Source organism: Bacillus sp. T-10(2022) (genome assembly GCF_056502895.1).
The window spans coordinates 4,737,508-4,830,000 of the sequence record NZ_CP113518.1; the positions used below are offsets into that span (position 1 = coordinate 4,737,508).

Genomic DNA, 92,493 nt, shown 5'->3' on the forward strand with positions numbered 1-92,493 from the left:
ACAAAAAAGACTAAAAACCAATCACCCTCCATCCAAAATCACAAAGAACTTATAAACGATGTTCGGTGTGTATCTGGTTGAATCCTCATATGTCCAATACCGGTGACGGCTGTTCATCGTATGTGCATTCACTAGCGGCATCCCGTCCTGATCCTTCGCCGTTACGATCAAATTATGATCAAACCTTCCGTCCCCTTCGAAATCTATGCAGAGGATATCACCCAAATTCAATTCCTTGGCCGACCCGACCTGCTTTGTCCTGATGGCATTCCCGGCTTTAAGCAGATGGTATAAAGAATGGGCCGTCGTCCATGTATAACTCCAGCTTTTCCCTCTTATCCACCAGCCCTTACTTTTGTTTGGCGCCCCCCACATCGGTATTCCTCCCGCATGTAAACATTGTGAAATGTAATTCGTACAATCATCAGTGAATTTATAATAAGCTGGATTAAATTCGTTCCACCAACGCTCGGCATATTGGACGGCCTTCATCCGATCATACTTATATGCGAGACGATCTGCGCCTGGATCACATTTTGGCGGTGCCTCTTCGGTTTCAAAGCTGGGAAACAGCTCACGTTCATCCACTATATACCCATTTCGAAACCGGGCCTCCCTTTCTTCCATTTCTTCTTCTATATAAAATGAATCCTCCTGTTTCAATAAATATTGCAGGTGCACGTGATATGTCAGAACTGTATCATTATCTTCCTTTCTCTTTGAATGTACCTTGCCTGCCGCATTCACCCGAACAATTTCCGCAGCACGGTTCCTCATCATTTCCTTCTTCAAATGTAACTTCCTTTCACCTCGTTCCAGTTCATCGGAAGTATAAAACTCCACCCTTTCTTGTAAAAGGCGTTGCAATTGTTCCCTCAAGTTCATGCCCTCCTTCTTACCATCTATGCTAATGTGTATGTATGAGGGCATGGACAAAAACACAATTTCATAAAATGTGGGAGTTTCAACTTTATAAATATAATGATACTTTTAAAAAGGTTTCCTTGAAGGTAACGGAATATTTTAAGCCAAAAAAAGCCGCCCCGTAATATTTACCGGGCGGCTGCATTTTAAATATTATTTTGTTTCCAAGGTAAACTGCAGTCCTTTCTCAATTTCCGCCAATACCTCTTCATCCTTTTCCTTCATTCGTGCTTCTTCCAATGCGGAAACAGCCTGCGCCCGGCCAATTTTCCCAACTGCCCAGGCCGCCGTCCCCCTGATGACAGGCCGCGGATCATCCTTCATGACCTGTATCAATTGAGGCAATGCCGTTTCATCTTTGAAATGGGCCAATGCTAAAATGGCATTTCGTTGGATTGGTTTTTTACCGCGCCAGGAGCCAGATACATGGCCGTATGTCTCTTTGAAGTCCCGATTTGAAATCGTAAGCAGGGGTTTTAACAGCGGTTTCGCCAGCTCCGGGTCGGGTTCCATCTCTTCATGAAAATGAAAATCCATTCCTTTGTTTTTCGGACAAACAGTCTGGCATGTATCACATCCATACAAACGATTGCCTATTTTCGTCCTGAACTCATCCGGAAGGAAACCTTTTGTCTGCGTTAAGAACGCAATGCAACGCTTGGAATTTAGCTGCCCACCCTGAACGAGCGCTCCAGTCGGGCAAACATCGACACATTTATTGCATGTCCCGCATTGATCTTCCATCGGTTGATCCGGTTCAAATGGCAGGTTGGTTATCATGTCTCCCAAGTATACATATGACCCGAATTCCGGTGTGATGATCATACTGTTTTTTGCACTCCAGCCAATACCTGCACGCTCAGCCACTGCCCTATCTGATAATTCGCCCGTATCAACCATGGACTTCATCATTGCTCCTGGCACTTTATCTTTAATGAAATCCTCAAGTAACTGCAATTTATTACGAAGAACGGTATGATAATCCGTTCCCCATGACGCCCGGCAAAAGATCCCCCGGCGCTCACTTTTTGTACTTTGCGGAGCATCCTTCAATTTCGAAGGATAAGCAAGCGCAATCGAAATGATGGATTGCGGTTTATCGAATATCAAATCAGGCCTTACCCTTTTTTCTATATCGGCTTCTTCAAACCCTGACTGATAATCCAGCTCCTGTTGACGTATCAACCGAGCTTTCAATTCGGTAAAGGCCGTGGCCGATGTAAAGCCGATTTTATCGATGCCGATTTCCTTACTATATAAAATCACTTCTTGCTTGAATGTGTTCATATCCATATTAATCACCTACGTTCATTCAGTATTCCCATTGAAAGCTTGAATCTTTTTCAAACCATTGCTATCTATGATAAACTAATTGCAATCATTTTTGGAGGTGAAACGGTTGGAAATTACCATATCAGCTAATCTTAGCAGTAAAATCCCTCAATTCAAAGTTGGGATCATTACATATGAAAACATCGAAGTAGGTCCCTCCCCGCAAATGGTGAAAGGAAGACTTCAACTATTTCAGGAAGCTCTTTTCTTCGACCTTGAAGAAAAGGAATTGACCGACTTTTCCGGCATTAAAGTGTGGCGGGAGATTTTCAAGGCTACAGGAACAAATCCGTCACGGTATCGCCCCTCCGTGGAAGCCCTTTACCGCCGCGTAAAAAAACAGAATTACTTGACACCCATCCATTCAGCCATCGATTTAAATAACTTCTTCTCGCTGTTATATGAAGTTCCGATCGGCATTTATGATGCGGAAAAATTATCAGGGGACATCTCGATTAAGATCGGCGAGGCGTCAGATGGTTATGAAGGTTTGAACGGCCGCTTGAATTCCATGGAAAATATGATTACATCAGCCGATGATGTGGGCACATTCGGAAGTCCTTACGTTGATTCAGAACGCACGAAAGTCACCGAAGAAACGAAAAAAGCCATCCAAATCATTTATTTACAGCCCAATACTCCAATCACGGAAGCAGATCAGCTAACGAAATCCCTGATGGACATGTTCCTTGAAATCCACGGTGGTGAAGGGACTTACACGATTGTAGAAGGATAATTAAAAATTGAACGAAAATAAACCCTTTCCACAATCGGAAGGGGTCTATTTATGATTTTTCCAATTAATAAAACCAGTGCGCTAATATCCTTTTATACAACCGATCGATCATCCCAGAACCTAAAATTTAAGAGCATATAGGATCACCTAGTCATAAATTTGGTTCGGGATGAGTCCAGCCTACTGTTTTTTCTTAAACTACATTCCAATTGATTTCAGAAATCCGCCCTTTCCGCCAACAGTCTACCAAGCCTCATCAAGCAAGCTTTTGTGGGGTCTCGGCTAGCCGGTTATTCGGCAGGAGTGTCGTGCATTTCTTCCATCCATTGAGGATTACAGTAAAAAAAACATGAAGGATCACCCAGTCTTAAACCTGGTTCTGGATGAGTCCAGCCTACTGTTTTTTCTTAAACTACATTCCAATTGATTTCAGAAATCCGCTCCCTTTCCGCCAACAGTCTACTAAGCCTCATCAAGCAAGCTTTTGTGGGGTCTCGGCTAGCCGGTTATTCGGCAGGAGTGTCGTGCATTTCTTCCATCCATTGAGGATTACAGTAAAAAAAACATGAAGGATCACCCAGTCTTAAACCTGGTTCTGGATGAGTCCAGCCTACGGTTTTTTCTTAAACTACATTCCAGTTGATTTCAGAAATCCGCTCCCTTTCCGCCGACTGTCTGCCAAGCCTCCTCGGCTCAAGCGCCTGTGGGGTCTCGGCTAGCCAGTTATTCGGCAGGAGTGTCGCAAATTTCTTCCATCCATTAAGGATTACTGTAAAAAAACCTCAAGGATCAACTCGTCTTAAACTTGGGTCGGGATGAGCCTAGCCTACGGTTTTTTCTTAAATTTCATTTCAGTCGATTCCAGAAATCCGCTCCCTTTCCGCCGACTGTCTTTCGAAGCCTCATCAAAGTAAACGTCTCTGGGGTCTCGGCTGACCGGTTTAAAATGGTTACTTTCTGCCTTTCGATTGATAATCATCGATGCTACATAAGCCTGGCACGCCTTTCTCTTCCCCATTAACAAAAAAAGCACAAACTTAGTCAAACTGATTCTACTAACGTAGCTAATCACATTGACTAAGTTTGTGCTAAATCGAAATCCCCACTCTCCAGGATGGAGGATAATTAAAAAATAAAAACTCGGTTTTCGGGCATAACATACTGTATTAGCGCTTCGATAAAATGCAGGCAATTTGGACAATAAAAAAATCCCACTGTAAACAGTAGAATTCTTGTAATAATATTAAAACGCAAAGCTTCGTTCTCCAGGTAACGAAACCCTACGTTATGAGTATGTATTGGAGCGGGTGAAGGGAATCGAACCCTCATCATCAGCTTGGAAGGCTGAGGTTTTACCACTAAACTACACCCGCATATTCTTGTAGAAGTTTGTCGAATTACCAATCAACAAAATTAATTATATAGTTTAATGTGAAAAAATGCAATAGTTCTTTTAAAAAAAATTAATAATTACCGTATTGTAACGTTAATATATTCATTCACTCTAGTAAAAATGTTAAAAAGTCCCCTGATTCAGAGAACTTTTACATCCTATATATGATGATTTAAGACCAAATGACTTCCATTAACCGCGGATAAACCTGCTGTGCCGTTTCAAGCAGCATGATTAACTTCCTGAACGCCAGATCCGGTACGATATCCCCCTCAATGGAGTATGAATACCGAATGGAAATGGTCCCATTTTCCTCATACAGCTTGGAATACCTAAAATTAGCATTATATTCATTCAACAGTGTATGTACATCCTGTTTCTTTTCAGGATTCTTCAACTCGGCGACATTAAAGCAAAATAAGTCCGCCACATTTTCATCTTGATTGAAAGCAAATACTAAAAGGACCTTCCACCCGTCCTTTAACTTTTGCTCAGCCCTAAAAAAGGTGGTGCCATCTTCATTCAACTCATTCATATAGATTTTCTCACTAGTTAAAAAATCACGAAATTTAGCAACGTTTGACATGGTTCATCACCTTTCTCTTTGTAATTACATTTTATAATGAAAACTGGCATTTTTACAGACTTTTCTATAAACCTTCCAATTTCATCCTATTAATAGGGACGAAGAATCACTCATTTAAAGAAAGGGATTCAAAAATGAACTCCAATATGAGGATTAATAGATTGATTAGCCAGTTGCTTCTCCGCAAAACTGAAGCGCTTCTTGAAGGTCCAAAATTTCCTGGCAGATTTTTGAGCATCCTTCAATTTCAGGCACTTCTCGCAGTGAAGGCTATGTCTGATGAAGTGACTTCTAATAATTAATATCCTTCATATGAATCAAAAGATACCACTAAAGGTAATGAAGGATCATATTTTAACTTGAAAGGAAAACGGCCTTTCCCCGATTGAAAAAATCGAAAAAAGGCCGCTTTTGTCATAAGCTGCTTAAAAATCACAAAAAAGGACCTTCCTCAGCTTTATTTCATAAAACTTATAGTTGAGCGAATTCAGGTTCCGCAACTTTTACAAGCTGTTTACCGAGGTTCGTTCCTTTAAACAAACCTAAAAATGCATCAGGAGTGTTTTCGAACCCTTCAATAATCGTTTCTTCATACTTCAGCTTTCCTTCTTGAAGCCACTTACCTAAATCCGTAGCACCTTCTTGGAATCTAGAGGCATAGTTTCCAACTGTGAAACCTTTCATTAGTGCACTCGTTTTGATCATCGCCGATTGCAGACGCGGTCCTAGATCTTTTCCTTCTGCGTTATACGAGGAAATCGCTCCGCATAATGGTATTCGGGCATTCGCATTCAAAAGTGTGAAAACAGCATCGGACACCTCGCCGCCCACATTATCGAAATAAACATCGACTCCATCGGGAACAGCATTAGCTAAATCTGTCGCAAAACTTTCACTTTTATAGTTTACGGCTCCATCAAATCCTAGTTCTTTCGTTAAATACTCAAGTTTTTCATCTGAACCAGCGATGCCAACAACCTTCGCACCTTTAATCTTAGCAATTTGTCCGACTACTGAACCAACTGCTCCAGCCGCTCCTGAAACGACTACCGTTTCACCTTCTTGAGGTTTTCCAATATCAAGCAAACCAAAGTAAGCAGTTAAACCGGTCATTCCAAGAATCCCTAAATGAGTTGTGACCGGAGCCACCTTGGGATCAATCACGCGGATTTCCTTTTCGGTGACAACTGTGTATTCTGCCCAGTCGATGTTCCCAACAACGACATCCCCTTGTTTGAAGGAATTCGATTTGGACTCAACAACTTCAGCAACAACGCCGCCCGTGATGACCTTATTCAATTCAAATGGAGCAATATATGATTTGGTATCTTGCATTCTGCCACGCATGTATGGATCGACAGATAAATATAGTGTACGTACTAAAATCTCATTATCCTTTGGTGTGGGAACTTCACTCTCAACAAAGTTGAAATCCCCTTTCGAAGGCATACCTTTTGGACGGTTTGCCAGGGTGATTATTTGTTGTTTAGTTTGTGTCATCATTGTTCCTCCTTGGTTTGAATACGTAATTTCGAAAAGAAGCGTATCACTGATGAAGTTCATAGGTCAAAGAATATGATTGGCTATTGCTTCCATAACACTCTTGATGTAGCCTTTCCTGAAAACCCCAAACATGCTACAGCCTATTATGTCCCATGTTTTCATTTCAATATACGATTCACTCCCGAGAAAAATTTAACGGCCTTTCCCCGATTGGATACCGAGAAAAGGCCGCAGCTTGAAATACTCTATTTTTATCGTGTGCTAGGCAGATGATCAAGCTCCGCACTTTCCCGAATTAAAACATCAGCCTGGACAGTTTGTACTGCAATCATTAAGACTATGTTCGCCCTTGAAAAAACTTTGCAAACATATGTGAACTTGGTTTAATGGATAGTCTACATCAATTTTGAAATAAACATCGTGGCAATTCCAAAGTAAATAAGTAACGAGAGTATATCATTTAGTGTTGTAATTAGCGGACCAGAAGCAACTGCAGGATCGATGTTGAATTTATATAATATCAAAGGAATAATGGTCCCAGCTAAAGTCCCGATAATTAGGGTCATCACTAACGAACTTCCAACCACTAATCCCAGAACGGAATTTCCCTGCCAAACATAAGCTATGATGGAAATCAATATTCCACAGGTAATGCCTATTATCAATCCAACTTTCAATTCCCGTATAATAAGTCTGGTCACGACTCCTTTATCCGTATCACTAGTGATTAGGCCTCTTACAACAACAGCTAAAGATTGAGTACCTGTATTTCCAGTCATCCCTGCGATCATCGGCATAAAGAAAGCAAGCGCAACAACTTTGGACAATGTTTCTTCAAAACCGCTTATAATGGTTCCAGACACTAATCCGATAAATAAAAGTAAAATAAGCCAGGGCAGCCGACGATATGCGGCCACGTGCGCCTTCGTGTCAAAGTCTATAGCTTTACCGGATGCCGATAATTTTTCAATATCTTCATTCGCTTCCTTAATGACAACATCAATAATATCATCGACGGTTACTATTCCTAATAATTCATTATTTTTTTCAACTACAGGAATTGCTAAAAAATCATATCGCTCAATGACACGAGCTACCTCTTCTTGGTCTTCATCAGCAGAAACGGAGATAACCCGGCTATACATAATATCTTGAATTTTTTCAGATTCATCATTTATTATTAAATCCCGATATGAGACAACACCTACTAATTTTTTATCATTATCTATTACATAAAGATAATTGATCGTTTCCGAAAACTCCGCAAAGATTTTCAGTTTTTCAACTGCTTCACGAACCGTATAATGTTGGGGGATCCATACAAAACGGTTTGTCATTATTCGCCCGGCCGTTTCAGGGGGATAATTCATGATATTTTGAACGATTTTTGATTCTTCCTGTTTCATGCCTGAAAGAAGTTCTTCAATTTTTCCAGGGGATAGGTCCTCTAACAATGAAGCTAGATCATCATTATCCATTAAATCCATAACATGGCCGGATTTCTCTATTCCTAATTTACTAAGAATTTTTAATTGATGCACTTTCTCAACTTCTTGAATCAGTTCAGCGATTTGTTCTGAATCAAGTAACAACAAGAAACGTGTATGGTGTTTTTCTGGAAGCCCCTCAAAAGTTCGAGCAATGTCATATGGTTGGAGTTCTTCTAATATTGCTTGAAATTCTTTCTTTTTTCCTTCTTTTAAAACCTTTATGATTTGTAAAGTCATTTGATCTTCCGTCAGGACTTTTATCATTTGTCACTCACTCCTTTTTAGGGGAGCCAAAAAATATTTCCCTTAAATATTAAGAGTAAAAAAAATATTTATTCCCCTTCCAAAATCTTGTTTTCATTCACGTGTATGTCGTCGTGTATAGTTATCCAAATTCCTCACCCCCAGGAAAAAAACAAAAAAACCTCCATTACAAATGAAGGTGTTAAATACGGTAAATATGCGTACATTGTCTGGATGACAAATACAAACAGCCTTATAAGACTGAATGACAAATACAAGCATAAATCCAGTTCCTCCATTCGTAGAGCTTTAGCACTGTGTGGCATAGGACAAAGCCAGCTACATTAAAAACCACCTTATGTCGATGGTTTCTGTTGACCCATTGGCGTCTTTCGACATTTTTGGGCAGTAGCGTATCTCCTACACAGGAGCCTCACCTAACGAGGATATTTAATTTACACATCCACTCTAAAAGAGTTTCTTTTAGATGTCAATGTTTGATTCAAATAATTCTAATTTTGACCTAATATCCCGACCTTTAAAAAGGTAAAGTCAAAACATCACCGACTTAGGCGCTCTCGATTAAAGCAGTCTTATTGAATGTCTGTGAAGCAAATATTCGATTGATTCTTCATAAAGTACATACCAAAATCAGTTATTGGATTCCCCAAATAGACGTGAAATATATTCTATCGAGGTAATTGTTGAAAATATTGTCCTCTTAAAAAGCCTTCCTTCATTTACATAATTGATATTCACCAGTTGGTAATGGTGAACGATCCTTTTTTAACAAAATTTCTCATCCAGAAAAACAATGGCAGGTAATCTAACAAAGAGGAAGATTTTGTATAAATTCATTAGTATAATTGATGAAATTACAATAAGAAAGGAAAGATCACTATGAAGATGCTTATACATGCTTTAAAAAAGAATGCCACATGTATCCTTGAAATCATTTATCTGTATATACTTTTCTTTTTTTCAGAGCTACAAACTACTACTGCAAGCTTATTAAAAATAAAGTAAGAACTATGTAATTTAATCCTCTTGAATGGACTTATGTTAAAAAGATCCTCTAGTTCCCGAACATTCCATAACATTTATTTTATTTCATCTTCATAATTAGAACTTTCAACAGTCATAACAGCCAGTTTGCACACTTTGTCTGTGTAAAATTCCCTCAAGGGCAAAATGCAGATCGATAAACTTGGAGGTCCGACAAGCGTTTTAGGACTTTAACTCAGTCGTCTGTAACTCAATCTAACCAACTTGACTCGATATGCAGCTGAGCCCCTTTTTTCAACAGGTAATGATTATTCTACGTATCCTCCCTACTGAGCTACCTTACTAGCCGTGCACTTGATAAAGAAGTTACTTTCAAGCGAGAAACATAAGTTCACCAAAAAGGGACAAACTGTATGTGAAAAAAGAAAGGAGATGTGAGACATGACAAAAAAATTCAATAAAGGAAGCCGTAACCAAAATTCACCGCATTTACACGGACAAACTCCTGTTAGTGGGGACAACAGCAAAGGAAATAAAAGAAATAAAGATCAGAGCTCTAAATCAGAGTAACTAAATGAAACAAACCGGCCATATTCAGACCGGTTTGTTTCTTATGCAGATAATCTTCTTAGTTATTTGGCAGAAAGAGATCAAAAAGGACAATTCATCATTAGCGTTATCCGAACTGTAATCTGGTAGTATTTCAAGTAACTCTTTTTTAAAAGTCCTTTGACTTACCTTTCTTTTGTTTGGATAGGGCAGATAGAATGGACTGTTCGCCCTCTACTTGATTTCCTAAAAATTTCTTAGTAAGACTTAACTTAAGAACAATTTGGTAAACGATTGTGGCTGAAACGATACTTATGATGGCTCCGACAAGAACATCTGCTGGATAATGGACACCTACCCAAATTCGCGAAATACCTACAAGGACAGCCAAAATTCCCCATAAAAACCCCCAACCTCTTTTGAATAACCAGAAGGTTATACAAAATGAAAAAAATATGATTGTATGGTCGCTTGGAAAGGAATTATTGACTGCTTTTTCAACTAACTTATTAACGTTGGGCAACTCAGCAAATGGTTGATAATTCGTGTGGAATTGCCCTGCTATTTTCGCCAATATTTCTGAGATAACCAGTGTAATGAATGCACAGATTACCATGATTCTATTTTTATTGCTTCGAGAAAACAAAAATATCAGGACTGCCAATACTAAGAAAAAAATCATGTATTCAGCTATGAATACAAAGAAAGGATTTAAATCTGGGTATTGTTTACCTAGATTATTAATCATTCTAAACAATTTACTATTCATTTCGGACAAAGCCATTGAAAAATTCCTCCTGATTGTATTATCACTTTAACCTTTATTAAGCTCCATTATGTATATAAGATGAACTTCAATTAAATCTATATTTTACATCTTTAAGAAAGAAAGTCCATCATCAACATTCAGGATCTATGTATTCCAATACTCAAGTACAAAGACTCCTGCGGGGAAAGTGCGTCTAGGGAGACCCCGCAGGTGCAAGCCGAGGAGGCTCCTTGACCGCCCCGCGGAAAGCGAGTTTCTTAGCGGAAATCAACGTCCATATTGTACAAGCCATAAAAAAACTGTGGCAAACTCGAATTCTTCAAATCTGTATACAGTTTCAGGGATTTTCGATTGGAAGATCCCTTTGGGCTTTATATTAATTCCAAATTTTTGTTAAGGGCAGTTTCTGAAATCTCTAAGTGTCATCAAAATTATGTGGTAAAAAAGCTTATCCTTTCACATTCAACAGATATCCTTCAATTTCGTGCTTTCTTTTTAAAATAACTATTAGCTTTTCAGGGTCACTCTTTTGAAGATCGGCAAATCTGGCTTTCATTTCTTTCTTGCGAGGAAAGTAGGTGGTCATGATAAATTTAATAAACTGCCAGTCTAATTTTTCATTGCAGCCTTTGCCCATATCAGGCCTTGTTTTACCTATATTAGACAACCACCGTTTGATAACACGGTAAAGGCAAACACGGAGAGGAAGTTCCAAATAAATAATCGTATCGGCAAGCTCCGACCGTAAATGAAAAGAATTATTATAATTGCCTTCCATTATCCACTTGTCATGACTCAATACTTCCTTCTGAGCAGAAATAAAATCCTCTAAAGGAGCTTCAACCCAGCCAGGTCTCCAGTAGAATGTATCCAAATGATGCACTTCGATATTCAAATTATCTCCAAGTCTTCTTGCAAAAGTAGATTTTCCGACACCCGCGGACACTCCGATAACCATGATACGTTCCATTGATATACCATCCACTCTCCCCTTTTAGGTTCATAAGAAAAGGCGACCCTTCTTGAAGAAGAATCGCATCAGTTTTAGAAAAGGAAGTATGGTTGCTGCGGTGTCCTGTCATGAACAAGCCCTTCCTTATATCTTATCTCTATTAAATCAGTTGCCCTAAATGTTTCTTCGCCTCGTAATCAACAAGTTTTTCATCCTGCTTGATTCGTGCCAGATAATCCGGGTTGGCTAAAAGCGGACGTCCAATCGCCGCAACGTCAATGATGCCTTTTTCCAGTGCGGCTTCTGCTGTTTCAGGATCAAGCCCTCCCACACCGACTATAATGCCATCCCAGTGGCTGCGTACCAATTCATGCATGGTCAATCCTCTTGCAATCGGTTTGGTAAATTCCATCGTGGATGGGTGAATCATTTTGACTCCTGTTTCATTGAACGCTTCAATAAATGTTTGGATCGCTTTTTCAGGGTCTTCCCACATGTAAGACGGCTGGTCAATTTTCAAAGCCGAGAAACGAATAAGGGTACGTTCCACTCCAACCGCATCAATAACTGCTTTTAGCACTTCCTTCATAAAAGTCAGGCGCTGTTTTAAATCACCACCGTACCGATCGGTCCTTTTATTGGAGGTGTCAGAATTGAACTGGTCTATTAAGTAGCCGTGTGCACCATGAATTTCAACGCCGTCAAAGCCAGCATCCATTGCATTCTTTGCAGCTTGTTTATATTGGTTCACAACTTCTGCAATATCCGTCTCTGTCATTTCTTCAGGAGTGTCAAAAGGTTTGCCGTATCGTGAAACCTTTCCTTCTGCAGCTATAGGTGACGGAGCCTGTGGAGGAAGTCCTCCTGCAATTTCATGGTGACTTGCACGGCCCACATGCCAGATTTGCGCAATAATCGTTCCGCCTTCAGCGTGTACTGCTTCCGTTACCTTTTTCCACCCGTTGATTTGCTCTTGAGTATATATACCGGGAACTCCAGGATTGCCCTTTGCTCTTGGTGAAATCACTACACCTTCAGTAATGATAAGTCCGATTCCATCTTGAGCCCGTTTTCGGTAATATTCTACGGTCAGGTCATTCACAACACCAGTTTCGTTATCGGCAAACGCCCGTGTCATAGGAGCCATAGCCGTTCTTGTTTTTAAGTTCCATGCGCCTATTGTTACAGGTTCAAACATTTTGGTTTTTATTGTTTTCATTTAAGTCCCTCCTGTTAACCGCTTTACCTGAGCTAAATTTAGTAACTATCATTGTGTAAGATTATCCGATAAGTGGTTAATTTTCAAATAATTCACTCTGATTTTAGATCTTTTGATAAAATATGGTAATAAAGACCAATGAAAAAGCCAGACAGAGATACTCTATTCCCTGCTGGCTAATTTATTTTAATATCTTATTAGTCTCGTGCTGTTCTGATAAAAAAAGACACGATCAAACCAATGATTGCAAGGACAAGACCGAAAATAAAGGCATCTTGAACGCCTGCAGTCAATGAACCGCTAATGGCAGATGGATCGAACGGATCTTCTGCATTTGCCATATAACTTTTTTGGGATGCTGACATGATTGTAATGGCAACGGTTGTACCGATGGCCCCTGATACTTGTTGCAATGTATTCATTAGAGCCGTTCCATCCGGATAAAGTTTTTTCGGCAGTTGATTCAGCCCATTTGTCTGGGCCGGCATCATGACCATCGAAACACCAATCATAAGGAGGGAATGCATGACGACTACCATAATGATCGTCGTTTCAGTCGTTACGTTCGTCAAGGTCCATAACATGACAATCATGATAATGAAGCCCGGGATCACTAACCCTCTTGGCCCGAACTTATCAAAAATGCGCCCTGTAACCGGAGACATGATACCATTAAGCACTCCACCCGGTAATAGTACCAGCCCAGCAGAAAACGCAGCTAATGCAAGCCCGGTTTGCAGGTATAGCGGTAAGAGAATCATGGATGACATGATGATCATGAAGGTGATGAAGACAGTTATTAACCCTAACGTGAACATCGGGTATTTAAAAACGCGCAAATCTATCATCGGTTTATCCATGTTGAATTGCCTCACAGCAAACAGGAATAGCGCTATAAGTCCAACAATGATCGAAGATAGAACTATCACATTGCTCCATCCTTGCTCTCCGACAATACTAAAGCCATAAACAATACCCCCAAAACCAATGGTCGATAAAATAATGGATGGTACGTCAATTTTAGGTTTGGTGATTATTGAAACGTTTTGCATATATTTGAGACCGAATAGTAAAGCGATCACAAAGAACGGCAAAGACACCCAGAAAATGTAATTCCACTTCAGGTTTTCGATAATCAAACCTGAAACTGTCGGCCCGATTGCTGGGGCAAACATGATTACCAGCCCCATCAATCCCATCGTCGCTCCCCTTTTATGAATAGGGAAAATCAATAAAATGGTATTGAACATGAGAGGCAATAAAAGACCCGTTCCGATTGCCTGGATGACACGGGCTAGCATCAAGATGCCAAACCCAGGTGCAATTGCTGCAATGAGCGTCCCAATGATGGAGAACACCATTGAGGCAATGAATAATTGACGAGTATTGAACCACTGAATTAAGAGTCCCGAAACGGGAACCAATATCCCCAATGTTAATAGGTAACCCGTTGTCAGCCATTGCACGGTGGAAGGACTGACATTGAACTCTTGTATTAGATCGCCCAGCGCCATGTTTAATGCCGTCTCACTGAATAACCCAATGAACCCTGCAATTAAAAATGCAATTAAAATGGGAGTCGTTCTAATGACTGTTTTTTGTTGCTGTGTTGCATCTGTAGACATAAAATATTTCCTCCAATTACTAACTGTTCGACCTAAGCTTAAGATAATTTTCCCGTATGACTTATTTATTTATCAGCAATAATGGTATCTGTTCGGCAATGGCATGGAGAGGTTCCCCGCTTTTCGCCGTTAAGGATAAAAGGATACCGCCTTCAATTAAAGCATTAATTACGATACTCAATTCTTTTGCCCGTTTCTCACTGAATTCCGCCTCGAGTAATTTCTTCACATATATAGATTGCCAATCTTCTATCGCTTCTTGGCAGGCCGTTCTTATCTGCTCACTCGTCGTATATGTTTCTGCTGCAATCGTTCCGATTGGCAGTCCTAATAGATTTTCACTATCACCAAATACCTCGGATAATTGAAAAATATGAGCCTGAATGGCTTTGATGGGGTCATCGATTTCATCAAAGCCCCGTTGAATTTCATCTATCACGAATTCTTTTGTATGAATAATCGCCTCTATCGCCAATTCTTCTTTGCCTTTCGGAAAATAATGATACAGAGAACCTTTTGGGATTCCGCTTTCCTCAATAATGTCCTTAAGCCCTACACCATAATATCCACGTATTCGAAAAAGTCGGGAAGCAGCTTCAATAAGAATGTCTTTAGAGTTTCGTTTCTCTGCCATAGCTGGATCACTCCTTAAAATTATATCAACCGGTCTATTAGAGACTATACTTGTATATCATTGTTTTGTCAAAGATGATACTTATGTATGCATGGAATATGCGATTGAAACTCATTGGAAACAAAAAAGAACACCTCCTAATGGTGTTCTCCAGTTTGTTGACAAAATGGTGTTCGGATTCCGAATAATAAGATGTAGGTGTAAAAAATTTGTGAACGGTCGAATATAGTGCTTCAACGGTCGAATACTGTGCGAGGTAGGTCGAATACTGCGCGTGAACGGCTGAATAAAGTGTGGTTTAGGTCGATAAACTGCGTCAACAGCCCAAGACAGTACAGCGGGTCGATTTCTGAAATCAACTGAACTTTTGAATTAAAAAACTGCAGGCAAACTTAGTTTTCATCGAGTTTGTCTACAGCCTGAAGAACACCTTCTAATGGTGTTTTCTGCAAGTTTAAAAACTCGAGAAAATCAATACCTTCTTATAAAAACCCGGCATTTTTTAAAACGCTTCCATTATTATTCAAACACATCGGCCTGCCTCAATATCTTCAAGGATTCTTGTCATGATTTTTGAAATCAAGAATAGCAATTACAAACATGCCAAAGCTTAGCATCAGGGAAATAACTTCGAAAGTACCCATTCATACATCGCCTCCTTATATCCAGCTTTTCCTGATCAGAGATTGTCCTATACAAGAAAAAGATGAAACAGTGGCTTTTAAACAAAAAATAAGCAAACCCAATCAGGGTCTGCCCTTGTACTCCATTCGAATTTCCTTTCAAAAGACCGATTACTGTTAATAACCAAGCTTTTTTTCTACAACGTTCATTAGGGGTTTACCGTCAGAATAAAGCTTTAAATTTTTCAGGAATAATTCCATTACCCGATCTAAGTGTTTGGAAGAGTTGTAAGCATTATGTGGGGAAACCATGACATTTTCCAGCTGCCAGAAAGGGTGGTCCTTAGGTAAAGGTTCTACTTCAAACACATCTAGAGCCGCACCTGCTATGTGTCCATTGCTCAAGGAATGAATTAAATCTTCATCAACAATCGTATTACCTCGGCCGACATTAATTACATAGCTGCCTTTTTTCATTTTATTTAAGCGTTCTTTATTAAAAAAGTATGATGTATCTTTTGTAAACGGAAGGGCCAAGACAACAAAGTCGGACCTGGAAAGGACCTCATCCACTTGATCCATTCCCATTATCAAATCAGCAGGTTCATATTCTGTGTTCCTCTTGGAGGGATTCCGGCGGCACCCAATAACGGTCATACCCAGTGCTTTACATCTCTTTGCTATCTCATAGCCAATATCACCATACCCAATTATCCCCACTGTCGCATTCTCGAGATCTTTCACAGGAATTTCAACCCAAGTTTTGTTTATTTGATTTCTGATCATTGTCGGTACACCTCTTGCTAACGAAGACAGCATCGCAATTGTATGCTCCGCTATCGGGACAGATGTGCAGCCTTTGACATTGGTGATGATGACATCGCTTTTTTGTATATCTTCATTCAGCATGGCCTCCACTCCAGCAGTGTCTGAATGGACCCATTTAATCTTTGGAGCTTTTTTTATAATGTTAAGATTATCATGAAGCCCCAGCGTATAAATGACATCAAACTTCGATAGATCAACTGTTGGCTGTGGTTCAGGTTCTCCGAATTCCCATGGCTCGACAACAACTTCCGAACAAATCTCCTTAAACTGATTGATGTATTTTTCCGGTATATCGACCCTGATATAAAGTGAAGGTGCTGTTTTCTTAGAACCGGACATTATAAAACCTCCTCAAGAACCTACGATACCTTTTTCCCTCTTTTATGGGAAAGCAATCCGTTGCGGATTAGACCATGCCTTGCTTTATGGTCACTTCAAGAAATCTGGTTGCTCTTTTCTGATTCTGTCCCAAAGAGGCTGAAAACTCAGCCATCCCTCATATTCCGTTCCCGTTTGTTCTGCCGTCAACTTTGCATACTCTTCTTCTATAAAAATAGGCTTACCTACAGACTCTCCCATTATCTGTGCTTGACATGAACGTTCCATCGTTATGAACCACCACGCAGCTGAATCTACAGACTGGCCTACAGTTAACAATCCATGGTTGCGGAGGATGACAGCTTTGTATTGACCTAAAGCCTTAGCAATGCGTTTCCCTTCTTCGGATGCATAAACCACACCAGTAAAATCATCAAATAATGCATGATCTCTGTAAAATTGGCAGGCATCTTGCGTAATCGGATCTAACAGTCTCCCTAAGGAAGACCATGTCTTTCCATAGACTGAATGAGCATGTGCCGCTGCAATGGCGTCCGGTCGCGCTTTATGAATTTCAGAATGAATGGCAAAGGCAGCACCATTCACAGAATGTTCACCCTCTACAATATCACCTTTATGATTGACCAATATAAGATCCGAAACGGAAATTTGACTAAAATGCATCCCAAACGGATTAACCCAGAAATGGTCTGTATATTTAGGATCACGGACCGTAATATGGCCAGCTATCCCTTCATCGAAACCAAACTTTGAAAAAAGACGGAATGAAGCTGCCAACCGTTCCTTCCTGTGAATGCGCTCTTCTTCCAATGTATTGAATGTTGCGGGTTGCAGGGAAATTGTCTTTGTCATTTTTACTTTCCTCCTCAATTTTTCCGTTTTTTTGCCGAACCATCAATTAGCCATTGTGTCCATGTCAGCTTTACCCTTTATATCTTGCTTTACTTCACTTTTGTTTCTGTGATCATTATTCGGACTTAGGAGAGTGATCGTAGTGATGACGACAAAACTAGTAGCGAGCCCGTACAGGATTGGTTGAGTGGAGGAAGGTCCATTTATCACCAATCCGACAATAATAACGATCATGCTGGCCAGAATTGAGTAAAATGCTGCTGTAGCCGTGACCCTTTTCCAAAAGAAACCAAGGATGATCGGAAAGAACACAGCACCGGATAAAATTGCGTAAGCTACATCCAATGCAACTAAAATATCTTGAATCCATATCGAAACGATTATGGTCAATACACCAATCGTTAAAGTTGTAATTCGGGATGTTTTTAAAAATTGTCGTTCACTCATTTTTGGACCGATATATTTTTTAATGATGTCATTAACAACTAAAGTGGACGAAGCAAGCAAAGTTCCTGAAGCTGTGGACATTAGGGCCGATACCACACTCGCAATGACAACCCCCAATAAGCCAGCAGGTAAAGTTTCCATCGCTATACTGGTAAATGCATTTTGGGGATCGCCTAAATCAGGAAGGATAATAAAAGCGCACATTCCAATGATACTGATTGCAATCGCATAAAAAACACTATATAGTCCCGCTCCAATCGTTCCGCCACGAGAAACAGCTTTGGTTCGTGCGGTAAAAAGTCGCTGCCAAATATCTTGGCCAACAACTACCCCTAGAGTAAATAGTAGGAAATATTGAAAAATCGTCTCTCCGCCAATGTTGCCTAACTCGAAATGTGAGGCCGGGAGATTTTCTTTAAGCGAGCCCCACCCTCCTGCCTTAGAGATGCTCATCGGAAGCATGATAAAGAAAATGCCGATCGTCATGATGACGAATTGCACGACATCAGTCATGGTGACTGACCACATACCTCCTAATATTGTATAAAATAAAACGATCCCACCCCCGACAATCATGGAAACCGTTAAATTCCAGCCGGCCAAAACATGTAAAATTGTCCCCATCCCAATCACTTGCGTTACAGTCAGCATGAATGTATAGATAACAGAGACAAGGGCACTGATCAATCTTGTCTGAGAGTTGTAACGCTTCTCAAGCATTTCACTGATCGTCAATACTTTTAAATTAAATATCTTATTTGTTAAAAACAACCCGATAGCAATAATGCCGAGCCCGATCATCACCACTAGCCAAATACCGGATATCCCAAACTGATAACCTAACTTTGCTGTTCCTAGAGTAGAAGCACCCCCTAATATCACAGCTGCTAAACAGGATAAATACATAAAATGACCAAGATTACGTCCTGCCACAATGAAATCATCTGCTGTTTTTGCCCGTTTGGATCCGATTACTCCCACAATGATTAAAACAGAAAAATATAGAATCATGATCGATATATCCAAAATATGCATGTACACATCTCCTTTTGGGCTTGTATTGTTCTTATCGCTTTGTAAAGAGGGAAGAAAGGATTTCACCGATTCCTTCCTTCTTTACAGTTAAATGAAGAAACTATTTGTTAAATTGGGTTTCCAAATCTCCGACTCTCTCTTTTTTCTCCAGTTTCCCTTTTTTTGCGAGAGCAATGAGTGTGATGAATTCATAGACAATATTAGCGGCTGCGGCAGCCGTGATTTGTCCGTGATCGTATGATGGTAAAACCTCAACAAGATCGAATCCAACAAAATCTATATTCGTCAAGCCTCTCACTAAGGCCAAAGCATCATCAATGCTGGCACCGGAAACTTCAGGGGTCCCCGTTCCCGGAGCATAGACCGGATCTAAAAAATCAATGTCAAAAGATAAAAAAACCGGACCATTCGCAACACGCTCATGAATGACCCCCAGCATCTTTTCGACCCCGATACGTTTATAATCGTTTGTCGTATAAACGCCCAAACCTAAATCCCGGGCATCCTGAAGATCTTCCGGTCCGTACAGACCGCCCCTCATACCAATTTGAAGAGATCGAGATACATCGATGAGACCCTCTTCTATTGCGCGGCGAAAAACGGTTCCGTGATTATACTTTTGGTCAAAATAACTATCCCAAGTATCAGAGTGAGCATCGAATTGAAGCAGGGCAACAGGTCCATGTTTTTTAACGATCGCACGTAACTCCCCTAGTGTAATGGAATGATCGCCTCCCAATGAAATGGGAATGATCCCTTTTTCAATGACGGGGGTAAGCTCTTCTTCGATCTTTTTATATGTTTCAGAAATATACCCCGGAATGATTGGAATATCCCCATAATCTATTCCTGATATATAGTCAAAAATATTAATATCTTGTTCTGGATTATAAGGACGTAAAAGGATTGAAAAATCGCGAATGGCCTCTGGTCCGAATCTCGCACCCGTTCTAAATGATTGCCCGGAATCAAAAGGAATCCCCGTAATGACAAAATCCATATGTTCATCTACCCGTTCAACAAATGGGAGCCGCATAAACGTACGCACTCCACAAAAACGGGGTGATTTGAATGAGTCTTTCGGTTGATACTTCATCATGTAACATCCTCCTAAAATCTAATTCTGCCGTAATTTTTTTCACTCCACTGCAATTGCAGCTGTTCCTACAAACTTCCATCTTTTCTAATAGAATGGCTATGGAAATTCTCTTCTTATCTATTACATAAGCAAGATTCAGGCCAACTATTTTGCTGTGGTATATGAGGCTTTTCGTTATTTTGTTTCATTCAATTGATTAAAAACTTAATCATTTTCTTGTTTTTTAATTTAATTTTTGATTATTTCGACTTTTTGATTTATATTTTAATTAAACATGATCCCAAAACCCAAAGGAGCGGAACTTATGTACGATGATATGCTGGAGGAAGAACTAAATAAGATTATTGAAACATCGAATAATAACATTCTCATTACCGATCAAGATGGGATCATTTTATATTCCAACCCAAAGCTTTGGGAGATTTATGGTATGAAAAGTGACTCTTATATCGGTACCTCCGTCTATCAATTAGAAAGTGAAGGCCTTCTCACACCTTCAATCAATGCGATTGTTTTAAAAGAAAAGAAAGCTAAGCGCATAATGCAAGAAACTAAAACGGGTCATGTTGTCATGTCGACTGGCTATCCCCATTTTTAATAAGGAAGGACTTCTCGTTAGAGTAATCAGCTATGGTCAGGATCAAACCGAGATTTTGCAATTGCAGGATCAATTTGAGCAATTACAACGAAAAATAAAAGGCTATCAAACGGAAGTCGAGGATTTAAGAGAAAAGGAACTGGATTACCATTATTTGATTGCCAGAAGTAATGAAACGAAGCATATTTTAAAAACGATCCATAATGTTTCAAAAACCGATGCCACGATTCTCTTATTAGGACCTTCCGGGGTAGGAAAAAGCACTTTTGCCCGTGCTGTTCATGACCAAAGCAACCGAAAGAAAGAACCTTTTATCGAAGTGAATTGCAGCACGATACCTGAAAGTTTGTTTGAATCAGAAATATTCGGCTATGAGCCGGGATCATTTACAGGGGCAAATAAACAAGGGAGGCAAGGCCTGATTGAGCAGGCTGACAGCGGGACTCTTTTCTTAGATGAAATCGGTGAACTCCCACTTGCCATGCAAGCTAAATTACTGAAAGTATTACAGGAAAAAAAGATAAAGCGCATCGGCGGAAAAAAAGAAAACCATATTAACTTCCGCCTGGTTGCAGCAACTAATCAAGATTTGAAGGAGATGGTAAGTCAAGGTAAGTTCAGATTGGACTTATTTTATCGTTTGAATGTGATTCCCATCCAAATACCGGCATTACATGAACGTAAAGAAGATATCCCTCTCTTAATTCAGCATTACTTACAGAAAACCAATGATAAATACCAGAAATTCAAAAAAATCCATCCATCGACTTATGAAGTTTTGACTCATTATCATTGGCCCGGAAATATACGGGAATTAGAAAACTTAATTGAACGGTTAATCCTGACCATCGAAGAGCCCATTATATTTCCCGAACACCTTCCCCAATCCATCACAGGGCAAATAGAACAGCCTGAAGATTCCACGTTCCTGGCAATCGAACAGGAATGTGAAGAGAATTTCGATTTAAAGAAGACACTGGAAAAGGTTGAAAGGCAACTGATTGCAAAAGCATGGAAACAATGTAAAACCACATACGAAATGGCAGAACATTTGGGCATCAGCCAGCCAACAGTCATCTATAAATTAAAGAAATACAAAAAGTATTTGTAAATTCATCTGGACTAGAATCCCTGTAAACCATGAAAGGTCCTTAGCGTATAGTCATAGATGCTATTCAAGCTAAGGGCGCTTTTTGAAACCTTATATGCCGGCAATTCTTGAAGTGAAACCTGTGATATAAACATTTAATCAAAAAAATCCACATTCAAATTGAATGGGATTCACAAATATCACATTTCCAAATTATTAATGCTAAAGCTTACATTAATTCAACCGAATGATCATCAGTGAAGCTCCTGCCCCACCCCAACTGTTAGCGACCTGTCACAGGAACGGAAACACAGTGTTGGTTCCATTCACTGTGAATGACCCTGAATTTTGGTTACTTGGAAGCGTAAACCGATTGCCCCCACTTCTCCTGTTGTACCGGTTGATCCAGTAGCTCATTATTCCCTTTGCTCCAATTGCACCTGTTACTTCCTGCTCCCCTTTTCTTCACATTTCCATGATTGTCTCCATTTTTGAAAACAAAAGATATTTTACTATATCAGCAGAATAGGAATTACATAACCTGTCCCGAGATGATTTCATCAACAAAAAGAGGCACCCATAATGGGAGCCTGAATTTTTAGTGAAGGTAAGCTATTATATGTAAACGGTAACCATTCCGCATCCTTATGCTAACACGATGATTGAGAAATGGGATATTCCACCCAGTAACTTAGGAAATATCTTTTCTATTGTACCGAATTTGAAACAGGCTAGCTTATAGTCGGTTATTTCACTGCCTTTTTTATAGCTTTCACTTCATATAATGATCCTTCCGAACTGACGATATATTCAGGCTTTGGTTTCCCAAGGTTCGCTTTATGGCCTGCGATATGGGCTTCACTCTTTTCCCACTGCTTCCAATGTGCCTCTGACTCCCAATTGATCATAATGATGACCTCTTCATCCCCGCGGCGCACTTTTTTCACCATCACACTTAAATCGATGAACCCTTCCTGCTTTTCTATGATCCCCTCCCCACTGAACCGTTTTACTACTTGTTCTGCATTACCTTCTTTTACCACCATTTTTCTCATCTGGACGAACAATATGAACAACTCCAATCGATATACTTATAATGAATCATTTTATTCGATAACGATTCTCATTGTCAATTATTGAGACTTCGACTTAAGTGCACTACTTAAAACTCAAAATCCAAAAAAAATGGATCAGGAAGTTATCATATCTTCCTGATCCATTTTTTATTGTCATTCACCTTTTATCTTTAAGACTTTTGGGAACATAGTCATTCAGTTTATTAAATAAAGAAGTAATGTAGGAGCTGAGTTCGAATCGATCCTCCTGAACAAATTCAACTAACGACACTCCATTCTTTTTCATAACTTTTCCCCCTTATAGTTTTTGTCCCGGTGCATAAACTTTTCAGCCACTAATACCTGTGAATCCTGCCATTAGCGCACTTACATTCTTCTCTCCATCATTATCTTTATTTGATTATACAAGAAAGCGCTTACAATGTAAAATATTATAATACTATAGATTGCTATTTACTTAGTATGTTCCAGATAATGTTTTCTCTTCAGCATATTTATGGTTATCAGCTGTGCTGGCTTTTCAGTGTACGTTCCATATCATAACTACTTGTCTTGTTTACAGAGAATAAAATTTCAGGAAATCCCCTTCAATATTTCAGTTAAACGCAGGAACTCTTCCTTATCACGATTTCTTAATGAGTCATCGATTTCTTTTTCGATTTGTGCTTTCCGGTAATCACTAAGGGCCTTTTTTAAAACCATTTCAGCCATCTCTTCAGGTTCAAGCGATGTTCCTGGCAATTGCTTCTCCATACGAAACCAACTCCTTAACCTTTTTTCTATTATACTAAATAACTTGGAGATTATTATTATTTATTAAAATCTTATCCTTTCCTCTTTTTCTTTTCCTTATCCACATGATTTCCACTTTGCCATCCTTCTATACATAAAAATTCTAAATATTATGATTCATAATTAGTAAAACATTTTCATTTTATCCAGGAAGATCGAATCGTTTATTTCCATTACTTTAGAATTAATTATATTCCATTACAGGTAAAGGGAGCTATGTTATTCGCTTCATTTTTTTCAGAAAAGTCAGAAATATGTTGACCAGTATGGATAAGCCCTCTAAAATAATCTAAATAATCCAGTTTTTTACTTATATTCATTAACCATCATTTTTGTTCATTTCGGCTTTATTTATTGTTGAAAACGATTTTGATGAAAAACTTAGCATTAAAGGAGCATTTATCATGAAAAAAAGTCGAGTTCTTTTCGCTAGTTTAGCTGGTTCCGTTATTGAGTGGTACGATTTCTATTTATACGGGACAGCAACGGGCCTGGTTTTTACAACTCTATTCTTTCCCAATCATGATCCAGCGATTTCACTTCTTCTCGCCTTTGTCACATTCGGGGCTGGTTACGCAGCCCGTCCAATCGGCAGCATCCTGTTCGGTCATATGGGCGATCGCATCGGCCGGAAGGCAGCACTCATGTTCACCCTTATTGGTATGGGAGGGAGTTCAATGCTAATCGGTGTTCTGCCCACTTATGCCCAGGTTGGGTTGGCCGCCCCCGCCATCTTGGTGGTGCTGAGGTTGATTCAAGGAATTTCCTTGGGAGGTGAATGGGGCGGAGCCATCCTATTGGCAACGGAATCTGCTCCTAAAGGTGTCCGTGGGTTATATGGATCTATTCCCCAACTAGGAGTCCCCATCGGCTTGGTTGCCGGTTCTTTCAGCCTAACCCTTATTAGTTCCTTGACAACCGATGCCCAATTTTTATCTTGGGGTTGGCGGATTCCATTCCTTTTAAGCGGTGTACTGATCGGATTGGCAATCTGGGTAAGGAGTGGCATTGAAGAAACGCCGGAATTTAAAGCGCAGAAAGATAGCGGCGATCTTGCGAAAGTTCCCATTATTGAAACGTTGAAACACGATTGGAAAAGTGTGCTGCAAGTGATCGGACTAAAGATTGGGGATGGGTTCTTCAATGTATTCATCATGTCCTATGTTCTCGTCTTTACTACACTGTATTTTGGTTATTCCCAAGATTCAGCCCTTACCGGCTTAACGATTGGTTGCGCTACAATGCTAGTTACCATTCCTATCATTGGTTACATTTCAGATTTTGTCGATCGAAAAATCATCTATTTTGGGGGCCTTATTCTCCTTTTCGTCTTGGCCATCCCATATTTCACAATGATTGGGCGTGGAGTCGGCTGGTTCTACATTATGCAGGCAATTGTACTCGGCGTCATCTGGGGAGCCATTTTTTCTACACAAGGGACATTATTCTCGGAGCTCTTTCCAGCCAAAGTCCGTTATACTGGATTATCCGTCGGTTATCAGGTTGCGGCAGCCATTGCAGGTTTCGGTCCGCTCATCTGGACCACCATGGCGGAATCATATGGCCCATCCCCTTTGGTATTTGGCGGATTCATGATGGCAGGTCTCGCGATTTCCCTGGCACTTTGTATATTATCACCGCATTTCAGCAGAAGGAGAGAAAAGGATCAAACACTCAAACCACATGAGCTGGATTTGAACTGATTCTAAAATCTCTGGCATGAGTAATAACAGAGGCTGCACGTCCTATCACTCGGACAAGCGGCCTCTGTTTTTTAGAATGCATATACCTCTCTATACTTGTTTAATGCCTACAATCTCCAAAAGATCAGTGAGCGTCCGGATTTCATAGGTGGGCTTGATTCCCAGATTATTAACCTTTTGATGGGGATTGTACCAGCATGTATCCATTCCATAATTCAAGCCGCCCTGTATATCTGAAGTCAAGGAGTCACCCACTATCAACGCTTTCGATTTATCTGTGATCTTTAACTCGGAAAATGCATAATCAAAAATCCCTCTATCAGGCTTCTGAAACCCAGCCTCTTGGGAAACTATCAAAGTCTCAAAGGTATCGCAAAGGGCTGACCCGCTGATTCTTGCTGTCTGCACTGCCGTGAAGCCATTTGTAATAATGGCCAGCCGGCATCCTCCAAGCTTCTCACAAACCTCCAAAGCCCCTGGCACAAGATGTATTTCCTTTCCCAAATGTCCTAGGTACACACGGCCGAACGCATCCGCATCGATATCAAGCCCATGCTTCAGGAACAACCGCTTGAACCTTTCCACTCCCAGATTTGTTAAATCTATAAGCCCCTGTTCCAAATCCCTCCATAATACCTTACTGATTTCTTGGTAGCATCCCGCATAATCCTCCGCCCCTGTAGGCAAACCGAACTCTAAAAAGGCTTCATGCAGTGCTTTTTTTTCCGATATTCCAAAGTCTAGCAATGTATCATCAACATCAAATAAGATAATCTCGTATTTCATCGCTGCCCCCATAATCATTTTAGTCCAACTTAACACATTTCCTTTAATTAAGTATGGAAAATATATACGCAAGCTTGGAAAACTACAAAAAGGATAGCTTCAAAGGCGCTATCCTTTTTGTATGGTTCTTTATAGAGGATGACTCCTAATGGTAAACTGTTATCATATTTACTCTTTCATGATTATGGCGTTTATTCCATAACGCACAGCTATTATTAAATACCAACAGAAAATAAGAGACTTCCCCTTTGCGGGTAAGTCTCTTATTTTTATGAAGAGCCAACTATTTTCTCGCCTCTCGGCTTTGTACTATTTGAGTCTGGTTCTCTTGTGATGCCAATTTGATTGAATTTATCTTTAATGGACAGTTTGTATGTCAATGATCCTGTGCCGGCTTCATCAGGCTTGAAAGTTCCTGCATTTGTCCGTTTTCCATCTTTCAGCAACCACACCTGATACACCTCGGACTCTTGAAGGCTAGGCAAATTCTGAATTTGCACGATTAACCGTCTTTCTTCTCCTTGCTGTAAAATGTATGCTGCACCGTCCGTATTCATATTTACAGCCGTCTTATCGGCAGGCTGCAAAGATAGCGACGTTTTAACCTCCATTGGCAGATTGATGGCCGCAAGTTCTTTTTTCAGTTGAATATTGGAATATAACAGCACAAACGCCAAAACTAGCGCTGCCAACAAAAGACCTGAAGTTACTGGTGTAAACTGCTTAAAGAAAAAACGACTCCATTTCTTTTCCTTTCTCACTGGAACTTCATCATCAGTCTCAAAGACAAAATTCATGACCTCTGATTTCAGGGAAGAAGAAGGTTCTTTTTCTTCGAAATCCCATTTCAATGAATTCCAGGCTTCCGTCATTTGTTCATACTCCCCAGTGCATTCAGAGCATTGTGTTAAGTGTTCCGCGAATGCTTTTTTTTCTTTTTCTCCCAGTTCACCCGATAAAAATGAAAGCAGGTTAGCGCACTCTATATTCATTTACAAACCACCTACTTCCAAATACTTTTTCAACAATTTAAGCGACTGGTGAAGTCTGCTCTTGATGGTACCAATCGGTTCATTTTCAATTTTGGCAATTTCGGTTAACGAGTACCCTTTCCAATATAGTAAATCAATCAGTCTTTTTTGCGGCTTGCTTAACTTACTTTTTGCATTGGCAATTTCACTGTGTAATAGCCCATTTTCTATATCATCATTCGGATCTTCTAAGTCAATTGGCCGACTCATGTCCATGTGTTTATTATTCCGAATATGAACGCTGTCTTTACGGACATAATCCACACACACATTTCGTGTAACGGTCAAAAGCCAACTTACAAAGTGCCCCTTTTCGGAATTGTAGCTGCTTTTTGTGGTCCAGAGCTTTAAAAAGACCAATTGCACTATCTCTTTAGTTTTATCAGGATTTCCATTTGTGAACTTAAAAATAAAACCATAGATTAATTTAATATGCCGGTCATAAAGTTCTTCCAGAGCAGGACGATGCTTTTTCATTACTAATGCCATCAATTCCTTATCAAGTTTTTCTTTCAATCGCACCTGCAACTCCTCACCAGTAAATTTGGAATAAAACGTGTAACAGGAACGACCATCACTGATCGTCCCTTTTTCTTATTTTGGAAAAACCGTCTTGTTATTTACAATATACCAAACATTTTTCATACCTTCGCCATTGACATCTCCCGCTGACTTATCATTCACAAAGTAGTAGAGCGGAAAACCTTTGTACGTTACCTGCTCTTCCCCTGTATCTTCCCTTTTAATGGTTCCAAAGTCTTTTTCCTTAAATCCTTCAGGGACTGCAAAATCCCTTTCCATGAACGGCGGCCATTTTTTCAGACATTCATCCGTGCAATTGCTTTTTCCTGATTTATCTTTCTTGAAAAAATAAAGTGCCATTCCCCTGGAATCAGCCAAGTACTCGCCTGTTGTTTCACTTTCCAATAATTTTAGGGTTACTGCTTTTTCATCGGCAGTACCACTAACCACTTCATCATTTTGGGGTGAATCATTCGCTTCATTTCCACATGCCGCCAAAACTAGGACCATCATAAAAACTGAAAATACCATCCACTTTTTCATATACTCTCACTCCTTGTCAATTTACTTCCATCCCCAGTTTTGAAATACTTGATGGGATTCTTCCGTTTTAAGATAATCAATGAATTGTTTTGCCTTTTTCTTGTTATCACTCTTACTCGTTATGCTTATCGGGGTTCCTCTATAGAGCTTGTCTTCCTCAGGGAGCTGAACCAGGTCCGTAACATCCGCCAGACGGTAATGCCAGGATTCATATGTAACCCAGGCGTCTAATTTAGAATTTGCCTTCCATAGATCGATGGCTTCTGCACTGGACTTCACTGAAATGGCAATATTCCTGCTAATTCCAGGAATCAATCCTTTTCTTCCAGCCAAATCTTCCCATAGCCCCAGTTGCCCGGCTCCATTAACATCCACAATCTTTACACCCTTCTTTGTCAAATCCTCCAAGGACTGTATACTCTTTGGGTTTCCTTTTCTAACCAGGATGCCAGCTGACCGTGTATACAATTCTGTACGGCTTTTTTCATCAAGGAGCTCCGGATGATCATGCATAAAATCTGTTAGCATATACTCGGACCCTCCGTAAATGATATCTGCATCCTGTTTGGCTTGATCAATCCATTTTTCTTCGGGTCCCGCTGTTACTTCAACTTTTATCCCCGTTTCTTTGGTGAATTGTTCCGCCACTTCCTTGATAGGTCCAAGAGGTCCACCTGGTCCATAGACTTTTACGACGTCGTCAACAGCTTGCCCCCGTTTCGGAACCATTTCCGGTGAAAATCCTAACAGTACTAGCATCAATGATATCCACACAACAAAAATGACCTTTTTCAAGTCTTTCCTCTCTCCCTTCTAAAAAGCCCTTGTACTATAGATAACGGGACAAACTTCAAAACGGTTTGAAAAAAATTGTTAATTATTTTTAACCTTCAGCAAAATACATCTGGTGATATTAAGCTATTCTTCTTTTTTCTCATAAAAAAACCATTCGAAAAGTATCTTTCTTCGAATGGGGCATGACTTTAATTACATACTTTTTCAAGTCTCTATAACCAAGTGACAGAAAAGGTTAGCTTGAATTGCTTCCCTTTTTTCTCTGTTTATTTCTTTTAACAACAGCTATCACCAACAATAACAAAGGAATCAACGTTTGCATCAAAACCCCATAAAAAGGGAAGGCGATGATATCAAAACGACTGACATCCATAGCGCTAGGATACGACCAAAAGCTGAATTCTACAATCAAAATCCCTATCGGCCATACAACAGGACGATAGTCGGAGAGATTCAGCCACTGCGCGGTACCCAAAGCAGCCGCATAATAAAACACAGAAATTTTGACAAACGCTCCTACTATCCATACGGCCATGATGGCGGACTCCAAATGTTCAAAAAAGTCGGCAAAACTGATGTACCGAGATACATTCATCAGGGGATAATTCTTTGTGGATGTTGTTGATCCAAGTACAAAAAGAACGATAAGATTCACCACAACTAACGTCATCATTACGGCAAACACAGTCATCATCCCATATTTCATTCCTTTTTTCATATCCGCTAAAAAAGGGAGTAGAAAAATCATCAAAAAAAACTCGCTGAACCATCCACCTGGTACAATCGAACCCTTGATTGGAGGCATAATTCCATTCCCCAATATCGGGAATATATTCTTAAATTGAAGATCAGGGCCCAGTAAGATGATTAAGAGAAGGATTGGAATGATAAAAACGGGAACAAACAATTGTGCAGCTCTCCCCAACACTTCTATTCCTCCGCGTACGATAAAGGCACAGAGGAGTATCATCGATGCCATGATCACGCTAATTGGGGTTTTGACCAGAAAAGAGTCGACAATATATTCTCCGTAACTTCTTAGGATTTGCCCTGTGATCGGGATATAAAAAAACAAGAATAAAAAACCGAGAATTTTCCCTGGAATCCGACCAATGATCTGTTCACTGAATTGGATAACCGTTTGTTTCGGATAAAGTTTGTGAAGTTTATAAGCGATATACACCGTCGCAAACCCGATGAGGGACGCCAAAATGGGGGACAGCCATAAATCAGTTTTGGCATATTTCGCTGTGATGCTTGGAACACCGAGAATGGCCGTTGCCACAATCGTCGGATACATCATGAATGCCATCTGCAGAGATGAAATTTTACCTTTCTCCATCTGCTTCCTCCTTTCTGTAATAGTATGTAAATCTGAAATCACGCAACCGACTGATAGATTTACTTTTAACTATTCAAACGGCTTAATAAAGAGATTAATCCATTCAGTACGTCCTGCCCTCTGCGCGAGTACGAACATAGATAGCACCTAAACGATAGGATATTTAGCATAAAAAATGCCCAGTCAGCTGGTTTCGGTTCCTTTACGATTTCTTTTCCTTACTACAGCAATCACCAACAATAACAGAGGAATAATCGTTTGCATCAAAATACTTTGTAAAGGGAAGACGTTGATATCATTACGACTGACATCCACAGAGCTAGGCAACGACCACAAACTGAAAATGACAATCAAAATCCCTATCGGCCATACAACAGGACGATAGTCGGAGAGATTCAGCCACTGTGCTGTACCTAAAGCAGATGCATAATAAAAAACGGAAATTTTCACAAACGCCCCTACTATCCATACCGCCATGACGGCGGACTCTACATGTTCAAAAAAGTCGGCCAAACTGATGTATCGAGATACATTCATCAAGGGGTAAAGCTTTGTGGATGTTGTTGACCCGAGTACAAAAAGAACCGTAAGATTCACCACAAATAACGTCATCATCACGACAAACACAGTCATCATCCCGGATTTCATCCCTTTTTTCATATCCGCCAAGAAAGGAAGGAGGAAAATGATCAGGAAAAACTCGCTGAACCATCCACCCGGTACAATCGCACCCTTGATTGGAGGCATAATTCCTTCCCCCAATATCGGGAATATATTCTTGAATTCAAGATCGGGAATCAGCAAAAGGATTAAGATACAGATTGGAAAAATGAAAACAGGTACAAACAATTCAGCAGCCCGCCCCAACACTTCTATTCCCCCGCGTACGATGAACGCACACAGAAGCACCATCGATGCCATGATCACACTAATCGGGGTACGTACCAGAAAAGAGCCGACAACAAATTCTGCGTAACCTCTAAGGATTAGCCCTGTGTTCTGGATATAAAAAAACAAGAATAAAAAACCGAGAATCTTCCCCGGAGCCAACCCAATAATCTGTACACTGAATTGGATCACAGTTTGCTTCGGATACAGATTGTGAAGTTTATAAGCGATATACACCGTCAGATACCCTATCAGCGCAGCAAGAATGGGGGACAGCCATAAATCGGTTTTGGCATATTTCGCTGTGATGCTGGGAATCCCGAGAATAGCCGTTGCCACAATCGTCGGATACATCATGAATGCCATCTGTAATGATGAAATTTTCCCTTTCTCCATCAGCTTCCTCCTTTCTGTGACGTAACCTACTGATGGACTCACTTTTCCATAAACTCTCCAAATGGCCTGAAAAGAGTTTCGATCCATTGAGTGGGTCCTGACATCTGTGGGAGATTGAACATGGACAGAGCCAAGCCAGTGAGGAGCAGTGTAAGAAATGCCATTTTATCTTTTTTAGGATTTTGTTTCATTCTCGGCCATTCATACAAAATGATTAGAGCTACAACCACGCTTGTACAAAAAAAAGCCCCCCATCTCATTTGTCCTTCACCTCTTCCTCAGACAATCCTGCCGGTTTGTTTATATAGCCCTGTCTTCGAATATGGGCCGCAACATCGACTTCCACTTCCATTTCTGAGAATATCTCATCCCAGTGGTTATCGACCTTATTAAACTGTTTAGGATATTTCCTATAGAAATCTTTACCTAACCCTAAAATGTCCGCTTTCTTATGCTGAGTATTCAGAAAAGCCATCTCGATGCGTTTTTCTATATCTTTTTGATATGCCCGTTCTGCAGCTTTTAGAGACTTAGGATTTGAAAGGTTTAAATTCGTTCCATTTTGTATAACAGATCCATCTGTATTTACCTTCACCAATAATTTCCATTCTTCGTTGATAATTTGCGGAATGATCTTGACTTTGGCTGACACTGGACTTAAAGATATCTTCCCTTTCACCCCTTTGGGTTTTATGGTCACGGTATATGATTCCACTTCATCCCTTAACCACAATAGCCCTCTTGTTTCTTTTTCCGTCATCATCCCAGTCATTTTATCTTTTTTGAACACGGCTGTCCCGACAATGTAAGGAATTCCCTGTAATTTCGTTTGCCCTTTCCCTGGGGGTAAAATTTTAACGAATGGAAGTGCGGCCGCTTGAGGTATACCCGTTAACATTTCATCTAAATCCTGCAGTGTTACCAGCATCCCGATATGTAAATCAGATAGTTCTCTAAGCACTTCGCCTGAATAGTTTTCCAGGGGTGGCAAAGATTCAAGAATAGGCTTTGCTTTCCCTTTGCTGACATACACATTTGCTTTCTCTCTTGGCTGCGGATGGCGCAGCAGAAAATCCAGCTGCTCTTGAATTCCTTCCTTCGCTAACTGTTCACCGAATACAAATACTTTACAATGTCCCCAAAATACTTTTCGCGGAAGCTTGCTCTGAAGCTTTGACAATGCATCTGAAATATTAGAGCCTTTTTCATATCTTACCAATGTCGTAACCGCACCCCCTCCTTGACTGCTCCCTCCTCCTTGACCGCCGCCTCCACCACTTATTGAACTTGGAATAAAAACTTGGACGGATAGTTCGATGTGATCATTATCGTTCTTATCGATGGCGGCTGCTGTGACAATCGCCAAATCAGTGATTTCCACTCGATCCCAACAACCGCTTAGAAAAGGGGTTGTTCCACAAATACCGAGCAAAAGAAGGACGCTTTTCATGAAATGACGCCTCTTTACTTTCTCCAATATCTTTGTTCGCCTCCAACCATTATTCACTCCGTTTCACTTCCCCTTTTTGGATTTGGTCCCTGCTCCGGAGGTTGACGGTATACATTAGAATCCCCTGTGAGGCGCGGACGTGTAGTCATCTTCCACCAAGGAGCCCTCCACAGCACATCTTTCAGCTCTTGATCTTTTAACGGTGCCAGTGGCGTTAAGTAGGGAACGCCGAAGGAACGCAAGCTGCATAAGTGAATGACTATGGCAATGATCCCCATCATGATACCAAGCAGTCCTAATGTACCGGCAAGCAGCATCATAGGAAAACGCAGCATCCGGAAAGCAATTCCGGCAATATAACGAGGCATCATAAAAGAAGCGATTCCCGTAATCGCAACTACAATGACCATTGGCGCTGAAACCAACCCCGCTTGTACGGAAGCTTGACCAATCACTAGCGCTCCAACAATGCTGACAGCAGAACCTACCTGCTTCGGCAATCGAACCCCTGCCTCTCTTAGTGCTTCAAAGGTAATTTCCATAGCCAATGCCTCTACTATTGCAGGAAAAGGGACCGATTCCCGTGATGCCGCGCTGCTTAGCAGGAGTGCGGTTGGGACCGCCTCATGATGGAACGTCAAAATAGCAACATATAGGGACGGAAGCAAAAGAGATAATCCCATAAAAATATAACGTAACCAACGGATAAAGGTGCCTGCCATAAAACGTTGAGCATAATCCTCTTGTGATTGAATCAAAGAAAAGAAGGATATTGGTGCAATTAAAGTAAAAGGGGTTCCTTCTACAAGAATGACAGCCCGTCCCTCCAGCAAGCAAGAACAGGCTACATCCGGCCGTTCTGTCGTCATGATCTGAGGGAAAGGTGAATACGGATTGTCCTCAATCATTTCCTCGATGTACTCGCTTTCTAAAATACCGTCTATTTTAATTCGTTCCAACCGAGTTGTAATCTCTTCAATCAGTGTTTTATCCGCTAGTCCATCAATATAAGCAATCGAAACATTCGTCCTGGTATAAGTTCCGATCTTCATCGATTGTATTTTAAGGGCAGGACTTTTAATAATACGTCGCAATTGGGACGTATTTACCTCTAGAGATTCAATAAATCCCTCTCGTGACCCCCTAACTCCCCCCTCTGCCATAGGTTCTTCAATCGCCCGCTTTTCCCATTTGGACAATCCTAAAGAAAATCCATCGCTTTCCCCTTCATATAGAAGGATCGGGTTTCCAGTGGAAATCGATTCAATGCAGTCCGCCAACATATTCACTTTTACCACTTTAGGAACGGGCATTTTATGTTCAATAAACTCATTTAATGGCTGTGGCTCTTTTGATGACTCTTGCATGAGTGGAGATAGAACATACTGCTCTATCGCCTCGATGTCTGAGAGTCCCGCAATGTAAATAAGCATGGCTCTCGTCTTTCCGAAAAGTAAGAACGAACGGAACATGACATCCGAGCAATTATCATAAACTGAACGAAGTGTTTCTACATTTCGGCTGAAATTCACATCAAGTGAATCTGCAGGCTTAGAATCTTGGTAATTATTTTGTACACTGGATTTTTTTTCTTTCGTTTTCCTTAACAATTTGCCCACATTACGAATCAAGCTGGTTACCCCCATTTTTTTGCAGGTCGCTCTAACTCCATTTTTCTATGTTTCTTCATTAAGGGTATTTTATACAGAAAATCCTGTGCCCGGCATGAACTTAATTTTCATTAGCATGTTTGAAAAGCTATGTTATAAGTTGATTTTGAATAAACCGTAAACTCTTGTGATATCCTGTTTGTAATTAATAACTAAGGGGTATATCAAAAATCGAGGCTATATATTAAAATACTGTCTCTCGCTAAATAGTGTTTTTTGAACAGCTACGCAAGACCATAAAATGGGGGTTATTTTTTAAGGATGGATATTCGCTTTAAAATACCTCTTTTTTTCTTTTTAAATAAGTTTCATGGGCAATCAGACTAAAACATTAGAAGATAAGGGAGATTCTATGTCATTCTTAATCACATTGCTCGGATTATTGGTGTCCACAATAATCGCTACAATATTAAATGCCATATGGCCTCGTATTCCACTACCGATATATCAGATATCCATGGGTGCAGTGCTTTCATTATTGCCATTTCAATTATCGTTGGATTTTCATTCAGAATTATTCATGATCTGTGTTATTGCTCCATTACTCTTTACAGAAGGAAAAAATACGTCCCGTAAAGAAATGCTTGAATTGCGTAAGCCTATTCTGTTATTGGCATTTGGGTTAGTATTTGTGACTGTTTTTGCAGGAGGTTTCTTCATCCACTGGTTAATACCTGATATGCCGATGGCTGTTGCCTTTGCTTTAGCAGCTACAATTACCCCTACGGATGCTGTAGCGGTACAATCGATTACAAAAGGATTGAAATTGCCCGGAAATATGATGCCCATCCTTGAAGGTGAATCACTTTTCAATGATGCTGCTGGAATCGTGGCTTTTAAAGTTGCCCTGGCAGCTGCCTTAACTGGAGCATTTTCAATAAAGGATGCTTCGCTTAATTTTATATTTGTAGCTATAGGCGGTATCTTCATAGGTATCCTATTGGGCTACTTAATCGTCAAATTACGATTATTTTTACGGGTTCATGGACTTGAAGAAATCTCCATGTCTATTGTTATTGAGCTAATTACGCCTTTTGTCATATATATGGTAGCTGAAGAATTCCATGTTTCCGGAATCTTGGCAGTGGTTGCCGCAGGTGTAATTCATGGCATCGAGCGGGATCGCCTTCAGAATTCCACAACTAAATTGCAAATTGTATCATCTAATACATGGTCTGTATTAGGTTATGTTTTGAATGGACTTGTATTTGCTTTATTAGGATTTATGTTGCCGAGTGTTTATCAGGAAATTGAGTCCAACATAAATAGGGGTAATCTTTTTGGAATAAGTGTTTTGATTGTTCTTTTATTATTGATGATCCGTTTTATTTGGGTATACTTTCTGCATGATACTTTTACGAAAAACAGAGTGAATCCATTAGAGCAATTCATTATGTCCAGGGTTCACCCAGAAGATAGCGAGGACACTGATGATGAGAATGTTTCAAGACCACGATTTGCATTTTTGACATCCGTTTGCGGCATTCATGGAACCATTACATTAGCTACAGCTTTATCCATACCATATTTTATGCCAGATGACACTTTATTCCCGATGCGTAATACAGTCTTGTTCATCGCAGCTTGCGTTATATTGTTAAGCGTCACATTGGCTACGGTTCTCTTGCCATTACTGGTAAAGACACCGATTGAATTCAAAGATGAACGCCTAACCTCTGAGGAGGCTTATGAAATTGTTTTAAATAAAACGATCAATCAGCTAAGCAAAGAAGCAACCATGGATAATCAGAAAGCTGTCAATCAAGTAATGGAAGATTTGAATGAACAACTGATTGATTTGGAACGGGGAATCACGAACAGACCCGATAATCGGACAATACGCGATTTAGTGGAGGTAGGGGCCAATAAGGAATTGGAAGTCGTTTCTGGACTAGTCGAAAAAGGAACTATATCTGAAACAGCCTTAGAACTTTATAAAGTGTATCTTTCAAGAACCTTAAATTATATGCAAAAATCTTCGCTGAAAAGGGCTTTGATCAATTTGCAGGCGATTCTTTTCAAGAAAAAGATCAATGTCAAATGGGATAAGAAATGGGAAGCGAAATTAGAGGACTCCATCGTTAAAAACGCGGACCTGATCCGGGAGTTCCGCAAAGCCCAAAAAGAAGCTTCTAAGGAAGCCATTTCATTGATCAAACAACAAACTACACCTGAAAACCGTCATGAAGTGATGCTTGTCATTCAAAGATATAATCGTTATTTGAATCCATTCGGAACATTAAGTGAAAAAGAAGCAAACCGCTTTGAAGAGATGGTGAGTCATTTTCAGTTGATTGCAATGCAAATCGAACGTGATATCATTCAGCAAATGGTTGAAGATGAGCAAATATCCATGCAAACAGCAACTGAGCTTAGACAAAACTTAATCTATGATGAAATGATAATGATACAAAATTAAGAAATGAATTAGAGACACCGTTACGACAGGGAGCGGTGTCTCTTTATTTAAATCCACATCCGCTCTCAATTCCTTCTTTTATCAAGTCCATCATTCAATATTTTCACTTGGAAGCGAAAGTAGAGATAGAATACGGTCCAGATGATCATATAGAATGGTATGAAAACCCCAATTCCTATAGCTAATCCTTTTAAGCTGAATGGAATCCAACCAACAAAGAAAGATAATAGGAAGTAAAGAATGCTGACAGTAAGGAAGTGCAGAATGGTTTGAAATAACAAACTCCATTTTTCATTTTCAAAGAAGAGTGTTGCCGTGCTGAAGAACCACCCACATAATATGCAGCCTATCGCGTTTTTCACAAATATTCCACTGTCTAATGAACCCCCAAAAGCGATCACTCCAAAACATGTCAGCACCATCACGAGTGCCCCAAAACAAATTCCAACAAAGCTACGGAATAATAGTGTTTTCATCATAATCCCTTCCTTTTCCATTGAAATGCTTTCTTGATTCCTTGAACATAGTGCCGAGAAACATATTCTTTTTCCCCTGATCGAAAATACACACATAAGGTCCCGTTGAAAGATGCCTCGAATCTGCTTAACTCATCTAAGTTGGCAATCACTGACTTGGACAATCGCACGAATTGATTACGAGGAAGGTCCCTTTCCAGTTCATATAACCGTTCTTTCATTTCGAAAGTACCATGTTTCGTCCGCACCATTATGGAATCTTGCTCTGTAAACAAACAGATAATTTCTTCTGCCCGGAAGATATGCTGCATTTCTTCTTTTTTGCCGACAAAATACGGTCTTTTCCTCTCCTTCAAACGCTCCATCAGTTCCTGGACTTCCTCATTCCATTCGTGATTTCGGATAAGCACCTCTATCGCCTTGATCTCCTCATCTATCTCTACGTTTATTTTCATCTCTGCGACCTCCCTTTGCTTATAATGTAAGTATATTAATATCTAGATATTTCGCTTGTGATTTCCAGCTACACGCAACTTACTAGCGATAACATGCTATAAATGGATACTCAGATACACTAAATAACCGTCCAAAAAATTGGACGGCCCTTTAATACAAAAAATCTATTCCTGCTTTTGAATCCTTTTTTATAAATCAGCTTACTATTGACCTGTTCCAATGGTCCGGATCACTCTTTGCTTGTAAAAGTACTTGGCATCACCACAGCGATTACCTCTCCACGGGCGCAAAGTTTATCGATGGCAAATACCTCTGTTTCGATTCTCCATTTCTTTGGATGAACCTCATGAATCGTCCCAACGGCTGTTAATGGCACATCATTTGGGGTTGGCTTTACGAACTCCACTTTCAGTGATGCAGTCACAAACCTGGGAGGCTCCACTCCATCTCCAATTTCATGTCCATTTTTACGATGCAAGGCAATAGCAGCAGAGCCTGTTCCATGACAATCAATTAAAGAAGCAATCAAGCCGCCATAAACAAATCCGGGAATTGCGACATGCTCTGGACGTGGTGTATAAATTGTCCTTGTTTGCTCACCTTGCCAACCGGTTCGAAAGTGATGACCCTCTTCGTTTAAACGACCGCATCCATAACACCATGCAAATGCATCCGGATAATCATCTTGAATCGCTTTTACCACAATCTCCTCCATCATCTCTCCTCCTTTTTCAGAATATTATAACATCTATAAAGGGAATTCCCAGATAGTTTATTGAGCTTTCAGCTTTATACATACTGCAGAAATCGATAACATACATAAAAAGTTTGCAAGAATCCTTGCTCCTTTTTTCGATAAATGACAAAGGCCCCTGTAAGCAAAGCAGCATTCAGGGGCTTTCATTTGAAAATATATATAGTTAAAGAAGTGTATCCCCCATTGCATGGTCTTTTATTTTGTTGCACGCTTACCTTCTTAAAAGTTAAGCCTTTTTCTTAAATCCCAATACTTGAATGTCATTTTACCCATTTTCGACTTCGAAAGTGAATCATATTTACGTCCAAGTGCCAGGTTTTGTTTTTCTAGCTTAGTAATTTGTTTAAGTTGAACTGTGTTCAGTTTTTTTAATTGCTTTACTTCTTTAGCTAATTCTTTATTTTTCCCTTTCATATCATATTTTTCTTTATCAGCAGTTGCCCGTTCCTTCATTGAAATTTCCACATCTTTTGGCTTTAATTTAGGATTTCCATAGGTTTCAAATCCTATAGTTTTTAAATATGGCATGTTATTTTGAAAATTTAGTTCAAAGTTTCCATAACTTTTATGGATGTGGAGAAATGTATAACATCCGGCTTTTTCTGCTGAAATGATTTGACCATATCCAGACAGTTTAAACAGTTTTTCGACTCGCCTTATTTCTTCAGGTATGTTTTTGACGATGTAGGTGAAAACTTCGTCAACATTTAACTCTGCAGGCAATTTTTTCACTTTATTTGATGGTGCATGCTTATTCAGTTCATCAATGTCATCTACATCAATATAAAACATATTTGTGCTTTGCTCTACAAAATCTGTAATACGCTTGCTCCATAATAGTACTTGCAGTTTTTTTATTGCTTCCGAAAATAAAAACTGCCTGCTGACCTGATACATTCGTTTTGCCGCAAACTCATATATATCCTTGTTGCATAGTGCTAATTTGACAGTGTCACGAAAATCCTTCTCTGTAACGGCATATAACGGGTAATCTTCGCCAAAAAGCTTTATATGCATTTTGGTTGGATTCATTATTACAGCCTTCCTTAAAATCCCATACTCCAATAGCTTTGTAGACAGTTCCAGACTGCTGTCCATTTCCTCACTTCTCCAGGTTATCCCAATATCACTGTTCACGATTAATTGTTGGGCATTCTCCCTTGTCAATGCCCCGTACCATGTAAGACCATCTGTATTTTTAAGAAGGTATGCCGCTTCTTCCTTAAACTGAGAATCATCTTTAACCCATTTGAATTTATCCCCCGCTACATCAAGTGATAGATTCGGAATCTCGCGTTTTAATTCTTTAAAAGCAGTAATAATGGGAATGGTCTTCCAATCCGGGTCGAATTTCCCTGTATATACAAGTTTGTTTTTTAACTGTGTCTGCCCTTCCGCTGATTCAACATTGGGTATCATCGGGGTAAGCAGGGAAACTTTGTTTTTTTCTTTATTCAAATTAAGAATTTCAATGACAAATTCGCACATCTCTTCTGTTTGACATAAGAAATACGCACACTGTTCATATATATTTTTGATGCTCTCAAATTTTTCTTCATTAACATCCTGGCCTATATGAGTCAACCCTGTAGCATAAACCAATGTATTCTTTATGATATGCTTATGCTTTGCTATTTTTTCAACAGTCTCAATGCTTCTAACAAATAGCCAATCATATTCCTTTTGATTCCAATAATGAGAAATGAGCATTTCAGCTATATCAAAATCAATGACACCTTTTTTTACCCATTCATCATCGGTGGCACTGAAAAAAGGATCAACAAAAGGATTAAGAATGGTTATATTATCAAATTTCTCAAGAGGCTGAATTAATATATCACGTTTGACTGGGCTAGCTAGAAGTAAGTCAACTTCGATGTTGGAATCTAGCGCAATGGTCGATGTTAAGGAAGATAAAAATACTGCAGATCCATCCATTGAATTCATGTCAATAAAGCCAAATAGAAGTACCTTCATTTTTCTGTTTTCAACTAGTTCATGTGAATTCAAAGTTTTCACTCCAATGACTGAAATCTGATATGAATCTTTTATTTTTTTATTTGTTCTTTAATAGATGATTTAAGCGCAAGATATTTTAACGTGAATTTCCCTGCATATGTAACGTTGAATTTGTGTTCTAATAACTTAAGTCTTTGTATTTCTTTGTTAAGCTTAATATTTTCTTTTTGGGCCATCTTACTTTTTTCTAATTCTTCTCGCAGCATATTGTTTTCTTTTGTCATGTTCTCAATGTTTTTTTGTTTTTCAGTGCCATTGCCCTCTATGAGCTCCAATGTCATGGACATCATGTCTTTCATTTGTAATTCGAGTTCCTCGTACATAGTTTTCCAATATTCGTTTCGTTCGTCCATATTGAAAAAACTCCCTTCCATTAACCTTGGATAATCTCCAATTCTCTTTTAATAACAACATCTACCGCGCATTTTTCTCGAATCGACTGAGAAGCTTGTTTTGACACTCTTAAAAATACGTCCGGGTTGTAATATAAGCGCTCTATTGCATCGGCAATTTCGATAGGAGACTCAGGTTTTGTTAGAAGGCCAGAAACGTCATGTTTAACGAATTCCGGGATTGCCGTAATATCTGTTGAAACCGGCACTAGCCCACTCGACATTGCCTCACACATTGAAACCCCTTGAGAATCCAAACGGGTCGGGCAAAGGAAAATTCCATACTCCTTATGTAATGCAGCGATTTGGTCCTGAGATAGGAAACCTTTATGAATCGTTACATTCTCAAAATCGCTGATTGGCTCAACGGTTTGATCGAATAATTTTCCATCACCATAAAATGCAAATTCCAACTTATCGAAGTATGGTCTCTTCGATAGTTCAAGAACTGCTTTCACCGATAAATCATTGGCGTATTTTCGCGAAGCGTATGGCCTGATTGAAAGGACTCTTGTCCGCATTTCAACTGGCTTTTCAATAAAGGTAAAGAGATTGTCATCTATTACATTAGGAATGATTACTGAATTTTTCGATTCTGCTCTAGCATCACATTCCGCTATATGTTCTTTGAACCATTTGGAAATATGAACAAAGGTTGTATCCAACTCATCCGTTTGATAAAACCAATTCATGAAAGAAAGCTGTGCTACATAATAGTCGTCCGACATTTCAAGTATCTTCCGCAAGCTTTCAGGGCTTTCAAGAAAATTAAACCACCTTCTATGCCATGCCTCCGTTTCAAATCCATGTATCCAGGTAATAATCGGTAAATCTGTGTTCGTTTCTTTTATCGCTTGTACCATTTTTGGATTAACAAAATGAATGAGCGCTTTTTTATGTACTTTATGATTTAAGAAAATGCGCAGATGCTGTTCAGTTCCACGATAAACAGGCACATCTTCATACGTATACTTTTCTGCTTTTTTATAGGCAGGATGCAAAACAAAGACATCAACCTTCAAACCCTCATCCAGATAAGCCTTGACTCTTCGGTGGATAAACCCATTCCGATATAACTGATCTTCATGTGGATAAGCATTCGTAATGATTACATATCTATCTTTTTCACTAAATGTAAGCTCATATAGATTTATAGATTCCTCCATTTTTGTTCACTCCTACTATTCAGTCATCTTCAATCGGCCTGCTACTTATCTGTAAATGAAGGATTTTTAAGAGACTCTTTTCCAATCGCCTTTAAAACCGTCAACCGATTATAACAAACATGTATTACTGAATATTGACATCAATATGAGAATTCTGTAAATAAAAGTAAAGTTTTCATGAACTTTTATCGGCTTTTGTAAAGTTTCATTAATGACATGACTGGGAGCATCAGTAATAGCATGAAGGTGGATGGCAAATAAACAGCAACATAAAGAAGGAGGGCGTTCCATTTAGCGGAAACGCCCTCTAGCATATAAACCAGTGTATTTTAAGTCTATTAATAGGACTTGAAAGTGCAGGGCATAAATCCCATTTCAAAACGTTTTAATCAGTTATAAAAAGTCCACTATTCCCCCCATAACTTGTCTACACCATTACAATAAATATTCATACTATATAAGAAAATGAATAGTCTAAAAAAATGAGGTGCGATTCTTACATGATACCCATAGATGATTGTAAATTATTAATTTCATGCTGCAATCATGAAGGCGGTCTATATTTAGTCCAATTTAAACAACAACACTATGAAATAAAAAAGATTTTAAATGTTGGATGCACAGGCATTACAAAATACGGCAGCTCTTTTGTCGTAATTTCCAATTCTCATGGAATCTTCATATTGGATGAAAATTTAAAGGTTATTAAGAATAAGGCTTTATCTACAGAATTAGATTTACATGGTGTAGCAATAGATAATGATAAAGCTTATATTATTGAAACCAAAACTAACTCAATTGGTGTTTATGATTTGGAAAACGATTTGGAAAGAATTGATGAAATTAGATTTTCACCTGAAAATGACGATGTTTGTCACGTCAACGATTTGTATATAGCAAATGATAAGCTATATGTATCGATGTTTTCATATCCTCCAAGGAAAAATTTCCTCTCTTTTGCAAATTATTTCCCTCATAAAACAATCCACCAAGGTGTGATTCTTGAATATTCTTTACAGGAAAGAAAAGTGATTAAGATTTGTCATGATAAATTACTTCAACCTCACAGCTTACTTCATTATGATAATAAGCTGTATTATTGTGTTTCAGGTGAATTCCTAGTAAAAAGAAATGAGGAAGATATTTTTAAATGCCTTGGTTATACACGCGGTTTAGCAGTTAGAAATCAAACGATGTTCATTGGCCAAAGTGAGAGTAGGCACATACCTGTTTTATTAAAAAAACATACGAACATATTACTGGATTGCGGAATTTATGTTCATGACATCTCTACGAAACTTTCATCTTTTATCCATATACCTTCTGAAGAAATTTATGGAATATTGGTTATTTAAAAACTGTGAAATCATATTTTTCTGTTGTTGAAATTTTTTTATCCTTAATGGAAATCATTCGTTTAGTTACCAGATCATAAGGATCTCTTTCTTTATTCACTTGAACAGTCAGTGAACTTTTTTCTACCTTCAAGAATTATTCAAGCATGTTTTTGTAAGAATAGAATAGAATCGAAAAAAGACCAATTTGCTGAAGAGAGTGATATAGATGGAACCAATTACCTTTAAAGCATTTGCACTCACTAATGAAATCGATTTGAACAAAATCGCCATTCATTGCGGCATTCCAAAAAAATTCACCTGGGAAGAGCCTTTAATCCTTAAAGGCGATATTCTAAGTTCCATCCTTAATAAACATGTGGACGAATCGCAGCAGGTGCTGGTTTTTTCCTTTGGCAGCATTGTCTTCATCAATTACTCACACGCGAATGAGATTAAGGAGTTTTCATCCTTTATCCATTCTTTCGAGCCGGTTATTGATCTCGACAATTTAGATAGATATACAGACGATTACAGCCTTCACTTCAGTGAAACTCAAAACATCAATTTGACAGACGAATATGTAGTTGTGCCTAAATATGAATTTTTTTACCCTGAATTAATTTCCACCATTCTCGCAAAATCGGTGGCACTTGAAAAAACTGAGGAACAACTCGGAAAAATCCACGACAAGCTCGAAGCCATGATAGACCGACTGGAAAAAGGCAAGCTGAGAATCGGTAATAAGGAACTAGCGAGGACGACTGCAAAAATCGTACGTCACGAGTATAATACCCTAGCGTACATCATGATTCTGGACAAACCTGATATTACATGGACAAGCAGCATTGCCGGCGAATTTTATGACAGCATGCTTGATTTTTTTGAATTGAATGATCGGTATAAAATCCTGAAAAGTAAAACCGAAATTTTATATAACATTATGGATGGGTTTTCTAACATCAGCCATTCGATCAGAGGACTATTCGTTGAATGGATCATTGTAATCCTCATAGTCTTTGAGATCGTTCTGACGTTATTAGAAATTGCAGGATGGATTCCATGAATTCTGAATCATATCGTATGGAATACCTTCTAAATAAATAAGCACCGTTTAAGTGCTTCAGGTTTAAGTGCTTCAGACTGTAGACAAATTCGAAAAACGGGTTTGCCTACAGTTTTTTTCTTTGAAAAACGTACCCATTGATTTCAGAAATCCGCCCCCTTTCCGTGGACTGTCCAATTCTTAAGTTTTCTGATGATCGTCTCATGGGTGCCTGTTTTTCTTTCATCTTACTCTCCCGAAGTATTTCATTTGTTTAATACAGGGCAAAGTGGAAAATAAATTCCTCCCCTTCTTCCCCATTGAATCTGTATCCTTTATCAATGAATCCAGCTTTTTTATATAAATTTATCGCTGGAAAATTCGAATGATGCACTGTTAGAATAATCTCATCTTTATCTGGATGACTTAGTTTGATCATATCAGGCAACACTTTTAAAGTCTTAAAAGCTAGCCCCTTTTTTTGATGGCGCAAATCCAAGGAGAATGATTTTAGAAGAATTGCATTCTCATTACTTGTATATTGATTTCCCGCTTTATCCGTATATAAGGCAAAACAACCAATCAAATCCTCATCTAAATAAATGACCATGGGGAGGTTATATTTATCCTTCCTGAAGTCTTCAATAACTTTCAAAGGTAAAGAAGTATAGATTGCTTGTTCTATAGGTAAACAATAATTGCTCAGCGCCTCGTAGTCATTTTCCATAAAAGGTCTGATAGTTAATCCAGTCATCATACTTGCACCCCATTTTTTCCATTTCTATAAATCCATATTAACAGATACTAAAGTTTTACAATGCACTGCAAAATAAAAAAGGAATGGATTAATTTACCATTCCTTCAGACTGTAGACAAACTCAATGAAAATCAAGTTTGCCTGCATTTTTTATTTAAATAGTTCAGTTGATTTCAGAGATTCACTCCCTTTCCGCCGACTGTCTGCCAAGCCTCCTCGGCACAAGCGCCTGTGGGGTCTCGGCTAGCCAGTTATTCGGCAGGAGTGTCGCAAATCTCTTCAATCCAATCAGGATTATAGTAAAAAACATAAGGATAATTTAGTCTTGTTTTACAAATCATGATTCGGGATGAGACCATTCCGAATCCACTTTTGTCACAAACTGAAGGAGCTTCCAATCCTTTTTTCTTCTGTTTTTGAACTCATGATGTTAAATCATTTAGACGCTGATAATTCACTTTCCGTTACCCATTTATGATTCTTCACTTTTTCTCCTCCCGAAGTTGGTGTGAAATCGACCATATAAACAGTCGTTTTTTCAGCAGATTCAACCTCAGCGACAGCCCCGTTCATTCCTTCCATATGAGAAGCATTTACTGTGACCTCCGCTCCCGGTTCATATGTTTTCTCACCTGCATCTTTGATTTCTTCGTGAATGATCCATTTATGATTTTCAACTTTTTCTCCGCCAGTTGCAGGCGTATAAGAAATTGCATAAGCAGTCGTATCAAAGGCACCCACTATTGTTGCTTCCGCCCCCTTCATGCTTTCCATATGACCTGATTCGATAATCGCTTGACTTCCAACTTCATAGGTTGGATTTTCTGCAGCTTTTAATCCTTCTGGGACATCACCCGTGCTAGAATGGTTCATGTCCATTTCACTATGTTCCTTTTCTTTTTTTTCTTCTTTGTTTTTATCATCGCTGTTGGAACATGCGCCAAGGACTAAAAACAGGGCTGATAATAATGATAAGATGATAGGCAATTTTGTTCTTTTTTTCATATTGAATAAAACCTCCCTTAAGATTACATCCATCTTACCAATTAAATATGCAGAAAATATGGAGTACACTCGTGACAAAAGATGTGAAGCTTCATACTTTTTTCAGGAATAGTCCTGCCTCAATTTAAGCGTTCATTAGCCACCACAATCCCTACTTTTATTGCTATTCGACTTTTCTTGAAGAAACTTTTTGAATTGCTCTTTTGTAACATCCGATTTCATTGCCAATGTTACTAGTTCCAGCCATTCGTCAGGAAAGTTTTCATCAAAATCGTTCATATCATCATCTCTTTCTTTTTATCTTTAGTTGATTTATCTGTATGGGGTAAGGTTCAATATTGAGTCTATTTTTCCACGTGAAACTATATACGGAATAACATTATAAATTATCTCAAGCGTCTATAGCTGGATTTTAGTGTAAATTTAATAAGTCTTTACATTTACATATAAGTCTCAATGTTTTGTTATCTAATTCCATTTTTCTATATACCTTTAATAATAAAAGTGAACAGCATGCTATCGGGAGTGGTTTAACAGAAGTAAAAAGAGATGGTTTATTGATAGAGGTTATTTGAGGTATTCAATCCTAACGGATATTGCTTGGAAACGAAGCAAGAAGGACTTTGCTAAAAGTCCTTCTTATGTTTAGTCTCCCAAAGCTGATTGTTCGATTTTTTGCATGATATGTGAAAGGTTCATGGAGGCATGTTTTTTATAATCCCTGCCTATGGATTTGAATAACCCTTTCGCTATTCCTATTAACATGATTTTGGTATGACCATCCGAAATAATGGACTTATTAGGGAAACTTGATTCAGCTTGTGCACCGCCAATCTTATTAGCTGTTTCCTTAATGAAATCAATGATTTTAATTTCCTGTATTTTTCCTTCGATATCGGTTTTATAGATAATTTGATTTCTCCAAAGCTTTAGCTCAATCCTCTGTTTAGTATAATCGAAGATGTCTTCCGTAATAACATTGCTCATTTGAATGGAGTCTTTAATAGGATACAATCTTGGGTTAGGATTGATTTTCTTTATTAAGGATTGATCAATCGTGACCTTTTCCCGCTTTATGCGCGTATTTTTCGTTTCACATAAAATCAGCCTTAACTGTCCGGCAATTATATTATTAAACTCTTCTAATCCAAAGAGCTCAACGAGCATTACGCTATATTCCAAAATGGTGATCGCTTCATCGAATTTTCGTTTAGCAGCAGCATTCGATCTAGTAAAAACCAATTGATTCTTTTTCTCCATATCCTTCTCACCCCACTGAATTCAAATCTATTTAATGAATAGTAAAAACATCCAGTTGATTTCATCCGGAGCCTTTTTTGGCCGTTCTCGATTTTTTTCATCCTTAACAGCACTTTATCCGGCCGTTCTCAAATTTATTCGACCTTCAACGCACTTTATCCGGCCGTTCTCGAATTTATTCGACCTTCAACGCACTTTATTCGGTAGTTCTCGAACTTATTCGACCTTCAACGCACTTTATTCGACTGTTTTCAATTTTTTTCGTCCTTCACCTCAGTATACCTGCGGGATCTCGACGATCATTGTATTCATAAAAAGACTGTCGAGAATGGACAGTCTTTCGGTATGGACTCCTTTGATATTCAGTCCTTTTCCACTATCTATCGAAGTGCTGTTTCAATAACTCTTTAAATCGTGTTCCATCTATTTCTTCTTTTGTCACTTTCCCATCATCCCACCGTGTAAAGGATGAATCAGTTAAAGTGATGTTCCCGTTGTTTGTCAAACGGGTGATTAATGGATGCTTATTGAATGGCGACTGGGGATTTTCCCTGATGATCGTTTGGACCTCATTAAGTTCCGCTACATTTCCTACGGGTTTTGAAGAATCGAAAGCATACCCTATTCTCCAATTCTGATCTTTATGTTTCAGTTTTAATTCAAGGATATGATCTCCATGGTCGGTACTTTCTTTTTTTATTCGGAATTCACCATTTTGGGAAACGACGGTTTCACCGTTCAATGGAACTGGTTTTAATGGTAGATTCCCGCCAAAACCCGTATCGACCAGATAGGATTGGCCCTCATGGTTCAATAGAATGGTAACATGGGTCCTTCCTATGGTCATCCACCCCTGATTATAAATGACACCTCGAACCAAGAATACATCAAAGTCATTTTCCTTCAGGAAAAAATAAAGGGCTGCATTCAATTCATAGCATAATCCACCTTCATTCCTCACGAGGACTTTGTTCATGATATTGGCTTTATTGATATCACTTAGATGGGATGCCATGATTGATAAGTTTTCAAACGGAATGGTTTTAGCGGTTTTATCCAGAATTTCATCTAATTTCCCGAATGTCAGTTTCATATCTTCCTGGAGCCCTATTCTTTTCCTGAATAATGCATTCAGTTCATTCATTACGATTCCCCCATTTTAACAGATACCAATGAAGAGCATCTTGACTTTGTATATATTCATTATACTTTGCCCATAATTAATTCTTCAACGATATGCCATTAACAAAACCCACATTCCACTTTTTCCTTATCAACCACCATTAAAAGAGGCCGCCCCAATAATGTCGCAATTCTGGGTAACCTTTTCCATACATGCTTCGAAGCTGTTTTCTTTAATCACTCATTTACCTGTAAGATGATTTTACCCAAATTCTTATTTGCTTCCATATGTTCATGCGCCCTTTGTACCTCTTCAAAAGGGAAGACATGATCCACGATTGCCTTGATTTCATGTTGGAGGAACAACGGCATGGCCTTTGTAACGAATTCTTCCGTTAACTCTTTTTTATATTCATCACTTCGAGGAGTTAATAGAGTGCCTTTTAATTGAACTCTTTTTAAGAGAAGTTCCATCAAGTTCACCTTCTCGACTACAGTTCCTCCTAGAATCCCTATCAGTACCCATCGTCCATCAGTTTTTATGCTTTTAAGGTTTTTCTCCCAGTAAGAAGCACCGATGAAATCCAGGATAACATCCACTCCTTGATTATTTGTAGCTTTCATTACTTCCTCATCAAAAGATTGTTCTTTATAATTGATACAGATATCCGCCCCTAATGAGTGACAGAATTCCAATTTTCCCTTTGAGCCGGCTGTAGTGATGATCTTCGCTTTTGTCAGTTTTTTTGCCAGTTGGATAGCTGCTGTGCCTACACCGCTTCCGCCAGCATGAATCAATACCGTATCTTGATCCGTCAATTCACCTAACCAAAACAAGGTTTGATACGCCGTCAAGAATACTTCGGGAATCGCAGCCGCTTCTTCAAATGACAAGTTATCCGGGATCTTCATTGCTCTATCTGCCGGCATCAAGGCATATTGAGCATAACCGCCGCCGTTTACAAGGCCCATCACCCTTGTCCCTAATTGTATATTTGCACCGTCCCCTGTTTCCACCACTTCCCCAGAAACTTCAATCCCCAATATTGGGTTTGCCATATAACCGGATTTCCCTTCTCGTGAAACAATATCCGTTCTATTTATAGCAGAGGCTTTCACCTTAATTAATATTTCCCCTTTTCCGGGCATGGGCTTGGAAAAATCTTTAAACAGTAATTGATCTGCTCCACCCGGTTCTTTAACTACCACTGCTTTCATTTGTCCCACTCCTTACTATTAAATTAGTGACCACACTTTTAAAATGGTTTGTCTTGAAGATGGAAACTATGCTACTCCAAAAAATATCCACAAGCAAATAATTAGGTTTTGTAGTTGATAGAATAAAAAAAGCCGATGTCCCTTTAGGGGCCATCGAGCATTTTTTGAAAAGTTTCTATTATCTTTTATTAAGCGATTGACTTCTATCCAGGTCATGATGCAATTGTGCTGCCGGAACCTTAGGGTTAGGAATCTGCCCTTTTGCAACTGGTTCAGCTACATAAACAAAATCTCCTGTACCATCTGGGGCGCTCCCTGTTGCCCACAGTCCGTCTGCTGATTCATTACCTTCTGACAAGTTCCAGAATTCGTACGCTTCCGGTTGAGATTCCATTTCCGCTTCCGGTGGGAATGACGCGGGAACGACAACGCCATTTTTTTCTTCAAGTTCTGCAATGGCCGCCATCCATTGATATTGGTGGTAACGATCACGGGCTAACATTTTACGGAAGGTGGCACGTACCCCCTCATCTTTGGTCATATGATATAAACGGGCCACTTGAAGGCGTCCTTGGCTTTCAGCATGAAGATTCGATCGCATGTCCGCTAATAGATTTCCGCTGGCTACAATATAAGATCCGTTCCAAGGCACCCCATTCGAGTTGGTTGGCAGTCCCCCAAGACCACTTACGAGCAAATGCTGGGGATTGATTCCACCCATGATGGCTGCTGTAGCAGGATCTTTTGCGGCTTCTGCTTGATCTTCCGGAGAAGCGCCATCAAGCAATTGACTAATGAGCGAACAAAGCATCTCTACATGTCCAATTTCCTCTGTACCAATATCCATCAGCATATCTTTGTATTTTTCTTCTCCACGGCAGTTAAAGCCCTGAAAAAGATATTGCATCATGACAGTCATTTCTCCAAACTGTCCACCTAACACTTCCTGAATTTGACGGGCAAGCATCGGATCTGGTCGATCTACCTTAACTTCAAATTGCAATTCTTTTTGATGGCGAAACATATTAACTCCTCCTTTTTTTTATATGATGTACGGTTTTTTATTACCCGCCTGTCCATGCTTGAAACCTGAATCCAGTTATAATGAACAATAATTAGAAAAAATTTACATACCATTAATAATCATTACTGAACTAAAAAGCCAAGGATTATCTTTGGGCTATGAATCCCTCAATAAATAAGATTTATAAAAGGTCCATTTACCTGTCTATAACTTTACAATACAGGGTAAAGTAGAAATAACCATATATAGGAAGGTTAAAAAGGAGGATGGAAAATGGATTTCAAGCCCCGAAATCAAAAAAATCAATCTATTTCACAATTACGTTATACTTATTCCGCTCGTAATCTATGGTCCGGTTTTCTATTCGGGATCGGATTGGTGGCATTCATCGATGAGGCCATCTTTCATCAACTATTGCATTGGCACCATTTCTATGACAAGTCCACATCCAATATTGGGCTTGTTTCGGATGGTTTATTTCATGCCCTAAGCTGGTTCGCAACGGTCGGGTCGTTATTCATGTTCGCTGACCTTCGCCGTCGAAAGGGATTATGGCTGAAAAGGTGGATAGGGGGAGTTTTGCTCGGGGCAGGTTCTTTTCAGTTATATGACGGAATCATCCAGCACAAGCTCATGCGTCTCCATCAAATCCGTTACAATGTCGATATTCTCCCATACGACTTGATTTGGAACATTGCAGCCACAATCATGATCTTGATCGGCATTATCCTCGTCATTCAAACAAGGCGCAGCTTACTTAAAATGAAAGAAGATACCAGCAATGCACAGTAATGGACATATTCATGATAATGGGGCTGGTTTTGAACCGATTTTATTGATTCTTTTGGCGCTTGTTATAGTGATTTATATCGCAGCTGCCGTAATTTCGAATCGCCGCTATAAAAAATGGCCCTTATACCGTACGCTCTTTTGGATTCTTGGCACCATCTGTGCAGCCTCTGCAATTATAGGTCCCATAGCCAATCGCGCACATATGGACTTCACGGCGCATATGGTTGGCCATTTACTGCTTGGAATGATTGCACCCATCCTGCTCGTGTTTGCTGCACCTATTACTCTTGCACTGCGAACACTTGATGTACAATCAGCAAGACGCCTTTCAAAGGTGTTGAAAAGTTGGCCGCTGCGCATTATAAGCAATCCAATCACTGCCTCTGCGCTTAATATTGGGGGGCTTTGGATACTTTATACGACTGAGTTATATGGGTTGATGCATCATAATGCCCTTCTACATGCATTAGTGCATTTTCACGTGTTCATTGCGGGTTATCTATTCACTGCATCTATGATTTATATGGACCCGACGCCCCACAGGTTCAGCTTCATGTTTCGTGCTGTCGTATTTACAATTTCACTGGCCGGCCATGATATCCTTTCTAAGTATATTTTTGCCCATCCTCCAAGCGGAGTCACAAAGGAACAAGCGGAAAATGGAGGAATGTTAATGTACTATGCGGGTGATGCCATTGACGTTGCGCTTATTTGCATCCTTTGCTATCAATGGTTCAAAGCCACCTGGCCCAAGGGGTCACTTGCCTTGTAGGAAGGACGGTTACATATTACTTAGTTAAACTCCCATGTTTCTGTTTAATCGTCCAACATTTAGCTCATACTAATTTTTGATGAAAAAAATTTAGGATGGAGCTGAATGGAAAATGGAATTTGAAGCTAACAATTCTACTGAAAATGCTCTTCGTGATTATAAAGCTGGAATCGGTGCCTTTACGCAAAAAATGCCTGTTCTCGCAGAGAAATTCAATTCGTTTACGGAAGAGTGCTTTAAAGAAGGTCAATTATCCCAAAAAGAAAAACAGCTTATCGCATTAGGAATAAGCTTATATTCACAAGATGAATACTGTATTATCTACCATACAAAAGGATGTCTTGATCAAGGCTGTTCCGAACAGGAAATTCTTGAAGCCATTGGTGTGACCGCAGCATTCGGCGGAGGAGCTGCCATGAGTCAGGCTGTAACCCTCGTCCAGGAATGCATCCAAGATATAAATCAGATGAAACAGTAAGAAAGAAGGGATAGGACAAATAGTCCTATCCCTTCTTTCTGTTGCTTTTAATGACTCATGTTGTTGTTATTTCCTTGTGCGGGTGCATATGAATTCAACATTTGCTGCATATCCTGCTGTGCAAGCTGCGGAACTTGATAGTAATGATGTTTGTTTTGATATATCGAAATCTCATATGCCATTTCAATGCAGTTCGGAACGGAATCTGCAAATACGCGGCGAACAACCGGATTCGTTATTTCAAGCGCTGCCATCGCTTTCATGGATGCTGCAGACTTAACAGCTCCAAGCATCATGCCTGAAATACATTCATCCGTAATTTCCGATACGGATTGCAAAGGTTTCTTTGGCTGAGTTGGTGTCAATCCATATATAAAATCGTTACCTTGATTCATTTTGTAGCTCTGAGTCCGTTTAGAAGGATCCTGGCCCGATTGGAAGCACTCCAGTGAAATATTATATTCATCTTGGATGAACTGATATTGACGATCCAGAATATCTAGTAATTCCTGATCCTGGATATGCTGACGCAAAAGAGTATACGTATTTAAAGTACCAATTGTTCCCGACAACACTTCATGTACATCGAATACTTCGTGACCACCGTGATTCATTTGTGGGGGAATGGCACCCGTTTGCATGTTCTGGTGTACTTGACCTTGTTGATATTGGTTTTGCATTGTATTTCCCTCCTCGTTTTATCAATGATGCGAACAAGTTTAGTATGTTGAACCCCAACTGGATTATTCAATCTAAACTCTTCCAAGAAGACCAATCAGCTGCTGCATCATGTTTTCTGTATAAAAAAAACGTGGCGTTTTAAACTATAAACACTTTATATGTTTGGGAGGATTTCCAATGACACATCAATGCTTCTATTGTAGTGATGACACGGAAGAAAAAAAAATCCATGTCGTAACGTTTCAAGTTACTGACACGGATAGAAATGAAATGCTCTGTGATGAATGTTATCAAGAATGGCTACAAGGAATAAAAGGTTAAACATTAAAAGCCCTCTAACATTTCCCAAACATCTTTGATGCATACTTGGAAGAATTCAGGGTAACTTAAATGCGTTAAATAGTGAATTTCAAGGAGGATGGTTATGGGAATTTTAAGCGGAAATCCGAAAGAAGAGCCTATGCATTACGGAGAGGTATTCGGAACATGGGCATTTCTTACAACTACAAAAGGGCTGATTGCCTGTCATCAAACTATGCTTAATCATACTGGCGACAAGGACCTGCATAAATTACTTGTTGAAGTGATCAATCAAGGGAAACAGGAACATGACCAACTTGAATCATTATTAAAAGAAAATAACGTAGGACTGCCTCCGTCACCACCTGAAAGACCTAAAGCTAATTTGGAGGATATTCCAGTCGGGGCACGTCTTCAAGATCCTGAAATCTCTGCTTCAGTATCAATCGATATTAATGCAGGATTAGTTGCTTGCAGCCAAATCATGGGTCAATGCATCCGAGAAGATATTGCACAGATGTTCGCACAATTCCATACGAATAAAGCTGCATTGGGTGCTGACTTCCTAAGATTGAATAAGGAAAAAGGCTGGCTTGTCCCTCCTCCTCTTCATATTAATAAAACAAGTATGTAAATATAATGAAATATCCCCTAATCATGTTGACATCGTGATTGGATGCCCAACATGATTAAGGGATTAATTCCGATAATGAAAGGACGATTAAGGAATCACTACCATTGCAGACTTTCGATTAAGTGGCACTTTGTGCATTGTTGACTATAATCAGTTTTTACAAATTCATGATTACAATTCTCGCGAAAAATGTTCAGCTCCCTTTTCAGCTGTTCCAATTGAGTTTCCAACTGTTTCATTTCAACTTTTATTTGGATTACCCGATTCATCGAATTCTCCCTCTCGTCGGAATCATAGATAGATTTCCCCGTCCGTTTTCCTAAATTCATTCGCTTTTTCTTTAAGACCTTCATCGATTACCGACTCAAAACCCAGACCCTTTTCCTTCGCCAAATCACGGATGTCCTGAGAAATCCTCATACTGCAGAATTTGGGTCCGCACATTGAACAGAAATGGGCTGTTTTGGCACCCTCTGCCGGAAGTGTTTCATCGTGATATTCAACTGCCCTTTCAGGATCGAGGGAAAGATTGAATTGATCTCTCCAACGAAATTCGAATCTAGCCTTCGAAAGGGCATCATCCCGTTTCCGTGCCTGGGGATGGCCTTTTGCAAGATCAGCTGCGTGGGCTGCAATTTTATAAGTAATGACCCCTACACGAACATCCTCTTTATTCGGAAGTCCCAAATGCTCTTTCGGTGTCACATAACAAAGCATGGCCGTTCCAAACCATCCAATCATGGCAGCACCAATCGCAGAAGTGATATGATCGTATCCAGGAGCTATATCCGTTGTCAATGGTCCCAGGGTATAGAATGGAGCTTCTTGACAGACTTCCAGCTGCTTATCCATATTTTCTTTAATCAAATGCATCGGTACGTGACCGGGTCCCTCCACCATGACTTGAACATCGTGCTTCCAAGCAATCTTCGTCAGTTCCCCAAGTGTTTCCAATTCAGCAAATTGAGCCTCATCGTTTGCATCTGCAATGGAGCCAGGACGGAGGCCGTCACCTAATGAGAAAGAGACATCATACGCCTTCATGATTTCACAAATCTCTTCAAAGTGAGTATAGAGAAAACTTTCTTGGTGATGGGCCAAGCACCATTGTGCCATGATGGAGCCCCCCCGGGAAACGATTCCCGTAACTCGCTTTGCTGTCATGGGAATGTATCGCAAAAGCACACCGGCGTGTATGGTGAAGTAATCGACACCTTGCTCAGCCTGCTCGATTAATGTATCCCGGAAAACTTCCCAATTTAAATCTTCCGCGACTCCATTCACTTTTTCCAATGCTTGATATATCGGAACCGTCCCAACTGGCACAGGTGAATTCCTGATAATCCATTCCCGGGTCGTGTGAATATTCTTTCCGGTGGAAAGATCCATTATGTTGTCTGCACCCCAACGTGTAGCCCAAGTCATTTTCTCCACTTCAGCTTCGATCGATGAACTAACAGCGGAATTTCCAATATTCGCATTTATTTTCACATGAAAATTACGTCCGATAATCATGGGCTCACTTTCAGGATGGTTAATATTTGCCGGTATGATCGCCCTCCCGCTAGCTACCTCTTCTCTTACAAACTCAGGGGCTACATTTTCCCTGATCGAGATGAACTCCATTTCCGGAGTTATGATACCTTTTCGGGCATAATGGAGCTGGGTTACGTTTTGCCCATTCGCTGCACGCAATGGTTTTCTTTTCAATCCCGGAAAAACTTCTGCTTTGGTTCGTGACTCTTTTTTATACCCGTTATCTTCGGGCTTTATTTCACGCCCTTCATACTCTTCAACATCTTCCCTTTCCAGAACCCAGCTGCGTCTAATCGGGGCAAGACCTTTATGAATATCAATGGGATATTCTGAATCCGTATAAAAACCGCTTGTGTCATATACTCGTAAAGGCGGATTCTCCTCTTCGCCGAATGACCCTGTAGTCGGACTTAGCTTAATTTCACGCATGGGTACCCTAATATCGGGTCTAGATCCCTCAACGTACACTTTTTTACTCCCGGCAAAACTGGACATAATTGAAACGTTCATGTCATTTACTGAATTACTCATCATGATTTCATTTCTCCTTTTTAAGTTCATTTAAAAAGGACAAAATCCAATCCATTTCGCACGAAAAAGCCAGATCTCATATTTAAGACCTGGCTAACGTTAGTATGGCTACAGAAATGACCAATTGAAATGTCATTGTTTAGTAGATTCTAACTTCCCCACGCTGGTATGAACCAGATCAGGTCCTGAGGGTTAAGAAGCTTAAGCGCTTCTCTCTCAGCCCAACTTATATTGGACACCCCTAGTCTGAATAATTTAATTGATTACAGGATAACTATATCTCACCCTTTTCATTCTGTAAATAATTTGAAAGACCTAATATTTTCATTACAACTCTCAAAAATTTGTTATTTGAAGGAGAGCCGTCAATTAATTCCCCAGGCCCTCAAGGATAGGGTAGAGCTCCTCTAAATGCTTGATTTCATAGGTTGGAATCACTTCATTCCGTTCCTTATCATGGCGATTTATCCAAACCGACTTTATGCCTACCCGTGATGCTCCAAGGATATCCGTCATTAAATTATCGCCGACCATCAATACTTCATCTTTATCAAGCTCCATGATTTCCAAAGCATGCTCAAAAATGGAGGCATCCGGTTTACCTCTTCCAAATGCGCCTGATATCACGATTTGGTCGAAATAAGGAACCAGTTCAGGCGTAATTTCAAGTTTGGTATTTTGCAGCTCAGGAGATCCGTTCGTAAGCAATAGTAATTTATACTTCCCTTTTAATTCATCCAGAACACGGAATGTTTCTTCATAGATAAATGGCTTTTTGCGTCTCTCGGCAGGGAAACGTTCTGCCAGTTCAAGCCCAAATTCCGGGTCATCGATCCCTAATGCCAATAACCCTCTCGTCCACGCTTCTTTCCGATAAGCCGGAGCAATCCCGGCCATCTTCCTGAATTCATCATGATCATCCTGGAAATTTCCCCATAGCCCCTCAAATGGGTTGATTCCGATCATTTGTGTGAATGCATATGTATCGTAAGAAGAGTAAAGCTCACGCGCTTCCTTTCGCACAGCTTCTTCAAACTCGTCGACATTCAGATCATATTTCTCCTTGGCCACTTCACATGTGGCCACAAAAGCCTCTTTTACACTTTTCTGATCCCATAGTAATGTATCATCTAAATCAAAAAAAACTGCCTTCAGCAAAATGTCCACCCCTCTTTCCCTATTATTGAATTCGTAAAAATTACACTATTACAATAATAAACCACAACCAATAAAAAAAGAATAACTATTCGGAAAATGACTTACCTTTTCTAGTGGGAAACCCTTATCCACTTATCATCTTTCAAATACATACAGCTTTCCATTACTGGCAATCTTGAATTTCGGACCGGTGAACCCCCGTCGGATCAGCTCTTTCCTCATATATACCATGAGGGCGGCATGACTCACGATCAGAACATCCCTTTCCCCCTTTGCAAAGACTTCATCCAATACTTTATTGATCCTTCGCTCTGCGATCTTAATTTCCGCCCTTGTCTGCTTGTTGAACACCGAGCAGCAGCGAATCCAGATGGCCCAAAGGATGAATGGCAGCTTTACCCTTCCTTTAAGAGGCGGGGAAGGTATTTCCCGCAGCTCCTCCATCCGGTGAACCGTACCTGGATAGATATGTTCCGCTGTCTTGACAGCTCTCGACATATCACTGCAATAACATTCCTGCCATTCCTCCACGCCAAATAAAGTCGTTCCATAAATAATATCCGCTGCATCATAGTCCTTAAACCATTGCTTCATATCATCCGCCGTCACAGATCTACCAGTAGGAAATTCATGTGCCACCTTAAAATGCCGTACCAAACCAATTTTCATATCTTCTCCTTTTTTATCTTTTAAAATATACGTTTCTTTTTCTTGTAAAAAGCCCTTATCAATATATTACCCTATTTAAAACTATAAAAAAAAATATGTTGAAACCATTAAACCCTTACTGAACTCTCCTTGACACTGTGTATATGTTTAAAAATTCTTAAAGATCCAGCGTTTAATTATGATAGCATCGAAAAAAGAGAACGCATTTCGCATTCTCCCAGACCTGTAGATTAATTTTGCCTAGAGTTTTTTTGAAGGTTTGTAAAATTCGAACGTTCCCTCCAGGCACTCGCTTTCCGCGGGCGCTCTTTGCGCCTTCTGGGTCTCCCTTGGACACGCTTTTCCCGCATGTGTCCCGCACACCCGCTCCGTTCAATTTTGTTTAGGACCCCTTTTCTCCATAAATTGAGGGAAAGCATCTCGCCTTCTCCATTTATCGTTTAATCCATGAATTGCAGTTCTGTTATCGTACATCTTTTCCTGAATTTATATTTTCCGCTCAAATCACTGAATTGATAATCATTGAGAGATTTCCCCAGTTGTTCCTTCAGCTTATCCACAGTGATGGATTCCTCAACTGCCTCTTTCCAATTTTCATTTCCGATCAACTCATCGAACGGAATGGTAGTCAGGACTTCATCATATATCTGGATGCTTTGATCGATGCCGAAGCTGCCATAGATACTGCCATTTTCATCAGCAAAGATATGATCCGATTCCAATTCCTCCACCAATACTTCCAGATATTCCTTTGACTTAACAGGCTTGATGGCAATCTCTGCTTCCGCCTTTACAGGTCCCAATCTCTTATCGACGATCTCTATCGTCAATTTAACGTGAACGGGCGGATACCCAAACCCTTCACAAAGTTCTGTTGCCGAATTATATACCATCTGTACGTCCTCCTTTTGACACTATCATTATATAATATAAATAGTACATTTCATTACCAAAAACCCTTATTCAAGTTCACTTGCATCGTATTTTTATAGCAACTCTTTTTTCAATTCATGCGCTCCTTCAACACTGAAGGGTCAATCGTCATATTTCGGGATTCGCTGATATGAAAGCCACGAATCCAGATAATTATCATTCATATTTCATACCTCATTTATACGTTAATCGATAATACACCATTAACTCTGATCTATTTATGAACTCAACTAAAAAATCCAATGCAGCTCAGGGCATTGGACTTTTATAAGCTTTACATTATGGCTTTAGCACCACTTTAATACATTCATCTTCGTGATCGTTAAAGATTTGATAAGCCTCACTCGCTTTTTCTAGAGGGACTTTATGGGATATGATTTCCGTGGGGTCGAACTCTCCAGCCGTGATCTTATCAAAAAGCTTGGGCATGTAGTGAATGACCGGTGCTTGTCCCATTTTCAAATTAATGTTCCGCTCAAATAAATTGCCTAATGGGAACATATTATATTTGGATCCGTATACGCCAGTCAGTTGGATCGTGCCGAATTTACGTACGGCGTTAAGTGCAATCTCGATCGCACTTAACGTTCCACCCTGAAGTTTCAGCTTTTGCTCAATCGCCTCTATCGTTGATTTCTTGCCATCCATTCCCACACAATCTATGACCACATCTGCCCCGCCTGAAGTGATTTCCTTAATGTAGCTGCCCATATCGTTATATTCATCGAAGTTATACGCCTCAACCTTATTCATCTGTTTAGCCTTATTGAGTCTATAAGGAAGATTGTCGATGGCAATGACCCTTTTTGCTCCTTTCATCCAAGCGAACTTCTGAGCCATCAAGCCAATCGGCCCACAGCCCAATACCGCTACCGTATCATCTTTCTTGACGCCAGCGTTCTCTACACTCCAATATGCGGTTGGCAGCACATCGGACATGAACAAAAGCGCCTCATCTTCAAGTTCACATGACTCTGGGATAACAAACGGCATGAAGTTTCCATATGGTACCCTTAAATATTCTGCCTGCCCGCCTGGATAGTTCCCATATCGCTCCGTAAAACCAAAGTACCCGCCTGTATCCACCGCTTCATTGGGGTTGGAATTATCACATTGACTCTCCATATCATGTTCACAATAATAACAGTGCCCACAAGAAATGTTGAAAGGCAGGACAACCCTGTCCCCTTTTTTCACCTTTGTCACTTCCGGACCCACTTCTTCGACGATGCCCATCGGTTCATGACCAATGACATAATCTTTATGCGTCGGCAAAGCACCCTGATATATATGGAGGTCGGACCCGCAAATAGCCGTTGAAGTCACTCGGACGATGATATCATCCTTTTGCTGAAGTTTCGGATCTTCAACTTGTTTTACCTGTATATCTTTTGCTCCTTGAAAAGTTACAGCCTTCATATTAAACCTCCTAAAATATTCTTAATACATTTGATATACCCGTCAAAAAAGGCTACTAAGCCTATGAACATCTAATTTCCCCAAGAATCTCTTCATTATGCTGCACCTGGATGACAAAAAAAGCCCCGGAAACCGGGACTCACTTATGAAACCATTTATTTAGGAACATTATTATTGTGCTTATACTCACTTAGTACCTCGTTGAATACATCGGGATAATTCGTAAACAGCCCCGTTGCACCCCATTCAAGAGCCTTTTTCATATCCGCTCTTTCATTTACTGTATATGGATGGAATTGGAGGTCATGGTCGCGAACCATCTTCACATATTGTCCGTCTACCTTATTGAAGTTCGGGCCAACGCCAATTGCATATTCCTTAATGGACTCCAATTCTTCATTGGAAATGGTTGCTGGGTTCTTATAAGAAAAAAGTTGCACAAGCGGTAACTTTGGATTCATGTCATGAACCTTCATAAGGCTTTCTTTACTGAACGACTGAATTAATACATTCTTGGTACGGCCTTTTGAATCCACCATTTTATATTCTTCCAGAACCTGCAGGAGTTCTTCTTCCATTCCCGGATATACTTCAGGGGACTTTGTTTCGATATAGTAATTGGCTTGCTTTCCGAACTTCTTAAAGACTTCTTCAAGAGTGGGAACCTTTAACCCTTCATATACCTCTTTTGCCAATTGCGGATATTTTTCATTGAACCATGTACCGGCATCCAGTTGCTTGATTTCTGCCAGCGTTAAATCCTTCACTAGACCAGTACCATTCGTTGTACGATCAACCTTTTCATCATGCATTGCTATCAATCTTCCATCCTTGGTCATTTGAAGATCAATTTCTATGTAGTCGCCCTTCATTTGTTCTCCCAATTGATAAGCGGGAATGGTATGTTCAGGTGCATAACCAGAAGCTCCCCGATGTGCGATATTCACGATTTTCTTCTCATAAATAGACGAATTGGAATGATTTCCTTTTGCTGCTGAAGCCCCCATGGAAGTAGCCTGCAATATAAAAGCCGCACTCATCATACATAAACCGAATTTCTTTATATTCGTTTTCATTTCCCTCTCTCCCTCCTATTATTACCATTATTTTAAAAGGAGAATGTGAATCTACAGCGAATATAATGTAAAGAAATAATATAATAGTTAAAATGGTTAAAAAAACCTATCAAACACAGGGCATTCATGTAGTTTGTTGTACCTAATTCAAAATTCGGATGACAGCTTAGATTAAAAACCCGTTAAAAGCCTCTTTTTATAAAAAATCATAATTGAAAAATGTGCTAAACATGGATACTGGTAATCCAATAAGAAAATATAAAAAGTTTTTTGGGATGTACATATTGAAATAGTAGAAAAAAACAGTCCCCTAAATGAACATAACTAAATATTTCTAAATCCTTCTCCATTACAAACTCCTTACTACTCCGTTAAATAATTATTTAACCGGTTCATTGACACATTAAGCTTTCCATATCCATATTAAACCAAACTTAAAGCCGCTAAATTCCTGATATTAGATATGATGTGCCAATGTTGACATACCAAGAGGGTCTGGAGGGATTGGTTACCTTAACTCCCTGACTTCCCCCTTCCGGTACTGAATTCCACCCGAACCATGCCTTTTCTAAAGTATAAGCAGAGAGACTATATAGTGACAAAATCTATCTTTTTCTGATTTACAAAAAACTAGTATCATATTACTATTAAACAAACAGAATATTAATCCTAAGGGGAATTATGTTAAAAAATTATCAATATTATCAAAACAAACACCGATTTATACTGAAGGCATTCATGGCAATGATATCCTTTTTACTATTGGTTGGGATTTCTGTATCACCTATAAGTTGGAAAGATAATCCCTACGAGATGATATTACAGGTCATTTTAATATCGGGGATGATAATTTCTCTGTTATTTTTCTTAAAAACAGAAGTCAATTTTTATAAAACCCTATTCATTTTCTTAATTACTGTTTATTTATATAGCAAATTCTGGATTTTCCCGGATACCGCCATCATGCTGGCTTTATTTGCTATAGCGCCCTTGATTCCCATTTTTCTCTTTGATAAAATCGGGTTTTATGTTGTCGCCACTTTAAATATCATATTAGGTCCCGCTTCCATCTTGATCATTTCAAAAACGGATCTTCAATACACTTATGAATATGTCGCTTTGGATAGTTTCGGCAACACGCTTAATTTCATCGCTATACAAATCATATTGGTATTCGTATTCTTAGGAACCAATAATAGGGTGGAATCCACTAATGCATTTCATAAGGAAATACAGCAGGCCAAGCAATTGAACTCAGTCGGACAGCTAGCTGCCACCATTGCACATGAGATACGTAATCCGATTACAGTCGTGAAAGGGTTTGCCCAGCTATTAGACCAAGAGAAGGAACTGAATGAAACGGAAAAATTTTATGTACAGACCATGCTTACAGAACTTGAATATACACAAGTGATAATCAATGACTATTTGTCTTTGGCAAAACCGCAAACGGATAATGTACAGGTCATTCCTTTAAATTATGAAATCCAAAAGATTTCCGAACTCTTAACCAGTTTCGCCAATAATCGCAACATAGGCTTTCTCCTGGATTTCCGGGACGACCTGCACATTAGCATGAATCCCATCGAGCTTAAACAGATACTGGTCAATATCATGAAAAATGGAATTGAGTCAATGAACAAACCCGGATTCATCAAGGTGGAAACAGAGCAGGAACGCACTATGGCAAAAGTACGAATAACGGATACAGGAATTGGCCTCTCAAAAGAACAGCTTGAAATACTAGGTACCCCATTTTATTCACTTAAAGATAGGGGAACCGGTATCGGCCTGACCGTTTGTTATTCCATCGTTCAAAAATACAAAGGGAAAATCTTGGTACAGAGCGAAGTGAACAAAGGAACATCGTTCACCATTTATTTGCCCTTATATAAAGAAATAGATTAAACATATATCCCTAATAAGAAAAAGGATGACCACCCATCACCGGGCGGTCATCCTTTTTCAATTAGGCTTTAAAACTATCTTGCCATTTCAGCAAATGATTTTCTAAAAAGCGGACAAACGAGTCTGAGATTTTACCAGCGAGGGCAAAAATGATGATGCCTACGAATACGACGTCCGTTTGCATGAATGAACGGGCATCCTGGATCATGAAGCCCACCCCTCTATCCGCACCCAGCAATTCAGCGACGACCAGGCACATCCAAGACGCACTTAAGGCTAAACGGATGCCAAGTAATATGTTTGGTAAAGCTGCCGGAATCATGAGCTTCGTTATTTGTTCCCTACGGCTAAATTCCAAGATTAAGGCAACATCGTACAGTTTTTTATCCACATTCCGAAGGCCCAAAAAAGTTTGTAAATATAAAGGAAAAAAAGCACCTAAAGCAATAAGCAGCACTTTAGACAGTTCACCAAATCCGAACCACATAATGAATAAAGGGGTAATCGCAAGTAACGGGACTGTTCGTAACATTTGAATGCTTGGGTTTAAAAATTCTTCAGATTTTTTTTGCATGCCAACGATGACTCCAAACAATAATCCTAAAAAACCACCTAATGCAAAGCCTAGAAGAGCCCGCGTTAAACTGATTTGTAAATGGATGCCCATTTCCCCCGACTGAACGAGATTAATGAAAGTCGTGACGATCAATAAAGGTGATGAGAACAATTGGGCAGGCAGGATGCCAACCGTTCCTAATGTTTGCCATGTAATCAACACGACAACGGGAAGGACCGAACCCCGCAATGCCGATTTGGCGAGTTTGGATTGTTTTGTCGTTTCCCTTATGACAAGCGGCTTGTTTTGAGCAACGGTCTGTGTAGACATAATTTTCATCCTTCCTTTTTTCAAAAATTTATTTAAATGCTCCAATCTTCCACTTCTACTGGATGATGATCAAGTTGGGTTAATATGACGGACCTGAATTCTTGAAACGCTTTGCTTGTTCGAGTTCTTGGATATGGCAAATCAATTGGAACGATAGCTTTAATCCGCCCAGGCTTTGCATCCATGACGACCACTTTCCTCGATAAAAAGATGGATTCATCTATATCATGGGTGACAAGCACCATCGTTGTCTTATTCCTCTCCCATATTTCTAGTAAAGCCTCTTGAAGATGCGTTCGCGTGAATGCATCCAAAGCACCGAATGGCTCATCCAGCAATAATACTTCCGGATTACGCAATAAGGCCCTGGCAATGGCAACACGCTGCGACATTCCACCGGATAATTGGCGTGGATACGCCTTTTCAAATCCTTTTAGTTTAACAAGTGAAATCAAATCATCCACCCTTTTTCGAATGTCCGGTTTCTTTAATGGAAGATTACCTGCAATATTCTTCTCCACGTTTAGCCATGGAAATAAGCGATGCTCCTGAAAAATGAAACCACGATCTTTAGAAGGGCCGATAACCGGATGATTCCCTGCCATGATCGCGCCGTCAAAGTCTGAATCAAGTCCTGCGATCAACTTTAATAATGTGCTTTTCCCGCAGCCGCTCGGACCAATGATCGTGACGAATTCACCATTGTTGACGGTCAGTTTTAAATTATCCAAAACATGGACACTTTCATTCTCATTCTTAAATGTTTTGCTTACTTGATTAATTTCTAACGTCGCAACCAATACCCTCACCCTTTCTCAAATAAAAAAATAGAGATCCAGCAATAAGGCACATATTGTCCCTTTGCTGAATCTCTAGTTAACTAGTCGATTCAATATTTCATTTTATATTAACTTATCGATTATTTATAATCAACACCTAATTCCAATTTATTTTATCGGATTAATTACAAATAATAATTGACAGATAATTCTAACAGCTGTTAAGATGCATTCATACACAAATCCGCTTCACACTGGAGCCAAATAAATAAAGGTCATGTGAATCAACTGGACTACCGGAGATTCAATGAAGAGTAACCCCGGCATACTCTTCGTTGAATCTCTTTTTTGTCATTAATCTGACTATCCAGATGTGGTAAGTGTATTAAAAAAGGAGGGAAATCATGAAGGACTATCGTAACAAGTTAACCGCAGTACTACTTGCCATCATTAGCATCGCTGTATTGGCAGGCTGTAACTCCGATGCCGGCAAAGCTTCCGGGAAAAGTGATCCACTGAAAGTTCATATTGCCTTAAATGGCAAGATGGGGCCATTGGTCATTGCAAAGGAAAAGGGATTGTTCAACGAAGAGTTTTCTAAACTGGATGCCCAAATCGAGTGGAGTGAATTCCAGAGTGGTCCCCCGCTTTTGGAATCCCTTGCTTCCAATCGGGTCGACCTGTCTTTTTTAGGGGATGGTGCACTGATTGCCGGCATTGATAAGAATCTGCCATTCGAAGTTATTGCACAAACAGGTCGGGGTGAGTCATCTGTCCGGATCCTGGCTCAAGCAGAAGGTAACATAAAGAAGATTGAAGACTTAAAAGGAAAAACGGTCGGTGTTGCCTCGGGGACAACGGGTCATGTGTATTTAATCAAGGCATTGAAAGCCCATGGCTTAACTACTGATGACATTAAACTCATCAATTTACAACCGGATGATGCTCAAGCAGCTTTTGAAACCAAACAATTGGACGCCTGGGCGATATGGAACCCTTATTACCTTAATAATATTGAAAAAGGCAATGCTGTCGCTCTTAAAGTAAAAGGAAAAATATTGGCTCCTGGTGCAATCATTGCACGTAAGGGCTTTGCCGAAGAGCATCCTGAAATTGTCGAGGCCTATTTAAAGGTTTATAAAAAAGCTGCCGACTGGCAAATTGAACATCCAGATGAAGCATCTGAAATTTATTCCAAAGAAACTAAATTGCCTGTGGGTACGGTCAAGACAATAATAACGGCCGAAGAACCAAATATCTTCTTTACCGAAGATGCCATCAAAGCACAACAAGAATCCATCGATACTTTAGCTGGTGTGGGTTATATCAAGAAATCATTTAATTTTAAAAATCAGATCCACAATGAATACATTGATGAAGCCTTTAAAAAATAAAAAAACATACCTTACAGGAGGAGATTGATTATGACCGAAACTAAAACACAACAATTGAAAGTGGTACCGGTAGCAGGAAGGATTGGAGCGGAAATTCAAGGAGTCCAATTAAGCGGAGACTTGGATTTAGCTATTTTCAATGAAATCAAACAAGCGTTAAACCATCATAAAGTCGTATTCTTCAAAGGACAAAATCATTTGGACGATGCCAGCCAAGAAGCATTTGCCAAACTATTGGGTGAGCCTTATGCACATCCTACAGTACCGGTCAAAGACAATACTAACTATATTTTCGAACTTGATTCCGAAAGGGGCGCTAAAGCAAACCATTGGCATACTGATGTCACTTTCGTTCCAGAAGTTCCAAAATACTCTATTTTAAGAGGTGTAACCATCCCTGACGTTGGCGGAGATACAGTCTGGGCAAATACGAATGAAGCATATGAGGACCTGCCGGATGGATTGAAGAAATTAGCTGACAGACTTTGGGCGATCCATACAAATGAATATGATTATGCCCAATTCAAACCAGCTGAAAACATTGATGATGAGGTTAAAAAGAAATATCGTGATATATTCGAATCGACCATTTATAAAACAAGGCACCCAGTCGTTCACGTGCACGCTGAAACCGGAAAAAGGCATTTGTTATTAGGTGGCTTTGCTGGTAGAGTGGAAGGATATACAACAAGTGAATCCGAAAGATTATTAAGTATCTTCGATTCATACGTCACGCGCTTAGAAAATACCGTTCGTTGGCAATGGAGTGAAGGGGACGTGGTCATTTGGGATAACCTAGCCACGCAGCATTACGCTATTGCCGATTACGGAAACCAGCACCGCGTCGTTCGCAGGGTCACTGTCGGCAAAGACGTTCCCGTAAACAAGGAGAACGAGTCCAGCAGTCTAATTATTAAAAAATAAACTGCTGTATCGAGTGAAAGGTTCGAAAATACTCAAACCTCCTGAGGAACTGGCCTTATTGCAGGAGGTTTGAGTGTTTTCTTTTTGAACAGGTCTTGTCACTCGCCCTTTGGCATTTTCAGTACTTTCCCCTCATTTAAAATTAACTTCAATGAATTCAACCTCTTCTGCACGGCTTAATGTTCCATGGGCTTTTCCAACGGTGCCTTCTTTATCTTCCCAAAAGAAGTTATGGTCCTGAACGATCGTGCTAAAATCAAAATCTCGCCACCGGGCAGCGATGGCCAGCAATCTATCTCTATGCTGAAAATCACTTGAATCCACTATTTTATAAACTTCTTCAATAATCTTAGGGGACATCGGTATAGCTCCCCATTTATCTTGCGAGCGAACCTTTTGATGAGTCATTTTATGCATGACGTCCATGACTTCCGTTTCGGTTGAGCCTTCATCAAGTCCTGTTTCAAATTCGATCCCATCATATATCGCTTTTTTCGCTTCAAGTTCCGCAGCTTTCGCTTTCGCTTCCCTTTGGGCTTCGATTTTTTCATCTTCTCTTTCTCTTTCAATTTGTTCCTTGGCTTCCCTGGCTTCAATTACCAGTTGAGCTTTTTCGTACTCATTGGAGTTCTCCATGATTTTAAAGGAAGCAACCCCCACCCCGAATAATGCAACAGCAGAGATTCCACTAATAAGTAAAACCTTTTGCGTTTTCTTCATAAAAACTTCCTCCAAGATATTTATAATGTCAGATAATATTTATTTTAACATATTAACTGGATGGACTATCCAGAAAAGGAAGACATCAAACCTTCTCATCCCTTCAATAAGAATTACAGTAGTTTCAGATATCGATAATTACCCAAGGTACCCATTCTATTTTTCCAAGAAGATTCATACGTCACTTCAAGAAAAATTGATAATACCGGGTGCCGGGCACTGTGAAGCTGAGGTAGTGGATCCAAAATAGTATTGGAACAAGATATGGGGTTTTGTGGATAAATATATGGAGTAATGTAAGAGGGTAAAAAGAAACTGCCGATATGATATCAGCAGTTTCCTTTCGTTTTCGTCCAGATTATTTTGAGCTTACATGGCGTTTTTATCAGGATTAATTAGCCTGAACGATTATTTCATCGATTATACCGTAATCCTTCGCCTCATTTGCGCTTAAGAAATAATCACGATCTGTGTCCTTCGCCACCTTTTCGATAGGCTGACCGGTCCTTTCCGAGATGATTTGATTGATATGATCCTTTAGCTTCAAAATCCTTCGGGCAGAAATTTCTATTTCCGTTGCTTGCCCCCTCGCCCCACCAAGCGGTTGATGAAGCATGATTTCACTATTTGGCAAAGCACACCTTTTCCCTTTCGTACCCGCCAATAAAAGCATGGCCCCGAATGATGCAGCCATCCCCGTACATACAGTCCGGACATCAGGCTTAATATATTGCATCGTATCATAAATGGCGAAACCGGCACTGGTCGATCCCCCTGGACTGTTTATGAAGATGGTAATTTCTTTATCTGGTGCATCAGCTGCCAAGAATAACAATTGGGCAACCACGCTATTGGCTAAATGATCGGTGATCTCTTCCCCGATCATGATGATACGGTCTTTTAGAAGTCTGGAATAAATATCGTACGAGCGCTCACCCTTGCTTGATTGCTCAATTACATATGGAATGGTGGTCATATCTCTTCTTCCTCCTAACAATAATATTGGCTATGCAGCCATTGAGAGTGTGTTTGAAGGAGTGAAGCTTGATTTGGAAAGAATCGGACGATTCATCAGTTTAGGAATCATCGATTCACTGTTCAGGGATTTGAAAGATGGGATGCTTCTAATGAGGATATCAGGATTTTGGGCTTTTAAAGCCTGTGTCATCAAGGACATGAGCCGCTGTTCCTCCTCATCCTCCCAATTTTCCACGCAAGACAACCTACTACGCTCTTCAACGTCATTGTCAAAACGCTTTTTCACACGGTTCAAGATTGCCTTTACAGCCGTTTCAGTGGTGTTCAAGTAATCTGAGATTTCTTTTGACCGATAAAGGAATCCTTCCTTTAATATGAACACTACAGCTTGTTTCGGCGTAAGGGATTTTATTATATATTCAACCGTTTCAAAAACATTTTCCCCAACTGACCCCAGCTGTTCGGTATCCAACAGATCGCCTAAAGATTCTTTTTTCCTTTTTCTTATCGTATCAATCCAGGAATGTCGGGCTATCGTCTTCAATAAAGCTGTTGTTATCTCCGTTTTCTTCCCATAGCCCTGCATTGCCTTCAATATCGTTTCCTGTGCCAAATCATCCCCATCCCAATTATTTTGGGTCAGGAATCGGCAAAACCGAATCAATTCAGGATAAACTTCACGCAAAATCGCACCGTTATCCTTTTCTTCAGAAATATCTTCCCTTAACTTATTTATCATTTTTCTCACTCCTTCAACACCCTCTATCCTATAAACGTTTCAGAAAGAGAAAAAGATATGGGGGTGAAAAATTTTCCTTCATTCTTCATTATATTCTATTCCATTTTTTCCTTTGGATTTCCTTTCATACTAAAAACCTGTTTGGTTAAGATCCAAACAGGCTTGTATCAATGTTCTAATATCCTACATTTAGTCCTTCCTCGGCCTGCCCCGCTGTGTAACCGGTTCGTCACCAATCATTACAGCGAAAATTCTTCGTGCATTCCGCTCCATTCCATTTATTCAACCAGCCAAATTTTCGGAAGTGACCTTCTGCTTACGTTAATGTCCCGCAATGTCGTTACGTTTTCCCAAATCGCAATTTGTTCCGATATCCCTGACCTCCCGGATGTCCTTGTTGTAGATTCTGAATTTCAAATTTCCGGATGATCCATAGGAACTCTGCTGCTATTCCAAGTGTTCAATGCATTCGACCGTGTATTCGCTTGGTTCCATTACGTTTACTTCAATATCAAACCAACTGGAGGAACGACTTTCGTTAGCGCTATCTTTACAATAGTTCACCAAAGAACCTGCTGGTTTTTCTTCAGACTCTTGATCGCTCATCTCTTCAAAATTCACTGATTGCTCGTTATGACGCTCTCTGTCTGCCTTTTCATTCTCCAGGTCTGCGAACATGAACATGCAGTAAAAAACGGCTATCATAATTGCCATCGTAATCAACCTTGACCTTAAAGGCAGTACCTTTTTCAATATAGCTAAAACTTTCTTCATTGTGGTTTCCCCAATCCTGACTTAAAAGTATCTATTAAATACCATCTTCATTATGTTAGACAAAAAAATAAGCCCGAAGGGGCAGACTACTTTATTGATCAATCCTCGCAAAAAAAATTTATTCTTCATTTTGGATTCTTCTTTGTTATTTCGCTCCCACTGGATATAACAAAGGGTTTCGAAGGAAAACTGGCAGGACCGTCAATTTCATTTCACATTCCCCCCTAGACTTTTTCCTTTTTTGCTTAAGATATCCAATTAATATAATAACATAAAATTAACCATTTTTCTTGAAAGAACCAATTGACCTTACAATTTTGGTCAGGAATCAATATATGTGAAACAACCTTCCCTCATTTTGGAGGGAAGGTTAACCAGCCATTTTCACTTAAAGCCTTAAAGCATTCCTATTGATGCTACGCTGGAATTCATCAGCGTCCGTTTTTTCAATGAAATCATTCAATCCGTCGATGAATGACTGTTTATCCCTTGGCAAGCTCCCGCTTAATGTTAATGCGTTCGATGCATGCAATGACGATATTCTTGTATCGTCCTTTACATTCAGATGTTCGATGAATGTTTTTAATTCTATGATTCTCTCCATTTCAGCAGATTCTTCAAAATCGCCCTTTAAATACTCCATATGCAGTTCAGTACCAGGTATTAACGTAGTAGACATGGGGAATATCGCCTTGGACCGAACTTCATTTAATAATGCAGCTGTATCTACCGCATTCGGCAAGCCCTTCCCTCGTCCTGCAAGACCATACATGACCATAACGAAAAACTCTATACCTGCTTCATTCAATCTCTGCAATTGCACTCTTGCCTCTTTTGCCGTATATCCTTTCTTTACATGCTCCAGAACTTCATCGTTTCCGCTTTCGAGACCTATATATAAATCATTGATTCCTAATTCTTTTAATTCCTTTAATTCTTCGATCGTTTTCGTCGCAACACTTTGTATAGATGCATACATCGTGATTGTTTCAACTTCAGGGAGATGTTTCTTGATCAATTTTGCGATATCCCTTAACTTATTCGCACTAAGAATGAATGGATCTCCATTTAATAAATAAATCCTTTGTGCATTCGGATAAAAACCCTTTGCCTCTATCAAGTCTTTTTCTATTTGATCTAATTTCTCCATTTTGAAATTTATATCCTTATACATATTGCAATATGTACACTTATTGTTTGAACACCCGGATGTAACTTGTAATAAAAGGGTGTTTGCCTCTAATGGCGGTCTATAAATCTTCTCATCATATTTCATATGAAAACCTCTTTCTTCATTAATACATCGGAATTTCCCGATGAATATAAAGATACACACCATTTCTATTTTTGTCCAGCAATTTAATCGTACGGCAGGAGACCACCATTCCCTAAAAAGAATAGGCAGTTGACATATTTCCTTTTGTATTTAAACTGATTGTATATAACCCATTAAATAATATTGAATGATGAGGTTTTAAAATCATAAGTTGGCAGGCAGGTATAAAATATGGATGATTTAAAAATATTAAAAGCAATATCACATAAAACCCGATTGAATATACTACTTTGGCTGAAAGAACCAGAAAAGAACTTCAAGGAATTTGGATGGGCGCCCCATCTAACCGAACCAGAATTCATCAATAGTGTTTGTGTTTACCATATTCAGTTAAAGACAGGCAATTCCCAATCGACAACTTCCGAAAATTTATCAATTCTTGAGAAAGCCGGATTACTGCAGTCCAAAAAAGTAGCCGTATGGACACTTTACCAAAGAAATGAAAAGGTAATAAAAGAGTTTTCCGACTGGATAGGGAATGTACTATAAATAGTGAAGTATGCCCTTACCTAAAACGCGGCCCTTTCCTAATGTAAGAAGAGGCCGCGTTTTTTCATCCCCACAATTCATCCCCGGGTTATCTTCCCCACTGCAAAACACCGTATATCATGCTATCAATGTACCCGTCACATTGACTTCCATCCTTTTTCAGTGTTACTCTTAAAAGTATACATTCAAAATACTGATTCCATTAGTGTGAAATAAGGGAGAACACATTTGCCAAAAGAACATTTAATAGACGTTCAACCAATCAGATCATTGGAAAAATTAGATGATATGAAATGGTCATTGAAAAGACATTGCAGCGAGAGAGACTACATATTGTTCTTGTTAGGCATCAATACCGGCTTGCGTGTAACTGATTTATTATCGCTGAAGATAAAGGACATTAAAGGCAAGATGGAGGTAATCATCAAGGAAGGGAAAACAAAAAAGCCAAGATTGATACAGCTTAACAATGTATGTAATGAATTGGCAGCCTATATAGCCACCATTGATGGTGAATGGCTATTTCCCTCACGCAAGGGCGATAAGCCAATAAGTAAGATACAAGCTTACAGACAACTTAATAAAGCAGCGGACATGGTGGACATCGTGGGCGTCGGTACCCATACCATGCGGAAAACATTCGGGTACTGGCACTATAAACGAAGTAAGAACCTTGCTGAGTTACAAATGATCCTTAACCATTCATATCCTGAAATTACACTAAGGTACATTGGGATTGCTGATGAAGTAACAGAGGACAGTTTAAATGACTTTGCACTATGGGAGGACGGAAGAAATGTCACTGGCTGAATACAATGCAAAATATGAATATATCATTCGCAGCAATATTTCCGACAGACAAAAGGCATTGAAATTAGCTGATTTAATGACCGATATGGAAGGCCAGCTAAGAAATGAAATCGGGGAACATCGAAATAAAGAGGTAAATGCTTTATATAAAAAAGTATCTCTTTTCTCCAACTTGTTATAACCAGCTTAAGACCTTGCCCTATGAGCAGAGGTCTTTTTTTCCTTGAAAGTAAATGCTTGTTTCTTTAAGGCTTTAAACTGTACCTCATTTATAATGCAGACCCTTTTCATCTTCCTGTAACACCACAACATAACATAACGAAAAAGCTCTATTTCAAGCTTCATTCCCTCTCTTCTCTGGCTCTCCTAAGCCGTATGCTTGCGATTTAATTCCAGACAACTTTCGAATAAAAAAATTAATTAATATCATCCGACTCACTCGGTAATGGTTTCAATGTTTACAAATTAAACATACTTAAGGAATACTTTTTCGCCATCATTTCCAAGATTTTTATCCCGGCAACGCTGTTCCCCTTCTCATCCAGCGCTGCACCATAAATTCCAATCCCACATTTTCCGGGGACGGCCCCCATGATTCCCCCTGACACACCGCTTTTAGCCGGTATGCCAACATTAATGGCAAATTCACCAGATGCGTTATACATGCCGCAGGTAACCATGAATGTCTTGCAAATACGGGCAATGTCCCCGGGGATGATTTGCTTTCCCGTCAGCAAATCTTTTCCATTCATGGCCAGCACACAGCCTATCCTTGCTAAATCCTGACTGTCCATTTCAATGGCACACTGCTTCGAATACAATTCGATTAAATCCTCCACATCCTCATTTATTACATTATGCTGCTTTAAAAAATAGCTTAACGACCTATTCAAGTCTGCTGTATTGTATTCTGACCGGGCAACATCATCATTAAAACCGATAGTAGGATTTTGCGTCAACTCCCGGATAAAATGTAAAATACGCTGAAATCGCTCATTTACACTGTTACCCTCAATCATGTGGGTCACAGTCAATGCTCCTGCATTGATCATCGGGTTTAACGGCTTGGATGGCTTGTTTGTCTCTAACTTGGCTATCGAGTTAAAAGGGTCGCCGGTAGGTTCTTTTCCTACATAGGAAAAGACATATTCCTCTCCCTTTTCCATTAATACGAGAGCAAGTGTCAAAACTTTCGATATGCTTTGCAGGGTCATTTTACCTGTTACATCCCCAGCACAATATCCTTTTCCGTCAGGATAGTGAATTGCAACAGACAAATCCCCAGGATTCGCCTTTTCAAGAGCCGGTATATAGTCTGCCACTGTTCCCATATTTGTATATTTTTTTGCCTCATCGACCAGTTGCTGTAATTCTTCATTGGAACTGCATTGACATCCCATATTGTTCACAATTTTCCGCCCCTTAGAAAATTTGTCATGTGAAGTGTGCTTAGATATTGGTTTTATTATTTATTACCATATTTCATCGATATTATTTAAAAAATCAGGAATCGGCAATTTTCCTGGTTTTAAATTAGATGTACAGGTTCTGAATTATTTTCATAAAGACAAAGAAAAACAACAACATATACGTCAAAGGTAAAGCAGTAAAACAGATAAGCCAACGCCTTGTAAAAAAATCGTAGCAACTTCACTGTTCTTTAAAGAAGATTTAATTTTAAAAAAGAAGGAATTAGAAGCGCTTAGGCGGAAATATATATTATCGTATAAGCTTTCATATGTATTTCACACTTGATGGAAAGTAGGCAAAGCCATGGGAAAATCGAAGAGTTTACAAGAAATCTATAACGCCAACCGTCCAGAAAATAATGAACTTTTCCGAGCGATACAACAGCGTCTACAAATCAAGCATCCAGACAAACGAATGACAGCTACGAGAACATTACAAATAATTGTGGCTGATAGTGTTTCATCTGGAGAGCTGCGTAACGTGGAAGCTCGCCTTCTTCACAGTTTATAACGACCTGTTGTTTCATAAGCCTTTGAAATGTTAGAACACAGAAAGGATCTTCGTTTCGTAACTCAGCAACATTCATTCTTTTGCTTACTTAGTGCGCTTCGGTGCAATCATTTTGCCTCTGGAAAAGTGTCTGTTTTCTATTTACTTAATTTGAGTACAGATTTACTTTCAAAGGAGTAAAAATGCTCAAAAGATAAAGATTGACAACATTATTAGTGTGACTCATACTAATGGTGACTCAAATAACAGAATATTACGAATAGTGGAGGGGTAATTATGAATAAGATTTTCGTTCCTAACGCAATCGCCACTTTAACAAGACTTTTCTACAGTTCGACTACAATGAATGAGTATTTAGCGATGAGAACCGCCCAATTCTACATTGAAGACCTGAAATTACTGCAAGACGTGGAAGCTGTTGCCTTGGCAATTGAAAATCAAAATGCTTTCGCATTAATGTCTAAATTTAAATTATTTGATTATAAGGCTGCTGAAAAAATTGAAATCGCACTATCCTCTTCTGGCTATACGGAAGCGGACCTAAATGCTATGAATATTGAAATCTAAATTATTTTAAAAGAACGAATGGTAGAGTTAATACTCTTTGACCCATTCGTTTTTATTTTCATCGTAATAACAAACGTTGATAAAATAAACGATTTCAGTGCATAAGATTCTATCACCTTTTAAACTCCGATAAGCTGCCAAACTGTTTGATTCGATTTTGTATGCTCCTTGGTTTCAATTCCCTTGATTCTGGAGTGATTAAAAACCATTGCATAATACCCTCGCACATTATTTGTACATATTCTGTAGTGCGTCATGAACACAAAAAAGCTTCACACAATTAAGTGTGAAGCTTGATGTAATAGCGATTCTACGCTATTGGTGATACCGGTGGCCGGGGTCGAACCGGCACTCCAGAGGAACACGATTTTGAGTCGTGCTAAAAACGTTAAATTTTCCACTTAAGGAAAACGTAGAATTATAAGGGATTTTCACAAGAAAAATAAACTGATTCAAAAATATACCGTACGACTATATAATTTAATAACAATATAGCAAATTCTAAAGACTTTTTCAAGACGAATTGAAAAAAAATCCAATTTTACAGGGGGCAGTATTCCCCTCCTTTTACGATATAAAAAAGCACCCAAGAATGAGGGTGTATAGTAAAAAAGTATTAATTAGGATTTGCCTCTACGATTGCCTTTTCTTTTTTTAAATCGTCTACAGTCCTCTTACCAATTCTATCCTGAATTTTTTCTATTTGCATTGGAAGATTGTACACATAATCCAATATGATTTTTGTGAACTCAATCATTGATGGTACTAAGTCGTGGCTGTATTTTTCCTCGTCTGCATGTGCAGCAGCATTTCCTATTACTCTTAGGACACTTGCCATATCATTTAAAATTGGAGGTAAAACACCTTTATCGGATAATGCTTTTAGCATTGAATAAAGGTTGTTCCCTACTTCCCCTTTATCTTTACACATCATTTCAAGTGTTCTACGTATTGCTATAGCACATATTGCGCCATCAATTTGTCTAACTTTTAGTGCAGCTTCAAATGCTCCAGCTACATTCTTTGGAATATTATTTTCCTCGATTGTCGTAAAAGGATATATAAGTTCTTCATGAATTATTGGTTGCCCAGCTATTTCAGTTTCTTCACTGTTATAAGTAGAATATTCCAAAGTTACATTAATACAAACTGGGCACAAGTATAAATGCCACTCTTTTACATCAGTAATACTGTGTATCGGTTTGTAATGGTCATATGAATAGTCCCAAATATCCTCTGTGTCTTCATGTTTATGTGCAGCGACATCTCTCATAACTGTTTTGTTACCGCAGTGATGGCAAGTTAAAACTTTGTCGCTTCTTCCTGTCACTATTCTTCCCTCCTTTATCTTTTATCTCTTATTCGATAAGAGGAATAATTTCCTGTTAAATAAAACATTTAACTCTCTGCATAATTAACAGAAAAATTAAATAATTAATTAAAAAGTAATACTACTATTCTTAGTGCGATAACCTTCATCATCTTTGTGAACCAATTTTTCATAATAACTCAAAAACTTAGCAGTTTCATCACTCTCATAGAAACCTTTACCTTTAACGTAGTCTTTAATGTCATCGCCATTACTTTCAGCAACTTGCTTGAACAGCTCATCTTTAAGTCCAAATTGTTCGTACTTTTTCAGAAGTCCTAGCAACTCTTCAATTCTTTTTGATGCTGGATAGCCCAGGTGATAAACGATGTCTGTTGAGCCATGCTGTTCAGCATCTTTTGTTGTCTCAATAACTTCCCAGCCTTTTTCGATATATTCATTGATATTTCGTTGCCACGCTTTACCGTATTGAATGTATTCTTTCATAATATTCACTCTCCCTTATTTTCAATTATATGACAATAAAAAAACCTAGTCCATAATAAGTAGATTTTTCAGTTATAATTAAAATTAGCATTATTAGGGAGGAGAATTATGGATTTAAACACGCTAATCTCAACAATTATTTCATCAACCGCGGGTCTGGTGGCAATCATAGGGGGGTTCTTGGTCAGTAGGGTAATTGCTATCGCTAGTGAACAGAACGGCATTAAACGAAGAATCAGAGAAATTAAAAATGACTTGTTATCGAAAAGTGAAATGAAAGCAAACGCTGAAAAGTTCATGTTCGAAGATGATCTGGATGACTTTGTTACAGAAAAAAACATCAAACGAATACTACTTGGCAAAACACTTAACGAAGTCATAGAAGAAGATGAATACGATTATTTGACTAAAGAAGAAGTAGAGCCTTATTACAAGCAAGTGAAGGAAATGGCTTCTGAATTAATTGAGCTCCACGGATCGATAGAAGAGTATTATGACAAATTCAGCGAGTTTAAGAAAGTCATCACCGTTTACAAATATCCTGATCGTATGGATTGGTATGAAAGGATATTCAAAGTAATTGACGATATGGCCCAACCTCAACCGCAAGGTCCTTTTGGTCACATTAATTTTAAGGCTGCTCATCCTTCAGCTATAAATCCACACACCGAATATAAAGAAGCAAAAAAAGAACGAAATCGGTTAATCGATGACATTAAAGTATTGGAGCTTCAGCAAGCAGAACAACTAAAAATACTTAATGATTATGGCAAACCTAAATGGGTAAGGAGTGGTCTATTCGTACTTGTATATGCTTGTGGTGTCGGTATTGTTTACCCTTCAACTTTGCTACCTTATCCTGAAAAAGAATACGATGATCTATTAACGAAATGGTTCCTTCTTGGATTATTCTTCAGTCAAATTTTGGCACTCATTATTTACTTAGGTTTCGCGACTTACAAGTTAACTAACGAGAAAGAAGATTATAAATAAAATATATAAGGGGTATTTAAATTAATAAAATTTAATTTAACTTATACCCCTAGGATTTTCTTAGCATACACCTATCTACCAACAGAAATGAAGCATTCATTTATTTTTGAAAATAGGCTTTTCTTGCTTTATTTCGACAAATTGATAGAAGGTCTGCCATGTTTTCAGCTAGATTTGAATCAAAATTAGATAAAGGTAGATTGGCTTTTCGCTCCATCTCATCAATAATAATTGCTCCTATATCTTTAATAATATTCCTTGTTAGATCGATTTCTTCCTTGTCAAACCATATTCCTTCATGAATAATAATATCATTTAGCGACGAAGCGTATGAGTTGAATACCAGTTCGGCTTTATCTTTATTATTATTAAACATATTTAAATATGAAGATATTTCACTGATTACACTGAATAACCTTTTGTAAGCTTGAACTTTATTTATTTGATATTCCTTTTTTAACTCTCTTCTGTAATTATGAGTGGTTAGTATCCAATTCGCGATTTGTGGTATGGTTGCACCAATTAAACCTGAAGCTGCCCCGATTATGGCTGCACTAATAGCAATATCCATTTGTCCCTCTCCCTATTATTTATACTTTTTATTATAACTTTAATTGCCTAGATACCAATAACTCATCATGAAACTATCCAAAATGTTTGGTGGGGAGTGCTGGTTCATTTTTCAATATTAGATATTTTAGAACATAAACTACCCCTACGTCCTTTCTTCCTCTCTATCCGGATTAAGCATCATTTTGCCAACCTCTGAATGAATTCATATTGACTATACTTCCGTTAATATTAATACCTTTGCAACACAAAGAGGCCTTCACCAAGGAATATGAAAGGGTTAAGAGCTCATTAAACTATCATTGAAGTACACCTTATTGATAGCAAATCGTTTTTCAATAAAATCAATAATCGGTTTACTATCATTTACATCTATCATAAATAATTATATACTTTTGTTAAGGAGTCATTAAAAGAACAGGAGTTGTTATAGATGATATACGGATACGCAAGGGTAAGTGCAATGGATCAAAATCTTGATACACAATTAGACGCGTTAAAACGTTTCGGAGTCGATGAGATTGTATCTGAAAAGGTTAGCGGGGTATCAAAGAACAAGCAAGCGTTAGACTCTTTAATCACTTCATTAGCTGCTGGTGATGTCCTTGTTGTAATCCGTATGGATCGACTAGGCCGCAATACTTTACAACTACTTGAATTGGTTGAGCAGCTCGAACAGAAGGACGTTCACTTGGTTATATTAGATATGAACATTGATACTAGAACACCTACAGGGAAGTTCTTTCTAACGATCATGGCAGGGTTCAGTGAATTAGATAGGACAATGATTAAAGAAAAGCAACGTGCTGGAATTGAATTAGCTAAACAAAAAGGAAAGTATAAAGGCCGGCCAAAGAAGTACACTGAAAATAGTTCTAAGATGAACCAAGCTATGGAATGGTATGAGCAAGGTGAAAAGACAGTAAAAGAAATAAGCAACGTATTAAGCATTGGTGAGGCAACGATATATAGAGAAGTAAAGAACAGAGGTATCATAAGAAGCATCTAACATGTGTACTTCCATATGTACCAGAGTTGTGTGTATCCTTATCACATAGGCATATGAACTTCGTTAGTCCTGTTGCTATCCATCGCTTAGCTGTTGGTATTACCAGGTATTCACCATCCTCTGAAGAGAATAAGCAAGCAGCAGTTAAAGACTTATATATAGAAACAAACGGGAATCGGTCGATGGCCGGTTCTTTTTTTTGCCTCATATGTTGTATGTAACAAATACAGCCGGAGCAATGTTCTTCGTTTCGATATGCCTTCCCCTTTTTATTTTTGCGTGTCGTATATCGGGCAATTAACAGAACGCGTGTGGTTGAGTCCTCTTATGCTTCCCTTCTAACAATGTCACTCTTTCTTCTCCACTTAATTTTTTCAAATAAACGTAAAAATATTTTCTAAAAACGAGCTTTTGGTAACAAATTTTCGTATTAATGAACTTAGATGAAGGTTTTCAGCAGGCCTTCATCACGCTTGTTCAAATGCATTTCCTATTAATAGGTTATTTTGAAGGGCCAAAAATTAACCGGCTTTCCTACACCTTCAGAATGACCTCTTTTTTATATGAATAAATTCACTCCTCCGAAAAATTCAGAACGAATAATTCATTTCGTAACTGCTTCATTGGTTTTGGCAGTAAACAAGAATGATGAACCGAACACATTTCGAAACACTCGGAACCGATACTCGCGAACACTCGGAAAGTAGCTATCGAGTAAACGAGCAACAAAAATCATCAATTTTTACATCTTTATTTATAACAAATGCGTATAACACAATATCAAAAAGGAGCTTAAGATTTCATGACTAATATAAGGAACGTTCTCCAAGTAAGAAATATACCTGAAAACCTTGTCCCGCTTCAGGGAGTAAAAGGCGTAGCTCTTGATCCAGATACCGGTTACACATATAAATATGAAAGTGAAATTAAAATTGAACGAAAAAAGAAATTTGCAAAAATGAACAGTAATCGAAAGCAAAACAAGTTCACAAATACGAACATGGACGAGATTGATTATATTTGCCAGAGCTTAACGAATGCTCAAATAGGTTATCTAATGATCCTTCAGTGTTATATCGATTATGGCGGAAAACTGATCCATAGTCAGAAGGATAAGACACCTTTAAAGACTGGTGACTTCTTAAAGATATTAGGCTTAGAAGATAAAAGGCAGACATTTTATGACTTTAAGGATAAATGTTTGGATAAAGGAATTTTGATTTATATAACCGAGGAAGAAACGTACTCCATTAATAAAAACTACATTTTCAAAGGAGCGTTTAAAGGTATGGGAGTGGTATCAGTGGTAACAAGGGAAATCAAGGAAGGTTTGAAAGGGAATAAGCCTGAAGAGTTGGCGATGGTTTTCAAGTTGCAGGAGTTCGTTAATATGAGAACTATGGCATTGGTTAAAAATTCAAACGAAACGGATTTAAATAAACTAGAATTTATGAAGCAAAAAGACTTGGCAGCGGCATTAGGTGTTTCTGCTGCTTATTTATCAAGACAACTTTATCAGATAGAAATTAACGGAGAATACGTTGTTGCAAAAATAAAAGTTGGAAAAGAACCTACTAAATTTATGCTTAATCCAAATATATTCTTTCGTGGGGATTATGCAAAAGTTCAAGAAACTATAGCAGTTGATGTAGCTCCATTCTTCAAAGTCAGGAAGAAAAATTGATCTGACTCGTACATTCAGGTAGAAAAAATTGATTTGATTCGTACATCCTAAAAGCACCATCATCCTTAGAGCGGCAAGGGATTGAGTCACTTTTGTTGAGTGGATTTATTCTATTCATTATATATAAGTATCGAAATGTCAAAGTACCGTAGCAACTATTGTACCTAATTCTTAGAAATAAAAAGTTTTATGAATGGGAAACTTGTGAACTTTCAAGTTGACCTAACCCTCGGTAGAGGAACGTTTAATATAAGACCTCGGCGGTCGGCCAGCATCCGGTCGGCTGCATATACGAATAAATTTATATTGGAGGAATTCGAATGAAGCACTTAAAAAAGAACATTTACTATTCGCGAGAAGATTTTATTCGTCATATAACAACGATAACACTTGGACGTTTCGCTTATGACGGATCGCCAGTATCCTTTTTAGAAGTTGCAGCCTATTTAAATTTAACATCCGATAGTTTACGAATGCGGAAGAGGGATGTAAAAGTAATGAAGTCTTTAGAAGATGTTAGAATCTGTGTTAAGAAGATAAAAGGAATCAATCACTTTTATTTTATAAATGAAGAGGATGAATAATTGATAAATAGTAATTAAGTGATGCCTTAGCCAAGCAAAATACAAGGGAAAGTTACGTTCAGTTATAAAACCTGTAACTTTTCCCTCAACTTGCTCTGACAAAGGTTTATTTACATTATTATCTTAAATAAACCAAAATATTTGAAACCAATACAATAAACGTAAACATTACATATTACTTCTTTAATCTACTTTCAAGTCAATTATTTTTACTGATGTAGCACTAAATTTCGCGGCAGTATAGCTTCCTTTTTCACCGAAATGATTTTTAATATCCCCAACCGAAACTCCATTTATCTGAAACTGTTTACCACCTTTATCTGCTATTAACATTATTTCTTCGGAAAAATTATCAGCAGGTAGGAGTAAAGAGTTGTTGGAGCTATAAAAATAACCTCTAAATGTTCTTTCAACATCTATTCGATTAGTAATCCATGAATTTCCAATTTCTTGAACTTTCATTGAATGAGTGGCAATAAACAAATAAATTTTTTGAATGACGAAATATTCCTTTTCTCCTTTTTTTAATAGCCCATCATTAAAAATCATTGGCTCATGAGGTTTCTTAAAGAATTTTTCTATCACACTTCGTCACCTTTTCTCTCAATAGAAGCAATTATCAGAGCATGCTTAAGCTCTTCAATCTCTTTCACCAAATCATTAATGTCTCTTTTAGATAGATGATATAGCCCTTTTCGCTCTTCTATATCAATTGTAAACTCTCTTATTATCGGCTTCTGATTCTTTGCAGATTGAGGTGATAAGAAATAAGAAACAGTGGCTCTTGTTTCCATCGGTTTATCACTTTCGAAGTATTCAATTGCTGAATCAAAAAAGAACTTTACCTCTTCCCCTTTATCTAAAAGTGGCATTTTATTAAACATCTTTAATTGATTCAATGTTTTGGCTCCGTACTTAATATCAGGTTCAAAGTTAACTGATATATCGTAAGCAGGGCCTCCACCAGTATTTTTCATAATTACATACAAAAAGTTTATGTTTGTATCGTCAGGTACTATTTTCAAACTAACAGCCGGTTCCTCAAGCAGCTCCGTTTGTCTCCGAGTTGCAATAGTCATTTTTCGAGTCTCTAAGAAATAAAAGAAAGTAACAATTAAGACTAATAGCCCTCCAATTGCGGATATAGAACTTGATACTTTACTTAAATTATCAAAAAAATCTGTTTCCTTAGAATACTGTTCAAATAATTGAGTACAGATTAAAACACCTATACATATAAGGATTCCTAGTAAGAGTAAATACAAAATTCTCTTTATCATTTCCATTAACGCACCTCCTATATTGAATAATACCTTTTGTATTTTACAACAACCGAGAGATGGAATATATAACTATCTTTGTCCTATTTGGATATACTTGTTCTTTTATATAAATCCATCCCTGATTTTTGTATATAAAGGGTTGATTCTTCCTTTAAATATCAACATATTTAAGTATTTTCTCTATATTAATTTTCACTGTTTTTTTAAAAGTTTTTTCAGTTTTCCCGCGTTTTTTTAATATTTGTAAGTATTAATGTACTCAAGGGACATAACGGAAGCGTAGGTGAGAAGTGTGTATAAACGATTAAATAAAACAGAATTCATTGAACGAATTCAAAGAAACGTCATAGGAAATCGTACTTAAATCAATCCCCTCTTTCGCTGAAAAAACTTGCAGAATTAATTTGTTGTACGGAATCAAACATCCGAATCAGAACTAAAGACGAGAGCATTATTAATGCACTCAACAAGAGTAACATCCAAATTAAAAAAATGAATGGCCTAAAAGTATTTTCATATGGAGGTGAGACAGCTTGAACTTTTTAGGTGGCATTGAGTGCCTTGATAATATTGAAATAAGCATCAATGAAGATTATGTATTTCTTAAGTTAATCCTTGTTACATTGAATCATCCGAACTTAAATGAAGCTATCTTTTCAAAAGAAGAAGTTATAAAGGCAAAAGAAACTATCATAGATGCACCTCTGATTATCATACCAGACTTATTAGATGCACCAACAGAACATTCTAAAAGCTTTCCTAAGCTTGATAAAGAAGCGTTAATAGTTGGGCACCATATAGCATCAAGAATCATTCAAAAGGACGGTAAAGATCATCTGGAAGTAACAGCTAAATTGTATAAAAGTCGCTATCCAGAGTTAGTTGCCTCTCTCTATCAATTGCATTTAAGTGGTCAGCTTTTCTGCTCTATGGAGTGTTCATACGATTCTGAAGAGCAAACAACAAATGGCCGAATCCTTAAAGGAATAAAATTTATCGGGAATGCGTTAGTCAGTAATCCGGCCGGTCAATATTCTACTTCTCTATCTTGGGAAGCTGCTAAAAAGGAAACTAAAAAATTAGATTGGCTGCAAGTCGCATCGATTGAAGAAACAAATTGGCTTGAAGGAATTGAAAATCTTAACTAATTGGAGGAAAAAACAAATGTATTACGATAAAAATTGGTTAGAAGGCATTGAGCAGCTAGACAGCGATAAGAAACTTGTTTCTAATAATGATAATCTAAAGTGGTTAACAGCCGAAAATGAAACATCTATTAATTACCTTGAAGGCATAGAAGAACTAGAAACCGCAGATATACGACTGTTAAAACAGTTCATCGATAAAGGTATATTAGAAATACTCAAGAAGAAAGCAGCAAATAAACAATTATTACAACCAGAATTGAACATTTTAAAAGAGTTTCGACAAATTTCCCCTGATATGACTATTGAAGAATTAGAAAAGGAAGGTAAATAATATGTTTATTAACGAAGAAAATCCCTTAACTGATGAACAAATTGTAAAAGAATTCTCTGAACTTGTGAAGGAATACGGAGAGGTTAAATTCAATAAAGATGACCTACTTCTTTCTGATCATAGCGTTATAAATTTTACTTACCGCCGATTTAGCGGAAGAAAGCTATATAAGATCTTAGACAGGTTTGATAATGAAATGTACCTTGAGAAAGAGGGTATTAATATCAAAAGAAATGTCGGTTTTCTCGTCTATTCTTATGCTTCTGGTAAGAAACAGACTGAATTAAATATTATCAAGCAATTTATAGAATTAGTGAAGCGGAATAAGAAGATTACGCTTAACCCTTCACATCCTAGTTCGTCTCCTCTAGTCGCAAATCTGATGCAGGAAAACAACTTATCTGATATTGACCTTGGATTTCTTCTTAACGAATATAACAAATTAATAAGAGAAGACATTTTGCTTATTGAACGTGAAAACATTCGAAGATATTCTACTTTATAAGTGCTGAAGGTGTCCTTTTTTAGGGCATCTTTTTATTTTGTTTTTAACTTTAAATACGAATATCCTTTTTGTGTATTCACCCACCTAACAAATTGTTTTTGAAATATTTAAATCTTCTTCACCATTACCTACAAACTCATGAGTGAAATTTACCTGTTTTCTCTTAGGCATATAATATCCTCCTTCAATAAGATATTTTTAGTGTTACCTTTTTGAGAAACAATTATGAGGAGTAGGATAAACTATCTTAAATGTTCCCTCCGTCTCAAGTTCCGTTCAAAGAACATTTATATGATTAGCATATGACTATAATTGCGTAGGTAGAATTTTTATTATTAAATAACCGTCCCTTTTTCTTTCTTACAGATCAACTTAAATACGTTTCATCCATAAGATTGTCTTTTATTTAAAAATCTCATCAATTTTTTCCTCAATTTCATTAATAGCTTTATTTGTCGTTTCCGCTGTTGCTTCATCAGTTCCTCCGAAAATTTGAGCATTATTTTCGTATTCATAATACAAGAAGTCTTTAAATTCCTCCTCTGTACATTCTACTCCATCTGCAAATTCATCGTTGCAACGCTCATAATCCTCTTGAGCTTCACTCTGGCATCCAGTTAGAACAACAATTAATGATGAAAGTATTAATTTTTTCACTTTACTTCCTCCTCTTTTTGCATCTCTTTTGCAAATCCTCTATTTTTTCGTTCCCTTCTGGCAAAGGCGTCCAGAGAGCATTTGTAACAAGTTATTAAATCGGATCGTTTTTAATACTAACTTCAAGCAAATTACCGATTGCCTTCACCATATAGAAGCAGCAAGAATACTCCTTACTAACAACTTAACAACTACTTACTAACGAGTTATCACTACCCCCTATCCTGGATAGCAAGTTTAAAAAGTTCATCATAAAATAGATTGTTAAATTTCTTGTCTAAGATTCCATAGAAATAACCGAAAGTATCCCTTACCCTTGAACGTTTCATTTTTCCGATTAGCTGCTTAAAGCTAACAATAGCAACGTCTAATACTTGATCCGCATTCTGTTCACAGCTATTCCGCCAAGCTGCAATTTGTACCCTGTTCCAGTAAGATTCAATCGTATTAGCATCGTCAAAGAAACACTTTGCAAGGTTCTTGAATGTTTTAGGAACAGATTCATTCGTAAATGTTGAATCAATCGGCTCCTTACGTTTTTTAAAATCTTGGTTGTTAGTTTTAGAAAGAATAGTAGTTTTTATTGCTCCTTCAGTATTCTCAGGATTAACTACTTCATTTAAATACGATTCTTTTATTTCCTCTTCTTTTGAAGGATAAGGCAAGAATGTATATACGTTGTGGCCCTGAAAGTTACCACGCTTTGTATTTTGAATTTTAACTATTCCCAGTTTCTTTGCTTTGCGTAACATTCGTTCAAACGTGCTTCTTGAAATGCCGATAGTGTCCTTATGAGTAGCGGCTACTATTGTTTGTATCTTAGCATTCGATACACCAGCAAACTTGCAAGCATAGCGAATAAGACGTTTCAAAGCGACTAGTTCCGACTTGGTAAACTGGTCTTTAATATCGATCATCCATTGTTCTATATGATTATTAAAATCTTTTGTATCACGAAATTTTGATAAATGCTTAAAATCTTCAATTCTTCCTGACTTCATGCCTATTCTCTCCTTATAAGAACGTTTGAACAGATTGAAAGGCACAGAGAAATAAGCATGGGATGTTTGATTTTTTACGAAAAATCCCATACAATTACAATAGGTTGAGGCTTATTGCATTCTCTGTGCAATTTGCAACAGGCTGCCGGTATGTCGAGTACCAGCAGTCTTTTTTTTTGTTTAATTATTGATTCTTTATCACCTTTTTATTTAGATTCTCAATTGGTGAAAATTCTTTATGTTTTTTAACAACGTCATCAGAAAACAAATTAACATAATGCTTAACCATTTCCATTGAGGTATGTCCTAAAACTGCCTGTAGTTCAAATATGCCAGCTCCACCCTCTACAGATAAACGAGCGAAAGTATGCCTGAATTTGTGACATGTTGCTCTCACATTAAAAGCCCGTCCATATTTTGATATTTGTGATTGCATCTGTCTTTTCGTTAATGGATCATTGTCTATATTTACAAACAGATAATCGTGTTCCAACAATCCTCTAATTGTAAGGAATCGTTGAAGTTGATTTTTCATCTTGTCTTGAATTGGTACAAAACGTTGTTTATAGCCCTTAGTGTTTTGAATCAATAATCTGGATCTTGAAAAATCAATGTCTTTGATATTAATTCCTATACATTCAGATGCCCTTATACCTGTTTCAAGCAGTAGCATCATGATTGTTAAGTCTCTGATGCCAGTAAATTTCTTTTGATTAGGTTGTTTAAAGAGAAGGTTAAGTTCATCGTTTGTATATGTAGGAACAGCGTACTTCCTATCCTTAAGTAATTTTACTCCACTCATAGGATTTTGTTTTTTCGTTATTAGCCGTTCCCTAACAAGGAAATTGAAGAATGCTCTTATCGCTCTTAATCGCGTATTAATGGTTACTGTTTTACAGTTTTTCCTTTTCATATAACGAATGACATTTTGCTTTATATGATCTGATACTAAGCCTTTTAGATTGACCTCAATATCTTGTTCTCTAAGGATTTTATAGAAAACTGCCAACTCATTTTTATAATATTGGATGGTTTGTGAACGACAATTCCTTATTTCACAGTCATCAAGGAAGCGTTCTAGAGCGGTTTTGAAGTCTATTGCATCAGACTTTTTGTTTAAATGGATTTTAGCAATTTCAACAGGGGTTAAATCGTTGGTACGCCTCATCAAATATTGATTCTCCTTTGACAGGTCGCACGATTATATGAATCAGATTATTTCGGAGAAAATCGTATGTAGACAACGAAAAAAGGACTCCTACATTTTCTGTAAGAATCCTTTTAACTCAACGTTCATTAACGTTTTTCATGATACCGGTGGCCGGGGTCGAACCGGCACTCCAGAGGAACACGATTTTGAGTCGTGCGCGTCTGCCAATTCCGCCACACCGGCATGTTTGTTGGAGGCGGCAACCGGAATCGAACCGGTGGTAAAGGTTTTGCAGACCTCTGCCTTACCGCTTGGCTATGCCGCCAACGTTTTTGGAGCGAAAGACGGGATTCGAACCCGCGACCCCAACCTTGGCAAGGTTGTATTCTACCACTGAACTACTTTCGCATATGGCTGGGCTAGAAGGGATCGAACCTTCGCATGACGGAATCAAAATCCGTTGCCTTACCGCTTGGCTATAGCCCAATAACGTTGTAATCATTATATCATGTTTTATTAAATGGGGCGACTGATGGGAATCGAACCCACGAATGCCTGAACCACAATCAGGTGCGTTAACCACTTCGCCACAATCGCCATTATAGGATTGAAATTGGCAGGGGTAGTAGGACTCGAACCCACACTGGAGGTTTTGGAGACCTCTGTTCTACCTTTAAACTATACCCCTGTAAGAAAAATGGTGGAGGGGGGCAGATTCGAACTGCCGAACCCGAAGGAGCGGATTTACAGTCCGCCGCGTTTAGCCACTTCGCTACCCCTCCGCATATGGATGAAACATGGTGCCGGCAAGAGGACTTGAACCCCCAACCTACTGATTACAAGTCAGTTGCTCTACCAGTTGAGCTACACCGGCACTACTATGGTGGCTCAGGACGGAATCGAACCGCCGACACAAGGATTTTCAGTCCTTTGCTCTACCGACTGAGCTACTGAGCCAAACAATAAAAATGGCGGTCCCGACGGGAATCGAACCCGCGATCTCCTGCGTGACAGGCAGGCATGTTAACCGCTACACCACGGGACCATAGATTGCGGGGACAGGATTTGAACCTGCGACCTTCGGGTTATGAGCCCGACGAGCTACCGGACTGCTCCACCCCGCGACGATAATAATGTTGCTATTAAGCATCAAGTTTTCGTGTTGAGCGTTTCAATGGGCTGAATAATCAATCCTTTATGCAGAAACAACCTGATCTTATTGAAAAATGGTGGAGGATGACGGGATCGAACCGCCGACCCTCTGCTTGTAAGGCAGATGCTCTCCCAGCTGAGCTAATCCTCCAATATGTTGTCTAAATGGTGACCCGTACGGGATTCGAACCCGTGTTACCGCCGTGAAAGGGCGGTGTCTTAACCGCTTGACCAACGGGCCAGGTATAAATGGCGGAGAGCAAGGGATTTGAACCCTTGAGACAGGGTTACCCGTCTACACGATTTCCAATCGTGCTCCTTCGGCCACTCGGACAGCTCTCCAATAATGGCTCCGCAGGTAGGACTCGAACCTACGACCGTTCGGTTAACAGCCGAATGCTCTACCACTGAGCTACTGCGGAACAATATAAGCTTGGCGACGTCCTACTCTCACAGGGGGAAACCCCCAACTACCATCGGCGCTGAAGAGCTTAACTGCCGTGTTCGGAATGGGAACGGGTGTGACCTCTTCGCTATCGTCACCAAACAATGTTTACATTTTTTCAAGACATATATTATTATAACGTCTTTTTGAGAAAATGCAAGAAGAAATTTTCATTCCTTCAAAACTAGATAATAAGAAGGTATTTCATTTTTAAAAAGCGTTGGTTAAGTCCTCGATCTATTAGTATCAGTCAGCTCCACATGTCACCATGCTTCCACCTCTGACCTATCAACCTGATCATCTTTCAGGGATCTTACTAGCTTGCGCCATGGGAAATCTCATCTTGAGGGGGGCTTCATGCTTAGATGCTTTCAGCACTTATCCCGTCCGCACGTAGCTACCCAGCTATGCCTTTGGCAAGACAACTGGTACACCAGCGGTGCGTCCATCCCGGTCCTCTCGTACTAAGGACAGCTCCTCTCAAATTTCCTGCGCCCGCGACGGATAGGGACCGAACTGTCTCACGACGTTCTGAACCCAGCTCGCGTACCGCTTTAATGGGCGAACAGCCCAACCCTTGGGACCGACTACAGCCCCAGGATGCGATGAGCCGACATCGAGGTGCCAAACCTCCCCGTCGATGTGGACTCTTGGGGGAGATAAGCCTGTTATCCCCGGGGTAGCTTTTATCCGTTGAGCGATGGCCCTTCCATGCGGAACCACCGGATCACTAAGCCCGACTTTCGTCCCTGCTCGACTTGTAGGTCTCGCAGTCAAGCTCCCTTGTGCCTTTACACTCTACGAATGATTTCCAACCATTCTGAGGGAACCTTTGGGCGCCTCCGTTACTCTTTAGGAGGCGACCGCCCCAGTCAAACTGCCCACCTGACACTGTCTCCCACCCCGATAAGGGGCGCGGGTTAGAATTTCAATACAGCCAGGGTAGTATCCCACCAACGCCTCCACCGAAGCTGGCGCTCCGGCTTCTCAGGCTCCTACCTATCCTGTACAAGCTGTACCAAAATTCAATATCAGGCTGCAGTAAAGCTCCACGGGGTCTTTCCGTCCTGTCGCGGGTAACCTGCATCTTCACAGGTACTATAATTTCACCGAGTCTCTCGTTGAGACAGTGCCCAGATCGTTACACCTTTCGTGCGGGTCGGAACTTACCCGACAAGGAATTTCGCTACCTTAGGACCGTTATAGTTACGGCCGCCGTTTACTGGGGCTTCGGTTCAAAGCTTCGCTTGCGCTAACCTCTCCCCTTAACCTTCCAGCACCGGGCAGGTGTCAGCCCCTATACTTCGCCTTGCGGCTTTGCAGAGACCTGTGTTTTTGCTAAACAGTCGCCTGGGCCTATTCACTGCGGCTTTTCTGGGCTATTCACCCTAAAAAGCACCCCTTCTCCCGAAGTTACGGGGTCATTTTGCCGAGTTCCTTAACGAGAGTTCTCTCGCACACCTTAGGATTCTCTCCTCGCCTACCTGTGTCGGTTTGCGGTACGGGCACCTTACATCTCACTAGAGGCTTTTCTTGGCAGCGTGGAATCAGGAACTTCGGTACTATATTTCCCTCGCCATCACAGCT

Annotated in this window: 90 protein-coding genes, 16 tRNA genes, 2 rRNA genes, 1 pseudogene and 2 riboswitches (1 of these 111 only partly in view); of the genes and pseudogenes, 28 read left to right on the plus strand and 81 right to left on the minus strand. The window is 39.1% G+C overall.

All coding sequences use genetic code 11. The features are described 5' to 3' along the window. Window positions 1–21: 21 nt before the first annotated feature. Both OSJ91_RS23320 and queG read right to left on the minus strand, forming a co-directional pair. Window positions 22–879, minus strand: coding sequence for an amidase domain-containing protein (locus OSJ91_RS23320; protein WP_350300171.1), 858 nt, complete (start codon window positions 877–879; stop codon window positions 22–24). Window positions 880–1,077: 198 nt separating this feature from the next. Next, window positions 1,078–2,217, minus strand: a complete 1,140-nt coding sequence (queG, locus tag OSJ91_RS23325) for a tRNA epoxyqueuosine(34) reductase QueG (protein WP_350300172.1) — start codon at window positions 2,215–2,217, stop codon at window positions 1,078–1,080. Window positions 2,218–2,323: 106 nt separating this feature from the next. Between queG and OSJ91_RS23330 the strand changes: the two genes are divergently transcribed. Further along, window positions 2,324–2,992: a B3/B4 domain-containing protein gene (locus OSJ91_RS23330; protein WP_485890535.1), complete on the plus strand. Its 669-nt coding sequence runs from the start codon at window positions 2,324–2,326 to the stop codon at window positions 2,990–2,992. A gap of 1,299 nt (window positions 2,993–4,291) precedes the next feature. Here the strand turns inward: OSJ91_RS23330 and OSJ91_RS23335 are convergent. The 4 genes from OSJ91_RS23335 to mgtE form a co-directional block, all read right to left on the minus strand. After that, window positions 4,292–4,365 (minus strand) — tRNA-Gly (locus tag OSJ91_RS23335). A gap of 192 nt (window positions 4,366–4,557) precedes the next feature. Beyond that, on the minus strand, window positions 4,558–4,971 hold the full coding sequence (locus OSJ91_RS23340) for a YbjN domain-containing protein (RefSeq protein ID WP_063235961.1): 414 nt from the start codon (window positions 4,969–4,971) through the stop codon (window positions 4,558–4,560). A 471-nt stretch (window positions 4,972–5,442) separates the two neighbouring features. Then, on the minus strand, window positions 5,443–6,471 hold the full coding sequence (locus tag OSJ91_RS23345; protein ID WP_350302955.1) for an NADP-dependent oxidoreductase: 1,029 nt from the start codon (window positions 6,469–6,471) through the stop codon (window positions 5,443–5,445). A gap of 398 nt (window positions 6,472–6,869) precedes the next feature. Further along, window positions 6,870–8,228 (minus strand): magnesium transporter, encoded by a 1,359-nt coding sequence (gene mgtE, locus OSJ91_RS23350; protein ID WP_350300174.1) that lies wholly within the window; start codon window positions 8,226–8,228, stop codon window positions 6,870–6,872. Window positions 8,229–8,493: 265 nt separating this feature from the next. Beyond that, window positions 8,494–8,659, minus strand: a riboswitch (M-box (ykoK) riboswitch). Between the two features lie 994 nt (window positions 8,660–9,653). On the opposite strand from mgtE, the gene OSJ91_RS23355 reads away from it, so the two are divergent. Next, entirely contained in the window at window positions 9,654–9,782 is a 129-nt protein-coding gene (locus OSJ91_RS23355; protein WP_350300175.1) for a hypothetical protein, read from the plus strand. A gap of 148 nt (window positions 9,783–9,930) precedes the next feature. On the opposite strand, the gene OSJ91_RS23360 is transcribed toward OSJ91_RS23355, so the two are convergent. From OSJ91_RS23360 to speB, 10 genes and pseudogenes are all read right to left on the minus strand, one after another. Continuing rightward, window positions 9,931–10,545, minus strand: coding sequence for an undecaprenyl-diphosphatase (locus tag OSJ91_RS23360; protein WP_350300176.1), 615 nt, complete (start codon window positions 10,543–10,545; stop codon window positions 9,931–9,933). A gap of 433 nt (window positions 10,546–10,978) precedes the next feature. Continuing rightward, window positions 10,979–11,500: a P-loop NTPase family protein gene (locus OSJ91_RS23365; protein WP_350300177.1), complete on the minus strand. Its 522-nt coding sequence runs from the start codon at window positions 11,498–11,500 to the stop codon at window positions 10,979–10,981. Window positions 11,501–11,642: 142 nt separating this feature from the next. Continuing rightward, window positions 11,643–12,689: pseudogene (locus OSJ91_RS23370) on the minus strand (alkene reductase); the annotation flags it as partial. Window positions 12,690–12,898: 209 nt separating this feature from the next. Further along, window positions 12,899–14,326, minus strand: coding sequence for an MDR family MFS transporter (locus OSJ91_RS23375; protein WP_413019622.1), 1,428 nt, complete (start codon window positions 14,324–14,326; stop codon window positions 12,899–12,901). Window positions 14,327–14,387: 61 nt separating this feature from the next. Beyond that, complete coding sequence (locus OSJ91_RS23380; RefSeq protein ID WP_241594823.1) at window positions 14,388–14,960, minus strand: TetR/AcrR family transcriptional regulator; 573 nt, start codon at window positions 14,958–14,960, stop codon at window positions 14,388–14,390. Between the two features lie 551 nt (window positions 14,961–15,511). Next, window positions 15,512–15,604: a putative holin-like toxin gene (locus OSJ91_RS23385; RefSeq protein ID WP_220126990.1), complete on the minus strand. Its 93-nt coding sequence runs from the start codon at window positions 15,602–15,604 to the stop codon at window positions 15,512–15,514. Between the two features lie 156 nt (window positions 15,605–15,760). Continuing rightward, entirely contained in the window at window positions 15,761–16,750 is a 990-nt protein-coding gene (locus OSJ91_RS23390; RefSeq protein WP_485890536.1) for a D-2-hydroxyacid dehydrogenase, read from the minus strand. Window positions 16,751–16,840: 90 nt separating this feature from the next. Next, complete coding sequence (locus OSJ91_RS23395; protein WP_485890537.1) at window positions 16,841–17,620, minus strand: class II aldolase/adducin family protein; 780 nt, start codon at window positions 17,618–17,620, stop codon at window positions 16,841–16,843. 24 nt (window positions 17,621–17,644) lie between these two features. Then, a complete protein-coding gene (locus OSJ91_RS23400) occupies window positions 17,645–19,084 on the minus strand; it encodes a sodium:solute symporter family protein (protein WP_350300181.1) in 1,440 nt (479 codons plus the stop codon). Window positions 19,085–19,184: 100 nt separating this feature from the next. Then, complete coding sequence (gene speB, locus OSJ91_RS23405) at window positions 19,185–20,183, minus strand: agmatinase (RefSeq protein ID WP_350300182.1); 999 nt, start codon at window positions 20,181–20,183, stop codon at window positions 19,185–19,187. A gap of 304 nt (window positions 20,184–20,487) precedes the next feature. On the opposite strand from speB, the gene OSJ91_RS23410 reads away from it, so the two are divergent. Together OSJ91_RS23410 and OSJ91_RS23415 are read left to right on the plus strand one after the other, a co-directional pair. After that, the gene (locus tag OSJ91_RS23410; RefSeq protein WP_485890538.1) at window positions 20,488–20,781 is read left to right on the plus strand and encodes a PAS domain S-box protein; all 294 of its coding nucleotides are present in this window, start codon (window positions 20,488–20,490) and stop codon (window positions 20,779–20,781) included. 55 nt (window positions 20,782–20,836) lie between these two features. Further along, a complete protein-coding gene (locus OSJ91_RS23415; RefSeq protein WP_485890539.1) occupies window positions 20,837–21,892 on the plus strand; it encodes a sigma-54 interaction domain-containing protein in 1,056 nt (351 codons plus the stop codon). Between the two features lie 725 nt (window positions 21,893–22,617). On the opposite strand, the gene OSJ91_RS23420 is transcribed toward OSJ91_RS23415, so the two are convergent. The 3 genes from OSJ91_RS23420 to OSJ91_RS23430 all read right to left on the minus strand — a co-directional run bounded on the left by OSJ91_RS23420 (window position 22,618) and on the right by OSJ91_RS23430 (window position 23,700). Further along, entirely contained in the window at window positions 22,618–22,938 is a 321-nt protein-coding gene (locus OSJ91_RS23420) for an antibiotic biosynthesis monooxygenase family protein (protein ID WP_053533860.1), read from the minus strand. 166 nt (window positions 22,939–23,104) lie between these two features. Next, entirely contained in the window at window positions 23,105–23,233 is a 129-nt protein-coding gene (locus OSJ91_RS23425) for a hypothetical protein (protein WP_260359184.1), read from the minus strand. A 287-nt stretch (window positions 23,234–23,520) separates the two neighbouring features. After that, entirely contained in the window at window positions 23,521–23,700 is a 180-nt protein-coding gene (locus OSJ91_RS23430) for an IDEAL domain-containing protein (protein WP_034315231.1), read from the minus strand. Between the two features lie 443 nt (window positions 23,701–24,143). Between OSJ91_RS23430 and OSJ91_RS23435 the strand changes: the two genes are divergently transcribed. Continuing rightward, window positions 24,144–25,442, plus strand: coding sequence for an MFS transporter (locus OSJ91_RS23435; RefSeq protein ID WP_350300184.1), 1,299 nt, complete (start codon window positions 24,144–24,146; stop codon window positions 25,440–25,442). Window positions 25,443–25,532: 90 nt separating this feature from the next. On the opposite strand, the gene OSJ91_RS23440 is transcribed toward OSJ91_RS23435, so the two are convergent. The 9 genes from OSJ91_RS23440 to OSJ91_RS23480 form a co-directional block, all read right to left on the minus strand. After that, window positions 25,533–26,228, minus strand: coding sequence for a YjjG family noncanonical pyrimidine nucleotidase (locus tag OSJ91_RS23440; protein WP_485890540.1), 696 nt, complete (start codon window positions 26,226–26,228; stop codon window positions 25,533–25,535). A gap of 269 nt (window positions 26,229–26,497) precedes the next feature. Beyond that, complete coding sequence (locus OSJ91_RS23445) at window positions 26,498–27,220, minus strand: anti-sigma factor domain-containing protein (protein WP_413019626.1); 723 nt, start codon at window positions 27,218–27,220, stop codon at window positions 26,498–26,500. Further along, window positions 27,221–27,775 (minus strand): RNA polymerase sigma factor, encoded by a 555-nt coding sequence (locus OSJ91_RS23450; protein ID WP_350300187.1) that lies wholly within the window; start codon window positions 27,773–27,775, stop codon window positions 27,221–27,223. Window positions 27,776–27,853: 78 nt separating this feature from the next. Continuing rightward, on the minus strand, window positions 27,854–28,324 hold the full coding sequence (locus OSJ91_RS23455; RefSeq protein ID WP_485890541.1) for a COG4315 family predicted lipoprotein: 471 nt from the start codon (window positions 28,322–28,324) through the stop codon (window positions 27,854–27,856). Window positions 28,325–28,345: 21 nt separating this feature from the next. Next, window positions 28,346–29,083: an extracellular solute-binding protein gene (locus OSJ91_RS23460; RefSeq protein ID WP_485891938.1), complete on the minus strand. Its 738-nt coding sequence runs from the start codon at window positions 29,081–29,083 to the stop codon at window positions 28,346–28,348. Window positions 29,084–29,354: 271 nt separating this feature from the next. Next, window positions 29,355–30,461, minus strand: coding sequence for a GerAB/ArcD/ProY family transporter (locus OSJ91_RS23465; protein ID WP_485890542.1), 1,107 nt, complete (start codon window positions 30,459–30,461; stop codon window positions 29,355–29,357). Between the two features lie 183 nt (window positions 30,462–30,644). Further along, complete coding sequence (locus OSJ91_RS23470; RefSeq protein WP_350300191.1) at window positions 30,645–31,745, minus strand: GerAB/ArcD/ProY family transporter; 1,101 nt, start codon at window positions 31,743–31,745, stop codon at window positions 30,645–30,647. 256 nt (window positions 31,746–32,001) lie between these two features. Then, on the minus strand, window positions 32,002–33,222 hold the full coding sequence (locus tag OSJ91_RS23475) for a Ger(x)C family spore germination protein (RefSeq protein ID WP_485890543.1): 1,221 nt from the start codon (window positions 33,220–33,222) through the stop codon (window positions 32,002–32,004). A 26-nt stretch (window positions 33,223–33,248) separates the two neighbouring features. Next, complete coding sequence (locus tag OSJ91_RS23480; protein WP_434547750.1) at window positions 33,249–34,841, minus strand: spore germination protein; 1,593 nt, start codon at window positions 34,839–34,841, stop codon at window positions 33,249–33,251. Between the two features lie 376 nt (window positions 34,842–35,217). Here OSJ91_RS23480 and OSJ91_RS23485 point away from each other — a divergent pair, with 376 nt between their 5' ends. Next, window positions 35,218–37,284 (plus strand): Na+/H+ antiporter, encoded by a 2,067-nt coding sequence (locus OSJ91_RS23485; RefSeq protein WP_485890544.1) that lies wholly within the window; start codon window positions 35,218–35,220, stop codon window positions 37,282–37,284. A gap of 65 nt (window positions 37,285–37,349) precedes the next feature. Here the strand turns inward: OSJ91_RS23485 and OSJ91_RS23490 are convergent, their stop codons facing one another. The 6 genes from OSJ91_RS23490 to OSJ91_RS23515 all read right to left on the minus strand — a co-directional run bounded on the left by OSJ91_RS23490 (window position 37,350) and on the right by OSJ91_RS23515 (window position 42,550). Continuing rightward, window positions 37,350–37,763 (minus strand): DUF3021 domain-containing protein, encoded by a 414-nt coding sequence (locus OSJ91_RS23490; protein ID WP_485890545.1) that lies wholly within the window; start codon window positions 37,761–37,763, stop codon window positions 37,350–37,352. After that, a complete protein-coding gene (locus OSJ91_RS23495) occupies window positions 37,760–38,215 on the minus strand; it encodes a LytTR family DNA-binding domain-containing protein (protein WP_485890546.1) in 456 nt (151 codons plus the stop codon). The genes OSJ91_RS23490 and OSJ91_RS23495 overlap by 4 nt, the downstream gene beginning before the upstream one ends. A 230-nt stretch (window positions 38,216–38,445) precedes the next feature. After that, entirely contained in the window at window positions 38,446–38,931 is a 486-nt protein-coding gene (locus tag OSJ91_RS23500) for a PaaI family thioesterase (RefSeq protein ID WP_485891939.1), read from the minus strand. 261 nt (window positions 38,932–39,192) lie between these two features. Then, window positions 39,193–40,983, minus strand: coding sequence for a glycosyltransferase family protein (locus tag OSJ91_RS23505; protein ID WP_485890547.1), 1,791 nt, complete (start codon window positions 40,981–40,983; stop codon window positions 39,193–39,195). 38 nt (window positions 40,984–41,021) lie between these two features. After that, on the minus strand, window positions 41,022–41,345 hold the full coding sequence (locus OSJ91_RS23510) for a hypothetical protein (RefSeq protein ID WP_485890548.1): 324 nt from the start codon (window positions 41,343–41,345) through the stop codon (window positions 41,022–41,024). A 20-nt stretch (window positions 41,346–41,365) separates the two neighbouring features. Further along, complete coding sequence (locus OSJ91_RS23515; protein WP_413019634.1) at window positions 41,366–42,550, minus strand: glycosyltransferase family 4 protein; 1,185 nt, start codon at window positions 42,548–42,550, stop codon at window positions 41,366–41,368. Between the two features lie 500 nt (window positions 42,551–43,050). Between OSJ91_RS23515 and OSJ91_RS23520 the strand changes: the two genes are divergently transcribed. Beyond that, complete coding sequence (locus OSJ91_RS23520) at window positions 43,051–43,905, plus strand: DUF4915 domain-containing protein (protein ID WP_485890549.1); 855 nt, start codon at window positions 43,051–43,053, stop codon at window positions 43,903–43,905. A 208-nt stretch (window positions 43,906–44,113) separates the two neighbouring features. Beyond that, window positions 44,114–44,950 carry an RMD1 family protein gene (locus tag OSJ91_RS23525; RefSeq protein WP_485890550.1) on the plus strand — a complete coding sequence of 279 codons (837 nt, stop codon included), beginning with the start codon at window positions 44,114–44,116 and terminating at the stop codon, window positions 44,948–44,950. Window positions 44,951–45,203: 253 nt separating this feature from the next. Here OSJ91_RS23525 and OSJ91_RS23530 read toward each other — a convergent pair whose 3' ends face one another. From OSJ91_RS23530 to OSJ91_RS23560, 7 genes are all read right to left on the minus strand, one after another. Next, window positions 45,204–45,686: a GNAT family N-acetyltransferase gene (locus tag OSJ91_RS23530; protein WP_485890551.1), complete on the minus strand. Its 483-nt coding sequence runs from the start codon at window positions 45,684–45,686 to the stop codon at window positions 45,204–45,206. Window positions 45,687–46,121: 435 nt separating this feature from the next. Further along, window positions 46,122–46,691, minus strand: coding sequence for a YdhK family protein (locus OSJ91_RS23535; RefSeq protein WP_485890552.1), 570 nt, complete (start codon window positions 46,689–46,691; stop codon window positions 46,122–46,124). A 135-nt stretch (window positions 46,692–46,826) separates the two neighbouring features. Beyond that, window positions 46,827–46,970: an anti-repressor SinI family protein gene (locus OSJ91_RS23540; RefSeq protein WP_485890553.1), complete on the minus strand. Its 144-nt coding sequence runs from the start codon at window positions 46,968–46,970 to the stop codon at window positions 46,827–46,829. Between the two features lie 366 nt (window positions 46,971–47,336). Continuing rightward, window positions 47,337–47,951, minus strand: coding sequence for a hypothetical protein (locus OSJ91_RS23545; protein ID WP_350300206.1), 615 nt, complete (start codon window positions 47,949–47,951; stop codon window positions 47,337–47,339). Window positions 47,952–48,327: 376 nt separating this feature from the next. Beyond that, window positions 48,328–49,095 (minus strand): arylamine N-acetyltransferase family protein, encoded by a 768-nt coding sequence (locus OSJ91_RS23550; RefSeq protein ID WP_485890554.1) that lies wholly within the window; start codon window positions 49,093–49,095, stop codon window positions 48,328–48,330. Between the two features lie 215 nt (window positions 49,096–49,310). Beyond that, on the minus strand, window positions 49,311–50,291 hold the full coding sequence (locus OSJ91_RS23555; protein ID WP_485890555.1) for an NAD(P)H-quinone oxidoreductase: 981 nt from the start codon (window positions 50,289–50,291) through the stop codon (window positions 49,311–49,313). A 178-nt stretch (window positions 50,292–50,469) separates the two neighbouring features. Next, window positions 50,470–51,315 carry a manganese catalase gene (locus OSJ91_RS23560; RefSeq protein ID WP_034305265.1) on the minus strand — a complete coding sequence of 282 codons (846 nt, stop codon included), beginning with the start codon at window positions 51,313–51,315 and terminating at the stop codon, window positions 50,470–50,472. Between the two features lie 273 nt (window positions 51,316–51,588). Here OSJ91_RS23560 and OSJ91_RS23565 point away from each other — a divergent pair, with 273 nt between their 5' ends. The 3 genes from OSJ91_RS23565 (at window position 51,589) to OSJ91_RS23575 (ending at window position 53,357) form a co-directional block, all read left to right on the plus strand. Further along, window positions 51,589–52,107, plus strand: a complete 519-nt coding sequence (locus OSJ91_RS23565) for a DUF2243 domain-containing protein (RefSeq protein ID WP_350300209.1) — start codon at window positions 51,589–51,591, stop codon at window positions 52,105–52,107. Continuing rightward, on the plus strand, window positions 52,097–52,879 hold the full coding sequence (locus OSJ91_RS23570) for a cytochrome c oxidase assembly protein (protein ID WP_485890556.1): 783 nt from the start codon (window positions 52,097–52,099) through the stop codon (window positions 52,877–52,879). The genes OSJ91_RS23565 and OSJ91_RS23570 overlap by 11 nt, the downstream gene beginning before the upstream one ends. A 112-nt stretch (window positions 52,880–52,991) precedes the next feature. Further along, window positions 52,992–53,357: a carboxymuconolactone decarboxylase family protein gene (locus OSJ91_RS23575; protein ID WP_350300211.1), complete on the plus strand. Its 366-nt coding sequence runs from the start codon at window positions 52,992–52,994 to the stop codon at window positions 53,355–53,357. Window positions 53,358–53,404: 47 nt separating this feature from the next. On the opposite strand, the gene OSJ91_RS23580 is transcribed toward OSJ91_RS23575, so the two are convergent. Then, window positions 53,405–54,037, minus strand: coding sequence for a spore coat protein (locus OSJ91_RS23580; protein ID WP_350300212.1), 633 nt, complete (start codon window positions 54,035–54,037; stop codon window positions 53,405–53,407). Between the two features lie 178 nt (window positions 54,038–54,215). Between OSJ91_RS23580 and OSJ91_RS23585 the strand changes: the two genes are divergently transcribed. Continuing rightward, window positions 54,216–54,359: a hypothetical protein gene (locus OSJ91_RS23585; protein ID WP_241593859.1), complete on the plus strand. Its 144-nt coding sequence runs from the start codon at window positions 54,216–54,218 to the stop codon at window positions 54,357–54,359. 103 nt (window positions 54,360–54,462) lie between these two features. Beyond that, window positions 54,463–54,972: a DUF3231 family protein gene (locus OSJ91_RS23590; protein WP_137019868.1), complete on the plus strand. Its 510-nt coding sequence runs from the start codon at window positions 54,463–54,465 to the stop codon at window positions 54,970–54,972. A gap of 291 nt (window positions 54,973–55,263) precedes the next feature. Here the strand turns inward: OSJ91_RS23590 and thiC are convergent, their stop codons facing one another. From thiC to OSJ91_RS23620, 6 genes are all read right to left on the minus strand, one after another. Then, window positions 55,264–57,042 (minus strand): phosphomethylpyrimidine synthase ThiC, encoded by a 1,779-nt coding sequence (gene thiC / locus OSJ91_RS23595; RefSeq protein WP_350300213.1) that lies wholly within the window; start codon window positions 57,040–57,042, stop codon window positions 55,264–55,266. A 135-nt stretch (window positions 57,043–57,177) separates the two neighbouring features. Next, a riboswitch (TPP riboswitch) is annotated at window positions 57,178–57,292 on the minus strand. Between the two features lie 116 nt (window positions 57,293–57,408). Further along, complete coding sequence (locus OSJ91_RS23600) at window positions 57,409–58,197, minus strand: HAD family hydrolase (protein ID WP_350300214.1); 789 nt, start codon at window positions 58,195–58,197, stop codon at window positions 57,409–57,411. A 135-nt stretch (window positions 58,198–58,332) separates the two neighbouring features. Continuing rightward, a complete protein-coding gene (locus OSJ91_RS23605; protein ID WP_485890557.1) occupies window positions 58,333–58,866 on the minus strand; it encodes a histidine phosphatase family protein in 534 nt (177 codons plus the stop codon). Window positions 58,867–59,306: 440 nt separating this feature from the next. After that, a complete protein-coding gene (locus OSJ91_RS23610; protein ID WP_485890558.1) occupies window positions 59,307–59,759 on the minus strand; it encodes a hypothetical protein in 453 nt (150 codons plus the stop codon). Window positions 59,760–60,078: 319 nt separating this feature from the next. Further along, the gene (locus OSJ91_RS23615) at window positions 60,079–61,218 is read right to left on the minus strand and encodes a zinc-dependent alcohol dehydrogenase (protein WP_413019649.1); all 1,140 of its coding nucleotides are present in this window, start codon (window positions 61,216–61,218) and stop codon (window positions 60,079–60,081) included. A gap of 155 nt (window positions 61,219–61,373) precedes the next feature. After that, window positions 61,374–62,294, minus strand: a complete 921-nt coding sequence (locus OSJ91_RS23620) for a glycerophosphodiester phosphodiesterase (RefSeq protein WP_350300218.1) — start codon at window positions 62,292–62,294, stop codon at window positions 61,374–61,376. Between the two features lie 681 nt (window positions 62,295–62,975). Between OSJ91_RS23620 and OSJ91_RS23625 the strand changes: the two genes are divergently transcribed. Continuing rightward, complete coding sequence (locus OSJ91_RS23625; RefSeq protein ID WP_350300219.1) at window positions 62,976–64,202, plus strand: ATP-binding protein; 1,227 nt, start codon at window positions 62,976–62,978, stop codon at window positions 64,200–64,202. A 61-nt stretch (window positions 64,203–64,263) separates the two neighbouring features. Here OSJ91_RS23625 and OSJ91_RS23630 read toward each other — a convergent pair whose 3' ends face one another. Together OSJ91_RS23630 and OSJ91_RS23635 are read right to left on the minus strand one after the other, a co-directional pair. Further along, a complete protein-coding gene (locus tag OSJ91_RS23630; RefSeq protein WP_485891940.1) occupies window positions 64,264–65,097 on the minus strand; it encodes an ABC transporter permease in 834 nt (277 codons plus the stop codon). A gap of 23 nt (window positions 65,098–65,120) precedes the next feature. Next, window positions 65,121–65,888 carry an ABC transporter ATP-binding protein gene (locus OSJ91_RS23635; protein ID WP_350300221.1) on the minus strand — a complete coding sequence of 256 codons (768 nt, stop codon included), beginning with the start codon at window positions 65,886–65,888 and terminating at the stop codon, window positions 65,121–65,123. A 383-nt stretch (window positions 65,889–66,271) separates the two neighbouring features. On the opposite strand from OSJ91_RS23635, the gene OSJ91_RS23640 reads away from it, so the two are divergent. Both OSJ91_RS23640 and OSJ91_RS23645 read left to right on the plus strand, forming a co-directional pair. Then, window positions 66,272–67,261, plus strand: a complete 990-nt coding sequence (locus OSJ91_RS23640) for an ABC transporter substrate-binding protein (RefSeq protein WP_350300222.1) — start codon at window positions 66,272–66,274, stop codon at window positions 67,259–67,261. Between the two features lie 30 nt (window positions 67,262–67,291). Then, on the plus strand, window positions 67,292–68,185 hold the full coding sequence (locus tag OSJ91_RS23645) for a TauD/TfdA dioxygenase family protein (protein ID WP_485890559.1): 894 nt from the start codon (window positions 67,292–67,294) through the stop codon (window positions 68,183–68,185). A gap of 132 nt (window positions 68,186–68,317) precedes the next feature. Here the strand turns inward: OSJ91_RS23645 and OSJ91_RS23650 are convergent, their stop codons facing one another. From OSJ91_RS23650 to OSJ91_RS23670, 5 genes are all read right to left on the minus strand, one after another. Continuing rightward, window positions 68,318–68,905 carry a DUF6241 domain-containing protein gene (locus tag OSJ91_RS23650; RefSeq protein ID WP_485890560.1) on the minus strand — a complete coding sequence of 196 codons (588 nt, stop codon included), beginning with the start codon at window positions 68,903–68,905 and terminating at the stop codon, window positions 68,318–68,320. Between the two features lie 391 nt (window positions 68,906–69,296). Next, window positions 69,297–69,881 (minus strand): ATP-dependent Clp endopeptidase proteolytic subunit ClpP, encoded by a 585-nt coding sequence (gene clpP / locus OSJ91_RS23655; protein ID WP_101223429.1) that lies wholly within the window; start codon window positions 69,879–69,881, stop codon window positions 69,297–69,299. 30 nt (window positions 69,882–69,911) lie between these two features. After that, window positions 69,912–70,622 carry a sigma factor gene (locus OSJ91_RS23660; RefSeq protein WP_350300225.1) on the minus strand — a complete coding sequence of 237 codons (711 nt, stop codon included), beginning with the start codon at window positions 70,620–70,622 and terminating at the stop codon, window positions 69,912–69,914. A 447-nt stretch (window positions 70,623–71,069) separates the two neighbouring features. Further along, complete coding sequence (locus OSJ91_RS23665; protein WP_485890561.1) at window positions 71,070–71,396, minus strand: hypothetical protein; 327 nt, start codon at window positions 71,394–71,396, stop codon at window positions 71,070–71,072. A 388-nt stretch (window positions 71,397–71,784) separates the two neighbouring features. After that, entirely contained in the window at window positions 71,785–72,672 is an 888-nt protein-coding gene (locus tag OSJ91_RS23670) for a radical SAM protein (protein WP_485890562.1), read from the minus strand. Window positions 72,673–72,903: 231 nt separating this feature from the next. Here OSJ91_RS23670 and OSJ91_RS23675 point away from each other — a divergent pair, with 231 nt between their 5' ends. From OSJ91_RS23675 to OSJ91_RS23685, 3 genes are all read left to right on the plus strand, one after another. After that, a complete protein-coding gene (locus OSJ91_RS23675; RefSeq protein WP_350300228.1) occupies window positions 72,904–73,221 on the plus strand; it encodes an ArsR/SmtB family transcription factor in 318 nt (105 codons plus the stop codon). A gap of 288 nt (window positions 73,222–73,509) precedes the next feature. Next, entirely contained in the window at window positions 73,510–74,031 is a 522-nt protein-coding gene (locus tag OSJ91_RS23680) for a tyrosine-type recombinase/integrase (RefSeq protein ID WP_350302956.1), read from the plus strand. Next, window positions 74,018–74,212 (plus strand): hypothetical protein, encoded by a 195-nt coding sequence (locus tag OSJ91_RS23685; RefSeq protein ID WP_350300229.1) that lies wholly within the window; start codon window positions 74,018–74,020, stop codon window positions 74,210–74,212. The genes OSJ91_RS23680 and OSJ91_RS23685 overlap by 14 nt, the downstream gene beginning before the upstream one ends. A gap of 277 nt (window positions 74,213–74,489) precedes the next feature. Here OSJ91_RS23685 and glsA read toward each other — a convergent pair whose 3' ends face one another. Next, window positions 74,490–75,431: a glutaminase A gene (gene glsA / locus OSJ91_RS23690; RefSeq protein ID WP_413020419.1), complete on the minus strand. Its 942-nt coding sequence runs from the start codon at window positions 75,429–75,431 to the stop codon at window positions 74,490–74,492. A 373-nt stretch (window positions 75,432–75,804) separates the two neighbouring features. On the opposite strand from glsA, the gene OSJ91_RS23695 reads away from it, so the two are divergent. Both OSJ91_RS23695 and OSJ91_RS23700 read left to right on the plus strand, forming a co-directional pair. Then, window positions 75,805–76,011, plus strand: coding sequence for a hypothetical protein (locus tag OSJ91_RS23695; protein WP_350300230.1), 207 nt, complete (start codon window positions 75,805–75,807; stop codon window positions 76,009–76,011). A gap of 276 nt (window positions 76,012–76,287) precedes the next feature. Continuing rightward, on the plus strand, window positions 76,288–76,578 hold the full coding sequence (locus tag OSJ91_RS23700) for a hypothetical protein (RefSeq protein ID WP_350300231.1): 291 nt from the start codon (window positions 76,288–76,290) through the stop codon (window positions 76,576–76,578). Window positions 76,579–77,194: 616 nt separating this feature from the next. On the opposite strand, the gene OSJ91_RS23705 is transcribed toward OSJ91_RS23700, so the two are convergent. Both OSJ91_RS23705 and OSJ91_RS23710 read right to left on the minus strand, forming a co-directional pair. Then, window positions 77,195–77,908 (minus strand): DUF4145 domain-containing protein, encoded by a 714-nt coding sequence (locus OSJ91_RS23705; protein ID WP_485890563.1) that lies wholly within the window; start codon window positions 77,906–77,908, stop codon window positions 77,195–77,197. A 108-nt stretch (window positions 77,909–78,016) separates the two neighbouring features. After that, the gene (locus OSJ91_RS23710; protein WP_485890564.1) at window positions 78,017–78,394 is read right to left on the minus strand and encodes a hypothetical protein; all 378 of its coding nucleotides are present in this window, start codon (window positions 78,392–78,394) and stop codon (window positions 78,017–78,019) included. A gap of 108 nt (window positions 78,395–78,502) precedes the next feature. Here OSJ91_RS23710 and OSJ91_RS23715 point away from each other — a divergent pair, with 108 nt between their 5' ends. Then, a complete protein-coding gene (locus tag OSJ91_RS23715; protein WP_485890565.1) occupies window positions 78,503–79,387 on the plus strand; it encodes a hypothetical protein in 885 nt (294 codons plus the stop codon). Window positions 79,388–79,487: 100 nt separating this feature from the next. Here the strand turns inward: OSJ91_RS23715 and OSJ91_RS23720 are convergent, their stop codons facing one another. Further along, on the minus strand, window positions 79,488–79,958 hold the full coding sequence (locus OSJ91_RS23720; protein WP_485890566.1) for a hypothetical protein: 471 nt from the start codon (window positions 79,956–79,958) through the stop codon (window positions 79,488–79,490). A 432-nt stretch (window positions 79,959–80,390) separates the two neighbouring features. Here OSJ91_RS23720 and OSJ91_RS23725 point away from each other — a divergent pair, with 432 nt between their 5' ends. The 3 genes from OSJ91_RS23725 to OSJ91_RS23735 all read left to right on the plus strand — a co-directional run bounded on the left by OSJ91_RS23725 (window position 80,391) and on the right by OSJ91_RS23735 (window position 83,234). Continuing rightward, window positions 80,391–80,966 (plus strand): recombinase family protein, encoded by a 576-nt coding sequence (locus OSJ91_RS23725; RefSeq protein ID WP_427672585.1) that lies wholly within the window; start codon window positions 80,391–80,393, stop codon window positions 80,964–80,966. Window positions 80,967–81,768: 802 nt separating this feature from the next. After that, a complete protein-coding gene (locus OSJ91_RS23730; RefSeq protein ID WP_485890567.1) occupies window positions 81,769–82,650 on the plus strand; it encodes a hypothetical protein in 882 nt (293 codons plus the stop codon). Window positions 82,651–82,970: 320 nt separating this feature from the next. Further along, entirely contained in the window at window positions 82,971–83,234 is a 264-nt protein-coding gene (locus OSJ91_RS23735) for a hypothetical protein (protein WP_485890568.1), read from the plus strand. A 183-nt stretch (window positions 83,235–83,417) separates the two neighbouring features. Here OSJ91_RS23735 and OSJ91_RS23740 read toward each other — a convergent pair whose 3' ends face one another. Further along, window positions 83,418–83,819 carry a hypothetical protein gene (locus OSJ91_RS23740; RefSeq protein WP_485890569.1) on the minus strand — a complete coding sequence of 134 codons (402 nt, stop codon included), beginning with the start codon at window positions 83,817–83,819 and terminating at the stop codon, window positions 83,418–83,420. Continuing rightward, complete coding sequence (locus tag OSJ91_RS23745) at window positions 83,816–84,520, minus strand: hypothetical protein (protein WP_427672577.1); 705 nt, start codon at window positions 84,518–84,520, stop codon at window positions 83,816–83,818. Before OSJ91_RS23745 ends, OSJ91_RS23740 begins: the two co-directional genes overlap by 4 nt. Before the next feature lie 530 nt (window positions 84,521–85,050). On the opposite strand from OSJ91_RS23745, the gene OSJ91_RS23750 reads away from it, so the two are divergent. From OSJ91_RS23750 to OSJ91_RS23760, 3 genes are read left to right on the plus strand one after another with little or no spacing between them, the layout of a single operon-like run. After that, window positions 85,051–85,665 (plus strand): hypothetical protein, encoded by a 615-nt coding sequence (locus OSJ91_RS23750; protein WP_427672576.1) that lies wholly within the window; start codon window positions 85,051–85,053, stop codon window positions 85,663–85,665. A 16-nt stretch (window positions 85,666–85,681) separates the two neighbouring features. Further along, window positions 85,682–85,996 (plus strand): hypothetical protein, encoded by a 315-nt coding sequence (locus OSJ91_RS23755; RefSeq protein ID WP_485890570.1) that lies wholly within the window; start codon window positions 85,682–85,684, stop codon window positions 85,994–85,996. Between the two features lies 1 nt (window position 85,997). Then, window positions 85,998–86,501: a hypothetical protein gene (locus OSJ91_RS23760; protein ID WP_485890571.1), complete on the plus strand. Its 504-nt coding sequence runs from the start codon at window positions 85,998–86,000 to the stop codon at window positions 86,499–86,501. A 402-nt stretch (window positions 86,502–86,903) separates the two neighbouring features. On the opposite strand, the gene OSJ91_RS23765 is transcribed toward OSJ91_RS23760, so the two are convergent. The 20 genes from OSJ91_RS23765 to OSJ91_RS23860 form a co-directional block, all read right to left on the minus strand. Next, a complete protein-coding gene (locus OSJ91_RS23765; RefSeq protein WP_064461685.1) occupies window positions 86,904–87,158 on the minus strand; it encodes a hypothetical protein in 255 nt (84 codons plus the stop codon). 212 nt (window positions 87,159–87,370) lie between these two features. Continuing rightward, entirely contained in the window at window positions 87,371–88,159 is a 789-nt protein-coding gene (locus OSJ91_RS23770) for a hypothetical protein (RefSeq protein ID WP_485890572.1), read from the minus strand. Window positions 88,160–88,343: 184 nt separating this feature from the next. Further along, window positions 88,344–89,330, minus strand: a complete 987-nt coding sequence (locus OSJ91_RS23775) for a tyrosine-type recombinase/integrase (RefSeq protein ID WP_485890573.1) — start codon at window positions 89,328–89,330, stop codon at window positions 88,344–88,346. 141 nt (window positions 89,331–89,471) lie between these two features. Then, window positions 89,472–89,552 (minus strand) — tRNA-Leu (locus tag OSJ91_RS23780). Between the two features lie 8 nt (window positions 89,553–89,560). Continuing rightward, window positions 89,561–89,634: transfer RNA gene (locus OSJ91_RS23785), tRNA-Cys, on the minus strand. Window positions 89,635–89,642: 8 nt separating this feature from the next. Continuing rightward, window positions 89,643–89,717: transfer RNA gene (locus tag OSJ91_RS23790), tRNA-Gly, on the minus strand. A gap of 3 nt (window positions 89,718–89,720) precedes the next feature. Next, a tRNA-Gln gene (locus OSJ91_RS23795) sits at window positions 89,721–89,795 on the minus strand. Window positions 89,796–89,830: 35 nt separating this feature from the next. Further along, window positions 89,831–89,906, minus strand: a tRNA-His gene (locus OSJ91_RS23800). Window positions 89,907–89,923: 17 nt separating this feature from the next. Continuing rightward, window positions 89,924–89,997, minus strand: a tRNA-Trp gene (locus tag OSJ91_RS23805). 10 nt (window positions 89,998–90,007) lie between these two features. Further along, a tRNA-Tyr gene (locus OSJ91_RS23810) sits at window positions 90,008–90,091 on the minus strand. 16 nt (window positions 90,092–90,107) lie between these two features. Then, window positions 90,108–90,183: transfer RNA gene (locus OSJ91_RS23815), tRNA-Thr, on the minus strand. 7 nt (window positions 90,184–90,190) lie between these two features. Then, window positions 90,191–90,266: transfer RNA gene (locus OSJ91_RS23820), tRNA-Phe, on the minus strand. A gap of 12 nt (window positions 90,267–90,278) precedes the next feature. Further along, a tRNA-Asp gene (locus OSJ91_RS23825) sits at window positions 90,279–90,354 on the minus strand. 5 nt (window positions 90,355–90,359) lie between these two features. Next, window positions 90,360–90,433: transfer RNA gene (locus OSJ91_RS23830), tRNA-Met, on the minus strand. 103 nt (window positions 90,434–90,536) lie between these two features. Beyond that, window positions 90,537–90,612: transfer RNA gene (locus OSJ91_RS23835), tRNA-Val, on the minus strand. Window positions 90,613–90,627: 15 nt separating this feature from the next. Then, a tRNA-Glu gene (locus OSJ91_RS23840) sits at window positions 90,628–90,702 on the minus strand. A 9-nt stretch (window positions 90,703–90,711) separates the two neighbouring features. Continuing rightward, a tRNA-Ser gene (locus OSJ91_RS23845) sits at window positions 90,712–90,803 on the minus strand. Between the two features lie 5 nt (window positions 90,804–90,808). After that, window positions 90,809–90,883, minus strand: a tRNA-Asn gene (locus OSJ91_RS23850). Window positions 90,884–90,892: 9 nt separating this feature from the next. Further along, window positions 90,893–91,008: ribosomal RNA gene (gene rrf, locus OSJ91_RS23855) — 5S ribosomal RNA — on the minus strand. Window positions 91,009–91,126: 118 nt separating this feature from the next. Continuing rightward, window positions 91,127–92,493: ribosomal RNA gene (locus OSJ91_RS23860) — 23S ribosomal RNA — on the minus strand (it continues 1,566 nt past the right edge of the window).

Excerpts from the sequence above, each read along its gene's own strand:
- queG (WP_350300172.1), bottom strand. The coding sequence starts at position 2,217 with ATGGATATGAACACATTCAAGCAAGAAGTGATTTTATATAGTAAGGAA.
- OSJ91_RS23340 (WP_063235961.1), bottom strand. The coding sequence starts at position 4,971 with ATGTCAAACGTTGCTAAATTTCGTGATTTTTTAACTAGTGAGAAAATC.
- OSJ91_RS23345 (WP_350302955.1), bottom strand. The coding sequence starts at position 6,471 with ATGACACAAACTAAACAACAAATAATCACCCTGGCAAACCGTCCAAAA.
- mgtE (WP_350300174.1), bottom strand. The coding sequence starts at position 8,228 with ATGATAAAAGTCCTGACGGAAGATCAAATGACTTTACAAATCATAAAG.
- OSJ91_RS23355 (WP_350300175.1), top strand. The coding sequence starts at position 9,654 with ATGACAAAAAAATTCAATAAAGGAAGCCGTAACCAAAATTCACCGCAT.
- OSJ91_RS23360 (WP_350300176.1), bottom strand. The coding sequence starts at position 10,545 with ATGGCTTTGTCCGAAATGAATAGTAAATTGTTTAGAATGATTAATAAT.
- OSJ91_RS23365 (WP_350300177.1), bottom strand. The coding sequence starts at position 11,500 with ATGGAACGTATCATGGTTATCGGAGTGTCCGCGGGTGTCGGAAAATCT.
- OSJ91_RS23375 (WP_413019622.1), bottom strand. The coding sequence starts at position 14,326 with ATGTCTACAGATGCAACACAGCAACAAAAAACAGTCATTAGAACGACT.
- OSJ91_RS23380 (WP_241594823.1), bottom strand. The coding sequence starts at position 14,960 with ATGGCAGAGAAACGAAACTCTAAAGACATTCTTATTGAAGCTGCTTCC.
- OSJ91_RS23385 (WP_220126990.1), bottom strand. The coding sequence starts at position 15,604 with ATGGGTACTTTCGAAGTTATTTCCCTGATGCTAAGCTTTGGCATGTTT.
- OSJ91_RS23390 (WP_485890536.1), bottom strand. The coding sequence starts at position 16,750 with ATGTCCGGTTCTAAGAAAACAGCACCTTCACTTTATATCAGGGTCGAT.
- OSJ91_RS23400 (WP_350300181.1), bottom strand. The coding sequence starts at position 19,084 with ATGCATATTTTGGATATATCGATCATGATTCTATATTTTTCTGTTTTA.
- speB (WP_350300182.1), bottom strand. The coding sequence starts at position 20,183 with ATGATGAAGTATCAACCGAAAGACTCATTCAAATCACCCCGTTTTTGT.
- OSJ91_RS23410 (WP_485890538.1), top strand. The coding sequence starts at position 20,488 with ATGTACGATGATATGCTGGAGGAAGAACTAAATAAGATTATTGAAACA.
- OSJ91_RS23425 (WP_260359184.1), bottom strand. The coding sequence starts at position 23,233 with ATGAAAAAGAATGGAGTGTCGTTAGTTGAATTTGTTCAGGAGGATCGA.
- OSJ91_RS23430 (WP_034315231.1), bottom strand. The coding sequence starts at position 23,700 with ATGGAGAAGCAATTGCCAGGAACATCGCTTGAACCTGAAGAGATGGCT.
- OSJ91_RS23435 (WP_350300184.1), top strand. The coding sequence starts at position 24,144 with ATGAAAAAAAGTCGAGTTCTTTTCGCTAGTTTAGCTGGTTCCGTTATT.
- OSJ91_RS23440 (WP_485890540.1), bottom strand. The coding sequence starts at position 26,228 with ATGAAATACGAGATTATCTTATTTGATGTTGATGATACATTGCTAGAC.
- OSJ91_RS23445 (WP_413019626.1), bottom strand. The coding sequence starts at position 27,220 with ATGAATATAGAGTGCGCTAACCTGCTTTCATTTTTATCGGGTGAACTG.
- OSJ91_RS23455 (WP_485890541.1), bottom strand. The coding sequence starts at position 28,324 with ATGAAAAAGTGGATGGTATTTTCAGTTTTTATGATGGTCCTAGTTTTG.
- OSJ91_RS23460 (WP_485891938.1), bottom strand. The coding sequence starts at position 29,083 with ATGCTAGTACTGTTAGGATTTTCACCGGAAATGGTTCCGAAACGGGGG.
- OSJ91_RS23465 (WP_485890542.1), bottom strand. The coding sequence starts at position 30,461 with ATGGAGAAAGGTAAAATTTCATCTCTGCAGATGGCATTCATGATGTAT.
- OSJ91_RS23470 (WP_350300191.1), bottom strand. The coding sequence starts at position 31,745 with ATGGAGAAAGGGAAAATTTCATCATTACAGATGGCATTCATGATGTAT.
- OSJ91_RS23480 (WP_434547750.1), bottom strand. The coding sequence starts at position 34,841 with ATGGGGGTAACCAGCTTGATTCGTAATGTGGGCAAATTGTTAAGGAAA.
- OSJ91_RS23485 (WP_485890544.1), top strand. The coding sequence starts at position 35,218 with ATGTCATTCTTAATCACATTGCTCGGATTATTGGTGTCCACAATAATC.
- OSJ91_RS23490 (WP_485890545.1), bottom strand. The coding sequence starts at position 37,763 with ATGATGAAAACACTATTATTCCGTAGCTTTGTTGGAATTTGTTTTGGG.
- OSJ91_RS23495 (WP_485890546.1), bottom strand. The coding sequence starts at position 38,215 with ATGAAAATAAACGTAGAGATAGATGAGGAGATCAAGGCGATAGAGGTG.
- OSJ91_RS23500 (WP_485891939.1), bottom strand. The coding sequence starts at position 38,931 with ATGGAGGAGATTGTGGTAAAAGCGATTCAAGATGATTATCCGGATGCA.
- OSJ91_RS23510 (WP_485890548.1), bottom strand. The coding sequence starts at position 41,345 with ATGGACGAACGAAACGAATATTGGAAAACTATGTACGAGGAACTCGAA.
- OSJ91_RS23515 (WP_413019634.1), bottom strand. The coding sequence starts at position 42,550 with ATGGAGGAATCTATAAATCTATATGAGCTTACATTTAGTGAAAAAGAT.
- OSJ91_RS23520 (WP_485890549.1), top strand. The coding sequence starts at position 43,051 with ATGATACCCATAGATGATTGTAAATTATTAATTTCATGCTGCAATCAT.
- OSJ91_RS23525 (WP_485890550.1), top strand. The coding sequence starts at position 44,114 with ATGGAACCAATTACCTTTAAAGCATTTGCACTCACTAATGAAATCGAT.
- OSJ91_RS23530 (WP_485890551.1), bottom strand. The coding sequence starts at position 45,686 with ATGATGACTGGATTAACTATCAGACCTTTTATGGAAAATGACTACGAG.
- OSJ91_RS23535 (WP_485890552.1), bottom strand. The coding sequence starts at position 46,691 with ATGAAAAAAAGAACAAAATTGCCTATCATCTTATCATTATTATCAGCC.
- OSJ91_RS23540 (WP_485890553.1), bottom strand. The coding sequence starts at position 46,970 with ATGAACGATTTTGATGAAAACTTTCCTGACGAATGGCTGGAACTAGTA.
- OSJ91_RS23545 (WP_350300206.1), bottom strand. The coding sequence starts at position 47,951 with ATGGAGAAAAAGAATCAATTGGTTTTTACTAGATCGAATGCTGCTGCT.
- OSJ91_RS23550 (WP_485890554.1), bottom strand. The coding sequence starts at position 49,095 with ATGAATGAACTGAATGCATTATTCAGGAAAAGAATAGGGCTCCAGGAA.
- OSJ91_RS23555 (WP_485890555.1), bottom strand. The coding sequence starts at position 50,291 with ATGAAAGCAGTGGTAGTTAAAGAACCGGGTGGAGCAGATCAATTACTG.
- OSJ91_RS23560 (WP_034305265.1), bottom strand. The coding sequence starts at position 51,315 with ATGTTTCGCCATCAAAAAGAATTGCAATTTGAAGTTAAGGTAGATCGA.
- OSJ91_RS23565 (WP_350300209.1), top strand. The coding sequence starts at position 51,589 with ATGGATTTCAAGCCCCGAAATCAAAAAAATCAATCTATTTCACAATTA.
- OSJ91_RS23570 (WP_485890556.1), top strand. The coding sequence starts at position 52,097 with ATGCACAGTAATGGACATATTCATGATAATGGGGCTGGTTTTGAACCG.
- OSJ91_RS23575 (WP_350300211.1), top strand. The coding sequence starts at position 52,992 with ATGGAATTTGAAGCTAACAATTCTACTGAAAATGCTCTTCGTGATTAT.
- OSJ91_RS23580 (WP_350300212.1), bottom strand. The coding sequence starts at position 54,037 with ATGCAAAACCAATATCAACAAGGTCAAGTACACCAGAACATGCAAACG.
- OSJ91_RS23585 (WP_241593859.1), top strand. The coding sequence starts at position 54,216 with ATGACACATCAATGCTTCTATTGTAGTGATGACACGGAAGAAAAAAAA.
- OSJ91_RS23590 (WP_137019868.1), top strand. The coding sequence starts at position 54,463 with ATGGGAATTTTAAGCGGAAATCCGAAAGAAGAGCCTATGCATTACGGA.
- thiC (WP_350300213.1), bottom strand. The coding sequence starts at position 57,042 with ATGATGAGTAATTCAGTAAATGACATGAACGTTTCAATTATGTCCAGT.
- OSJ91_RS23605 (WP_485890557.1), bottom strand. The coding sequence starts at position 58,866 with ATGAAAATTGGTTTGGTACGGCATTTTAAGGTGGCACATGAATTTCCT.
- OSJ91_RS23610 (WP_485890558.1), bottom strand. The coding sequence starts at position 59,759 with ATGGTATATAATTCGGCAACAGAACTTTGTGAAGGGTTTGGGTATCCG.
- OSJ91_RS23615 (WP_413019649.1), bottom strand. The coding sequence starts at position 61,218 with ATGAAGGCTGTAACTTTTCAAGGAGCAAAAGATATACAGGTAAAACAA.
- OSJ91_RS23620 (WP_350300218.1), bottom strand. The coding sequence starts at position 62,294 with ATGAAAACGAATATAAAGAAATTCGGTTTATGTATGATGAGTGCGGCT.
- OSJ91_RS23625 (WP_350300219.1), top strand. The coding sequence starts at position 62,976 with ATGTTAAAAAATTATCAATATTATCAAAACAAACACCGATTTATACTG.
- OSJ91_RS23630 (WP_485891940.1), bottom strand. The coding sequence starts at position 65,097 with ATGAAAATTATGTCTACACAGACCGTTGCTCAAAACAAGCCGCTTGTC.
- OSJ91_RS23640 (WP_350300222.1), top strand. The coding sequence starts at position 66,272 with ATGAAGGACTATCGTAACAAGTTAACCGCAGTACTACTTGCCATCATT.
- OSJ91_RS23645 (WP_485890559.1), top strand. The coding sequence starts at position 67,292 with ATGACCGAAACTAAAACACAACAATTGAAAGTGGTACCGGTAGCAGGA.
- OSJ91_RS23650 (WP_485890560.1), bottom strand. The coding sequence starts at position 68,905 with ATGAAGAAAACGCAAAAGGTTTTACTTATTAGTGGAATCTCTGCTGTT.
- clpP (WP_101223429.1), bottom strand. The coding sequence starts at position 69,881 with ATGACCACCATTCCATATGTAATTGAGCAATCAAGCAAGGGTGAGCGC.
- OSJ91_RS23660 (WP_350300225.1), bottom strand. The coding sequence starts at position 70,622 with ATGATAAATAAGTTAAGGGAAGATATTTCTGAAGAAAAGGATAACGGT.
- OSJ91_RS23665 (WP_485890561.1), bottom strand. The coding sequence starts at position 71,396 with ATGAAGAAAGTTTTAGCTATATTGAAAAAGGTACTGCCTTTAAGGTCA.
- OSJ91_RS23670 (WP_485890562.1), bottom strand. The coding sequence starts at position 72,672 with ATGAAATATGATGAGAAGATTTATAGACCGCCATTAGAGGCAAACACC.
- OSJ91_RS23675 (WP_350300228.1), top strand. The coding sequence starts at position 72,904 with ATGGATGATTTAAAAATATTAAAAGCAATATCACATAAAACCCGATTG.
- OSJ91_RS23680 (WP_350302956.1), top strand. The coding sequence starts at position 73,510 with ATGAAATGGTCATTGAAAAGACATTGCAGCGAGAGAGACTACATATTG.
- OSJ91_RS23685 (WP_350300229.1), top strand. The coding sequence starts at position 74,018 with ATGTCACTGGCTGAATACAATGCAAAATATGAATATATCATTCGCAGC.
- glsA (WP_413020419.1), bottom strand. The coding sequence starts at position 75,431 with ATGGGATGTCAATGCAGTTCCAATGAAGAATTACAGCAACTGGTCGAT.
- OSJ91_RS23695 (WP_350300230.1), top strand. The coding sequence starts at position 75,805 with ATGGGAAAATCGAAGAGTTTACAAGAAATCTATAACGCCAACCGTCCA.
- OSJ91_RS23700 (WP_350300231.1), top strand. The coding sequence starts at position 76,288 with ATGAATAAGATTTTCGTTCCTAACGCAATCGCCACTTTAACAAGACTT.
- OSJ91_RS23710 (WP_485890564.1), bottom strand. The coding sequence starts at position 78,394 with ATGAAAGAATACATTCAATACGGTAAAGCGTGGCAACGAAATATCAAT.
- OSJ91_RS23715 (WP_485890565.1), top strand. The coding sequence starts at position 78,503 with ATGGATTTAAACACGCTAATCTCAACAATTATTTCATCAACCGCGGGT.
- OSJ91_RS23720 (WP_485890566.1), bottom strand. The coding sequence starts at position 79,958 with ATGGATATTGCTATTAGTGCAGCCATAATCGGGGCAGCTTCAGGTTTA.
- OSJ91_RS23725 (WP_427672585.1), top strand. The coding sequence starts at position 80,391 with ATGATATACGGATACGCAAGGGTAAGTGCAATGGATCAAAATCTTGAT.
- OSJ91_RS23730 (WP_485890567.1), top strand. The coding sequence starts at position 81,769 with ATGACTAATATAAGGAACGTTCTCCAAGTAAGAAATATACCTGAAAAC.
- OSJ91_RS23735 (WP_485890568.1), top strand. The coding sequence starts at position 82,971 with ATGAAGCACTTAAAAAAGAACATTTACTATTCGCGAGAAGATTTTATT.
- OSJ91_RS23745 (WP_427672577.1), bottom strand. The coding sequence starts at position 84,520 with ATGGAAATGATAAAGAGAATTTTGTATTTACTCTTACTAGGAATCCTT.
- OSJ91_RS23755 (WP_485890570.1), top strand. The coding sequence starts at position 85,682 with ATGTATTACGATAAAAATTGGTTAGAAGGCATTGAGCAGCTAGACAGC.
- OSJ91_RS23760 (WP_485890571.1), top strand. The coding sequence starts at position 85,998 with ATGTTTATTAACGAAGAAAATCCCTTAACTGATGAACAAATTGTAAAA.
- OSJ91_RS23770 (WP_485890572.1), bottom strand. The coding sequence starts at position 88,159 with ATGAAGTCAGGAAGAATTGAAGATTTTAAGCATTTATCAAAATTTCGT.